We start from the raw sequence: 115,343 nt of genomic DNA on the forward strand, positions 1-115,343 counted from the left end.
GGTCTCGGATCCTCTCCATGCACTGATCCAGCTTGGAGCTGTCGCGCGAAACCGGATGAAGGGACATGTCGTCGCGATAACAGGCAGTGCGGGAAAGACTTCGCAAAGTCTGATGCTCTCAGCGGCGATGGGCAAGGATCGCAAGGTGATCTCTAACTCCGTGCTGAACTACAATTCGCGCGTCGGTATCCTTCATTTGCTGGCGAATACACCGGCCTCTACGGATGTGGTCGTGGTCGAAGCAGCCGTCACCGCCATCAATGCACCGAAATTCCAGAATATTCGTCTTGTGCGCCCTGATATCGGGATCGTGACCAATATCGCACCTTCGCATATAAGTGGACCGGGATTGGGGCTGGATACGGTTGCGCGGCGAAAGGCGAATATTGTCGAGGGTATCAATCCGGGCGGGACCTTGCTGCTTAACCGGGAAATAGAGTTCTACGATATTTTCCAGCAACGAGCAGCTCAGCGTGGCGTACATGTCATGACCTTTGGTCAGTCCGAAGATACGGATCTGCGCCTCCACCACTACGATCAGACCAGTGGCCGCGTTGAGGCAGCGCTACCGGATGGCAGACAGTTGGCCTACCACCTTGCCGCGCCAGGCTTGCACATGGCGATGAACAGCCTTGCCGCAATCGGGGTGCGGTTATTACTGGGTGGTGATTTGGACATCTTCCTTGAGGGGCTGACAGCGTTTCAGCCTGCCGCGGGGCGTGGAGCGGTATCTCAGGTCGAATTCGAGGGGCGAAACCTCACGGTTGTTGACGAGTCCTACAACGCAAATCCGGTTTCGATGAAGGCTGCCATTTCAACATTCGGCAAAATGAAAGTCGAGGGCCGTCGCATCCTCATCCTTGGAGATATGGCCGAACTGGGGGCGGACGCCGCGCGTTACCACCGGGAACTGACACCACATATCCAGGGAATACAGGCTGATGCGATCTTTCTATGCGGAAGTTTGATGGCAGAGCTGCAGGATGAACTCAACGCCCATGGAGATACTCCTTTAAACACGCATTACAAGAGCGTTGCAGACCTGATTCCTGATCTTGCAGAAAAGCTGAAATCTGGCGATTCAATTTTGCTAAAGGCATCAAATTCAGTCGGGATGGATAAAGTTTTTAGACATCTTTCAAGTTTGAAGTAGTGGGCGTTTAGCCACTCTTTTGGCCCGTCATAGGACGGGAGATTGCATTAACCGCAAAGAGCCTGCAGAGATTAAGGATTTTAAAAATGCCGGGATATTATATTGAGCGCGTGTGGGATGGGGAGGCGCGGCGCTCTAAGAATGATCTATACCGCATCCAGCCAGGGGCGTTTGTTCAATTCATTCTGAAACTGGAAGCCACGATGTCCGGTCGTGGCCAGGAGGTTTATCGTGATAGCGGTCGCTTGAACCGGCTGAACCTATCGGATATTCCTTATGATGGCAGCCAGACGGTGTCAATGATCAGTGAACAGATTCCGGGAGGTAGCCGCAGAAGTGCAGCTGTGGTTCTTGCAAGTATCTTGCATGGCGGTAGCTCGCATGCTGTCAAGCATATCAATGCGTCTCTTGTGAAAATGGGGCTGGGTAATACCAATCTGCGCAATGTGCGAGGGTTGGACGATATTGATCAGTTCACCTGCCTGCGCGACATTGTGCAATATTTTTCGTTTCAGCTGAAAAATGGGTCTCAGGAGACACAAGACTGTGTCCGATCCATGCTATGCGAAGACCTCAATCTCGGAGGATCTCACCGAGTTTGGCTGGCTTTGAAAGGTCAAGGGCGGCACGAATCACTAGTGGCTCATTATGGCTTCGAAAAAGAGAAGCACAAGGAGGTGTTTGCCCGTGTTCGATCTGGGCAAACCAGTGGCCTGGTTGATGTCAACCTTCTTGATATGCAAGGGTTTATCTCCACCAGTGGCGGCAATTTGATTGGTTTTGCCACTGGCAGCGATTTTGGGGGCGTGACGTACCACCCCGACCGTTTGCGCAGGAACTCGGTTGCTGTCATAGCCGAAGGTGTTGGCTATGGCCTTGATCGTTCCCAGAGATTGGAATTTCAAAGATCGGCCAGCCTTACCATTGGGATCGGAAGCGACCCTGTATCGCCTGCAATTCCTCATTTGCAGGTGAAAAATGTCACGCAGACTTTGCGGCGTGTTGCTCGGGTAGCCCGAGATAGGTTCTCGGGAAAAGTTTTCTGTGTAACTGGAAGCGCAGGAAAAAGCACCACGTCTTCACTGATTGCAAAGGTTCTCGACGGTGTTCCTGACGCTGGAAGAACGCATATGACATTCAACAACGGGAATCTTCTATTGGGGACATTAGAAACCATGATGACCGTGCCAGCCGATGCGAAGAATATCGTTGCAGAAATAGCAGCAGGGCGAGTTAAAGAGTGCAGCGATATATGCCGACCCGATGTTGCCGTGGTCACCAACGTGTCAAATGCCCACCGGAAGGCCTATAAGTCTCTTGAGGACATTGCGCGGGAGAAGGCTGGCGTATTCTCTGGCTTGAAAACGGGGGGTGCTGCAGTGATTTGCCGAGACAGCGATTGCTATGAAATATTTCATGACGAGGCTAGAAAATTCACCTCGAAGATAATCAGCTATGGCACTCACCAGGATAGTGACTGGCGCATGCTTCATTACGATTCACAGAATGGTGCTCTGAGAATATCTGTGGCTGGTGCCGAAATTGACATTAAGTTTCCTGCCGTTGGAGAGCATATTGCCGTCAATGCGGTCGGAGCAATGGCGGCGGTTTCCCATCTGTACCGTGACTGGAAGCTAGCAATCTCTGACCTGGCTGGCTGGTCTCTTCTTGATGGCCGAGGCAGGGCGCACGATATCACTCTGTCCGATAAACGGACTATTCGCCTTATTGATGAGTCTTTCAATGCGGCGCCGGGGGCGGTCATCGCTGTTCTTAAAACGCTGAATGAGCGCCCAGCCGTAGGCAGACAGATTGTCGTGCTCGGTGACATGCTTGAACTGGGAGATGCCAGCACCGATTGTCATATGGAGGTGCTCTCATTTTTGAATCGTTCCAACATAGATATGGCGTATTTTGTTGGGGATGAGTACCGAAAAGCACTTCAGCTACAAGGCTTGGAAAAGCCTCACATCTGCCATGAAGAGGCAAATGGAGTCCTCTCGGATTTGCTTGCGTATGTACGTCAGGGAGACGAGGTGACTGTCAAGGGAGCGCATGCAACGGAAGTCCATTCGATTGTGCGTGAAATCCGCAATCTTTCAGTGCCCAATATTCACTTAGGAAGTTAAAAAAATGGATTCCGTCGTTGCAGTCTTGATGGGGGGCAATTCCTCCGAACGTTCAGTGAGTATCGCATCAGGTAAGGCATGTGCCGAGGGCCTTTCTGCAGCTGGTTATCGTGTGGCACAGTTGGAGGTCTATGACAACGTAGCCGAAAAGCTGCTGCAAGTACGCCCAAGCGTCGTGTTCAATTCACTGCATGGAACCGGTGGGGAAGATGGAATTGTTCAAGGGCTTCTGGAAAGCCTTGGCATTCCCTATACGCATTCAGGCGTAATGGCATCGGCGTTGGCAATGCACAAAGTTAACGCGAAGCATGTGGCTGCCGCTCACGGCATTCCTGTCGCGGACGCAATAGAGGTTACCGCGTCAGAGGCGGCAGCGGCGCATGTGATGCAGCCACCTTACGTTCTGAAGCCTGTTTCTGATGGGTCGTCTTGTGGTGTACAGATTATTCGCGCAGGTGATGCTCCGCCGGTTCTACAGAGCGAAACAGCGTCTTTGATGGTCGAGCGGTATGTCGCCGGTCGTGAATTGACGTGTGCGGTCATGGGCGGCGAGGCGCTTGGCATCACACAGATTGTGGTGGAGGGTGGGGCTTGGTACGACTTTACTGCCAAATACGCGGTTGGAGGCTCAACACATATATGCCCAGCGGTGCTGCCGTTGGACGTTGAAGAAAAGATTCGGCGCTATTCGGAGACAGCACATCGTGCTATTGGCTGTCGCGGCGTGACGCGATCGGACTTTCGCTACGATCCTGTGACGGGCGAGCTTATCTGGCTCGAAATTAATACCCAGCCAGGCATGACGCCAACGTCATTGTTGCCGGAAATTGCGGCTCACCAAGGTATTTCTTTCCAGGATCTGGTTTCATGGATTGTCCAAGACGCCTCTCTTAATCGTTAGCTTATGGTTGCCTTTGCCATTAGGGCGATGCGTGATAAGCCAGCCACTGCTCGCCGGGTTGGTTTATGGTCAGCGGGGGCAGGGTGGCCATCAGCAACATCGCCTGCCGTGATGCGACAGGCCTTGCAAGAGGCATCCGCGTATCGACGTGAGCTGTTGGCGCTTGATGTTGAGGATGCCATGCTGGCTTGCCAGATTTATGCGCTCTGGTCCCGAAGTGTGGCCAAGAATCTATCCATGGCCGATATTCTGATTGCGCGTTGTTTGTCTTTGTTGCCAGCGCAATAGGCCGACTTGACGGGGTTTTTCTGGCTTCTGCAAGCGGCCTTGGTTCTGAAATTTGTCTTACCAAAGCCCATGATGAAATTTAAATTTCATCATGGGCTTTATGCTTTCATTGCCAGGAAACAGAAATTTTTCCCAATAAGGGTTTATCCCTTATTTTTCTCTGTGGGCCTTGTTTGAAGCCACTCTTGGTGGACGTGAGATCATCATCTTCTTTCTTTTTTTCTGCTCCCAAGGGTAAATACGGAGCCAAATCATTACATCCATAATTGAAATTAAAATTTTATTAAGTATTATATGAAAAACAAATTTCAATTTTAGGTTGTGTCATGGTCATCAAAGATTCGATCCTGGATATTCTCGATGTCCTGCCCAGCGCGGAGCGGCGGTTGGCCGATGTGGTCCTGTCTCATATGGGGCAGCTGGCTACTTACTCCGCCCAGGAACTGGCCGAGAAAGCAGGTGTATCGGCGGCTACCGCGGTGCGCTTTTTCCGGCGTCTGGGTTTTAACGGCTTTAACGAATTCCGGGTCACGGCCCGCGAGCAAATGGGTGACGGCGCTCCCTTCAAGCGTCTGCACTCCATGTCCAGCAGCGGTATTCAGGCCGATATGACGCCGTTTATCAATGCAGACGTACAGAACATTTCCACCACCTTCCAGAACATTACTGAACAGCATCTGGACAACTTCACCCAAGCCGCCCTGAAAGCACGACGCATCTGGGTGTTTGGTTTCCGCAATGGCCAGATCCTGGCGTGCTACGCCCACTCTTTACTGCAGCAGTTGCGCCCGGATGTGCATCTGGCGGTGGGCACGGTGGCCCATCTGACCGAGCAACTGGCCGATGTGGAAGCAGGGGATCTGGCCCTGGTGATGGATTTTCGTCGTCGCTCGGTGCTCCTGCCTTCCTTGGTGGAGCATCTGCGGGGCGAGTCGGTACAGATGGCTTTTTTGACGGACGGTCTGGAAAGCTCCTTGCTGCGTTCGCAAGACATTGCTTTCACGGTGGCGACGCGTGGGGAGTACTTGTTTGACTCGCATACCGGCACGCTTAGCCTGATCAATTATCTGGTTAGTCGGGTAGCGCTACAGGCCGAGACGCAGGTGGCGCGCAAGTTGCAGAAGATTGAATCCATCCATCGCAGTTTTCAGGACTTGAAGTCCAATAATTAAACCCATAAAAGTGGAGCAGACATGAACAAACATGCCGTTCGGGAGCAAGGCGCGGTGCAACTGTATCTGAACCCTCGTTGCGTTCAGGACAGCCAGGAATATGACGCCTCCTTGCAATCGATTTTGTCGGTAGCCGCCTTCGAGCAGGCTCAGGCCAGCATTGTGCAGTGGCCCGGTTACGCGCCTACTCCTTTGCGTCATTTGCCCGGTCTGGCCGCGCAGATGAAGGTGGGTGGGGTGTATTACAAGGATGAGGCCGGTCGTTTTGGTTTGGGCAGCTTCAAGGCTTTGGGCGGTGCTTATGCCGTCAACCGTTTGCTGTTGCGTCAGTTGCAAGCTCATACCGGCAATGCCAGCCTGACGCTGGATGATCTGAAGAGTCCTGCCTACAAGGACTTTATTGCTGGTTTGACCGTGACCTGCGCGACCGATGGCAATCATGGCCGCTCGGTGGCTTGGGGGGCGAAGAATGCCGGTTGTCAGTGCGTGATCTATATCCATGAGCATGTCAGTACTGGTCGTGAGCAGGCCATTGCCTCTTACGGGGCAAAGGTAGTACGCGTGCCCGGCAATTACGATGATTCGGTGCGCCAGGCTGCTGAAGATGCCAAAGAGCATGGCTATTTTGTGGTGTCCGATACGTCCTACCCGGGCTATATGGATGTGCCCAAGGATGTGATGCAGGGCTACACCGTGATGGTGCAGGAAGCGTTGGATCAGATTGCTTCGGGCAAGCCGGTGACTCACGTCTTTATTCAGGGTGGTGTGGGTGGTTTGGCGGCAGCCGTATGCGCCCATATGTGGGAGCGTCTGGGTGCGCAGCGCCCTCGCTTGATTGTGGTGGAACCCAACAAGGCCGATTGCCTGTTCCAAAGTGCTGTTCAAGGTAAGCCCGTCACGGTCACCGGTGATTTGAATACGGTGATGGCCGGTCTGGCTTGCGGCGAAATCTCCTTGCTGGCCTGGGAAATTCTGGATCCTGGCACCTATGCCTATATGACGCTGGAAGACGATGCCGCCTTGCAAACCATGCGCCGTCTGGCCCGTGCCGATAAAGGTGATGCGCCGATTGTGGCGGGTGAGTCTGCCGTGGCCGGTGTGGCGGCTTGCATGGCAGCGTGCGAGCAAGCGGACTGGCGTCAGGCATTGGGTATTGATGAAAACAGCCAAATCCTATTTTTTGCCAGCGAAGGCGATACCGATGCAGAGCTGTATCAGCGCATTGTCGGTATGAGCGCCAAAGAAGTGCTGGCTCAGGAGCCGGTATGAACAGCCCAGCCAGCACTTGTTTAGCCATTAATGGCGAACGCCTGCTGCAGCGTATTGCGCAGTTGGCGCAGATTGGTGCAATCGACGGGGGCGGCGTCTGCCGCCTGGCCCTGACGGATGAGGACAAGGCGGGCCGCGATCAGGTGGTCAGCTGGATGCGTGATCTGGGCATGAGTGTGGAGATTGATCAGATCGGCAACATTATCGGGACACGCGCTGGCCGTCTGGATGTGGCGCCGGTCATGACGGGTTCGCACATCGATACCGTGCGAACTGGCGGGCGCTACGACGGCAATCTGGGCGTGCTGGCTGGACTGGAAGTGGTGGCCAGCTTGAATGATGCCGATGTGCAACTGGATCGTCCCTTGCAAGTGGTGGCCTTTACCAATGAAGAGGGAGCGCGCTTTGCGCCGGACATGATGGGCAGTCTGGTGTTTCAAGGTGGCTTGTCCTTGCAAGAGGCGCTGGACACCGTGGGCATTGATGGCACGACCGTGCGCGAGAATCTGGAGCGTATTGGCTACGCCGGTTCTGTACCTTGCGGTCAACCCCATGTGCATGCCTATATGGAACTGCATATTGAGCAAGGTCCGGTTCTGGAACACGAAAGCATTGATATTGGTGCCGTGACTGGCGTGCAAGGGATTTGCTGGCTGGAGTTCGAGGTGCAAGGTGTCTCCAACCATGCTGGCACCACGCCCATGCATTTGCGACATGACGCCGGTGTCGTGGCGCAACAAATTGGCAGTTTTGTACGCCAGTTGACTGAGCGTTACGGCCCGCCGCAACTGGGCACAGTAGGGCGCTGCGAGCTGTTTCCGAATCTGGTCAATGTGATCCCCAGCAAAGCCGTGTTCACCGTGGATTTGCGCAATGTGGACAAGGCCAGCCTGGATCAGGCTGAGCAGGAAGTGCTGGATTTTGCCCGACAGGCGGCCGAGTGTGAGGGTGTGCAGATCAAGCATCGCCATTTGGCCCGCTTTGATCCGGTGCAGTTTGATGAACGCTTGATTAGCAAGGTCGAGCAACACGCCAAGGATCTGGGCTGCTCGGTCAAGCGCATGCCCAGCGGTGCCGGGCACGATGCGCAGATGCTGGCTCGCTCCTGCCCCACAGGCATGATTTTTGTACCGAGTGTACGTGGTTTGAGCCACAACCCGGCAGAGTTTACCCACGATAAAGACCTGATAGCGGGATGTTCGATTCTGCTATCGACCTTGGTGGAGCTGGCCCGTGAATAAGCAGTAAATCCCTGATGACGGGACCGCCGCCACAAGAGCAAAGGCGGACCGCTTTTAACTACCTGGAGAGACAAAACATGAGCAACCTGCTTAAGGACCGCTTGCGTCCTGCGAAATCGTTAGCCGCCGTCTGGGCTGCCCTTGCCATCACCGCTATTGCCCCCGTGGCTGTCAGTGCTCAAACCACGCTGACCGCCGTGATGGAAGCGCCCTTGCGCTCCCTGGACCCGGTCATTACCACCTCCTACATTGTGCGCAACTACGGCTATATGGTGTACGACACCTTGCTGGCGGAAGATGCACAAGGGCAGGTCAAACCCCAGATGCTGGAAGGCTGGAAAGTGTCCGAGGACGGCCAGACCTACACCATGACCTTGCGTGAGAACCTGCGCTGGCATGATGGCTCGCCCGTAACGGCTGAAGATGCAGTCGAGTCCATCAAGCGCTGGATTCAGTTGGACAAGATGGGCCAGATCATGACGGAGTTCCTGACCAAGATGGAGGTCGTGGATGACCGCTCCTTTGTGATGCAGTTCTCTTTCCCGACCGATATTGCGCTGCGCGCCATGGGCAAGCCCAGTTCCTTGCCCTTGTTTGTCATGCCCAAGGATGTGGCACGCACGCCGGTCAGTCAGGCGATTACTTCTACGGTGGGTTCGGGACCATTCCGATTTGTGGAGAAGGAATATCGCCCAGGTGTGCAGGCTGTGTTCGAGAAAAACCCGGACTACGTGCCCCGCAATGAGCCTGCCAGCGGTTTGGCCGGTGGCAAGCAGGTCAAGGTAGATCGTGTGCGATGGGTCGCCATGCCCGATGCCATGACCGGGGTGAACGCGCTGCGCAGTGGCGAGATTGATGTGATCGATCAGGTTCAGTTGGACCTCTTGCCCTTGCTGCAAAACGAGTCGGACATTGTTCTGAATGCTTCTACGGCTCGGGGCGCGCAGACTGAAATGCGCTTTAACTTCCTGCAGCCGCCATTCAATAACAAGCAAGTGCGTCAGGCCGCCATGATGGCGCTGAACCAGAAGCCCTTGATGCAGGCGCAAGTGGGCAACCCGGAATACTTTGAAACGTGTGGTGCCGTGTTTGGATGCCACAGCGTTTTCCCGTCACAAGCCGGTTCTGAAGCCTACTTCAAGGGGGATGCTGCCGGTGCGAAAAAACTGCTGGAGCAGGCCGGTTACAAGGGCGAGCCCGTGGTCTTGCTGCATCCCACCGACTTCCTGACTTCGCCCGTGGTGCCGGTGATTGCCCAGCAACTGCGCAATGCCGGGTTCGCCGTCAACGTGGAAGCCATGGACTGGCAAACCGTGCAGACTCGCCGCACGTCCAAGCGTCCCGTGCAAGAGGGGGGCTGGAGCATCATCACCACCTATTCCGGGCTGGTGGATGTCAGCAATCCGCTGAGCTTCATGGCGGTGGCCTCCAACGGCGACAAGGCCTGGTTTGGCTGGCCGGATGTCCCTGCCATTGAAAAGACACGCATGGAATTTGCCCGCGCCAGTGGCGAGTCCGAGCTGGGTCGTTTGGCCACGGACTTGCAAAAACACATCATGGATGAAGGTGTGATCGTCCCTCTGGGTGAGTTCAAGATGGTCAGCGCTGTGCGCAAGAACCTGAATGGCTTTCTGCAAACGCCGGTTCCGGTCTTCTGGAATGTGGAGAAGCGATGATTGGGCTTATTTTCAAGCGCGTACTGGCCACCATCCCGGTATTGCTGATTGTGGCGCTGGTGATCTTTGTGGTCCTGCGCATGACACATGGCGATGCCGCGGTGCTGGTGGCGGGGGATAACGCGACGGATGCACAGATTGCGGAAATCCGTCACCAGATGGGGCTGGACCAGCCAGTGCCGGTGCAGTTCGTGCAGTGGCTGGGCAGCATGGTGCAAGGGGACTTTGGCACGTCCCTGATCTCCAGCCGCCCGGTCAAGGATCTGGTGCTGGATCGTCTGGGGCCTACGGTTTCGCTGACCTTGTTGACTCTGGCCTACACCCTGGCCATTTCCATTCCGTTGGGGGTGTGCTCGGCCTGGTATCGGGGCAAGTCTCTGGATCGCTTTGTGATGGCAGGGTCGGTGGCGGGCTTTTCCGTGCCGGTATTCATCGTGGCTTACTTGTTGATTCTGCTGTTCTCGCTGGAGCTGCGCTGGTTGCCGGTACAGGGCTACAAGCCCTTGAGTGAAGGCCTGTGGGAACACTTGCGGCATTTGATTCTGCCTGCGGTGTCCCTGGGCACGGTGTACATCGCCCTGATTACCCGCATTGTGCGCACCAGTGTGATCGATACCTTGAATGAGGACTACATCCGCACCGCCCGTGCCAAGGGCCTGAGTGAGCGTCGTGTCCTGACACGTCACGCCCTGGGCAATGCGGCGGTTCCCATCCTGACGATTATCGGCATCAGCATCACCATGCTGATCGGCGGGGTGGTGGTAACGGAATCGGTCTTCAACATTCCAGGGCTGGGACGTTTGGTGCTGGATGCGGTGCTGTCCCGCGACTTTACGGTGATTCAGAGCCTGATCGTGCTGTTTTCGCTGGTGTATGTAGGAGTGAATCTGCTGATTGATATCTCCTACATGCTGGTCGATCCCCGTATCGATTATTGAGCCCTCGCTTTTTACAGGTAGAACAATATGCAAAAGCTCAACAAATTGAAGAAAGTGGTCGCCAGCAATTCGGCCCGTGCTGCCTTGCTGTTCCTGATCCTGATGGCCGCCATGGCGATCTTTGCCCCGTTTCTGGGTACGCAAGATCCCACCCAACTGGACCCCAGTGTGCGTCTGCAACCGCCTTCCGAGCAGTTCTGGCTGGGGACGGATGCACTGGGTCGGGATCTGTATTCCCGCGTGGTGTATGGGGCGCAAGTGTCCTTCATGGTGGGGTTCGGTGTCCTGGCCATCAGCGTGTTCTTTGGCGTGATTCTGGGTTCGCTGGCGGGTTACTTCCGCCGTCTGGACGTCGTCATCATGCGAGTGATGGATGGTGTGATGGCCATCCCTGGCATCTTGCTGGCCATTGCGCTGGTGTCGGTGTCCGGAGCCAGCCTGACCACGGTACTGATCGCCATTGCCATCCCGGAGATCCCACGCATGACACGGTTGGTGCGGGGTGTGATCCTTAGCGTGCGTTCCGAGCCCTATGTGGAAGCGGCCATGACAGTGGGGACCTCGGCCTACGTGATCTTGTCGCGCCATATGTTCCCCAACACCTTTGCCCCTCTGATTGTGCAGGGCACTTATGTGTTTGCCTCGGCGGTGTTGCTGGAAGCGATCTTGAGTTTCCTGGGGGCGGGCATCCCTCCCGAGATGGCCTCCTGGGGCAACATCATTGCCGAAGGTCGCCTGTACTTTCAGCTGATTCCCGGCATCGTGCTGTACCCCGGCATTGTGCTGTCCATCACCATTCTCAGTATCAACGTCCTGGGCGACGCCTTGCGCGATGCTCTGGATCCCAAGCTGGTCACACGGCTGTAAGTGACGAGGGCAGGAGACATAACAATGAATACCTCTACGACCAAGCCCCACTGTGTTTTGTCGGTGAAGGACTTGTGCATCGAAACTAAAGCGACTAATCCCCGCCAGTTGGTGAACAAGCTCAGCTTTGATGTGTATGCAGGCGAGACCCTCTGCATTGTGGGCGAGTCCGGCTCGGGCAAATCCTTGAGTTCCTTTGCCATCATGGGCTTGTTGCCGCCCGATACCTTGCGTGTCAGCCATGGCAGTATCGAGCTGATGGGCGAGAACCTGCTGACCATGAACAAGGAGCATTTGCTGTCCTTGCGGGCTTCGGCCATGTCCATGGTGTTTCAGGAGCCCATGACCGCGCTGAATCCGGTGCAGCGGGTGGGCGAGCAGATCGACGAAGTGATCCGTATCCACGAAAAGAACAGTTCCCGGCAGGAGCGTCGCCAGCGTGTGATCAATATGCTGGAGCGCGTGCGTTTGCCGGAGCCGGAAAAACTCTTCATGGCCTATCCGCATGAGCTGTCCGGCGGTCAGCGCCAGCGCATCATGATTGCCATGGCCTTGATCTTGCAGCCACGTTTGTTGATTGCGGATGAGCCTACCACGGCGTTGGACGTGACCACGCAAAAGCAGATTCTAAGCCTGATCAAGGAACTGCAAAGCGAATGCGGCACCTCGGTCATTTTTGTGACGCACGACTTTGGTGTGGTGGCCGATATTGCTGACCGGATTCTGGTGATGAAGCGTGGCGATAGTGTGGAGATGGGGACGTGTCAGCAGATTTTGTCCAATCCCAAAGAAGCGTATACCCGCTCCCTGATTGCGTCCGTTCCCAATGTGCATCCGCCTGCAAAAGAGGAAGTGCAAAACGAGATCGTGCTGAGCGCCCGTGGTTTGGGCAAGGTCTATGGCTCGGATTGCTGGTTCTCCAAAGGTCGCAGGATGCATGCGCTTAGCGATATCAATCTGGATATCCGCCGAGATGAAGTGCTGGGCGTCGTGGGGGAGTCCGGCTCGGGCAAGTCCACCTTGGCGCGCTGCATTATTGGCCTGGTTGAGGCCAGTTCAGGGCAGATCACTCTGAACGGTGAAACTTTACCCGCCGCCTGCAAGGATCGCAGCCTGGCGCAGCGGCGCAAAGTGCAGATCGTGTTTCAGGACCCGTATCGCTCTTTGAACCCTCGTGTGACGATTGGCCAGTCTTTGACCGAGGGCATGCACAACATCGGCGTCGATCCCAAAGTCGCTATCGAACGCGTGACCGAGGTCTTGTCCATTGTGGGGCTGGACGCGGATGTGCTGGAGCGCTATCCGCATCAATTTTCGGGTGGTCAGCGGCAACGGCTTTGTCTGGCCCGCGCCATTGTGATGGAGCCGGATGTCCTGATTGCGGACGAATCCGTGTCCGCGCTGGATGTGCTGGTGCAAGAGCAAGTGCTCAAGTTGCTGGTCGATATCAAGCGCAAAACTGGTGTGGCCATCCTGTTTATTACGCACGATTTAAGGGTGGCGGCCCAGATTTCTGATCGCATTGTGGTGATGCAAAAAGGCCGGATTGTGGAGGCCGGGGACCCAGGCCGTGTCATTAGCCAGCCTAGTCAGGCTTACACCCGTGAACTGGTGGAATCTGCACCCGGTGTGCATTGGGATTTTCAGAATTTTTGTGCTTATGCCTGATTGATGCGCGTGTCAGCGCAGCTGGGGGCTGAGCCTTGTGCGCAGCCCGGCGCGCAGTCTGTTTTCGATTTCTGGCCCTTGATTGAGAGGGGCCGGGCGTTCCGAATCCCGCCCAGGGCGGATCTTAATTGTTGATGGAGTTCATATTTCATGACCAGGTTTGTCAATGTAGCTGCGGCCCAACTGGGTCCTATCGCGCGCAACGAAACCAAGAAGCAGGTGGTTGACCGCTTGCTGGCCCATTTGCATCAGGCCAAGAAAATGGATGTTGATGTGGTGGTGTTTCCCGAGCTGGCACTGACCACGTTTTTCCCGCGCTGGTTCAGCGAGGATATTTCCGATTTTGATTGTTTTTACGAAACCCAGATGCCGGGGCCGGACACCCAGCCCTTGTTTGATGCCGCTGCCAAATTGCAGATAGGTTTCTACCTGGGCTATGCCGAGCTGGTCATTGAAAACGGCGTCAAGCGTCGCTTTAACGTATCCATTCTGGTCGATAAAACCGGCACGATTGTGGGCAAGTATCGCAAGGTGCATTTGCCCGGTCACGGCCAGGACGAGCCCTGGCGTGCTTTCCAGCATCTGGAGAAATACTACTTTGAACCCGGCCACGAGTTCGGTGTGTGGTCGGCCTTTGGGGGCGTGATGGGCATGGCTTTGTGCAATGACCGCCGCTGGTCAGAAACCTACCGCGTCATGGGTTTGAAGGGCGTGGAAATGGTCATGCTGGGCTATAACACGCCGGTTCATAATCCGCCCGCACCCGAGCACGACGATCTGTCCATGTTCCATAACCATCTGGTGATGCAGGCCGGGGCTTATCAGAACGGCACCTGGGTGGTGGGCGTGGCCAAGGCGGGTAGCGAAGAGGGCATCGAGATGATTGGGGGCAGTGCCATCATTGCACCGTCTGGCGAGATTGTCGCGGCTTGCTCGACCAAGGGTGACGAGCTGGCCATTGCCCGCTGCGATCTGGATCTGTGCCATTCCTACAAAAGCACGACCTTCAACTTTGAGCGTCATCGTCGACCAGAGGCTTATGGTTTGATCAGCTCGCAACGTGGAGCGGTGGTGCCATGGGCGTGAACGAACACAAGCAAATGGATCTGGCCTGGGACGCCGTCAGCCTGACACAGGCCTTTGTGCGCATTCCCAGCCTGTCCGGGCAGGAACAGGCCATGGCGGACTTTGTGCAGCAAGTCATGCGGGACTTGGGCTTTGATCAAATCAGTGTTGATGAAAAAGGTTCGGTGCTGGGCTTTGTGGGCCCGGCCCAGGCCCCGCTGGCGCTGTTATTCGATGCTCATATGGATGTGGTCCCTATTGCTGGAACCTGGACGGTGGAGCCTTTTGGAGCGCAGATCAAGGATGGCCGTATGTATGGGCGCGGCACCAGTGACATGAAGGCAGGCTTGGCCGCTGCTCTGTGTGGAGCTGCAGCGGCCGCCCGTTCAGGCAGGTTGACGCAGCGCATTGCGGTGTCGGCCAGCGTGATGGAGGAAGTGATTGAAGGCTATGCCTTGTCTCATGCTCTGGAACAATGCACGCCCGGTGCCGTGGTGATTTGTGAGCCTTCGCGTTTGCGCATCATGGTTGGGCAGAAAGGGCGGCAGGAGATTCTGTTGCGTCTGCAAGGCCGTCCAGCGCATGCAGCCTTGCCTCATCTGGGGGTGAATCCTATTCAGGCAGCAGCCAAAGCTATTTCTGCTTTGCAGACACTGGATTTGCCCAAGGATGCGCAAGTCGGCCAAGCCTTGTTGGTGCCCACTGACATTATTTCCGACCCGCATCCTTCCATTTCGCTGATTCCTTCTTCCGTTACCGTGCGTTTTGATCGCCGCACCCTGGTGGGGGAAAGCAGTGAATCGGTGCTCAAGCAAATGGAGCAATGCTTGCAAGCGGCAGGCGTGGAGGGCTTTTCGCTGGAACTGGTGGACAGTCAGGTACAAACCTATACAGGTCAGCAGGCCAGCCCGGAGCGGGACTTGCCCGCCTGGCGACTGGATGAGTCGGCACCTTTGGCCCAAGCCATGGTGCAAGCGGTCCAGCAAGCTGGGCGTGTGGTGGAAATGGATACCTGGTGGTTTTGCACCAATGGCTCCGAGTCCGCCGGGCGACGTGGCATTCCCACCATCGGTCTGGGACCGGGCGAGGAAGCGCAGGCGCATACGGCGGATGAGTCGGTAGCTATCGATGATGTTCTGGGGGCCAAGGACATTTACGAACAGCTTTGCCTTCAACTGGCGGGACAAGCGTAAGAGCAATCGGAGACAAGTGATGCGTATTGCAGTAGCGGGTTTTCAGCACGAAACCAATACCTTTGGCCCGGCCATGGCAACGATGGCGGACTTTGAGCATGGGGGCGGCTGGCCAGGTATGTGCCGCGCCGAGGCCATTGAGCCTGCCTTGCGTGGGGCCAATATCCCGGCAGCCGGGTTTATGGCCGCCGCCGCACAAGCCGGGGTCGAGTGCGTCCCGCTACTGTGGGCCGCCGCCAGTCCTTCCGCGCCCGTCGAGGCAATGACTTACGAGGCAATCGTGGCGGAGATTCTGTACCGCCTAGAGCAAGTTCTGCCCGTGGATGCGGTGTATCTGGATTTACATGGCGCCATGGTAGCTGAGCATCGCGATGATGGGGAAGGGCATTTGCTGGTTCTGGTGCGCGAGATGGTGGGACCGGATGTACCGGTGGTCGCCAGTCTGGACTTGCACGCCAACGTCAGCGACACCATGCTGGCGCAGGCCGATATGCTGGTGGCTTACAAAACCTACCCGCATGTGGATATGGGGCAAACGGGCGAGCGTACTTTCCAGGCGCTGATGCGATGTCTGCAAAGCGGTCGTCGCCCTGAATTGGCCTGGCATCGACTGCCCTTCCTGATCCCAGCGATCTGGCAAAGCACCGACATGGAACCAGCTGCCAGCCTGTATCATCACTTGTCATCGCTGGAAGAAATAGAAGGTGAGGGGAGCGTGTCCTTCGCCATGGGCTTTCCTGCTGCGGACGTGCCCGAATGCGGAGCGGTTTTGTGGGCCTATGCGCAGACGCAGGAAGAAGCCGATAGCCGTTTGGCAGGCTTTCTGGACGAGGTGCTTGATAAAGCCCAAGGCTTCCAAGGCAAGCTGTACGAACCGGACGAAGCTGTGCAATGGGCGCTGAGTCACCCTGGAAAAGGCCCGGTGATCATTGCCGATGCACACGATAACCCCGGCGGCGGTGCTAGCTCCGATACCTGTGGGCTCTTGCGTGCCTTGCTGAAAGCCAAGGTATCCGATGCGGCTTTAGGCTTGATCGTGGATCCGGAAAGCGCTGCTCTGGTCCACCAGGCAGGGGCTGGTAAAAGCATCGAGCTGTCCCTGGGGGGTAAATCCGATGTTCCCGGTGATATGCCCTTGCATGCACGCTTCTATATCGAGTCCGTATCTGATGGTCAGTTCTCCGCCACCGGTCCGTATTACGCAGGCTGTGCCATGAACCTGGGGCCTAGTGCCTGTTTGCGCATAGAGGGCGTGCGTATCGTTCTGGCCTCCTACAAGTCGCAAATGGCAGATCAAAGCATGTTCCGTTTTGTGGGGATAGAGCCGGAGCAGATGAAGATACTGGTCTTGAAAAGCGCTGTACATTTCAGGGCGGACTTTGGCTGTATCAGTGACCGTATCATTGTCGGAGCCGCCCCGGGAGGCGTTTCCATGCGCACCACAGACTTGCCATGGGAACGCTTGCCGGCAGAGCGCCTGCTGTATCCCGGTGGCCCCAGCCTGTCTCAATGGCGAATCATGCAATCAGAAGGGCGGGCCTGTTCACAATAGCTTTGCATTTTTTACCTAAGTAGGTATACTCCTGCCTTCACGGTTTTGATGCGGATTAGCTCGGTAAAATGAGCTTCGAAAATCAGACCGCCTGTTCAGACAAGTGTGGATTTCAATCGACACCGGGATTAACTATCAATAATCTCGAATCGAAAGAAAAAATCTAAAAAACACTTGCAAGAAAGGAAGAACAGGGTTATAGTTTAATTCTTTCGGGGCGTAGCGCAGCCTGGTAGCGCACTTGCATGGGGTGCAAGGGGTCGAAGGTTCAAATCCTTCCGTTCCGACCAAATTTAAAAAGGCCTACAGCATTTTTGCTGTAGGCCTTTTTTTATTGCTGTAGTGGTTTTATGGGATGTACCCGCCAATGGCGGGTAGGGCAGGATCAGGCTTTCAAAGGAATAACGCTCCAGGAGGCGTATTCTCCAAAATTCGCCCGGCAATGCGGGCAGGTTTCGCTGAGCAAAGGGATTATTTGGTCGCAATTTGGACATGTGCCTTTAGGACCGAGGTCAGCAAGCCGCTTGTTTTCCCGACGCGCTTGTTCTGCTTCCAGAGCCGGGTCTGGCCAATTTGGCGAAGAGAGCAGTCTTGCCTTGAAGGTTTCTGCTTCTGCGTCGGAAATTGTGCCGCTGATCAGTTGATCCTCGATCACTCTTGCTCTTTCATGGCGCCATTGGGTGTTCAGAAAGCGCAGGCGGACAAAGATACCGCCCAGAAATATGCGTAGCGCTGCGGGTTCCATCAGGCTGTAGTGCAGATGGAGTTCACCAAAGTTCGTGGTCAAAACAATAAATGTTTGTGTCGTTTTCTTGCTGGTTAAGGCATTCAAGACACCTGCTATTGCCATCCCGGTCAGTGCCCCATCGACATCGAATCCACCTCCAATAAAACCTCCGCCGCTTACGACTGTGCCGGGACCATTGACAGAGAGATCGGCCACTTCGATTAGAGAGAAGGGGATGGTTCTGGTAGCCGAGTTGCAGCTTACCGTGTCACCTTCAAAAACGAGATTGACACTATCGCCGGGTAGAAACGGAAATCCGGGAGCGCCCAGGACGGTGCATTCATGAAGAATGATGGGGGAGTTTTGAGCTTGATTGGTCATCTGCGTACGGCCGCTTATCTATTTGGAGTGACTGTTTTAAAACTGGAACTTTTGGGGAGCACCGGATTCGCTTATTTCCATTTCGATGCAGCTCTCTAAAATGGAATAACTGCCGCCGGTCGTGCGTGCCACGCGGTCGCAATAAGTGCTTGTCTTGCTAGGGACAGACTCCCAAATTCTTTTCAAGTTGTTGTAGGCAGTCTGCTCCATTTTGATGCATTCGTTTGCGATCATTGCCGAACCTCCTGAAACAGCGGAGACGCTTTCACAGTAGGAGTTTGGGTCGTATCGGGGTAGCTCAGCAGCATACGCGGCTGATGACATACAAAAAGCAGTGGCTCCGATCAAGGCTGTTCTCATCTTCATAATCTCTCCAATGATGATTTGCTTGTAAAGCTCAGGAGCCAGGTGGCTCCTGGCTTCTTTAATGGTGTCTGTGCTGCAGAAAGCTTTCCAGGGTGTACCTTGTGCAAGGATTGAGGCCAACCCTGTCAGACCGATGATTTGGAGGCTGTGTGCCTGTGTTTGGCCTACTTGGATTCTTCCGCCAGAAGTGTTTTGAAATCCGCGTGGGTAACCAGTGCGCGGATCGCATCCTGAATGGCACCCAAGCCTGCCTGTGCCGTTTGATTGCATGCCGTTTCACCATAAAAACTGGAGGTGTATTTATGGGTGTTGTTGACGGCAATTGACTTTCCATTTGAAGAGCTAAGTTCCATACCCACTGTCCATGTTCCGCCCATGGAGTCAAAGTCCAGGGTAGTCAGCCTGCCTGTAAGTTCAAGGGTGGATTCTTTTTCATAAATATTTGCGATGATCAATTCGCTAATTAGCGCTTTGCGAACATAGTCGGCATAGCTTTCTCCATCAGGTGTTTTGATGGGCCCGACTGCACGACACATGATTTCCCCAGGCTGACTGTCTTTATTTGTGGGACTGTCGTTACGGAAGTCCCCAACACTGGCCTTTACATCGCCAACAGCCCGTAGAGCGACTACTGTATCGGTAGAGATGCTGTATCGTGGAACAGCATAAGTAGAACAACCAACCAATACGGTCGAAAGAGCTAAAACTGCGATTGTTTTCATAACGCTATCTCACCTTCCTCTATCAAACTAAAATTTTGTTACTTGATTTCTAAAAAATAAGGAGCCGAATTGCTCCTTTTCTTCTTTTGCTTAATTTTTCTTGTGTAAAGTCCTCAAAGCTTGAACTGCGTTCGTCGTCATTGCTTGTTCGTTCGATTTATATTCTCAAGATTGATAGGGGCATGAGATTTCAGGATGTTTTTCTTGATTTTTTCCGCAGTAAATCGTTGCGCCTTATGAATTTCTTGATGTTATTTCATAGGGTAATTTGTTGTTCCCTTGATCAATAGCCTGTCGATCATAGCTATTTTTTTCTTGAATGGCGATGGACGCATTCTTCTTGATTTGATGAGTATTGGTGAAAGGGATTGCTCGCTTGTCTCAAGAGTGGGGATAGTCCAAGTTGTTGCGGTGCGTCTAGCTATTTAAAAAGCCCGCATTGCGGGCTTTTTATTTGATCAGGTCCTGACTAGCTGTATTACCACCCCCAGCAAGTCCCCGCCGCAGGCTTGCCGCAATTGCGGTAGTTCACTGCAAACCACAGCTTTCCTGCACCCCGTGGGCTACCGTCAGATTTGACGTCGTTGCGTGGCAGTTCTTCCAGGGTGTCGCGCGCTGTTTTAGTGTCGGAGTCACTGGCAGCGTCCGGTTCCAGGACGATACGGCCTAAAGCTGCTGCATCACGGTCTTCAAAGACCAGATCCGTGTCTTTCAGAGCCGTCATTTTCAAGGCTGCATCGCGCACGGCAGCCGCGTAGCTGTCGTCTGAACCACCGGGTTTCAAGGTCTTGTTCAAGGTGCTCACCGCCAGAATCTGGGCCGGTGTGGCGGGTGGGGCCATCTGGTATTCGTCCAGCTTGGGCAGTTGGCCCTCGGAAGCTTGGCGGCGCAGCCAGTCGCCCCACAGAAACTCTGCGTATTCAGGCAGCTTGCCGTTTTTATAGGCAAGGTCGCGGGTGAAATACACCAGGGAGCGATAGCGATCTTCCTGCATGCCACCGGCTTCTTTTTCGCTGGCCAGCCCAACGCGGGTAGGCAGTTGCTCGACAGTAATAGCCTGGTTTTCACCATCACGCAGCCAGACCAGTTTCTCTTTGCTCATGCGCTCCCAGAAGGCGGACGCTTCGCGGATGTCGCTGTAGTTGGCGCTGACTTTTACCCAGACGGGCAGTTTGGGGCCGCCGTCCGGGATTTCGCGCAGGGATGAGAAGGTGTGGTGGCCATCGGTCAGATAGAGATTGCCGTCCCAGCCTACGACCACGGTTTTCAGGTTTTCTGTTTGCGAGCCCAGAGGGTCTTTGCACAGATAGGTGGTGGGCTGGTCCAGGCGGGCAGCTTGAGCTTCAGCGATGGTCAGAAATTTTTGAGCACGTTCGGTTCCGCCCATATCCTCGCAGTAGTCGTCAAACTTTTTGCCGATGGTGCGATTCAGGTAGTCCAGTTGCTGTTTGGGGTCCTTAGCCCAAGTGGGCCGATCCAGATCGCCTTGCCAGCGTCCCAGCTTGTAGTAAACCTGATCGTAGCCAATGGCCGATTGGGTGGGATGCAGTTCTTCGATGCGGACCTTGATGACATCGCCTGCCTTGCTGTCCAGATAGGCGGTGTTGCGAGGTGGTTCCGGTTCTTCAGTCACCGGTGGCGTGACGACGGGGGCTTTGGAAGAGTGGTTGCCGCCTGTGCTGGAGCCGCTGTCGCAGGCAGCTAAGGCCAAGGGCAACAGGGCGATACCTAAGGCTCGCAGGAGCTGTTGTCGGGCTGGGACAAGAGAGGGCAAGGAAGCGAGGTTCATGGTCCGTAATGGGATTTTGTTGGAAGATCCTAGATCATGAGGGATGGGTATTGCCGGAACATTGCATTCAGAAACATTCATCGTTTGTGCGGGATAGCTGCCTGCTTGTCACGGCCGGGGCGAAATTGTGACCAGCTTGCTCAGTCCTCTCCCATGCGGACTGAATCCCGTAAACTGTCCACGCTTGAATTAAATCGCTAAATCACTTCCTGGCTGTGGGAGCTGGTTTTAAAAGGTCATTAATGTCGCTCTACAAAAAAGCCTGGCTGTTCACCTTGTTCAATATCTTGCTCCTGGTCGCCTTGTATTTTGGGCTGCCTGTGTTCGACCGTGTGTTGGGGACCTTCGGGTTTTTAGTCTTTGGCTTTTATGTTCTGGGCCAGGGCTTGGTAGCCATGACCGTTTTTACTTGCCCAAAGTGCGGTTTGTCGCCGTTCATGGGTAGCCAGAGCTTGTTCACCAGTTATTCGCCCTTTCCGCGCAAGAAGTGTGGCCAGTGCGGGCATGACCACACTCAGACTGAGTAGGGCAAGTTGCGATCCGGCGGCCCGGCGATCCGGCGATCCGGCGATCCGGCCCGGTGCACTGATTCCTTGTTGACTCAGTCCTTGCGCAGCGGGTTCTCCTTCCTGGATTAGTCGGGTTGATGGTTGTGATCCACCACCATATTGTCTCCAAAGGTGGAGAATTTGGCGGTGACCTCGGCGGGCAGTTTGGCTTCAGCCTCGCTGGAGTTCTTGACCAGGCGTTCTGCTGCTTCAGTGCTCATGCCTGCCATGGTCAGGGTCTCCACATCGTTCAAGCCATCGCCACCGCACATATGAACATTCCATTCCCCATGACGACTCTTTAATAGCGCACGACCACCACGTGTCAGTTGCGTCCAACCCGCCAGGGCGTAGTCACCCTCGATTACGATAGGCTCCACCACAAGAGGGGCTTCGGGGCTGTCCCAAATCGCCTTCATGGCTTGGGAGATGCGATCGGCCTCTGATGGTGCAGCGCGAGCCATGCCCGTGAACATAGCGAACAAGATGAATAAAGCCATGGCGAAGAAAAGCCCATGGAGTGCCACTTTGAAGGTCTGGTGATGTTGTGAAGCGGTTTTCATAAGGACTCCTTGTTTCTCAAGCTAATAAAAGACAGGGTGGGGCTGTCGCCCCGAGCAGAGTGCCTAGCTGACTTGTTGGCAGCCAAGAGGCAGTGATCCGGCGTGTAAAGCGCGATAGTGGCGATTTGACGGGCATGACAAACCCCTTAGCAAGATAAAAAAAGTGGAATTAATACTGGATCTGCACACCGGCAAAGACCGATCTCCCTGTACCCGGCTCGAACAAGGGCGAGGAGGCTGTGGCATAGTCGGTAATGCTGGCGCTGGCGATATATCGACGATCTGTCAGGTTGCGGCCATCTATATAGAAGGAGTAGGGGCCGAGTTCCCATCCGGCTCGCAAGCCAAGCAAGGCATAGGAGCTGGTCTTGGTGGTATTGGCGTTGTCGACGTAATAGGCCTGGGGCACCCATTCCACATTGGGGCCAATGTGAAAGCCCGAAGGGTGTTTATAGATAATCTCTGCGCGAAGATAGTGCTTGGGTACGCCGGGCATTTGATTGTTGTTCCAGTCCCGATCATTGTCGAATTTGAAGTTGCTGTAGGTGTAGGCGCCTTTAATGTCCAGGCTGTCACTTTGCAGACCTTGCACCAACAAGCTACGAGCGGCCGTCCATTGCACACCTAGCTCTATGCCTTGATGGGTTGTGCGATCTGCGTTGACGGTTTTGTCGCAAATGTTCCAAGGCGCGCTGATGCATTGCAGCTCGTTTTTGACGCGGGCATGGTACAGGGAGACGTCCCAGGCCACGTTTCCGTTTTCCCCCCGGGTGCCTATTTCGAAGGTGGTGGCACGTTGAGCTTGCAGACGATCCAGATCATTGCGGGTCGAGAACGTCATGTCGTCAAAAGTTGGCGGCTCGGCGCTGCGGGAAATATTGCCGTAGATTTGCCACTGCGGACCTGCATCCCATAACAGGCCTAATTTGGGATTGAAGAAGTTGTAGCTCTTGTCCCCGGATCGGGTGGCGGGCAGGCCGCCGTTATACAAGTCCTGACGCTTACGTTGGGCGTGCATGTACTGCAGGCCGGTAATCAGGGACAAGTCCGAACCAAGACTCCAGGCGTTTTCGGCATAGGCGCTCAGGTTGCTGGCCCTGTCTTTGCTGGCAGACAGCTTCTCCTGCCGTTTGCCTCCTACGTTTACAGAGTTTTGAGCATCAATCTTGCCTGCCGACCAAGTCAAGCCTAGCGTGAAGCGGTTGTCTCTGCCTGCAAGCGGGCTGGTGTTGACCAGCCTGCCGTAAGCGCCGTAGCTGCTCGTGTCTCTATCAACAAACTGATAAATAGGGTGCCGTAGTGAGCTTTGCTCGAACCAGCCACCCAGTTCGTATTGAGTCTCTCCCATGACCAGCACTGTGCGGTTGGCAATGCGGCCTCCGTCCAGGTTGAGCTGCCAGTCGTGCTCTTTATTGGCTTTGGCAGCTTGCCGTGGATTATTCAGAGCCTGATCGCGGCTGACCGAGCCGGGAATATCCTGGTGAATTTGATAGCCGCTCAAGTAAAAACGGGTTTCTGACCGGTCTGAAAGCCGCCAAGCCAGGTTTGCGCTGGCCCGCGAGGAATGGCCAGCACTCTGCTCTCTGTAGCCATCTTGAGTTTGCCAGGAGCCGGAAATCACGCCATCCAGCTTCTCGCCCGCAAAACCGCTGCCAAGTTGCACGCGCCGCCAGCCAAAGCTACCGGTATCCAGACGCCCTTGAAAGGCGTCGGCATCATGGCCGGTGGGGGTGACGAAGTTGATGGCTCCACCTAAAGTAGCGGCTCCGTACTGCAAGGCATTGGCGCCTTTATAGACCTCGGTATAGCGGTAGGCAGTAGGGTCGATGCGATGAAAATTGCTGCTGCCGTCCGGGTCATTTAATGGAATGCCATCCTGGTACAAACTGATGCCGCGCAGATGGTAATACCGCGACAGACCCGAGCCACGTATGGACAGACGTGCATCATCTCCCCATTTGGGCTGTGCAAACACCCCGGGTGTGTAGTCCAGCATGTCTTTGACGGTGGCGGCCTTAGTGTCACGCCAGGCGCTCTCGGGCACCAGCGCCACCCCGCCCGCGACTTGTTCAATGGTTTTTTGAGCGCTTTGCAGGTCTGGAACGGTCAGACTTTTACCACGCTCTGGAGTGACGATGACGGGAGCCAGTGTTGGCGTCTGTGCATGAGCAAGGCTGGTCCAGGAGCTGGAAAACAGCAAGGTCAGAGCCAGGACGCTGCTTCGTGTGCGTGGTGATGTTTGTGCCGAGTGACGAGAGCGCGAAAAAGGGGCGGTCTGCACGGCGCATGCCTGTGCAGAAACACAAAAAATAGACATAAAAAAACCTTGAATGACTTCGCTGAAAAGCGACTGCACATACGGCAGTCGACGACGAGAGATCAAGCAAGGTTGACAGGGGGAGCGCGTGACCCTAGTGGTGGCCCCAAGGCAGGCAGGGGCGGCAAGCTCTGATTACGGTGTACTAGCAACAAAGGCTGGTGAACCACCGGGACATCCAGGCTTGCCATATCAGCGCTGGGTAGGGCTACTTGAGACAGGACCAGTGCGTAAGGGCACTTCTGCATATCCGCGTGTTCATTGGATTGCGGCGGATCGGCCTGTCCTGTCAGGCTCATCCAGATCGTGCTGGGCGTTCCTCCGGGGGCGCAAAGCGTGACGGAAAAGAAGCCATTCTGTTCACCCGAGCTATCGGGCATGTAGCCTGCCGGGACCAGCGAACGGCTTAGAAATGACAGGATCGCCAGGCAAAAAAGAACTTGCCAGGCTATGCCATTCTTAGCGAGAGAGCTGTGCCGGTGGATAGACATGGCGGGATTGTATTACAACTGCTTCTCAATTAGCTTTGATTTATCTTATGCCCGGACTCCGTCATTAGTGATGGATCACGATTTTTCCAAAGCGATCGCGCTGTTGCAGATAGCGGTAGGCTTCATGAGCGTTTTTAAAATCGAAGACCCGGTCGATCACCGGATGGATCCGGTGCTGGCTAATGACTCGATTCATGGCTTCCAGATCACTGCGACTACCTACACCAATGGCTTTGTAGTTGGCCTGACTAAAGACCAGATCCATGACATCCAGCGATTGCACGGATTTTCCCAAGGAGCCGATCAAGGACACTTGCCCACCTACAGCAATCGCTTTGATGGATTGTGCAATTGTCACCGGACCACCGACATCGACAATACGATTGACGCCTTCGCCGTGCGTGTAGTCTCGTACAAGCTCGGACCATTCTGGCGTGTCTTTGTAGTTGAAAACCTGGTCAGCCCCTAACTGCAGCAGCGTGTCGAACTTATTGTCTGAAGAAGTGCTGGAGATGACGTAGGCTCCCATTGCCTTGGCTAATTGAATGGCAAAAATGGACACGCCACCTGCTCCTTGTGTCAGCACTGTATCGCCTGCATTAATACCGGCCAGTGCGGACCAGGCCGTCAAGGCTGCGCAAGGCAGGGTTGCTGCCTCTTCAAAACTCAGATGGGCGGGCATAGGCGACAAGGCCTCTGCCGACACGACTTTATATTGAGTCAGCCAGCCGTCATGCTCAACACCATATTGCTCCCGGCCTGCGTAGGCTGGGCCACCGAACCAGTTCGGGAAAAAGCTGTTGATGACACGGTCGCCCAACTTGAAGCGCTGCACGCCGGGGCCAAGGGCATCAATGATTCCTGCTGCATCTGACAGTGGTACAGCTCCTGGCGTAGTGGGATAGCGCAATGTACCTTTCATGACCAACAGGTCTCTGAAGTTCAAGGACGAGGCCATGACTTGAATCCGCACTTGTCCGGGACCGGGTTCGGGAAGCGGTTCCTGACCTCGTGTCAGGTAGTCCAAACTGCCATATTGTGTAAAACGGTAGGTGTCCATGCATGCTCCTATTGATACTTGCATGGAGCATGCTAGGCTTGAGGCTTCAGACGATCTATAGTTAAAAATCCGATTTTCCTGTCTTATCGTCTGATAGTCATGAACCCCTTTGATGAAATTCTGGATGGCATGCGTTTGCAGCATGCTTTGTATGCGTGCTTCCAACTGCGTGCGCCTTGGGGCGTCAGCTTTGACACCGGCGAGTATGCGCGGCTGTTGATTGTCAGCAAAGGGGGGTGTTATTTGAAGGGAGAGCAGCGGGCCGATCCCGTCCTGCTGGAAGCGGACACCTGCATGCTTGTTCAACCAGGGGTGCAATTCTCGCTGTGTGACGGCAAGGAAAATCCGCTGGTTTCCTGTGAGACTTTGGCTCGGTATCCGCGTGCTGAGCCGATCATCCATGGGGGCGATGGAGCTTTGACTGAAATCGTGACGGCCCGCTTTGCTTTTAACAAGTTGGCTGCCGAACCCCTGTTCAGTGCGCTTGGCCCCTTGGTACACACTCGCTTGAGGGCGGAAGATGCTGTCGCCATAAAAAGCATCCTGCATGTGCTGCAAACCGAAGCGCAAAGCCGGGATTACGGAACTCAGCTGATTAACGCCCGCCTGGTTGATGTGATGTTCATTCAGGTGATGCGGGCTTTATCGCACTGTGCCTCCTTGGGGGCAGGGCTGTTGGCGGGTATTCGAGACCCCAGGATGGCCCCGGTCTTGCAAGCTGTGCATCAGCAGATTGCGCGTCCGTGGTCGGTGGAGGAAGTGGGCGCACTGATCGGGCTGTCCCGGTCCACCTTTTCTGCTTTGTTCAAGGCGGCTGTCGGGCAGGCTCCCTTGGCGTATCTGACGGCTTGGCGTATCTATAAAGCCAAGCTTTTGTTGGCAGTCGGTTCGCAGACGATAGGGCAAATTGCCGCGCAGGTGGGGTATGACAATGAGTCCAGCCTGAGCCGTGCTTTCAGCCGTTTGGAAGGAGTCTCGCCCGGTGTGTGGCGGCAGAGGCAAAGAGCCGGAGTTTGATGTCCGGCCCTACGTCAGAAGATTGAACAGGCGCAGCCTTGCCTAAGAGCCTGTTCTGTCTGTTTCCGCTTACAGGCTGCGCCCCTTATCCAGATAGGTTTGAAACTCCGTCTCCGGCACCATGCTGCCGCCCGTTCCCCAAACCAGGTGGGTAGCGTTCTCCAGCTGAACATGCGTAAAACCCATACGCTGCAGATATTCAGGCGAGTTCAATACCCGCGCCATGCCGGGCACGCCAGCCAGGGCGGAGGGTTCCAGTTTGACCTTGTCCTGTTCGTAGGCAATGACCATCAAACGGTATAACTCTTCGTCCGTGACGGTGTAATAGCCGTCGATCAGACGCTGCATGGCTTTGCCCACGAAGTCCGAAGTGTCCGCCTAGTAAAAACCCTCTTGGATGTTTTTCTTGGAAAGACCTACTATTAGCCCTCAATTATCGGATATGAGAATTTTATGGTGTACGACTACGTAATTGTTGGAGCCGGGATGGCAGGCGTGTCTTTGGCCTACCGTTTGCCCGAAAGTGCCCAAGTGCTGGTTCTGGAAAGAGAGTCCCACGCTGCGTATCACTCCACGGGACGCTCGGCTGCGATGTTTGTTGAAACCTATGGTACGGAAACGATTCGTGCCTTGACTGTTGCGGGCAATGATTTTTTCAGCCATCCACCCGCGGGCTTTAGCGATCAGCCAATTTTGCTGCCGCGCGGTGTGCTGTATGTGGGGACCGCCGATCAGCAGGATTTGCTGGACAGCCAGTATCAGGATTGGCATGAACAAGGTCTGGATGTCAGCCGCTTGAGTGCCGAAGAAGCCTTGGCCATGGTGCCCTGTCTGGACCCTGCGCAATTGGCCGGTGCCTTGTATGACGGTCAGGGTCAGGACATGGATGTGCATGCCTTGCACCAAGGGTTTCTGAAAGGTGCACAAGCCAAGGGTGTGAAACTGCGTCTGGATACGGAAGTGGTGTCGGCCAAGTGGGATGGCGAATGTTGGGAAGTTCAGCTCAACGCCGAGCCTGCAAGTTTGCGCACTCGTGTGCTGGTCAATGCGGCGGGTGCCTGGGCTGATACCTTGGCAGAACGCTGTGGCGTGCAGGCCTTGGGCATTCAACCCAAACGCCGTTCCGCTTTCCTGTTTTCGCCGCCCGAAGGTGTGGATCATCGTGACTGGCCCGCCGTCATTGATATTGGCGAAGAGTTTTACTTCAAGCCCGATGCCGGCATGTTGCTGGGTTCACCGGCCAATGCCGACGACGTGGATGCCCATGATGTCGTGGCTGAAGAGCTGGATGTGGCCACCGGCATTTACCGTATTGAAGAGCGCACTCAGCTCCGTATCCGTCGTCCCAGCCACACTTGGGCGGGGCTGCGCAGTTTTGCTCCTGATGGTGAGCTGGTGATTGGTCAGGATGCAAACTGCCCCGGTTTTTTCTGGCTGGCCGGTCAAGGTGGTTATGGGATTCAAACCGCTGCAGGCGCGTCCTTGCTGGCGGCCAGTTTGTTGCAAAAGCAGGATCTGCCGGATTCTTTGAAGGCCTTGAATATTGATCCGGCTGTGGTATCACCCGCTCGTTTCAGAACATAAAAACAGCAGCACTTTGATCTCCCGGAGGAGAAAGCATGTCGAATATAAAAAATATCCTGGGCATTGCGATGGCCTTTGTCGGTGTGGTGGTGGGGGCCGGCTTTGCATCAGGACAGGAGATATTGCAGTTTTTCAGCAGCTTTGGGTATTGGGGGCTGCTGGGAGGGGTGGTCAGTGGCCTGTGCTTCACGATACTGGGCATGGCGGTGGGGGAGCTTAGCCAGGTTTCGGTATCGCATTCCTTCAAAGAGGGCTTGTATCTGATTTGTGGGCCGCGTCTGGGTGTGGTGGTCGACATCATGATTACCTTCTTCATGTATGCGATTGCCGTGGTGATGTTTGCTGGTGGCGGCTCGCTGATGGAGCAGCAATGGGGCGTGCCGGCGCAATACGGCAGTATCGCCGTCATGCTGATTACCGTGCTGATTGTGTTCTTGCGCGTGGATCGGGTGATGGCCTTTATTGGCAGCGTCACGCCCATCCTGGTTCTGATGATGATTTTCCTGTGTATTTACAGCTGGAATACGCGGGATTTGCCATTAGAAGAACTGGATGTGATTGCGCAGACTAAACCACAAGGTGCGGGGCATTGGCTGGTTGGCTCTTTGCTGTACGTGTCCTACAACATGGTGGTGGGGGCGCCGTTCCTGATGATTGCCGGTGCGCAAGCGACTTCTCGGCGCAACGCCTTGCTCGGTGGACTGGTAGGTGGCTTGTTGCTGGGCTTTTTGATCGTGCTGATCAGCGCTGGTGTGTTTGGCCGTATCGATACGATTGGCTCGGCGGCCTTGCCCATGCTGATGCTGGCTACTGAACAGTCCAAACTGCTGGGAACCATTATGTCCGTGGTGATTTTCGCCATGATTCTGACGACCTCGGTGGGTGTGCTGTATTCCTTCTCGGCCCGGATTTTTACGCCCAATACCCGTAAATTCAATATCGGTACGGCTATTGCCGGGGTGCTGGGACTGGTGGGCGCCAAGATTGGTTTCATCAATCTGGTGGGTACGGTATACCCGTTTTTTGGTTACCTGGGCTTTGTTTTGATGGCCTGGATTCTGATTGCCTGGTTCCGTTTGCGCCGCTTACAATCCAGGAATGCTACGTAATGAACTGCTCAGCAAGGAACAGGTAGGAACCCGCCTGCGCCAAGCCCGACATAATCAAAAACAGACACTCAAGCAGTTGTCTGAAAAAACCGGCTTGGCGCTATCTACCATTTCCAAAGCAGAGTTGGGGCAGGTCACTTTAAGCTATGAAAAGTTTGTGGTCCTGGCCCGTGCCCTGAATATTGAAGTCGGTTCTTTGTTTGCCGTTCCCGATCAGGAAACTGCGCAGCCATTGCCCACCACCGAAGTGGGCATTTCCAGCCATAAATCTACGGCCACCCCTGGCTATGCCACCCGCAACTATGAATACGGTCTGTTGTTTGGCGAGCTCAGCGGCAAGCACATGAATCCGATTCTGGCCGTGATTGATTCACGCGATGCCAGCGAGTTTGACGACTATATCCGTCACGCTGGGCAGGAGTTTGTGATCGTGCTGTCCGGCTCTATTGCCATTCAGTTTGAAACTGGCGAAACCCTGTTTCTGGAAGCCCACGAGTCAGCGTATTTTGACAGCGGTATCGGACATATCTATTTATCCACCAGCGAAGACGACGCCAAGGTTGTGGCCGTCTGTACCAGTGGATTGCCGCCGGGGATTGTTTAAGGTTCGTCGCTTGGTTTGCGCTTGTCCGTTACATCATCAAAAATCGGTGGCAGGATGGTGTTTTGCGTGGCCGATACGGGTGGCGTGCCGTTGGTTTTCAAGGGGGCCACACAACGCGCGGTGGAGTGCTGGAAATACACAGTGCCTACTGGGCGGCCTTTCAGACGAGCCAGTTCGGGCTTGGCGTCAATAGCCGCTTCCGACAAGGGAAAGACAATGCCGCGTGTGGGGATGGTGTGGCGTGAGCTGGCTCCCTCATTGCTGCCGCCTTTGAAAATCCGTACGTGGGCTGGATCACGGGTCGGGTCTGAGATCACCCATTCATGCAGGCCATTGGCCATATCCTGAATGCCCAGCGGATTGGGTGGGAAGGCGCCCGTCTTGTTTTTGTCTGCTTCATTGCCTTGCTCAGGCAAGTTGCGGCCTGCCTGCCACTGGCCGTTGTCGGTTGCCCAGGGAAAGGGCTGGCCACGGCTGCGGGCCGCGTATTCCCATTCAGCCTCTGTAGGCAGGCGCATGTCCAGGCCGTTGTTTTTTCCTAACCAGGCACAAAAGGCTTCGGCTTCGTCGTAGGGCATATTGGCGACCTGTTCGCCATCGCCTTTTACCGGCTGCCAGCGCCCAGGGCGCTTGGTTTGCTTCAAGAAGCGATCGTACAAGGCGTTAGTTGCCTCTTTTTTCATGATGGAAAAGGCGTTGACCTCTACCGGGTAGGGCTCCAGAGCCCCCTGATCCGGCTGTGCCACCCATTGCACGGACAACTCACCGTCGGAGTTACGCATGGGAACCTGAAAATTGCCGGCCATAAAAGAGCCGCCTTCTACCTGGATCAGTTCAGGACCGGGTTCGGGGCGCGTGGGTAGTGATCTCAGCACCAGCAGGAGCAGGACGCTGGCAACGATGAGGGTGGCGCTGATCCGAAAGGGGGTATGACGCAATCTTGTTTCCTTGCTCTCACCGCATGTGAGCTGAGAGCTTTGTCGATTAATTTCGCTTATATGGCCCCGTATTATTCCATGCCTGTTTATAAGACGGGTCTGTCTGAGCGCAGAGTTTAATGATTTATTGGTATGGAGGGGGCGTCTATTATGTTTATTCGGCGTTTTTAGACGGTTTTTCAGGGACAACCGTCAAAGGAATGCGGATAGCCTGGCCTTCCTGGATCATAAAGTGCCAGCGAGTGGCATCAAACAAGGCTGGGCTGATCTCAAAGACTGCGACATCCGAAACGCTCACCAAGGGGTTGATTTTGTCAGGGCCAACCGTGTCCAGATCATGAGCGTAGCGATAGTCCTGTGTCGCTCGCTGATTGGGCGCTACTTTCTGGCCTGAAGGGTCAACCAGAAACAGGCGTGGCCGATGGATCTGCGGATTCAGTGGACGAGGGCTGGTGTTGGTGTAGCGGTAGTGCAAGACGATAAACAGATTGTCCTGACGCGCCGGAGTTGCCAGTTCCCCGGAGTCCAGCTGAGTCTGACGCTGCCATTCATCCAGGTAAGTATGCAGGCGCACACCCTGATAGTCGGGCGTGAACAAGGTCGTCCCGTAGTTCAGAACGGGAGCCGCAGGCGGGATAGGCGCAATGCCGGGAAGGGAGCCAGGCTGCTTTTGTGTAGACAGAACCCGATCGTTTTGACTGTAGGCAGTGGCAGAACACAAGGCTAAAGCGGCGCACAGCCAAAAACGGGGCAGGGTGACAGTCATGGATGTGGACAGGGCCGCTTCAAGAGGTGTAGGCAGGGGAATGGGGGCCTTAATCGCAGGCAAAAAATAAACGGCTCATGAGCCGTTTTTCTTAACTACTTTTTTTAGATCGTCCAGCTCTTTGCGCAGGGCGACAACTTCGTCACTGAGCAAACCAATAACGGCCATTTGACTTTGATACATTTCGACCAGCGGGTGGTAGCTAATCCCACGGCTGGTCAGTTCCCGGCAAAGCGCGCTAAGCCCGGTGCCAGCGCGCTTGGTTAAAGTAGCCATCTTCCTGTGATCCATAAGCCTGCATCCTGATCAGTAGTTGTTCGATGTTTACATCCATTAACCATACCAAAATTCGGTGACAATAGTCGTTTTTCTTAAAACTTCTTGTATATCTGTGGTTTAGCGACAGGTCTAGCCCACTTGGAAGTTGCCTTCCGGGTAACGAATACGGCTGCGTTTGCGTGTGGCCAGCGAGTAAATCAAGGTTAGAGGCCCGAGTCGGCCTGCAAACATCAGCACCATGATCAGGATCTGGCTAGGCGTGGACAGCTTGTGGGTAATGCCGTGACTCATGCCGGTGGTACTCAAGGCCGACGCGGCTTCAAACAGCAGGCTGGTAATGGGCATGTCCTCAAACAAGGTCAGCAGCAAGACGCTGATGAAGTACAGTGCGCCGGTAATCAGGAAAAGGGCCAGGGCTTTCTGTACGGTTTCTGGAGCCACGCTACGTTCCATCAAGACCACTTCTTCGCGTTGACGGATGTAGGAGCGTACCGCCGCCAGCAAGACAATCAAGGTGCCGATTTTGATACCGCTGGCCGTACTGAGCGAGCCGCCACCAATCAGCATCAGCACAATCAGGGTCAACTGAGTGCTGTCGCGCAGGCTGGCAATGTCCATGGTGGTAAAGCCCGCAGTGCGGGTGGCCGCATTCTGCATCCAGGCAGCCAGCGCCTGATCGCCCAGGCCCAGCATGCCCAAGGTGTGTGGATTCGTGAATTCCAGCGCCCAGAGACTGAAAAAACCAATCAGGTTCAGGATGAGTGTTCCGATCAGGATCAGCTTTGTGTACGGCAAAAGTGTTTGCCAGCGTTTTTTCTGGCCTACGTCGGCCAGTACGGTAAAGCCAATCCCGCCCAAAATAATCAGGCCGGATAAGGTCATGACTGATACGAAATCCCCGGAAATGGGGATCAAGGAGTCATGAAATAGCGAGAAGCCCGCATTATTGAAAGCCGTGACCGCATGGAACAAGGCGCGATAAAGGGCTGTGGTCCACGGTAAATCAATGGTCCAGCGCAGAAACAGAATGGCGGCGGCGATCAGCTCAATCAGGGCAGCAATCTTGAACACTTGAAAGGCTGTACTGCGGATGCGGGACACGCTGGTTTGATTAAAAGCTTCCAGTGCCAGTGCCTGCTGGCTGACACTGATGCGTTTGTGCATGGTGATGGCGGCAATCACGGCAAAGGTCACAAAGCCCATACCGCCAATTTGCACGAGCAGCGCCAGCACAATTTGCCCAAAGTGCGTCAAGTCTGTTGCCGGATCAATGACCGCCAGGCCCGTGACGGTGACAGCCGAGGTGGCCATGAACAGCGCCTGAAAAATCCCCAGCCGGGGCGTAGCCGCTTGTGGCAGGCTCAGCAAAATTGCGCCCAGAATAATCAGGGCCATAAAGCCTAGCGCCAGCACCAGTGGCGGGCTGGCGCTCAGGGTGCGGGTATGAGGATTGACCTCAAGACGGCGAGTCAGACTATTGGGCAGCCAGTTGCGCATACATCAGACCAATTTGGGGGCGGCGGTACGAAGTGCTTGCAGCTGTCCAAGCAGGATCAGCAAATCCTTGGCATGCAGGGCAAAATCAGCATCGGGCTGGATGGTGGTTTGGCCACGACGTTTGACCAGCAGGACCTGCACGTCGGCCATTTGCTCGCGCAAGATGTCCTTGATGGTCTGGCCGTTCATATTGTCGCTGGCGGTGACTTCCACAACATAATCGCCGTTACCCAGAGAAATGTAATCGTTGACCATGGGGTAGCTGAGCATTTGGGCGACTCGTATGCCCATTTCTTCTTCGGGGTGAATAATCCGGTTCACACCAATCTTGGCCAGAATCAAATGCTGGGTATGGGAAATGGCTTTGGCCCAGATTGTCGGCACACCAAAACTTTTCAGGTGAACCACGCAAACCAGGCAGGATTCAATATCAGCCCCAATCGCAACCAGAACTACGTCATAATTGTCCAGCCCCAGCTCTTCCAGAGCCTGGCGGTCAGTGACATCGGCAATGACGGCACGGTTTAATTGGTCCGCATATTTGTTGACCAGTTTCGGATTGGTATCCACTCCCAGTACGGAGTGGCCCATTTTCATGAGTTCCAGGGCGCAGGCCGAACCGAAGCGGCCTAATCCTATGACGGCGAACTGTGCCATAGCTTATTTGATCCGTTTGATGCTTGAAACAATTTCAAGCCAAATTAAGCGTTGATGGTATAAAGACATATCTGGTAAAAACCCTTATCGGGTATTCCCTTGGGCGCGTGTCGTTCAAGCCCTGGCGGAAACATCAATAGTGGACAGTGTAAAACAATGGTTAGTTTGTTTGATCCAATCAAACTGGGTGATATTGAACTCATGAACCGCATCATCATGGCGCCCATGACACGCGCACGCGCCTCGGAGGGCCGTATGCCCAATGATTTGATGCGTATGTACTATTGCCAGCGGGCCAGCGCGGGGCTGATTGTAGCCGAAGCCACTTCGGTATCGCCGCAAGGTGTGGGCTATGCCCACACGCCGGGCATCTGGAGTAGTGCACAGGTAGATGCGTGGCGCACGATTACCGAAGCCGTCCATGCCAAGGGTGGCCGTATTGTCTTGCAGTTGTGGCATGTGGGGCGTGTGTCTGATCCGGAGTTTCTGAATGGCCAAATGCCGGTTGCGCCCAGCGCAATTGCCTGTGAGGGCATGGTCAGCCATTTAAGCCCGGAACGTCCTTTTGTGGTGCCGCGTGCCCTGCGCAGTGAAGAAATTGCCGATATTGTGGACGACTTTGCCGTTGCCGCTCAAAACGCGCTGAGCGCCGGCTTTGATGGGGTGGAGATACACGGTGCCAATGGCTACCTGATCGACCAGTTCCTGCATGATGGCTCCAATACCCGCACGGATGCTTACGGTGGTTCAATTGAAAACCGGGCTCGTTTCCTGTTGGAGATTGTGGACGCCTGTGTCGCCATTTGGGGCGCTGGCCGAGTCGGTGTGCATTTGTCCCCACGTGGTGGCTTGCATGGCATGAAGGATTCCGATCCGGCCCGTTTGTTCTCGTACGTGGCTTGCGAACTGGATCGCCGTGATATTGCCTTTTTGTTCCTGCGTGAAAGCCCGGCTTCGGACAGCTTGTTGCCCATGATCAAATGCCAGTTTGGTGGTGCGATTATCGCTAATGAACATTTCGATTTGCCGACAGCACAGACCACTTTATCCAAAGGCATGGCAGACGCCGTGTCGTTCGGTAAGGCTTTTTTGTCCAATCCGGACTTGCCCTTGCGTTTGCAGTTGCGTGCGCCCTTGAATGGCTGGGATCGGGATTCGTTTTACACCCAGGGGCCTAAAGGCTATACGGATTATCCATTTTTGAAATCCAACCCGGAATGGGATCAGCCTGTGGGTGAGGATTTGCAGGCGCATTAAGCTTGCCTGTGATTAAGTAGGTGGAAATAAAAAAGCCCGTTTGATACGGGCTTTTTTAATGGGCTTTATTGTAGATCGGTAGCAGTTTGGGGCAGCGTGCCACTTTCCAAGGTGTATTGCACCTGGTGTTCAGCTACCGCGCACCACTCGAAAAGTGGCTGCCGCTTTAACCAGCAAGCGTTCCTTCTCGTCATACCCGCCACCTTCGCAGTAAGCGGTATCGCCTTCCAGATACAGGCATTGGGCCTTGAACCAGACATCGCCACGCGCAGGCAGTAAAAACTGCGAGTTCATGTCTATGGTGGCCATCCCTGAGCCAGAACGTTGTGCCCGTGCGGCGGCGCTAAGGGTGAAATCCAGAATCGCCATCAAGGTGCCCCCGTGCACATCGGCACGGGAGTTGGCATTACAGGCTTGCCAGGGCAGAAAAGTAATCACTTCCTGCTCGGTGCTGCTCACGGTTTGCAGGCCCAGGTGCTGCATCAGGGGGATATGTGTGCCGAAAAAGTCCTGTTTGGGCTGCGCCAGTTCGGCCTGCAAATGCTTCATGGGTTCAACTTTTGCTTCACTTGAGCGGAAACCTGGGACATATCGGCACGGCCAGCCAGTTTGGCTTTCACCAGACCCATGACCTTGCCCATCAATGCGGGGCCTTGAGCGCCGTCAGCCTGAGCCTGGGTAATCGCATCGGCAATGGTCGCATCAATTTCGGCGCTATCGGCTTGCTGTGGCAGGTATTCCTGCAGAATCAGCAATTCGGATTTTTCTTTCTCGGCGCTTTCGGTACGGCCAGCAGATTCAAAAGCCTGGATGGATTCGCGGCGTTGCTTGACTTGTTTTTCAATGATGCTGCTTACTTCAGCATCGCCCAGCTCGGTACGTTCGTCCACTTCGCGTTGTTTGATCGCGGCTTGCAGAAAACGCAAGGTCTCCAGGCGTCCGCTATCGCGAGCGCGCATCGCCGTTTTGATATCTTCAGCTAAACGGGTTTTGAGTGTTTGACTCATGGTGGTTCCTGGTTGAACGGGCAAAGCCCTAGTTTAACGCAGGGCGGGGGTAGGGAAAAATCCGATTATTGAAAATCCCGGCTGCGTGCGACCAGATCACCAATCAGGTGATTCATGGATACCAGACGGCGGGCAATTAAATGGCAAACGCTGCCATCCCGTTGCCAGACGCCATAGACACCCAGCAGGCGAGATTGAAGCAAGGCCTGAGATTGCGCCTGCGCCAACTCTTCACGCACGATGACATTGACACTGCCGGTTTCATCTTCCAGCGTTACAAATACGGTGCCTTTGGCGGTGCCGGGGCGTTGGCGGGTGGTCACCAGCCCGCAGGCCCGTGCCAGCCGCCTATCCGGGCAGGCTTGGTTGAGTTGTTCTGCGGTGGAGAATCGCAAGGGGGACAACTGTGTGCGTAGCAAGGACAGGGGGTGACGATTCAGGCTCAAGCCCACGGCCTGATAATCACTTAACACTTCCAGCCCCACACTGGCTCGTGGCAAATCCGGGGTGTGCTCCGGCGTTTCAGCATGGCTCAGCAATCCTGCCTGACTGGGGCGTCGGGCATCCCAAACACTGTGGCGGCGTTGGCTATAAGCACTGCGTAAAGCATGGGCCTGGGCCAGCGCTTGCTGATCGTGGGCTGACAGGGCCAGTTCCTGGCGCAAGCAGGCCAGATTCAGCGTACGGTCCGGGTGGCTTTGCCGGTAACTCACGATGGCTTGGGCGCCTTGCTCGCTCAAGCCTTTGACCATGTGCAGGCCCAGACGTACCTGAGGCGGGCCGCCAAGCTCGGAACACACGTGGCTGTCATACAGGCTGTATTGCACATCCACAGGCAAGACCTGAACGCCGTGACGGCGTGCATCCTGGACCAATTGGCTGGGGCCGTAAAAACCCATGGGTTGAGAGTTCAGCAAGGCCGCCAGAAAGTGCTCCGGGTAACGTGCTTTCAGATAGGCGCTGAACCAGGCCAGTTTGGCGAAACTGGCCGAGTGACTTTCCGGAAAACCGTATTCCCCAAAACCGCTGATCTGATCGAACAGGCGCTGGGCAAATTCGGGGGCATAACCTTTGGCAGCCATGCCATCGAGCAGCTCTTGCTCAAAAGGCCCCAAACCGCCACGACGACGCCAGGCCGCCATGGCCCGCCGCAAGGCGTCCGCTTTGTCAGCCGAGAAACCCGCCGCCTCCATGGCCAGTTCCATGGCCTGCTCCTGAAAAATAGGCACGCCCAGGGTGCGTTCCAGCACATGGCGGATTTCGGGGGCAGGGTAGTCGACTTTGCTGTGGTCGCGACGGCGTTCCAGATAAGGATGCACCATGCCCCCTTGAATGGGGCCGGGGCGCACAATGGCCACTTGCACCACCAAGTCGTAAAAGCATTTCGGACGCAGCCGTGGCAACATGCTCATCTGGGCGCGGGACTCGATCTGGAACACGCCTATGGTGTCAGCGCGCCGTATCATCCGAAAGGTTTTGGCGCTGTGCAAAGGGATGTCCTGCAAGCGGAATGGTTTGCCTTTTTGCTGACTGATACCGTCCAGGCAGCGACGCAAGGCGCTCAACATACCTAAGGCCAGAATATCGACTTTCAGCAAACCCAGCACATCCAGATCATCCTTGTCCCATTGCACAACGCTGCGCCCTGGCATGGCGGCGTTTTGAATCGGCACCAGCCTGTGCAAGGGTGTTTGTGAAATTACAAAACCGCCAGGGTGCTGGGACAGGTGACGTGGAAAGCCCATCAGCTGGCGGGTCAAGGACAACCATTGATGCGCTTGCTCTGGCGGGCATTCGGGAAAGCGTGCCAGGACTTCATCCTGAATGTGGGTGTCTTTAAGCCAGGCACGGTCGCATTGAATCAAGGCCTCGATCAAGGCGGGAGGAATGCTTAGCGCCTTGCCGGTGTCCCGCAAGGCGCTGCGGCGTCTATAGGTGGTGATCACCGCTGTTAAGGCTGCTCGTTGCCGGCCATATTTGCGGTAAATGTATTGAATAACCTCTTCGCGACGCTGGTGCTCGAAGTCCACATCAATATCGGGCGGTTCAGCCCGTGCGCGGCTGATGAAGCGCGCAAACAAGGTATGGCTGCTGGCAGGATCAACTTCAGTAATACCCAGGCAGTAGCACACGGCCGAGTTGGCGGCAGAGCCTCGGCCCTGGCACAAAATCCCCTGACTGCGCGCGTAACTGACGATGTCATGCAAAGTCAGAAAGTAGGACTCGTATTGAAGGTCTGCAATCAGGCTGAGTTCCTCTTCCAGGCGCGTGCGCAAGCTGTCGCTAATCCCTTTGGGGTAGCGCTTTTGCGCGCCACGCTCGGTTTCCTGTCGCAGATACTCAATGCCACTGAGACCGGGCGGGACAATCTCGACCGGGTACTCGTACTTGATTTCACTTAAACAAAACTGGCATAGCTCCTGGATGTGATCGGTGGTCTCACGCAGTTCGGCCGGGTAAAGATTGGCCAGTTGGAAACGACTGCGTAAGTGATGTTCTGCATTGCTGGCCAGGGACCAGCCGCATTCTTGCACAGGTGTTTTCAGGCGTATGGCTGCCAAAGTATCGTGCAAAGGCTGGCGAGAGCGCACGTGCATATGGACGCCGCCCAACGCGGCACAGCGTAATCCACATGCCTGCGCTGCCAGCCTGACGGCGCGCAAATGCTGCATGTCCTGATCGCGCCTATGCAGACTGATGCCTAAAAACAGTCGGCCTGCAAACAGGTCCAGCAAATGCTGTGTTTGAAGACGGATGTGCTCGCTATCCAAGCCATAGGCCGGCTTGTAGATGACAAGACAGTCTGGCAGAACCTGTTGTTGGGAACCTTGGCGGGCTTGTTGCAAAAAAGACCAGTCAATCGAGGCTTCCTGCTTCAAGTCCAGTGATTGGTGCAGGTGCGAGATGAATTGACAGAGATTGCCGTAGCCTTCCTTGTTGCGCGGCAGAATCAGCAGCTCATGGGTCTGAGTGTCGTTGCAGGTTCTTGTCTCAGCCTTGGCGACTTGTGGGCGCTGATTGTCCCAACCCCCCGTAAAGCGGAACCGACTTCCAACCAACAAGCGGATTTCCGGATGCAACTTGGCCTGCGCATAAGCGCGCACCACACCGGCCATGGAGGCGTAATCGCATAAGGCCAGCGCCTTGTAGCCCAATTCGGCAGCGCGGCTGATCAGCTCCTCGGGGTGGGACGCGCCATTCAAGAAACTGTAATTGGACAGGCAGTCCAGCTCGGAATACAGCAGGTCTATATGGGGTTTCATCCAAAGACTCCGTGCAGATACCAGGCATGCTCCTGGCTCAAGTCCCGATAAACCCAATACAAACGTCCCTGCGGACACAGGGCAATAAAGTAGTCCCGCTGCTGATGCCCGGTGCCGCTCCACCAGCCTGTCTGTACCCGCTCCGGGCCTTGAACCAGGCGCAAGCGCTGCTGATCCAGAAGCGGAGATTGCTGATCGTGTTGTAAGGGCTGAGCCGGGTCCAGCATCCAGCATGGACGTTGCAAAGCCGGACGGTCCGCATCGGGGGGCTGGCTGCGGGACAAGGGGAGCCATTGATTCGCTTGTTCAGGCAAATAGCTGGCTTGGGCGGCAGGTGTCAAAATCTGTTCAGCCCCCAACCTGGCCTGCAAGCGCTCCAACAGTTGTTGATCCTGCTCTTGCCAATGACGCGCATCGGGAAACAGGCTGCTGGCATGAGTTTGGCGCGGGTGTAGTTGCTGTGCCTGCAGCACCATGCTCTGTACGGCCGCCTGTAATTGCAGTTGCTGGAACTGTTCTTGCCATACGGGCAAAAAGTCCTGGCTACGCCAGCAGGACCGGGCCATTTGCAACTCCAGGCGGGTGGTCGTGGGGTAGTCCTTGTATCTTTCCGTGCGTAGTACCAGTTCCAGACGTCCACAAGCCAACTGGTACTGATTCAACCAGGCCTCCAGCTTGATCAATAGGCGATTTACGGCCCGCAAGACGGTGGGTTTGTTATTGGAAGGCGTATCCATCTCCAGCTTGTCTGTAAATTGCGGGGCGGCATGCACCCATTCCAGCGCCCAGCGTTGTGTGCCGTAGGCTTGGTCCAACTGCAACAGCAGAGCACGCAGCCCGCGCTGGGATAGACCATCGCGGGGGAGTTGGTGCAACTGGCCCAGGGTATGGCAGCCCAGACTATGCAACCATTGCAGCTGGTCGGCAGGCGGAGCCAATAAGTGGATGGGAAGCGGGTTCAGACAGGCCTGCAAACGTCGTGCACAACGGCGCTGCTTGCGTCCGGATAAAGCCAGCAAGCAGGCCGCACGGGCAGTGGGTGCCAGGGCCAGGCAGGGCTCGGGAATAAGGGCTTGCAAGTCAGCCCGGACCTGTTGGTACAGACGACGCAAACCACCAAACAGCCGGATGCTGGCACTGATATTCAGTACCCATAAATCGGCTTGAACCTGTGCCAGCTGGGGGCTGTAGCGCAGCAGAACGGCTTGAATACCGTTCTGCTGTTTTGGGCTGGCCTCAGGCGTAAGCAGGCTCTGGGGCAGTCGCAGGCACAGGTACATGAGACGGAATGGCCGCTGGCGGCATCAGGGTGTGGTGAGGGGCCAAAGCAATGCTGTCCTTGCACGGAGGCCCCCGTCGTTTGCGGATATGAACATCCAGCCAGGGCTGCCCCTGCTGGTCTTGGCGAGTCTGAAGTTCAAGACGCAAAAGGGCGGGGCTGTTGGTCTGACTGTGCGCCGGACGTAAACAAAAAAACAGGCTGTCGCTATGGCTGGCTAATAGCTGTAGTTGACGCAAGGCCGCTAAAGGCACATGGGCAGGCAGCCAGCTCAGCACAGCCGCACAGTGGCCGTGACGCAAGGCCTGGGCACTGGCCCACAAAGTATCGTTCAGGTGCTGGCTGCGTATCCAGAGCATGCGGGCGGGCAAGGCGTTTTCTGATGAGCTGTTTTGCTTGTTCGTAACAGGAGTACCACGCCACAGTTGTTGCATGGGTTGATAGGGCGGGGCGACTAAAACACGCAAGCGCTCTGCCTGCAGCGTATTCAAGGCTGGCAACAACAAGGACAAGGCACTGCTGTCTTGCTGTGCATGCAGTTCGATCAGACTGCCCACAGGCCAGCCGCCTCCTGGCAGTTCGTCATCCAGGGCGGCAAACCCGCTGGGCAGGCAAGTGCCTGCGGCATGTGCATAATGCTTGCCTGTCCAAAGGGAAGGGTGAAGATCTAAAAGGGAACGAAGTGCGCTTGCCATAGGTATGCTCCTGATTGCTGTATAAATATACAGTAAATCTGTTTGCCAGCAAACCAGGCATCTGTTTCAAAGCAGAACTTTTATATACTGTGGCCTTCTGTTTGGCGCTCTCGCATGAATTCTTCCCCTTCTACCCGACCAGGCCGCTGTGCACAGTGTCAGCGGCCCTTGGCTCGTTGCTTGTGTCCCTTGATCCCTTCGATAGAAGCGGCGTGTCCTGTGCTGATTTTGCAGCACCATTCCGAAGCCCGGCATGCGCTTAATACTGCGCGCTTGGCGTATTTGGGTTTGAAGGGGGCAGAGCTATGGGTGGGAGAACAGTTTGCTGGGCTGGAGGCCCGGCTGGCACAGGCGCATCGTCCTGTTTTGCTGTTTCCGGGACCAGAAGCCAAGGTGGCGGGCTCAACAGGCCCAGGGGAGAAGCCGGATCTGATCGTGGTGCCAGATGGCACCTGGCGCAAGGCACGCCTGATCTTGCACAGCAATCCGGTTTTGCAAGCCCTGCCGTATTGGGTATTGCCTGAAGGACAGGCGTCGCGCTACAGACTGCGTAAAGCGCCCGACCCGCAGGCTGTGTCGACCTTGGAAGCAATTGTCCGGCTGATGCAGATTATGGAGCCGGAGCGGGATTTCAGCCCTTTGCTCCGGCCCTTCGAGCAGTTGATTGAAGAACAAATCCAGGCCATGGGCCTGGATACGTATCAGCGTAACTATCCTACTTCCAGGTGAAGTTCAGTTCGCGGGGCTGGCCTTCAACAATAGTGGCCTGACGCTCCTGGGTCTGGCCCTGGTAAGTGGCAAATACCTTGTAATTGCCGGGGCCAAGACGGATCAGGCAGTAGGGGCCGTCGATCAGGCTGTTCAGCACGGTTTGGTCGTTGCTGTTACGGATAACCAGCTGCACATCGGAGATATAGCCGACGCGCTCACCCTGGTTGGCTGAAAAGTTCACGGACAAGGGAAAGGTGTTGCGCACCATGCGAAACAGCTGGGCTTCATCACTACCTATGCCGCCGCTGATGTATTCGGTTGAACCGTAATACTGGCTGGGGGGCAGTTCCTGGGCGTGCACAATGGGGCTGCTCAATAAGGCCAGCGACATGGCAATGCCGATCAATGAAAGACGAGGACTCATGAGGTTTCCTTGCTTGAAGTAAGGTGGCTAAGCGGGCCCTCAGGGGCCCTGTTGCTGTTATGAGAGGGGTGGGGCTGGCTGTCAGGATGAAAGCTGGGCCATAACAAAGGCCAGTCATGCTGACGGGTCGGTTCTGCCTGCGGATTGAAACTGCGTTCACGCAGCATTCCATGTCCGCGCTGATTAATAGTGATGACGGTGGTGCAGCGAGTGCCGTAATTGGGGCTGACAATAAACGGGCTGCTTAACAAGCGTTCGTGCTCAAGACTTAAGCCGGTTTGGGGCAAGTCGGCATCGGCTGCGACTTCCTGATTGCGTAAACCCTGAAACAAGCCTTCTACCGCTGGTGGCGAGCCATCAAAATGCTGTGCCTGCAGGGTTTCTTTCAGGAACAGGCTTTTGGGCCAAGGAGTATTAAGCCAGGCATTGCTCAGAACATGTACGCCTGGTTCCAGCATGTGCGGGCTGCCACTGGGATGACGGTTGCTGTAATAGCCCATGCGTAAAGGCTGTTGCTTGTCCGGCCATTCCAGCACAAAAAGATTGAAGCCTGCGTAATCGGCTCCTTCCTGGGCGAGTTGTTCCAGATAGTCGGCGGGACTGCGCTCGTCTCTTAGAAACTGGGGGATCAGCTCGCCGCGTGAGCGTTGCTTGCTGTTTTTGTTGCTGGGGGCTTCGCGGTAATTGGTCAGCAAGGCTAGACGTCCACGGCTTTGTGTCAGGCCCAGCCAGGTGCCCCCGGCTTGCAGGTCCCGACCCGCCAGAATATCGGGCTCGTCCCGCCAAGGTTGAGCCGCTTGGCTGGGGCGAGCATGATATTCGTCGCGATTGGCAGCAATAATCAGCGGCCAATCCGCATTAACTCCGACGGCGATATAAGCGATGCACATGTGCCGATTGTAGGATGGCTATGCAGGCTTTGGTAGCCAAAGTACCGCCAAGTTCCGCTTTTTTTCTCGGGATTGAGAATGTCACTTCAGGCTGGGTGTTCCGGTCTTGGGCACCAGGTTTAAAGCGTCCAGGAAAGGGCGTCGTAGTTTTGGGCCAGACGTACGACGGTGACACCCGGACGTAGCTGGCGCAGTGAAGGCATGACCAAGGTGCAGTTATCGTAGGGCGTCAGCAAAGCTTGACCATCAGCTTGGCCGATCGCCGTGCCTGCATCGGCCAAGGTTTCCAGGCCTTGCCAGTTCTGATCGAAACTGACTTGCATGGAAGGGGCGACAATCGCATGGGTGACTTGCAGAACGCGTTGCGTATCGGGAGACGCTCGACGCCAGTCCGAGGGCAAATCCTCTTTTTCCACAATCTCGGAGGCGAGCAGAAAGCGGGCAATCAGGTCCAGTGCGATTGCCGGTGTATCAGGATCGCCATGAAAGCCGCATTCCAATAGTAAGGAGCGCGCTTCATGGGCTTCAGGGTCCGAGAATCGACCGTAATCGCGCATGCGTACGCCGTCCTGATGGCCGCTATCCACAATCACATGCTCGGGAGCGCCCAGAGTACGGGCCAGCTCGATATTGCGTGCCAAGGTGCCAGTCAATAACAAGGGGGCGCTGGGTTCATGCATGGAGTGCAGGTCCAGCAACCAGTCGGCTTGTTCCAGCCAAGGCAAAATCGCTCGTGCACGGCGCTGCTCTCGTGTCTGTGTTTGAGCCAGCTTCTGATCGCTCCAGACGCGGTTCATGTCTTCGTCCACGTAGCGGCTGGCATCGTGCTGCTCAGGATCAAAGCGATCAAAGGCGTCCAAATTACAAAAGGCCAGAATCAGCTTGCCACGACGGGGCTTCAGGCCACTGGCCAACACGGCTTTCAAGGCCCAGGCCCCACAAAGTTCGTTGCCATGAATCAGGGCGCTGATCATTACGGTACGGCCCGCTTCGCCCGAGTCCAGGCACCAGATTCCAGGGACACCGGTATTGCCCTGACGCTCTTCTTGAATGTCAGGCAAGGAAAGAGAAAATTGCATGGAAAGACTCCAGCGCCCCAGCAGCTAGCCGGGGCGCATGTGTTTTATTCGGCTTGCAGCTTGGCCAGTTCGACCAGACGAGCATATTTGTCGACCTCTTTGGCCTGGAACTCTGCCGCGTTCATGCCGGGGGCGTAAAGCGTGGCTCCATTGGATTGCATTTTCTCTTGCAAGTTGGCCGATTGCAGGCTGCTGTCCAGAGCCTGACGCAAGGTGCTGGTGACGGATTCAGGCAAATCCTTGGGGCCATACAAACCAAACCAGACGTTGATGTCGACCTTTTCAAAGCCGGGCGTATCGGCCAGGGGCGGGATCTCCGGGGCAGCAGGAGAGGCATGGGTTTCGGTAATGCCCAAAGGCACGATGGCGCCTGCGCGAGCTTGTGACAGGCCCGAGGACAGCACAAGGTAAGCTGTATCCAGTTGACCGCTCATCAAATCCGAAACCAGGGGTGGGACGCCACGGTAGGGCACGTGCATGGCGGTGGTGCCGGTCGAGGCGTTCACCATTTCACCGGCCAGGTGCAAGGTAGTACCTACGCCGGAGGAACCAAAGCTGAAGGCTTCCGGTTTGGCTGCCCGCAGCTTTTGCGCATAGTCTGCCGCGGAGCGAATACCGGACTCTTTGGAGGCTGCCAGCAACAAGGGCTGGGAGGCAATCATGCCAATAGGCGTGAAGTCTTTTTGCCCGTCGTAGCGCACGGCTTTGTTGATCATGCCGGCGATGATCATCTCGTTGGTAGAACCCAGCAGCAGGGTATAGCCGTCGGCAGCCGCACGTTGCACGCGTTGAGCACCAATGGTGCCACCGGCACCGCCTGCGTTTTCCACGACGACGCTTTGGCCCAAACGGCTGCTCAGCTCTTCAGCTAACAGGCGGGCAGTCAGATCCACGCTGCCTCCGGCGGGATAACCCACGACCAGAGTCAGGCTGCGTGAGGGGTAGGTGTCGGCGTGGCTGATTGAGGCTTGCAAGAGGCTACAGGCGCCCAGAATGCCAAGGACCAAGCTGCGCTTGGGAAAAGAAAAAGACATGATGTGCTCCCCGTTCGATGGATAGGTTTCCAAGCAGCGGCCAGTGTGCGCGCTGCGGGCCTGTTTATCCTTAGTTATGAAAGGGTATTGTGTCTGCTGCGGCTACTTGCGATGTGCTGTTGCGGCACATAGGCGTGCTTTTTCGGTTGCTTGTGTGTTTATCGCCCCTGCTGGGTGAAGGCCCAGACGGACTCTGCCAGATCCGAGAGCGGGGCTCGGGAGCGATACAGACGAACTTCAAAGGCAATCTCGTCGCCTTTGCCGCCCAATTGCACCAGCGTGCCGCGACGACATTCATTGGCAATCATGGACAGGGGTAACCAGGCTACGCCCATGCCTTTCAATACCGAGCCCATTGCCGTATCCAGCGAATCACAACGCACCGTGCTGACCAGGGGATAGGGAAAGTGGTGCAGCTTGTCGCCCAGAATGCGGGCCATGGCCAAGCCGCCTGAATATGAAATCAAAGGAATGCTGCGTCCGCTATCGGCATTGAGTTCATATAAAGGTGTGCCGTTCTTGCGGCGCTGACAGGTAGGCACCAATTTGTCAGTGGCGATGGTCATATACGTCACTTGCTCGGCCAGCAGTTCAATTGACAAGGCCGGGTGTTCATAACAGCACAGAAAGTCGGTTTTGCCTTGGGCCAACAGCTTGGCCATATCGGCCATCATGCCGGTGCTGATGTCGATAGGTATATGGGCCGACAAAGGGGCGTGGCTGCCTTTTTGCAGACGGCTGACCCAGTCCGTGACCAAGGTGCGTGCCAGGCTACGGCCGGTAGCAATGCGCAAGCTGCCTTGTCCGGCTTGATCCGAGGCCTGCAATTGCCGGCGAACGCGGTTCAGTTGTTCCAGCACTTGATTGGCCGTGTTGTAAAACACCTGTCCTTCCGGCGTTAGCGTGATGGGCAGGCTGCTGCGCTCCACCAAGGGTGTGCCTACCCATGTTTCCAAGGCCCGAATGCGGCGTCCAAATGCTGGATGTGTGACGTGGCGTTGCTCTGCTGCCCGAACAAAACTGCCCGCACGAGCCAGGGTTACGAAGTCTTCAAGCAGTTTGAGCTGGGGCACGAAGGGCGTCTTACAGCATGGCCAAGCCGTTGGATTTTTCAACCAGATCGCGGATACGTACGGCGTCACCGATACGCGAGTAACGTCCCGAGGAGTTCAGCAGCACAATAGCCACTTCACGATCTTCGATCTTGGTCAGCATTACCAGGCATTCGCCCGCTTCGTTGATGAAGCCGGTTTTGGAGACCTGAATATCCCAATTGGCGTTTTTCACCAAACGATTGGTATTGTTGAACACCAGTTGGCGACCACGTACAGGCTGCACGGAGTATTGATCATTCGTGGTGTATTGCTGGATACGGGCATGCTGGCTGGTGGCCGTCAGCAACTTGACCAAATCACGCGGGCTGGATACGTTGTCGCTGGACAAGCCGGTAGGCTCTACAAAACGCGTATTGCGCATACCCAAGGCACGTGCCTTGTCATTCATGGCGCGCACAAAAGCAGACAAGCCACCGGGATAGCTGCGCCCCAATGCGTGGGCAGCCCGGTTTTCCGACGACATCAGGGCCAGATGCATCATGTCGGCACGGCTCAGTTTGGAGCCAACGCTAAGACGCGAGCTGGAGTATTTGACGCGGTCCACATCTTCGTCGATGATCTCCAGCATTTCATCCATGGGCAGGCCGGATTCAGCCACGACCAGGGCTGTCATCAGCTTGGAGATGGAGGCAATGGGGCGAACGGCGTCGCTGTTTTTCTGGTACAGCACAGTAGACGATTCCAGATCCTGCACAAAGGCAATTTCCGAACGCAGGGCCGCGTGCTGGATCAGGGCGTCGTGTTTAAGGGCATTAAGCGCGCGGCGGCTATCGTTCTCGCTATAGCTGATAGGCTGCAGGTTTTTCTCGAAAACCAGATGCGGCACGTTGTAGCTGATGGCGGCTGTGGCTTCATCCAGTGTGGATGGCTCGGCCAGCGCCAGTGTCTGCGCAAAGGACGAAATCGAAAAAGGCGCTAGAAATAAAACACATAGCGCACGTCGAATGAATTTATTTGTTCTGGTCTGAGGCATTTTTCAGTTCCCGGTAGGCGAGAAACAGAAGGGCGGAGAGAATTTATGCGCTTATGCTACCAGAAAAAATCCTCTTTATATTAGTATCTTACGGCTCAAAGTTAAAAAAAAATTAAGATGTCTGCGCGGTATCATTAAGAAACTTACTTTTATCTGTATAAAAACACAGCTTATGTTTTTTCTGAAAGTCCAAAATAATAAAAAACCTGTTTTTATAAACAGTTTTTTAAATCGATTCCTGCTTTCTATGGTCCTGGTTTCATTACCGCTGGCCAGTCATGCTGCCTCCTTGGCCTGGGACAGGGAACAGCTTAGCAATGCCATCACCACCAGCTCGCCCAGCACCCAGCAAAGCTTCCTGCCTGCAGAGGCGGTGCGAGCACAGGCTTCAAGCATAGGCAAGGTGGAAGTCAGTTATCACCACAATGGGCGCGCCATTCTGAAAAGCCGTTTGTGCTTGCAAGGCGGCTCCTGTGTGGACATGAATGGTTCGGTATTAAGTACCAGGGCCTTTGCCGGTCAGGATGCGCGTCTTGGCTTTGTGCTGGTGCATGAGGTGTGGAGCTGGGCGGGTAGCACAGAGCCTGTGCGTGTGCAGGCCTCGATACGGGTGAATTACCAGCGCTAGCCTGAAATAAGGCGGTTTCCCAATAAACGATTTAATTACTCTTGTACTTGATCCACCTCAAAGTCCAGGCCTAAAGAAACCTGCCGTACTGCCGATATGTAGTCCTGATGCCCATCGGGCCATAACCAGGACTTGTGCATGAACCCCTCTACTCTGATCGGCATCGTAGCCAGCGTGCTGCTGTTTGCCGTGATCTTGTTTTTTACGGCAGAAAACCCCGCCTTGTTTGTGGACCTGCCCAGTCTGGCCGTGGTGCTGGTAGGTACCTTGGCCGCGACGTTCATCAGTTATCCCTTAAGCGAAGTTGTCCGTATTTTTGGTCTGATCGGCACCGTGCTGCGCAATGAACGCCTGTATACCCAGCAGGATATGGACGAGCTGATCAATATCTCCCGCCTGTGGATGATGGGGGATATTCGCGCGGTGGAAGAGGCGCTGGAAAAAGTGGCCAACCCTTTTCTGAAAACCGGCGTTCAGCTGGTGATTGATCGGGCACCCCAGGAAGATATTGAAGACCTTTTGCAATGGCGTATCAGCCGTTTGCGTGCTCGTGAACATGCAGAAGCGCAATTGTTCCGTTTGATGGCCAGCTTTGCGCCCGCCTTCGGTATGGTCGGCACGCTGATTGGCCTGGTCAACCTGATGTTTTTGCTGGGCGATGGCGACATTACGTCTATTGGTCAGCAAATGGCTCTGGCCTTGATGACGACGTTCTACGGCGTGCTGCTGTCCAATCTGGTCTTCAAGCCCGTGGCGGTGAAGCTGGAGCGTCGTACCGAACAGCGTGTGGTTCTGATGAACATGATCATGCAAGGTGTGTCCATGATGAGCCAGCGCCGTGGCCCGGCCTTGATGCGTGAGACGCTGAACTCCTTCATGGCTCAGTATCAGGACGAGATCAATGACCGGGGCGGCCGCGACGATGATGCGGACCCGGCTCCGGAACGGGGCTGATCCCATGGGAAACATGGAGCAGGACCTGACTTTGGGTGAACTTGCTGACCGCCAGAAAGCCTTGCAAAAGGAACTGGAGCAAGCTCGTGGCGCCAAAATCGAGCAGCAACTGGCCAGCAATCTGGGCAGTCGTCGTCGTAGCCGCCCCTGGAATGATCCAGGGCTGGCGGTGCCCGAGGAAGAAGAAGCCTGGTTGACCACGTATCTGGACATGATGACCTTGTTGCTGGTCTTGATGATTGTGATGCTGTCCTTTGCGGGTAAGCGGGCACAAACGGCGGCGCAGGGACAAGGGCAGGGAGGGGCTACAGTCGTGGCCCAAGCAGGCAAGGACGGAGCCGGTTTGTTGCCTGCTGGGGCGGGCCTTTTCCCGGACGCTGGTCAGGGTGAGGGACAAGGCAAAGGCAATCACGGTCTGGATCTGGACGGCTTGGGCGACAATATTGATGTGGTCATGAACGACCAATCCGTGAGCTTTCGCATCAATAGCGAAATTCTGTTTAACTCGGGCGGTGCGGATCTGGGGCTGGAAGGTTTGACAGTATTACGCCAACTGGCTGCCGTACTGCAGAAATCCACTCATCCCATTGTGATTGAAGGTCATACGGACTCGGTGCCGATTCGTAGTTATCGCTACCCATCCAACTGGGAACTGTCAGGTGCGCGTGCCGGTAGCGTAGTGCGTTATATGGAAGCCAACGGAATTGGCAGTCAGCGACTGAGCGCTGTCGGTTATGCCGATACCCGGCCTTTGGGGGATAACGGCACCTCGCAAGGCCGTGCGACGAATCGACGGGTTGAAATTATTGTGCAGACTCCCCAAGCACAGCCTGAAAGCCCCGTCCCATAAGCCTTTAAAACAAAACCCCGGTTTGCAACATACAAACCGGGGTTTTTGTTTTGAGCCGAAACTCAACGCGTCTGACTTAGTCCAGTACGCGCGTGGAGGAAGCCAGAGAGCCTAGATCGAACTTGGGCAGGTGACGACGCAAGGGCATGACCAGAACACTGATCACTACCGGCACAATCGCGGCCAGCAGGAAGGACTCCAGCAAGTAATCCATAGGACCATTGGGGCGCGGGAATACGGCTAGACCGGCGACCAGACCACCGATGGTGCTGATGGTGGCCGTAAAGCCATCGTAGCGGCGGCTGTACAGGCCAAAGAAAACCGGGAAGGCCGCTGCCGAGCACAGCAAGTCCGCTAGCAGGAACAAGTACAGTACGCTAAAGCCTTGTGAGGAGGCGTACAGCACAGGGATGGAGCAAATCCAGATCAGGGAACGCGCCAGACTCATCATTTGAGCGGTGTTGCGATGCGGCATGATGCGGCTCAAGTCCACGGCAATCAGGCTGGAGACAGCGCTGATTGCGGTATCGGCACTGCTCATGACCAGGGACAGGCCTAACGGAATCAGCAGCACCAGGAACCAGACAGGTACGTGCGGCAAAATTACATTGAACAAGGCCACGGAGCTGTCACCGGGCGAGCCCAGACCGACAAAGGCCAGGCCAAACAGGCCCATCAGAAAAATGAAAGGTGCTACAAACAAGCCGCCCAACAAAAAGCCGCGACGCATGGACTTGGTGTCTTTGGCGGCATAGATACGTTGCCAGTTACCTTGGTGAAACAGGCCGGTCAGCAAGATGGCGACAAAGAACGTCAGGCCAGCCTTCACACCTACGGGATCGCTAAGCTCGATCAGGCGTGGGGCTTCCAGTTTCACGCTGTTAAACAACTGTACCGGGCCGCCCACCGCCTGCCAGCCGAACATCACGATCAGAAACAGCATGGGCAGAATCACAAACATCTGCACCTTGTCGGTGAAAATGGAGGCACGCAAACCGCCGTAAGAGGTGTAGATCAGCGTGGCCAGCAACACAATGCTGGCCGTGACCCATAAAGGAATCGGGGCAATCAAGGTAATCATCTTGGACATGGCGGTGATTTCTGCCGTCATGGAGATGAACATGTAAAACAGCATGATGATCAGGGTCAGCGCATACATGGGACGACCGTAGCGGGCGATGACAAACTCGCTCAGGCTATGGCCGCGAGGCAGCAATTCGCGCATGCGCTTGCCGAGTGGAATCATGGCCAGACGGGGCGACATGGAGCCAATGGCATAACCGATGACAGCGCTTAAACCGCCCCAACTGGCTGCCTGTGCGGGCGAAAACAGAATCCAGGCACCCAATGAAGAGGCCAATAAAGTCAGAATGGTAGCGACCGAGCTTTGGCTGTTGCGAGCCACCACAAAGTCTTCCAGGGAACTGTTGTAGTGGCGGGCGTACAGCACCCCAGCCAAGGCAAAAGCGGCGGAAAAAACGATGAGCCACAGGAGGGTGGCACTTTGGTCCAGCATGAGATCTCCCCAAAAGCCTGTTTGAACAGGCACAAACCGGCCAGGCTGGCAGGGTGCCAGAACAGGGCGCAGAAAAATGGAGGGATTGAAATGGGGCGTGTGAGCTTGTGAATGGCCGCTCAGACAAGAGCGGGCAGGCTGCCAGGCCGCGTTTCCTTTCCCTTCGCCGGCATGATCCGGATCAGGTTCTAAGGGTTACCGCTTGAATGCGGAGTCTCAGCCCGTTAAGGACTCCCCCAGGAACAGGCTAGAAGAGTAGGAGAGCTTCTTTCAAATGTCAATAATACGGTTGAGTCCGATTTATGCTATGGTCTGCCTGCGGCACGGGGTGTCCTTCTTGGGAAGGGCTGAGATAAAACCCGTCGAACCTGATCCAGCTCATACTGGCGAAGGGATGTCCGAGTCCATGGCCCTGCGTCTCAAGCAGGTCGACATCCTCGCCGAAATCTTGCAAGGAATGTCATGTCTGTGGAACACGTCTCGGAACTCTCTCAACAACTTGTTCTGGTCACCGGCGGCGCACGCGGCCTGGGGGCTTGCCTGGTACGCGCCTTTGCAGGCCAGGGCGCAAAAGTTGTGATCAATTACCTGAAAAGTGAAGCAGCCGCTCAGGCGCTGGCGGACGAATTTCCGCAGCAATGTCTGGCCGTGCAAGCGGACGTGACGGATGCGGCTTCGGTACAAGCCTTGTTTGCCAAGGCGCAGGCGCACTTTGGCCAGCCCATCACTACCGTCGTCAATAACGCCTTGCCCGAGTTCTCCTTCAATGGCGATGCCCGTCCCCATGCCGATACCTTGACGTGGACGCAGCTGAACCAGCAGCTGGAAGGCATTGTGGGCGGTGCCTTGAACACTACACAGGCCGCCCTGCCTGGCATGAAACAGGCCGGTTTTGGCCGCATTATCAATATCGGCACGAACCTGTTTCAGAACCCCGTGGTGCCTTACCACGATTACACCGCGGCCAAGGCGGCCTTGTTGTCCATGACACGCACCTTGTCGCACGATCTGGGGCCCGATCAGATTACCGTGAACATGATTTCCGGTGGTTTGCTGCGCACAACCGACGCGTCCTCGGCCACGCCCGAAGCGGTGTTTGACTTGATTGCGGCCAGCACACCCTTGCGCCGCGTGACCACGCCCGAGGAATTTGCCGATGCGGCCTTGTTCTTCGCCGGTCCGTGGGCGCGTGCCGTAACAGGACAGAATCTGGTTGTTGACGGTGGATTGGTGAAAAACGGATGAGACAGCTGCATTTCAATTTGTTCATTATGGGCTGCGGGCACCACAAAGCAGCCTGGCGCCATCCCGATTCTCAGGTTGAACGTTTAGGCGATGTCCGGTTTTACGAAGAGCTGACCCAGATTGCCGAGCGCGGCAAGCTGGACGCTATTTTCTTTGCCGATGGTCAGTCCAGCGACAACGTGTCCGATGGTCCGCGCTGGTTTCTGGAACCCTTGACCATGATGGCTGCGCTGGCGCGAGCCACCGAACGCATCGGCCTGATCAGTACCGTTTCCAGTACCTTCTACACGCCGTTTGTGGCGGCACGCATGTTGTGCTCTTTGGATCATGTATCCAATGGGCGGATGGGCTGGAACGTGGTCACATCCATGTTTGACTCGGAAGCGCGCAACCACGGCTACGAAGCCATGCCCGATCATGCCTGGCGCTATGCGCGGGCTGAAGAGTTTGTCGATACCGCATTGCAACTGTTCGACTCCTGGAGCGACAGTGCTTTGGTCATGGACAGAAAGGGCGATTACGCCAAAGTGGATCAGGTTCGCCAGATCCTGCATAAGGGCGATCACTTCCTGGTGGATGGCCCCTTGACCTTGCCACGTTCGCCGCAAGGCCAGCCGGTGCTGTTTCAGGCAGGTGCTTCTGAGCAAGGCCGTGATTTGGCCGCGCGCAAAGCGGAGGCTATTTACGCTGTGGCTTATGATTTGCCCTCGGCCCAATCCTATTACCGCGATATCAAACGACGCGTGCGTGAAGCGGGCCGTGGCGTGGATGTGCCCGTGATGCCGGGTTTGGTGACCTATGTGGGCTCCACCATGGAAGAGGCGCGCCGCAAGCAGCAAGAGCTGGACGAATTGCTACCCGCCGAGACATCCTTGCGTCAGCTGGGCATGTTTGTCGGCCAGGACTGCATGAATTGGGAGCTGGATGCGCCAGTGCCACCGCTGCCGCCTTTGGAAAGCTTCAAAGGCCCTAAAGGGCGCTATGCCACCATGCTGCGCATTGTGGAAATGGAAAAACCGACAGTGCGCCAGTTGCTGGGTCGAATCGCTGCTGGCGGCGGTCACTGCACCATGGTCGGTACGCCGGAGTCCATTGCGGATCAGATTGAGCAATGGTGGCGCAACGAAGGCGCGGATGGTTTTAACCTGATGCCGCCTTCCTTGCCCAATGGCATTCGTGACTTTGTTGAGCAGGTGATTCCGGTTCTGCAAAAACGCGGGCTGTTCCGTCAGGAATACGAGCATGCGACCCTGCGCGGCCACCTGGGCCTGGAGCGGCCTGCCGCCTGATGCCAGGGCAAGAAAAAAGCGGGCATTTCCATAGACGGATTTGTCCGCTTTTTCCCTAGGGTGAAGAGGCTACGACGTGCCTGAAGTTTGCTATCCTTAATGCTTTAATTGTCGCCTGCTTAACGAGCAGCGAGCTGTATAGGGATCGCACTATGAAAACCGCCGTTGTCACCGGGGCCTCCTCAGGGTTTGGGGCTGCGCTTGCCCGTAAATTGGTATCTGAAGGACACACCGTGCTGGGTCTGGCGCGTCGCCAGGACAAGCTCGATGCCCTGGCCGCCGAGCTGGGCGAGCGTTTTGTACCGGTCAGCGTGGATTTGACCGATCGTGCGCGAGCAGAAGCGGTACTGGCTGATCTGACAGCTCGTTTTCCTAATATTGATGTGCTGATCAATAACGCTGGTCTGGCACTGGGCGTGGACAAGGCGCAAGACGCCAAGATGGATCAGTGGGACACCATGGTGGCCACCAATATCAGCGCGTTGCTGCACATTACGCACGCTTTGCTGCCGGGTATGGTCAAGCGCAATCAGGGCCACATCATTAATTTGGGGTCGACTGCGGGCGAATACGCTTATGCAGGCGGCAATGTGTATGGTGCTACCAAGGCTTTTGTGCATCAACTGGGCCTGAACCTGCGCGCCGACCTGTCGGGTACCGCAGTTCGTGTTTCTACCGTGGCTCCTGGCCTGTGTTCCGGTACGGACTTCTCGACTGTGCGTCTGGGCGATAAAGACAAAGCCGCAGCGCTGTACCAGAACGTGGATGCGCTCACGCCTGACGATATCGCCAATACCATTGCCTGGATCATGAATGCGCCTGCCCATATGAACGTCAACTACATCGAGTTGATGCCAGTGGCGCAAAGCTTTGCAGGCTTGAGCGTGCATCGCAAGGCTTAAGCGTGGCGACCGGGCGCGGGTCTGGCTTGATTAGACTTGGGCTCCGGTCTTACACTGCAAACGTCTTCAGGGCGGGGTGAAATTCCCCACCGGCGGTAAGGGAGCTACTCCCCAGCCCGCGAGCGCTTTCCGCCAGGGAAAGGTCAGCAGATCAGGTGAGAAACCTGGGCCGACGGTCAGAGTCCGGATGAAAGAAGATGAAGCATCGCTGCCTTGTGATCAAGGCAGCGGCGTGTTTTATTGCTGCCCGGAGGACGCATTGTTTAATCAAGGATGCGTTCAAATGAAAAATCTGAAAATCTCCCCTGCATTAGCCGTTGGTCTTTTGCATGAATTCTGCGAAGGAGCGTGCTGATGTATACCGGAATTGTTAAAGCAGTTCGTCCTCTTACTGCGGTCAGGGCCGAGCTGGGCCGTACCGAGTTTGAAATTGACTTCACTGACGAGCTGCTGGTGGATCTGCAACTGGGTGCCAGTGTCAGCGTGGAAGGCACATGCCTGAGCGTGACCAGCATCTCCGGCCCTAAAGTCACCTTTGATGCGATTCCCGTCACGCTGGAGCGCACAAATCTGGGCACACTCAAAACGGGTGATCTGGTCAATATCGAACGATCGGCCAAGTTAAACGAGGAAATTGGCGGCCATGTGATGGCTGGCCATATCGCAACGACGGCTGAAGTGCTGGAACTGAGCATTACCGAGGCCGGTAACCGTCTGCGGTTTCAGATGCCGGAAGATTGGGCGAAATACGTGTTTCCGCGTGGTTTTCTGGGCGTGAATGGCTGCAGCTTGACTGTGGCGGATGTGGAAGACGGTGTTGTGACCATCAACCTGATTCCCGAAACCTTGCGCCAGACGACGTTCTCCCGCTACAAGGCGGGCGATAAGCTCAATATTGAAGTGGATCAGCAGACGGTTGTGCTGGTCGATGTGCTGGAGCGTACGGTTGCAGGTACGTTGACACGTGTGATGCCTGGTTTGAAAGGCTGATTGACGCCTAAATGAAGTAAAAAGAGCTGTCAGTTTTAAGACTGGCGGCTCTTTTTTTATGCGGGGCTGTTACTGTGTCTGTTGCGGTACTGGATGCTTTGGGGCTTGTGGACAAAGCCTGGAGTGAAACGCAGCCCGAAAGCGGAGTACAGAGCCGTGTGAACCTGCTCCTTCTAGTGATCGACACTTTGCATAACAAAGCAGTACTCACACTTGAGTTAGCGTCTTCAAGACAAAATCAGCACGCTTTTCTACGCTTGTTTTGGGCAGCAGGCTCACTTGGTATCCCAGTAGGGGATAAACACGCTCCAAGCGCTCATACTCACGCAAAGCAGCGTTCATATCGTGACGACGTTCTGGATCAGCCTCGTATATTTCAGGCCAGGGCGGCGTTAAAAATACCTGTGAATGATAAGGGCTGGTCTTGTTGAGTTCATCCAGCAGTGGCGTTCCCTTTAATTCCTGCAAAGCTGCGGCCGCATCAATCAAGCCTCGATCAAAAAACACCCAGCCACCATCTTTCGGAGCGCTGGAATAGTCATCTTGCGCGGTCTTTATCGCTTCATTCAGGAAGGCCTCCATATCCAGCCAGGGAAGGGCAGAGCCACCGCTGGCCAGTTGTTCCTGCACGATACGTCGCCCAGGTTCCTGGATAACCGTATAGCCACGATTCTGCAGCTCGGATAACAGAGTAGATTTGCCGCCACCAGAGCAGCCGGAGAGAAGAACAAAAGGGTTCATAAGAGTAGGTCAGTAGAAGGTGAAGACTTGTACAGGCGTGTTCAAGCCCCGAAACTGAAGCCGGATGTAGGAATAATAAAGCCGATCCGGGTGTACACAAACACCTAACCGCCTATCTCCATGGTATCCATTATAGAAAATAAAATGCAATTAACGGAAATAACTTCCAGCCATTGAAAAGAAAGTCTCCAACAAAAAAGGGGAGCGATTTTGAGAGGAAACCGCATGGTAATACAGCAGGATAAAACCCACAGCCGCACAGTTCGATGGCTTCTGTTCGGGTTTCCGTCTGTTTTGATTTTGTCGTGTTCAGAAATCCGAACAGAAGCAAGCATATTGTCAGTGTCTCTACAATCAGTGCGCAAAAAATGACTTGTTTTTCAATAGGCTAGTGTGATCCCCTATTGTTGGCACAGTTGTTGCTTTTAACTCCGGTACAACAACCCCAATTTTTTGGGTACTACATAAAACGGAGAGATAAGATGACTGATTGCACCGCAACAGCCCACACGCGCCTGGAAAAAGACTTGCTAGGAACTCGGCCCGTACCTGACTCAGCGTATTTTGGCATTCACACCCTGCGAGCTGTTGAGAACTTCGCTATTACGGCGATACCTATTTCACACTATCCCGATTTGATTCGTGCCTTGGCACAAATCAAAGCATCTGCCGCGCAAGCCAACCACGCGCTGGGAACATTGAATGCCGTCAAGAAAGAAGCGATTGTGCAGGCATGCCGAGAAATTGAGTCCGGCCAGCATCACGAGCATTTTGTGGTGGATGTGATCCAAGGTGGTGCGGGAACCTCTACCAACATGAATGCGAACGAGGTGATCGCTAACCGTGCTCTGGAAATTTTGGGCCATGAACGTGGGCAGTACGCTTTCCTCCACCCCAATGAAGATGTCAATCTGGGGCAGTCGACCAATGATGTATACCCCACGGCCTTGAAGCTGGCTGCCTATCAGGGCGCTGCCCGTTTATTGACTGCCTTGGAGTACTTGCAGCAAGCGTTCGAGGGCAAAGCTCACGCTTTCAAAGAGTTATTGAAAATGGGGCGTACACAGCTGCAGGAGGCGGTCCCTATGACCCTAGGGCAGGAGTTCGCGGTTTACGCCGGCATGATTGCCAAAGATCGGCTTTGCCTGACCGAGGCCATGCAAGAGCTGTGTGAAATCAATCTGGGGGCCACCGCGATTGGCACGGGGATCAATACTGATCCACGCTATGCCCAACTGGTCACGCGTCAACTATCCTCAAACACGGGGATCAGCCTGCGCAGCGCACCGGACTTGATCCTAGCCACCCAGGACTGTAGCGCTTTTGTGCAATTGTCCAGCGCGTTGAAACGAGTTGCCGTCACGTTGTCCAAAACCTGCAACGACTTGCGTCTGCTATCGAGCGGCCCACGCGCTGGCATCGGCGAGATCAATTTGCCACCACGCCAAGCGGGCTCCTCCATCATGCCGGGCAAAGTCAATCCCGTCATTCCGGAAGCGATCAGCCAGATTGCCTTTGAAGTCTTTGGCAACGATGTGACTGTCTCCTTTGCGGCCGAAGCTGGACAGCTTCAGCTCAACGCGTTTGAACCCATTATTGCGCACAGCCTCTACAAGAGCCTGCGTCACCTGCAACGCGGATGCATGATTCTGGCCGACTACTGCGTGGAAGCGATCACCGCCAACCCTCAGCGCCTGGCAGACAGTGTCAGCCAATCCATCGGATTGGTTACGGCGCTTAATCCGTTGATTGGCTACACCGCGGCCACTGACATTGCCAAGCAGGCACATGAAACCGGCAAGGGAGTGGCTGAGCTGATTCTGGAGCATGGCTTGTTAAGTGCGGACGAACTGGCTCAGGCCTTGCGGCCTGAACTGCTGATCGCGCCACGCACCTTGAACGAATTTGAGCAAACGCTTTAATTAAAAAAAAGGACCGGCCCGTGCACGGGCCGACAAGGGAGATAAGCATATGAAGCTGAATAAGCAAACCACATGGATTCTGATTGCCATGGTATTGGGTGTGGTGGTGGGTTATATCTGCCACAAAATGGCCGATACCCCCGAACAAGCTCATGCCATTGCCAGCTACTTTGGCATGGTGACGGATATGTTTTTACGCTTGATCAAGATGATCATTGCTCCGCTGATTTTCGCCACCTTGGTTGCGGGTATGGCCAGCATGGATGATGCCGCGACTGTCGGCCGTATCGGTGGCCGTGCCGTAGGCTGGTTTCTGTTGGCGTCGTTGGTATCGCTGACGGTAGGGCTGATTTTTGCCAATATTTTCCAGCCAGGTGCCAATGTCGGCATCCCCTTGCCGGCTGAATCCGCTCACTTGGGGGTAGATACCTCGGCACTGAACCTGAAAACGTTTCTGACCCACGTTGTGCCACGTAACTTTTTTGAGTCCATGTCCAAGAACGAGATTTTGCAAATCCTGGTGTTCTCGGTATTTTTCGGACTGGCCTTGGGAAAAGTGCGTGGAAATCCCCAGGCAAACACCCTCGCACAAACCATCGAGGGCGCAGTGCCAGTGATGCTGACGGTAACCAACTACGTTATGTACTTTGCGCCGCTAGGTGTGTTTGCTGCCGTTGCCAATATCATCACGACCGAAGGGCTGGGTATTTTGGCTGTCTATGGCAAATTCCTGGGCAGCTTTTATGCCACCTTGGTGGTGTTGTGGTTGATTCTGCTTGCTGCGGGATTTCTGGTGCTCAAGGGCCGTGTATTCACGCTGTTCAAAGAAATCCGTCAACCCATGTTGCTGGGCTTTTCCACCGCCTCCAGTGAAGCCGCCTATCCACGTTTGATGGAAAAGCTGGAAGTGTTCGGTGTACGCAAACGGGTTATCGGCTTTGTCCTTCCGCTGGGTTATTCCTTTAACCTGGATGGCTCCATGATCTACACCGCTTTTGCCGCTTTGTTTATCTCACAGGCGTATGACGTGCCGCTGTCCTTACAACAGCAGATTATTATGCTGCTGGTGTTGATGATCTCCAGCAAAGGTATCGCCGGTGTGCCACGCTCCGCGCTGGTCGTGGTGGCCGCGGTTTTACCGATGTTTGGGCTGCCCGAGGCTGGTGTACTATTGATCATGGGCATTGATCACTTTCTGGACATGGGCCGCACCGCGACAAATGTGTTGGGTAACGGCATTGCCACGGCCGTTGTTGCTAAATGGGAGGGCGCCATCGACGCACCCGACGAGTCAGACAACAGGGCGGCAGATCCATCCGTGCTCCAGCCCAAGGAGGCAGCCGCGGCAGGCTCCGTGCCTGTCGTTGCCTGAGGCCTCCCCTGTCTCTGAGTGGCGGCTGTTTACTAAAATCCCGTGTAAGTGGCCGCTACGGTTTTATGCATTTGCCCCGATTTTTTCGTCCTCAGAAAGTCTTGCTGTTACTGGCGCTGATTGTGTCGCTGGCTGCCATAGCGGGCGTGATGGCTTATCGTGTTGGCGAAGCGCTCGGACTAGCCAGTTTGCAGGACACGGCTCGGCAGCGTCTGGACTTGTATGCGCTGACACTGCGTCACGAAGTCGAGAAATACGAATATTTACCCAAGATGCTGGAGCTGGATCAAGCAGTGGTTGGGCTTTTGGAGCGTAACACCCAGTCCTCGCTCGAGGTCAGCCGTCATCTGGAGCGCTTGAACGAGCGTGCCAAGACCCGCGTGATTTACATCCTTGGTCGCCAGGGACGCGTTCTGGCGACCAGCAACTGGCAACAGGCTGACAGTTATCTGGGGGAAGATCTTTCCTATCGCCATTATTTCTCCGAGGCACACCAAGGGCGGCCCGGTTTCTTCTTTGGCGTTGGGACCACCCGGGGTGAGGCAGGCTATTACATCTCAGCACCCATCTCGCTGGCGGGGCAGGTCATGGGAGTGGCCGTGATCAAGGTGGACCTTGATCGTTTGCAGGATTCCTGGACCCATGCTCAAGCGCCGGTGATCGTTTCCGATCACTATGGAGTGGCGATTTTGTCCTCTGTGCCCGCCTGGAAATTTACAGCAAATCAACCCTTAACTGAAGATGTGCAGCAGCACCTGCGCGAGACTCGCCAGTACAATGGTTTACCGATTGTGCCACTGGATCTCCTGACCCAAAAAGTGCTGAGCCAGGATGCACAATTAGTATCTTGGTCGCAGGCCTGGACGGAATCGGGGGCAGCGGATCAGGTTCGCGGACTGTCGCTGGCTCAGACACTTCCGTTTGGTGCCAACGGCTGGACTTTGACGCTGTTTTTGCCCACCGATCTGGTCTATTCCATGGCTCGCCTGTACGCAGGCCTGGCGGCCTTGGGTGTCGTGTCCTTTTTTGTCATATTAATCAGTTGGTATTTGCGCCGGCAGCAACAGCGTGATCGGGCTCTTGCGCGCTTGCAACTGGAGCGGGCCCATGCTCAGCTTGAACGCAAGGTGCAGGAGCGTACTCGAACGTTGGAAGAGACCCAGGCCGGCTTGATTCACGCAGGCAAACTGGCTGTCATTGGACAGTTGTCTACCGGCCTGGCCCACGAGCTGAATCAACCCTTGACGGCACTGCGTACCTTGTCAGGGAACACCATCCGCTTCATGGAGCGCGGCGACCTGGATACGGTACGCGCCAATTTGAAACGCATCAATGATTTGGTGGACAGCATGGGCGCGCTGACCTCACAGCTCAAACAATTTGCTCGCAAATCTCCTGGTCATTCGGGGCTGGCGGATTTGAACGCCATTATCGATCGGGCCCTGCTAATCCTGGATCCTTCCATTCACCAACACCGCGCAACGATACAGGTTCAATTGGCTGACGAGGCGAGCAGGGTGCTGTGCAATCCCAACCGCCTTGAACAAGTGATTGTTAATCTACTGAGCAATGCGATTGACGCTGCGGCCACGCAAAACGCTCATCCCGTCATTCAGATCAGCAGCCAGCGGCAAGGCCAGCAGGTGGCGATCCGGGTTCAAGACAATGGTCCGGGATTAAGCGAGGAGGTCTGCTTGCATTTATTCGAACCGTTTTTCACCACCAAAGACAGTGGTACCGGACTGGGCCTGGGTTTGGCCATTTCGATGAGTATTATCCAACATTGCGGGGGCAGCCTGACGGCAGAGAACTTGCCAAGTGGTGGTGCCGTATTCACCATTGTGCTTCCCTTTCCTGGAGCAGAGAAATGTACGACGGGCTGACTGTTCTCATCGTTGAAGACGACGTTAATGTACGTCTGGGCTGTAGCCAAACCTTGCAGCTTGAAGGCATCCAGGTGCAAGAGGCAGAAAGCGCCGAACAGGCCTTGCACCTCCTTCACAAGGCTTGGCCAGGCATTGTGGTGTCCGACGTGCGTTTGCCAGGCGCCGATGGCATGAGCTTGTTGCAGCAGCTGCAGCACGTGGACAGCGACTTGCCTGTCGTACTGATTACCGGCCATGGTGATGTATCGATGGCTGTTCAAGCCATGAAAATGGGGGCCTATGATTTTATCGAGAAACCATTTTCGCCCGAACATTTTGTACAGGTCGTCTCGCGCGCCCTGGATAAACGTCAAATGAGCTTTGAAATCGAAGCTTTGCAGTGTCGCTTGCAGGATAAGCAATCCATTGAAGCGCGTGTTCTGGGTAACTCCTCTGTCATGTCCAAGGTACGTGAACTAATCTGCAATCTGGGCAATAGTGCCGCCGATGTACTTATTTTTGGCGAAACCGGTACCGGCAAAGAACTGGTAGCACGCTGCCTTCACGAGGTGGGGCACACCAGCGAGGGCAATTTTGTGGCCGTCAACTGCGGTGCACTGTCCGACAGTCTGTTCGACAGTCAGATGTTCGGTCATGAAGCAGGCGCTTTTACGGGCGCTGGCAAGCGGGTGATCGGCAAGATAGAGTATGCACACCAAGGTACCTTGTTTCTGGACGAAATTGAAAGCATGCCAATGGTCATGCAGGTCAAACTATTGCGCGTTTTACAGGAACGTACGCTGGAGCGTCTAGGCTCGAATCAATCCATCGCCATCAATTGCCGGGTCATTGCAGCCACTAAAGTCGATTTACTGGCGCAGGCTGATCAAGGCCAGTTCCGTCACGATTTGTATTACCGGCTGAACATGGCGACCTTGCCACTGCCGCCCCTGCGTGAGCGGCGCGAGGATATTGGTCTGTTGTTCGAGCATTTTGCCTTGTTGGCGGCGGCCCGGCATGGCCGCCCGGCACTGGAGCCGGACTCCGAACGTCTGCAAGCTATGCTGGCCTGGCATTGGCCGGGTAATGTGCGCGAGCTGCGTAACTTTGCGGACCGCTGCGTGCTGGGAGTCAACGGCGCCTTGCCCGGTCAGCAAGCTGCGTCAGCAGTTGTGCCCACCTCGCTGGTTCAAACCGTGGAAGCGGTCGAACGTGCCTTGATCGTCGAAGCCCTGAGACGGCATCAACATAATTTGACCCGCGCCGGACAGGAACTGGGCATCGCCAAAAGCACACTACACGACAAAATTCGCAAGTACGGTCTGTTAGCTTCCTAATTTCCTTTTTTCAGTGCTCCGGTTTGTGCTGATCGGTCCTGTCATGTGCAGGAGACGCAGCCGTTGCTCTGATTGAACTATGATCAGAGCTTTCGTCCTATTTTTTATGGCGTTTTATTATGGAGCTGCGTCAGCTACGGTATTTCTTGCGTGTGGTGGAATTAGGCAGCATGGGCAAGGCCGCTCAGGATCTGGGTGTTGTCACTTCGGCGCTTAGCCAACAAATTAGCCGCCTGGAGGGGGAGCTATCCGTGCGTCTGTTACAGCGCACATCGACTGGCGTGGTCCCCACCGCAGCCGGCTTGGCGTTTCGTCAAGAAGCGCAATTGGCCTTGAGACACACCGATAATGCCGTGTTGGCGGCACAGGCCGCTCGGTTGTCTGGGCAAGTCACTGTGGGTCTGGCACCGACCACCGGTTCGGTCCTGGCGGTCCCTTTTCTCACTGCCATGAAGCAGCGCTATCCCGATGTACGGGTGCATCTGATTGAAAGCTTGTCGGGCAATCTCTCTCAAATGCTCAATCGACGCCAGATTGACTTAGGGGTGGTGTTCCATACAGCAGGGCATCACTCCTGGAGTGCGCAAGCTATTTTGGATGAACGCCTGTTTCTTATCATCCACCCCAATCAACGCCACTTGTTGCCTGTGGAGCACTCGTTGACGCTGGGTGATATTACCAATCTGCCACTTGTCATGCCCAGCGCCTCCCACGGCTTGCGTGCATTGTTGAATGCCGAATTTTTTCGCGAAGGCACTGAGGCCAATGTTGTGGTGGAGATTGACGGCCTGGCCTTGCTAATGGATGTGGTGTGCTCTGGCTATGCCGCAACGGTTCAACCTGGTGCAGCAGTAGTCCGTAATCACAATCAACGTTTAGTGAGCTTGCCTTTAGCACATGAAACCCTCAAACGCCGTAACCTGATCGCAAGCTTATCGGACGAAGAATTAGCACCAGCGGGGCTTGCGGCCCGGATCGTGCTGGCTGATGTAATGCGCTCACTTGTGCAGCAATCACGTTGGCCAGGAGCCACGCTGCTCTGAAATAGAGATTTTTCCTCATAAAGCGACAGCTGCTCAGTCTGCTGACTGTCACTCGTTCTAGCTCTGCTCACGCTCATTCACAGTGAAGTGTGCTTTTGCGCTGCTTAACACACAAGGTCTCCCTGTGGCCTTGGCCTTCACTTTTAGTGAACACCTATAGCCATGACCATACTGGCGTCGACAAGACCACATCCCTAAAGTAGACCCCGTTCCATATCGTGGCGAAACGCGTAAACCACGAATAGCACACAGGAAACGGACAACAAAATGATAGATGTACTTGTTATTGGGGGTGGCAACGCCGCATTGTGCGCCGCACTTACAGCCCGTGAAGGAGGGGCAAGTGTGCTATTGCTGGAAGCATCTCCACGTGAATGGCGAGGGGGCAATTCGCAACACACTCGTAATTTGCGCTGTATGCATGATGCGCCGCAAGATGTTCTGGTCGATGCGTATCCAGAGGAAGAGTTCTGGCAGGACTTGCTCAAAGTGACAGCCGGAAAAACCAATGAACATCTGGCTCGTTTAGTCATTCGCACAACGAGCTCCTGTCGCAGTTGGATGCGCAAGCACGGTGTCAACTTCCAGCCACCGCTCTCGGGCGCCTTACATGTGGCTCGCACCAATGCGTTTTTCATGGGTGGCGGAAAAGCCTTGATAAATGCGTATTACCGCAGTGCTCAAGCCCTGGGGGTGGACATTCGCTATAACGCGCCTGTTGACCGGCTGGAAATTGAGGACGGTCAGTTTGTCGCAGCCTGGAGCGGCGAAGAACGTATCCAGGCGCGAGTTTGTGTACTGGCGGCAGGCGGTTTTGAATCTAACCGTGAATGGTTACGGGATGCCTGGGGACAAAATGAGTTTGGAGAGTGGCCTTCGGATAATTTCCTGATTCGTGGCACGCGCTTCAATCAAGGAACATTGCTGCGCCACATGATCGACGATCACAAAGCAGACCATATCGGCGATCCTACTCAAGCGCATATGGTGGCAATTGACGCACGAGCCCCTTTGTATGACGGAGGTATCTGTACCCGTATTGACTGCGTGTCCCTAGGGGTCGTAGTCAACCGTCAAGCCAAGCGGTTCTATGACGAGGGAGAAGATTTCTGGCCCAAACGCTACGCAATTTGGGGTCGTTTGGTGGCCAAACAACCTGGCCAGATTGCTTATTCGATCATAGACAGCAAGGCTATTGGCAGATTCATGCCTCCTGTTTTTCCTGGACAAAAGGCTGAAAGACTGCCCGAACTGGCCTGCAAACTTGGCCTGGACGAGGTGACGTTCGAGAAAACCTTGAATGATTACAACAAGGCCTGCCAAGTTGGAAGGTTTGATCACACAGCGCTGGACGACTGTCATACCCAAGGTATTACGCCTGCCAAAACGCACTGGGCCTTGCCCATCGACACCCCCCCATTCTATGGCTACGCCTTGCGCCCAGGCGTGACATTTACCTACTTGGGTTTGCACACCGACGAAACAGCTGCCGTACGGTTTAACGACCGGCCTAGCCGCAATCTGTTTGTGGCTGGGGAAATGATGGCGGGCAATGTGCTGGGGCAAGGCTATACAGCAGGGGTGGGAATGTCGATTGGAACAACCTTTGGCTGCATTGCAGGCACGCAGGCTGCGCAGGCGGCCAAACAATGAAAACTCTATTGCGCCCTGATCCCGAGACTCCCATGAAATCACTTCAAACACTGATCGATGATGCGTGCAACACCGGTTTGCACACACACTCGCCCAGCCCCACCGTTCGCCACACGCCTCATGAGCAGGAGGTTGATCGGATCATGACGATCTGTAATGCCTGTCGTTACTGTGAGGGGTTTTGCGCGGTATTTCCCGCAATGACACGCCGCTTGATGTTCGAGCCGGCAGACGTTCATTACCTGGCGAATTTATGCCATAACTGCGGGGCGTGCCTGCACGCTTGCCAATACGCACCGCCTCACGAATTTGCCGTGAATGTTCCGCAAGCGATGGCCAAGGTTCGTGCCCAAACCTATACCCAATATGCTTGGCCCAAAAGGCTGGGCAAGCTCTATGAGCGCAACGGCTTGGTGATGTCGATTGCCTTGACCTTGGGCTTGGCCTTATTCCTGGTTCTGGCCTTGGCGCTCAACGGTACGCTCTGGGACGCAGCATTGGCTGGAGATTTTTACAATCTATTCCCGCACAACCTGTTGGTAAGCATGTTTGCACCCGTATTCCTATTTGCGGTATTTGCGTTAGGCAAAGGGGTGCATGGTTTTTGGACGGAAATCACTCCAGCCACCAGTGGCGCACCTGTCAGCAGGGTTGCCGCTGCCGAGGCAACCCATTCGGTACTCAAACTCAAGTATCTGGATGGAGGGCATGGGAAGGGATGCCATAACGAGGACGATGCTTACACCTTGTCGCGCCGCCGATTTCATCACCTGACCTTTTATGGCTTCATGCTGTGTTTTGCTGCAACCAGCCTGGGCACGATCTACCACTATCTATTCGATATGGTGGCTCCTTACGATTTCCCCAGTCTGCCCAAACTCTTGGGGGCTGTGGGAGGGGTTAGCCTTTGTATCGGCACGGCCGGCTTAGGCTATCTGAACTTGCGACGCGACCCGGTACAGGGCGATCGGAAGCAAAAACCGATGGATTTGGGCTTTATTGCCTTGCTGTTTTTGATCAGTACCAGCGGATTGGCTCTATGGCTGGCACGTGCCACACCCGCGATGGGTTTGTTGTTGTGCTTACACCTCGGAGCGGTCATGGCGCTCTTTGCCATCTTGCCTTATGGCAAGTTTGCTCACGGTATTTTCCGTAGCGCATCGCTACTGCGCCATGCCATAGAGAAGCGCCAGCCAAACCCCATTCGTGCCGGTGGTGACTGACCCTGCCGGGCTTGAAGCACCGCCTTTATTTTCATCGCAACAATACTTATAACGATCCAAGAGGAGCATCATGCGTTTTCGTCCCTTTTCCTGTTTTGCGATTGCCGCCTTATCAATAGGTTTGCTTTCTTCATCTGTGCAAGCGCAGACATTTCCGCCCAAAAAGTCGATTTCTTTAGTTGTCGGCTTTGCCGCCGGGGGAGCAGCCGATGCTGCAGCTCGCATGATTGCAAAAAAACTGGGAGACAACATCGGTCAGACTGTTGTCGTACAGAACAAAGCAGGCGCTGGCGGTATTTTGGCGCATCAGCAAGTGGCTAATGCTGATAATGATGGCTCGGTGCTGCTCTTGGGCTCTGTGGGGCCAATGACTATTTCTCCACACCTGATGAAAGTGCCTTACGATCCGTTCAAAGACCTGGCTCCTTTGTCGGGTGGTGTACATTTTCCCAACGTACTGGTTGTGCATAAAGGTATAGGTGCAGAAACCTTGGGCGAGTTTATTGAGCTTGCCAAGAGTGAGCCTGGTCTTATCGACTTTGCTTCGTCCGGATCAGGCTCTGCCTCACACTTGGCTGGAGAACTACTCAACCAGCGTGCTGGAGTTGAAATGGTGCACGTGCCTTATCGCGGAGGCGGTCAAGCTTTGCAAGATATTATCGGGGAACGAGTGTCTTCATACTTTGCAGCTCCACCGACAGCAGCTCCACACATTAAGGCCGGCACCTTGATTCCATTAGCGACAACCGGTTTGGAGCGCTCTGCTGATATGCCAACGATTCCAACGGTGGCAGAGGCCGGCTACCCTGGTTTTATTGCACTAAATTGGTATGCATTCTTGGGGCCTGGTACGATGCCAGAGGATATACAGGAGCGTTGGAATCAGGAGCTGGTCAAGGTATTGAACGATCCTGAAGTGCGTCAGTCCTTGCTGGGCTATGGCTTAACACCTCAGCCGACAAGCCGCGCAGAATTAACCCAGTTCATGGAACAAGAATCGGCTCAATGGCAACAGACCATTCAAGAACGTGGGCTAAAAGGGGAGTAACAGCCCCTGTATCCATGAAGCTGAATGGGCTAATGCTGCTACGCTTGCGGCTGCACTCGTGAAAGCACAAGCCATTCAGTTCATGAAATAGGTTCTTGGGGTAGAGGGCATCGCCTCGAGGGCTGACCCTTGCCATTTGGGCCATTAAACTTGGTTCACTAACGGATGAGGCCGATTATCCCAAAGAATAATCGGCGCCCTTATCGTTGAACAATGGTTTGATGGAGGTGTGTTTCTTTTAAGCCGACAGCTTCTCCACTCTTGCTGGCAGGCCTTGGCGCACGGCCGCGCCAGAAACCCAGTCAATCCAGACGTTGTCCTGGCCATTGCCACGGGTTGGATCAGCAAAACCCAATTCGTTCAGGTTCACACCTGCAGCCAGATCGTTCAGGTGAGGCATGGCCTCACCATCAATCTGGTGCGAACGCGCACCCAGTTCGGTATGCCCAAAACCGTGTTCGATTGCAATGGCTCCGCGCATAATACCGCCACGCACCAAAGCTACACCTTCAACCGCACCACCTGGTGTACTGACCCGAATACGGTCCCCGTTACGGATGCCCATGTTCTTTGCATCATCCAGATTCAAGGAAATCGGATTGTGCGGGTGGACCTGGCGCAGGCGGGACATCCCGATGGACATGGAACTCATCAGGTTGGATTTGTAGGAGCTCATCAGCAAGGGCCATTCCTGTTCCGAGAAATGCTCGCGCATTGGGCTGCCGTCCGCCAAACGAGTGGGGTACCAAGTAGGGCAACCGCTAAGACGTTCACCCGTCATGGTGTGACGCATCTTGGCCAGGTCTTCATTCCAGATCTGCAAAGCATTGCTGTAGCGATTTTTCAGCTGATTTCCTTTCCAGGCGTTTTCGATTCGGTCGAATCGGCCACCGCGTGTCAACAACATCGCCACTTTGCGCTGCTCTTCAGGATGCAAACGCGCTTGAAGGTCAGGAAAAAGTCGATCCACACCGGTGATGCGCATATCGTCGTCGGATGCGTCGCCAACCGGGCGGCCAGCACCAAAGGCAATATTAGCCATGCCCCGCAGATAGAAATCCTCGGCGCGCAGCAAGTCGTGGGCATTGCCTGCCTTGTCTTTCAGAACGCCTTTACCAAAACCTGGCAATCCCAAACGCAAAGCTACTGCAAACAGGAAACTTTCCAGGTTGATAGGCTGACCGTCAGCCGTGCGATCCACTCGTGGCTCGACCACAGGCCAGCGCAGGGTCGAGGACTTGGCGATCACGTCAGCCCAAGGTGCCGAAACCCCCCAGCTTTCGTAAGTCACCGTGTCTGGCACGATGTAGTCTGCGTAGGCATTGGTTTCGTTGATAAAGGGATTAACCGAAATCGACAAGGGCAGAACCGCAGGGTCTTTCAGTTTGTGCAGCAAGGCATTTTTAAAGCCAGCAATCGCATAGACCGGGTTGCTCATGTGGTTGATCCACACTTTGCTGGTGTATGGATAGCCATTCAGGCCCGATGCAATCATTTCACTGCTCAAGGCACCTACAGCGGGGTACCAAGGAGCAGGAGCGGGGTACAACGCTTCACCATTTGCTTGGCGGCGCTTGAATTCGCTGGATTTTTCGTAAGCGAAGCGATGTCGCGACAAAGACACGCCTTTAGCCGCCACTTTTCCGGGGAATTGAGCAAAGTTGTAGCGTGGGCCGGGGCCAAAAGGACCAAATGGGCCCGCATCCAGCACCAAACCGCCTTTCAGGTTCAGGTTACCCGCCAAGGTATTCAACATGGCAATCGCGTAAGCCGTGTAGAAACCGGAACCGTTCATGGTGCCGCCGTGTGCGTCAGCCACGGCTTGGCGACCGTAGCTGGTAAATTCACGGGCCAGTTCGATCAGGGTTTCTTCGTCCATGCCGCAGCCTTTGGCGTATTCGGCAATGGATTTTTCCTGACTGCGCTCACGCAGCATGTTCAGCGCAGTACAGACACGTACATCCTTGCCTTCCAGCTCAACGGTACGGTCGACAAATAGCGTCGCGCGATCCAGATCGGTATGGGCGCGCAGTTCGCCTTGTTCGTCCTGAACAATAAAGGGCGATTCAGTGCCTTCAGCTACTTCCCAACCCAGGTCTTTACCGCGCAAATAGCGGCCAAAACCAGGATGCTCAGGATCCGCAATCAACAAATGGCTGGCGTTCGTCCAGGAAGCGGTATTTTCGTCCTGCTCCGCAGGCGCATGGGGCAGGGACAAGTGTTCTGCATCAAAACGCTCTTGTTCCAGAATCCAGCGCAACATGCCCATGACCAGGGACAAGTCAGTGCCGGGCAGAACAGGCTGCCAGCGGTTGCCACTACCCGAGGCCAGGCTGGACGACGTTGGCAAGATCGGGGAAACAACCACGTACTTGAAGGTGTTTTCTGGACGCGAACGGGCTTCTGCCAGCTCACGGCCTTGACGCTGGAAGGGATTACCGGATTGAGCCGGTGCTGCACCAATAAACAGGCCAAAACGGGCGTTTTTCCAGTCAGGTTTGCCATGAGGCATACCTTTGATGTCACCCATGGCAGCGCCTGTACCAACACGGAAGCTTTGACCACAGTAAGAACCGTGGTTGCTGACGTTGATCGTGCCAAAAGCCTGCTCGGCAAAGCGTTTGACCAGTGGCGTGCGGCCTTCGTTCGCGGCATCCGTGAACAACAACTGGTTGGCCAATGGACCGAACTCGGGGTTTTGCGGGTCAATCAGGGTTTCGTGATCCCAAATCGCACGCAAACCATCGACATGACCTTCTTTGAACAGATCGCCGCCTTCGCAGACCTCTTCAATCAATTGTTCAAAACTGATGCGCTCCCATTGGCCTGAGCCACGGGGGCCGACGCGTTTCAACGGCGACAGAACCCGGTAAGGGCTGCTGTGCTGTTCCAGCATGGAGGCACCGCGAGCACAGGCGCTGGCACGGCCTTCCAAGCCGTTTTCACCACCCAGCATGGCGTAAACCTCGCGTACGGGCTGCTCCATGGGAGCAGACTGCGTGGTTGCCAAAGGATGATAAGGATTACCGGCGATACGCAGAATCTTGTTGTTCTCCGTATCAATACGTACGCGCACACCACACTGCGTCCAGCAGCCCAGGCAACTGGACGGGCTCACAATCTGGCCGGGCTGCGTATCCAGCAGACCCGTGATCGGATCAATACGGAATTCAGCCTGCAAGGAGTTGCCACGGGTTGCGTGTGCGGTTGGCACACCGGCTGTACCTTGGCCCAGACCTTGGACCGCCTTGACTACCGTGTCGCTATAACCAGCCGCAAAGGCAGCCAGACCACCCACAGCAGCACCGCCGCGGGTCAATACCTGTCGACGCGACAGGTTAGGGGTTTCTTTTTTCTTGCTCATGACGATAAGTACCTGAAAGCTAGTGAGTCTGTAGGGCCTAGGCTGTCAAAGACGAACGGCGGGCCGGGAACAGAGAGAGCAGGGTGGTGCTGGCGGCGAGCAAGGCAATACACAAGCCCAGCACACCCAGCATCCCCAGCAGACCATCGCTGCCTAAGGGCATGGTGTAGAGGTACAAACCGGCGCCGTATTTGGGCACACCCTGTACCGCCATGAAAATAATCCAGCGAAACACCCAGGCCGAGCCGAGCATGAAAGCCGCACAGAACAAGCTATAAAGATTGCCTTGCAGGGTGCCGATTGGACGGCTGAGCATATACAGCAGCAGCAAGCCAAACGCGGAAGAACCCAGAAAGCCCAAACGCCATACGGGGTAGCTCTGGAACAGTTCCCAGGCCGAACCGAAAGAATGGCTGTAACCCATCAGACCGGAGCCGACCCAGAACAGGGCCACGACGATCAAGGTCAGAACCACCCCCAAAGACCAGCGGCGTACGTATTCCAGCGGTAAATTGGCTACGCCACCGGGCAAGAGGCGAGCCACCAGCAGGATGGCACCCAGGCTGGCCAGAGCAGCCGTCAAGGCAAAGTTGATAGGCAGGAATGCGGTATTCCACAAGGGACGTGAACGCAGCACCATCACTTCAAAACCGCTGTAAACCAGAATCGACAAGGCCGAAACCAGCAGAGCCAGGCTCAACCAGCGCCACAGGACACGTTTGTTCAACCACCAGGCCAGCACGTTAGCCATGGACAGGCCGACGAACAGGGGCAGCAGTACAGCACCCAGCGACATCCACGACCGGGGAGTGAAATGGGCGTAGAAATGCCAGAAGCGGCCGGGTTGGTGCAAGTCAGCCAGCAAGGACACAGGAGCGGCAATGCTGCTGCACAGAAGCACAATCATCAGCGCAGGCTCCAGACGACGCAAAGCGCTGTCGCTGGACCAGGCGCAACGCCATACCCAGACGGTGCTGGTGGCAGCCATACCGACCAGGAAAAAGTATTGAACCGCCCAAGGTAACCAGGCAACTTCGTAGGCGGGGGTCAGAATTTCGATAATAGACATAACGGCCCCTTAGAACTGATTGGTCAGACGCACACTGGCCTGCCCATCCACACCATCAACGAACTCATCGGGCAAACCGATGTAGAACACATGCGGGTTGGTATTCATGCCGGGCTTGAGTACACGGATTTCCTCTTTGTGCTCTTTGAGCAGCTGGGAAATCGTGCTGGTTTCATCGTTCATATCGCCAATGACGCGTGCGCCACCCACGCAGCTTTCCACACAGGCGGGCAGCAGACCCACTTCCAGGCGGTGCTCGCAGAAGGTGCATTTATCGGCGGTCTGGGTTTCATGGTTAATGAAACGGGCATCGTAAGGACAGGCTTGAACACAGTAGGCACAGCCGACACAGCGCTCGTTGTCGACCAGTACCACACCATCTTCGCGCTGGAACGTCGCCTGTACAGGACAGACCGGCACACAGGGCGGGTTGTCGCAGTGGTTACAGAGGCGTGGCAGGCTCAGCATGGCCGCCTGCTGCTGTTCATCGAGCACCTCGTATTGCAGAACCGTGGTACGGAACTGCCCGATAGGCGGTGCATTTTCGATAGAACAGCTGACCGTACAGGCCTGGCAACCGATACATTTTCTTAGATCAACCACCATGCCGTAGCGGGCCCCATCTTTCCCACCGCTACGTCGTGGAGGCTGGCTGTTCATGGCAGCTTGAACAGGCTGAATAGGAATAATCGTGGCCCCGGCACTAAGGCCCAGCAATTCCTTAAGAAAACGTCGCTTGCCCTTTTTGGGCTCGGCGCTTGGAATCATGTGTTTTCCTTTTCTATGCTTGGGTTGAACCCATTTACATTATTTGTAGTTATAAGCATATGAAGAATACAAAGTTCCGGTCTTGATGAAGGTCAAAAAGAACATTTAAAGGTTGAAATGTTGACGCTCGGCTGTATTTTTCGGGCAAAAAAATGCCCCTCCGTTTTTGGAGGGGCATGACATGCCTCGATTACAGACGAAAACCGCTTAGAACGTCCCGCTCAGTCCCAGGAAGAAGGTGCGACCAGGTTGGTTGAATGTGTAGGCCCCCGCACCGTAGATGTAGTTCGGGGTACCCAAGTTCACACCGATGGCATTGCCGCGACGGAACAGGCGTTTGTCAAAGAGGTTATCAACCCCAGCATTGATGCGGAAATGCTTATTGATCTTGTACTGCGTGCTCAGACCAAACAGGGCATAAGGGGAGACCTTGTCGGTTGCAGAACCCGTCAAAGGCTGACCGTAGTAGTCGTACTTCGGTGGCTTTTGCTCGCCATAGAAGGTTGCCTTGGCTCGCAAGGACCAATCGGCATTTACATTCCAGTCCAGAGTCGTATTGATCGTGTATTTAGGGATAGTGGACAGCGCTTCACCCGTAGTCTTGTTCTTGGATTCGATCATGTAGGTGAAGTTGGTGGACCACAGCCAGTTTTCGGCCAAAGGCAGCGTCAAGTTACCTTCCAGACCCGAAACTACGGCTTTGGGAATGTTTTCCCATTGCAGAATTAATTGTTGATTGTTCAAGGCTGTGAAGCTATCGATTGCAAAACGGCCCGCTTCTACTTTGTTGCGGTAATCGTTATGGAAGTAGGTCAGGCTGGCACCCAGGCCGTTGTCACCCACGTACTCGACACCCAATTCTTTATTGATGCTGGTTTCGGCCTTCAAGTCCGAATTACCTTGCAGGAAGCAACCCGTGCTACTGCCCGTGGTATTGCCCCAGCAGCCGTTACCCAGGCTGTACAAGGTATAGCCGTCATTGCTTTGATACAGGTTAGGCGCTTTGTAAGCACGGGCGATACCGGCTTTCAAGAGCCAGTTATCCGTCACGGCATGAGTCAGGTTAAGCGATGGGCTCCAGTTGCTGCCATGCTTGTCGTGATAGTCAAAACGCAAACCTGGGGTAACCGTGGTCTTGTCGGTGGCATAAATATTGTTTTCAGCGAAAACAGAGTAAATATTCGCTCGCGACTTGGGTTTGTATTTGTTGGGGACGCCAGGAATACGGGTCGGGTTACGTTGTGCCAAGTCCGAGGACTTGTCGTTCAGCTCCTGCCCAACCCACTCCATACCGATAGTGGCGTATTGCTCGACGCTGCCGGTCTTGAATTGATGGCTGGCCTCAGCGTGGGCCGTCATGGTGGTCAGGTCCGCTGTGCCGAAACCTCCATCCTTGACTCGGGATGGATCATTAAAAGCACCCTCAGTCCCTCCGGCCAAGCCTTCCAGCAAACGATAGTTACGCGTCTTTTCGTACTGGAAGTAGGCCAGGGAGTTCGTCTTATCGTTCCAGTCCCCACGATGCGTCAGCGAATAGCTTTGGCGATACATCTTGTTGGTCTCGTCGCCCAGCTGACGTTTGACCTCGTCATTGGTATTCGTGTTCTGGGTATCACCCGTATAAATATTGCCTTGGCGGCTATAGGAAGCCTCCAGATCCACCGTTTGACGGCTATCAGGACGCCAGGACAGCAAACCATTGATGTCCTTGTTACGTACGCCTTCACGTCCAGCAGGCAAGCTGTTCGCATTGGCACCACCACGCTCGGTCTGGTGTCCTTTATTGATCTCCGGATCGTCCGAATCCGTCTTGTTCAGGTTTCCGTACAAACGGAAGGACAAGGATTCGCTGATCGGGCCGCTCAAGCCAAAGCTCATGCGTCGCGTGGCGCCTTCATCGCTATGTTCGGGCAAGTTGCCATACAAGGAGTAGGTGCCCTGGAATTTGTCTGTCGTAGGCTTGGTGATGATGTTGACCACACCGCCCGCAGCCCCGTTGCCGTAGCGAGCGGCCGCCGGGCCGCGCAGCACTTCCACGCGTTCGATCTGCTCGGCAGGCACCCAGTTGGTATCCCCACGCGAATCGCGTTCGCCACGCCAGCCGAAACGCACAGCAGAACGTGAACTGACGGGTTTGCCGTCAATCAGAATCATGGTGTTTTCCGGGCCCATGCCGCGAATGTCGATCTGGCGATTATTACCGCGCTGGCCGCTGGCCGAGTTACCCGTCAGGTTCACGCCCGGCATGGTGCGCAGAACTTCGGAGATATCGTTGGCGGGAGGGGACTTCTGGATGTCTTCGGCGGTAATGATGGAAGAGCCCAAGGTCTGCTTGAGCTCCTGCTCGGCCTTGACCACGATGCGGTCCAGCTCCTCGACCTCTTGCGCTTGCGTCTGATAGGGAAAGGCCAACAATAAAGCCACTGCCAGACTGCTTAAAGACATAAAAGATACGCCGCTAGGCACCTGGCGCTTAGCGGCGAGAGACGAGGACACCGACATAATGAACACCCAGTAATAATGAGATTGATTCTTGATTATAAACAGAATGTTTCATGTTACCGAGCGTGAATCTCGTAAAACCAACACATCCGCCTGGGCAAATTCAGCCAGAACTACGCCCGCCGACGTTAAAGCTGCGGCCTGTCAAGGCTGACAGCTTGCGCTGCAAAGGGGCTGATTGTATTTAGGCGCAAACGCTGCAGCCAGGGCCCATACAGGTATGGATGACAGAATTCCGGGTGCTGGAACGAGTGCCGGGCCCGGTCACATTATTGCCCGCCAAAGCTTGTTGAGGAGTCAGACCGCGCGTTGGGCTGGCTTTGCTGAACAGGCGTCGTGGTGCGCTCAGTTGCAGCAAGAGGCTGCCTTTTTCACAAGCAGGGCAGGTCTGGGGATCGTTGCGGGTGGCAATGCTGCGCAAATGGCTGCTGCGTTGCAGGCAATGATTACAAAGATAGTCGTACAAAGGCATGGCAAATCCGAGTAAAGCAAGCCCTGACTCCGGGACGAAGCCAGGGCCAGAGACTGATCAGGTCAAGTTACAGCGTGTGCCTGGACGGCCAAAACGGGCCGCGTCATTCAAGGCACCTTTAGGCAGGATATCGGTATCAAAAATACCGGTAGGCAAGGCCAGAGAAGCGGAGCTGTTAGGCAGATCCACCACGCCGCCGTAACGGCCCTCAACGGGAGCAGCAGTCAGCAACATATAGGCTTGCGCACGCGACAGGTCTGTCGTGCGGCTGATGTAATCGATCGCAGCCAAACAGGCCTGACGGTATGCAACCGTAGAATCCAGGTAGTAGTTGACGCCTTCTTCCACGCTGATACCGGTGAAGTGCATCCACTGATCGTACTTGGGATCATGACGGCCTGGAACATAGATAGGCGCGGTCAGATTGTATTTGGCCATGCCACCTTTGATCAGATCAAAGCCAAGGTGGGCTGCGCCGTCCATTTCAATGGCACCACAGAAGGAGATTTCGCCATCGCCCTGGGAGAAGTGCAAGTCGCCCATGGACAGGCCAGCACCCTTCACATAGACGGGGAAGTAAATTCGCGAGCCAATGGTCAGGTTCTTGATGTCCAGGTTGCCGCCATGCTCACGTGGAGGCACGGTACGGGCAGCTTCAGCCGCCATGCGGTCAAACTCGGCCCCTTTAACGCCGCGCAATACAGCGGTTTTGGCATCGGGCGGGTTGGCGTGGCCCTTGGGCACCAGCAGGGCTTCACGGCGGTTCCACTCGCGCAGCAGTTCGTGCGAGGGCAGGGTGCCGATCAGGCCGGGGTGCATCATGGCCGCAATGCGTACGCCAGGGATGTGACGCGAGGTGGCGTAAACACCATGCAGGTCCCAGATGGCCTTGTCGGCTTCGGGAAAATGCTCGGCCAAAAAGCCACCGCCATTTTCCTTGGCAAAAATGCCCGAGAAACCGACAGGAGTAATGGCGCGAATATCCAGCAGATCCACCACCAGAATATCGCCTGGCTCAGCGCCCTCTACGTGGATGGGGCCCGTCAATGGGTGGGCGCGGGTCAGGTCAACGTCGCGTACGTCGTTGGCGCTGTCCGTGTTCTTGATCTGGGCGTCCAGAAAGTCCATGCATTCCAGAATCATTTCCTCGCCAGGCTTCACGCTGGTCAGGTCTGGAATATCAGGGTGCCATCGGTTGTGCCCGATTTCAGCTTGCTCGGCCAGGGGTGCGCCGGGTTTGATTTTTATATGCTGCATGTGTTCTCCGAATAATGTGTGCGAGGTCAGCACAACGGCGCTTTTAATGCGCTTGGCGACACAATTAACACGACTGAACAGGCACGGTCAAAATGTGTGGATATGCGGGTTTATATGTTTTTTTATGCCAATAAATAAATTCCTAAGCGAGTCAATGATTTAGGCTTTAAATGATTAAAGGACAATAGTCCCAGGTTTTTGTCCAGAGGATAAATCCTGATTTTGAGCAAATTTTTTATGTCCCGGAATACCGTAAAAAAACGGGCTGCTCTCTATACGACAAACCTTATAGAAGGCATAAGAGTTCCTGAATGGCCTAGCAGGACTCAAGGCTTGGAGCGAAAAAGGGTACAGCTAAGCCCAGGCTCCAAATAACCCTTATCACAGCAGGTATATAGGTCGGCTAGTCGAACTGACAACAATAAAAAGCAATAAAACGCAGGAGACACAATAATGACTAGCCGTTCCCCGATCCTGTGGATTCGCAATCCACTGGCCTGTTCAGATGCACAAGCTGCCGGTGGCGTACTGGTGCAAGATAGCCGCATTATCGAAAAAGTGGCCGCCGGTCAGCAGCCCAAGCAGGCTTACGACCAAAGCTGGGATGCCTCCCGGCACGTTTTGCTGCCCGGTTTGGTGAATACGCATCATCACTTTTACCAAACCCTGACACGGGCCTATACCCCAGCACTGAACAAACCCTTGTTCCCCTGGCTGACCACCTTGTATGACGTGTGGGCCGGGCTGGACGACGAACAAATGCAGGTGGCCAGCGAGCTGGCCATGGTGGAACTGTTGCAGTCGGGCTGTACGACGGTGGCCGATCACCACTATGTGTTTTCGGGCGCCTTGCAACATGCCATTGATTGCCAGGCTGAAACCGCTCAACGCCTGGGTGTACGCGCCGCATTGACCCGTGGTTCCATGAGTGTGGGTCGGGATCAGGGAGGCTTGCCCCCGCAAAACGTCGTACAGGACGAACAAACCATTCTGGACGACAGCCTGCGCCTGATTCGCCAATATCACCAACGCGAGGATGGGGCGATGATCACGCTGGCCCTGGCTCCGTGTTCGCCTTTCTCTGTCAGCCGCGAGTTGATGAGCGAAAGCGCCAAGCTGGCCGAACGCGAGGACGTACGCCTGCATACGCATCTGGCTGAAACAGACGACGAAACTGCCTACTGCGAGCGCCTCTTTGGTATGCGTCCACTGGACTATCTGGATCAGCAGGGCTGGTTAAGCAATCGCACCTGGCTGGCACACGGCATTCACTTCAACGACGAAGAAATCCAGCGTCTGGGCCGGGCAGGCACAGGTATTGCCCATTGTCCCTCGTCCAATATGGTCTTGGGCAGCGGCCTGTGCCGCACCATCGAGCTGGAAGCCGCTGGTGCACCCGTGGGGCTGGCCGTAGATGGCTCGGCCTCCAATGATCACTCCAATCTGGCTCAAGAGATGCGACAGGCACTCTTGCTGGGCCGGCTGCGCTACGAGCCGGGCCAGGTTACCCATCAAGCCGTTATCCGTTGGGCGACTCAAGGCTCGGCCCGTTGTTTGGGTCGCGAGGATATTGGTGGCCTGAACGTCGGGCAGCAGGCCGATCTGGCCTTGTTCACCCTGGATGAATTGCGCTTTTCCGGCGCTGAGAACCCCTTGGCGGCCTTGCTGCTCTGCGGCGCAGACCGGGCCGACCGCGTGATGGTCGCCGGCCAGTGGCGTGTGATTGACGGCCAACCCTGCGGCATTGATTTGCAAGACCTGATGCAACGCCATCAAGCCGCTGCGCGTCGTTTGCGCGACAAGGTGCTGGATACCGTAGCGACAGCTTGAGTTCGGTAGTGACAGGGCCTCTAGAGCCCTGCCTATTTATTTTCGGAGACAAACAATGACAACACCTACAAGGGCGACGGGTGCAGCGACTGCGCAGCGCCCCGAAGACGAGAATCTGGGCCTGGGCGCGAATCTTGCCTACGGTTTTCAACACGTATTGACCATGTATGGCGGCATTATTGCCGTACCCCTGATCATTGGCGAGGCCGCTGGCCTGCCTGCCAATGAAACCGGCTTGCTGATTACCGCCTGCTTGTTCATGGGCGGCCTGGCGACCTTGCTGCAAACGCTGGGCGTGCCGTTTTTTGGCTGCCGTCTGCCGCTGGTTCAAGGGGTATCATTTTCTGGCGTAGCCACCATGATCGCCATTTTGGGTACGGGCGGCGGTTTGCCAGCGGTATTCGGCGCAGTCATTGTCGCGTCCCTGCTTGGGCTGCTGATTACGCCGGTCTTTTCACGGGTGATCCGGTTCTTCCCGCCTTTAGTCACGGGCTGCGTGATTACGACTATTGGTCTGACCTTGATGCCAGTGGCCGCATTCTGGGCCATGGGCGGTAATCCTTCCGCACCGGACTTTGGCAGCGTAGGTAATATTTCCCTGGCCGCCATGACCTTGCTGATCGTGCTCTTGCTCAGCAAGCTGGGCAGCGCCACGATCTCCCGCCTGTCTATCTTGCTGGCTATTATTATCGGCACCGTCATTGCCGTCGCCATGGGCCATGCAGATTTCTCTGCCGTCAGCGAAGGCGAGGTCTTTGCCTTGCCCAGCCTGTTCCACTTTGGCATGCCCACTTTCCAGACTGCCGCGATTATCTCCATGTTCATTGTGATCATCGTGACGCTGGTGGAAACTTCGGCCGACATTCTGGCCGTGGGCGACATTATCGAAACCAAAGTGGATGCTCGTCGTCTGGGTGATGGCCTGCGTGCCGATATGCTCTCCAGCCTGATCGCCCCTGTATTTGGCTCTTTCACACAAAGTGCCTTTGCCCAGAACGTCGGTCTGGTGGCGGTCACCGGCGTGAAAAGCCGTTACGTCGTAGCCTTTGGTGGCCTGATTCTGATCGCACTGGGCTTGCTGCCCATCATGGGCCGTCTGGTTGCCGCTGTCCCACCCGCGGTACTGGGTGGCGCGGGTATGGTCCTGTTTGGCACCGTCGCGGCCAGCGGTATCCGTACGCTGGCCAAGGTGAACTACGAAAACAATATGAACCTGATCATCGTCGCCACCGCTATCGGCGCCGGCATGATTCCTATCGTGGCTCCCAAGTTCTACGAGCACTTCCCAACCTGGTTTGCGACGATTTTCCACTCCGGCATCAGCTCGGCGGCCCTGGTGGCGATTGTGCTGAACCTGCTGTTCAACCATTTCACCTTGGGCAATCCGGATCAGCCCTCTGTGTTTGCTGCGGGTGGAGGCCGCTATCTGCGGGTCTCGGACGTGGCCAATCTGAACGAAGGAGACTATGTTGAAAACGGCAAGGTCATGGACAAGGACGGCAAGGAGATCCCGATTATTGCTGATGAGCACCCCGCACCGGAACAGTCCCCTGTGCTGCACACGAAACCGAGTTTAAGCAGTACCTGAACAAGTAGAAACACTGCTAAAAGAACATAAGATCGTACCTTTGGCCGCCTTGTCTCTTTAGGGAGCAAGGCGGTTTTTTTTAGCTAAGCACTTGAAATATCGGGAACTAGCCTCATCTCCTCTTACGTAGGCGACCGAGCCCACGCCTTCCATTGCAGCAGGGCTCAGCAAAGGAAAAATGGAGATCAAGCATGGCAAATAATTTGACACGTTTTAATCCCTTTGGTGATCTGGCGGGCCTGGACACGTGGCGAGATATTGAAGACATCTTCCGACGCGTTCCTGTTGTCGGCTCCCTGGCCGGAAATACACCGCCCGCCATTCGTCTGGATGTCAGCGAGAGCGAAGAGGCCTATCAAGTCAGCGCGGAAGTGCCAGGTATCAACAAGGAAGACGTGCATGTCAGCGTTGAAGGCAATGTGGTTTCTATCCGCGTGGAAAGCCGTCGGACTCAGGAAGAAAAGGACGGCGATACGGTCTTGCGCAGTGAACGCTATTACGGGGTGCAGACACGTCGTTTCAGCCTGGCTCAGGACATTGATGAAGCCCAGGCGAGCGCAAAATGTGAAAACGGCGTTCTGGAGTTGATTCTGCCCAAGAAAAAGAGTGGGGCAGGGGCCAAGAAGCTGGAAATCCGCTAAAAAGCATGCTCGAAGAAAACCGCGCCTTGTAGGCGCGGTTTTCTTTCAGGCGCGGGAACTATTTGTGTCCCACTTCCAGAATGGAACACAAGCCCGCTGTGGGGATACGGCGTATCAAGCGCAAACCAGCCTGCTCAAATAAAGCTTCAAATTCCGCCAGGGTTCGTTCACGGCTGTCTTCCAGCACACACATGGTGATCAGATCCAGCAATTTACCGCCATCTGGCTGATTATTCGGCTCGATGACGCTTTCCAGAATCAGAATGCGACCATTTTCAGACATACCGCGTTTGCAGTTACGCAAGATGGTGATGCCTTGCTCATCGCTCCAGTCATGAATGATCATCTGCAGAAGATAAATATCGCCGGCTGGGCAGCTCTCAAAGAAATCGCCGCTGACCAGTTTCCAGCGTTCAGGCTGATTCAAGTTTGGAAGCACCGAATTATCCAGTACCTGGGCCTGATCGAACAAAATCCCATAGGCGCTGGGGTTCTGTTGCAGAATCAATAGCAGTAAACCACCAATACCACCGCCCACATCCACCACCGTAGCGCCTTCTGGAACATCGATCTGTTCGATCAGCAGATGATTAGAGGCCATGGACAGCCCGGCGACACCTTGATGGAAAACATCATGAATGGCCTTGTCCTCCCAGTGTTCAAAAAAACCATGTCCAAAGCGCTCGCGGAAAATGGGGGTGCCGGCCGCCGCCTTGGCCAGATCTCCGGCGCAGTGCAAAAATGCGGCGTCCGTCAGCATCAGGGCCGCATCTTTCAGCCGGGTAGGGGAGTCAGACAGCATTTGCTTACCCAGTTCGTCCAACTGATAGGTATCTATCGGCTGTTCCCTAAAGACTCGATTGGCACACAAGACACGCAAGATACGCTGTAAATGAATGCCTTGGGTATGGGTCAAGCGAGCCAGCTCGTCAATCGTCTTGGACCCGTTTCTCAGATGATCGGCCAGCCCTAACTGGGCAGCAGCCCGTACCGAGGTTGAAATGGAATACGCCATGATCAGATTGAGCAACTCAACCCCACTGTCTTGCCCCTGGTTTAAATCTTGGCTGCGTTCGAAAGTATCAGAAAATTTTGTCATCTCCATCCCTTTAAAAAAAGGCCGATCACCATGAAAGAGAATCGGCCTTTGAGGAAATAAAATTAATTCATCAGAACAAGTCACTAATATGCATTTGTTCTGAGTCAGGAAATGAAAAAGAAATTAAGGGTTATTGTTCTGGATCATATAAGTCAAAGAGCTTGCCAATAATGCACGGGTTCCAATTCTCAATGAATTCTCGTCAATCAGGAATTCGGGTGAATGATTTGCCGCTCCAGGTTTATCGGCATACGGCGTAGCGTTAAGACGCCAAAAAACCAGAGGGATGTCTTTGGCAAAAACACCTACATCCTCAGACGCCATAGCTGGAGATGTTTCGCGTACTCCGGCACCGTCAGCGGCTAGCTCGAAAGCAGGTAACAGCATCGCCGTCGTAGCAGGATCACTGATGGTAATGGGATACCCGCTGTTGATCTTCACTGTCGCGCTGACATCGTGGTTGGCCGCAATGTTCTCGGCATAGCGCTTGACCAGATCCTTGGCGATAAGCTGGTTGCTGGGCGAGTAGGAGCGGATAGTACCTTCAAGAACCGCGGTATCTGGCAAGACATTGCCTTTAAAGCCGCTTTGCAGCTTGCCTACAGAAACAACGGTTGTACCGGTACCCGGATTGGTACGCTGCGCAATGATGTTATTTAAAGAAACCACAATTTCGGCTGCAGCCGTCAAAGGCGAGGTGGCTCTCCAAGGAGCGGAACCATGTCCCCCTTCACCTTGCAAAGAGATATTGAAACCATCGCCGCTAGCCAGCATGACTCCTTCGCGGTAGCCAATCTCCTTGGAGGGAAAACCGGCGCCAATATGCTGGGCCATGATCACATCCACCTTGGGCGACTCCATGACACCTGCATCCATCATGACGCGCGCACCTGTGGGCCCTCCAGGTGTCGGATTGCCTTCCTCGGCGGGTTGAAAGATCAGGACAATCGTGCCGGGTAAATCGGCACGTATGTCGGACAACACCTGGGCAGCCCCCAATAGCATGGCCATGTGAGTATCGTGACCGCAGGCATGAGAAATGGGAACATCCTGGCCTTGCCATGACCCTCTGGCAGTGGACTTGAAGGGTAGATCGTTGATTTCTTCGACTGGCAAGGCATCCATATCCGCCCGCAAGGCGACGACCGGACCGGGCTGTCCACCCGTCAATACGGCCTTGATGCCTGCTGTCTGACCCACTCCGGTCTGAATGACATAGCCAGGCATGGTGTCCAGTGCTGCCTTGATGTAGGCGGCCGTGTTGTGTTCCTGAAAGGACAACTCGGGATTCTGGTGAAGATGGCGGCGCCAGCTGATGATCTGCGGCTCCAGCAAATCTGCTTTCTGCAAAGCCTGATCAATCAGAGTGGGGGTAGCGGGCTGAGCGATGGCAAGACCTGAAACGAAACAACTGACAGCAAGCAAACCTAAGCGAAATGGATGCGTCATAATGCTTCTTCCTTTCATGGTTAAAGGTCTGCCGATAATAGCACCTCTATAAAAAATTTAATTTCAAGAAAAAATAAAACAGGAAAATAAATAAATTTTATTTTTAATGATTAACTGCCTAATTTAAAATAAGAATCCCGTAAAATGGATTTATTCCAAAAAAGAATTCATTAACAATCAAAAAAAATGAAATCGTGTTCAGATTTCAAGAATGATTTCGCTATGCTCCAGCAAGAAAAAACCGGCCACTGCAACAGTGAGCCGGTTTTTTTGGGCAACGTATCGGAGCAGGATGGGCAAGGCATGCCCATCTCAAGCCCCAAAAGCCATCAAGGTTTCTTGTTGTCGATCATGTAGGTCAGCGAGCTGGCCACCAAGGCACGCGTACCGATACGCAGTGCTTTCTCGTCAATCATGAACTCGGGCGAATGGTTGGGAGCGCCAGGCTTGTCCGCATAAGGCGAGGCATTCAAGCGCCAGAACACCAGCGGAATGTTCTTGGAGAAGGCCCCAAAGTCTTCCGAACCCATGCCTGGCGGCACTTCCTTGGCACCTACACCATCAGTAGCCTGATTCAGGGCAGGGCTGACAAGCTGAGTCACCGCAGGATCGCTGATCAGAACTTCATAGCCTGTATCGATTTTCACCGTGGATTTCAAACCATGGCTATTGGCAATGTTCTGCGCATAAAGCTTGATCAAATCATGGGCCGTGGCCTGGTTCATCTTGGACAAGGAGCGGACCGTGCCGGAAATATGAGCACTTTCAGGCAGCACGTTAGGGCGATTGCCGCTTTGCAAGGACCCCACAGTGACGACAGTCGTCCCATCCAGAGGGTTGGTGCGCTGAGCGATGATGTTATTCAAGGCTGTTACGGTTTCCGCTGCAGCGACTACGGGGGAACTAGCACTCCAGGGAGAAGAGCCATGACCGCCTTTACCGTCCAGCGTAATGGTAAACACATCACCACTGGCCATAATGCTGCCCTGACGATAGCCAATGCTACCTGCCGGGAAGGCCGGACCAATATGTTGACCCATGATCACATCCACCTTGGGCTTGTCCAGCACTCCTTCTTTCATCATGGCGTTGGCGCCGCTAAGCGGCGTACCAGGGCCTTGCTCCTCGGCAGGCTGGAACAACAGGACCACTGTGCCCGGCAACTGGTCACGCATATCGGAAAAGACTTTTGCCGCTCCCAGCAACATGGCGACATGGGTGTCATGGCCGCAAGCATGGGATACAGGCACCTCTTTGCCTTGCCATTGCCCCTTGGCGGTGGACTTGAAAGGCAGATCATTCCGTTCCAGCACAGGCAGGGCATCCATATCTGCCCGCAAGGCGACAACCGGGCCCGGCTTGCCGCCTTTCAAAACGGCCTTGATCCCGGTTTGAGCAATGCCGGTTTGAATTTCATAACCGGGCATGGTCTCCAGAGCAGCCTTGATATAGGCCGCTGTATTGTGTTCCTGATAGGACAACTCCGGATTCTGGTGAATATGGCGGCGCCATTCGATGACTTGCTGTTCAAGGGCATCCGCTTTGCTCAAGGCTTGATCTACAAGTCCCGAGCTGGCTTGAGCCATGGCGGTGCCAGCCATCAAACAACTAGCCGCAAGCAGACTCAGGCGAAATGAAAATGTCATTGTGCTCCTCTCTCTTTTTGTAGTCGTAGAGGGCCGATCATAGTGCCTAAACAATCAGTATCCAAAGTAGTGTTTATCCTGCCTTATGTAACCGGCTGTCTGGCGTAGTGGCCTGGCGTCTCTCCCATCTGATCCTTGAAGAAAGCTATAAAAGCACTGTCGCTGGCAAACCCAAGATCAAACGCAATCTTGGTCACGGCATCACCTGTAGACAACTGCTCAATGGATTTGAGCAGCCGCCATTGCTGTCGCCATTGCTGATAACTCATGCCAGTGTCACGCTTGAACAAGCGGCTGATCGTCTTTTCTCCTGCCCCCAGATATTCCGCCAGCACATGCAAGGCGGGCGGCAAAGTATCGATAGGTATGCGCTTTAAGCGCGTATCTTGCGGCAAGGGCAAAAACAGGGCTTGATCCGGCGCACGGTGCAGCTCATTCAATAGAAGTTGCATCATATGCAGGCCGGGAGGCCGGTCCCAATCCTCATCCAGATCCGCCTTGGCTATGCGGTCCAGCACGGCTGTCAACAGATCATTCGCTGCCAGAATCTGCACCTGTTCGGGCAGGCCCGGGTAATGCTCCGGGTCCAGATAGACAGAGCGGTACTCCACCTGTTCGCTCATGCGGGCCTGATGTGGAAGCAAGGCTGGAATCCAGATCAAACGCCCCGGTGGCAGCAAGCACAGTTGCTGATCCAGCGTTACGCTGATGCAGCCACTACGGGTGTACAAAATCTGCCCCCAAGGATGTTGGTGCAGACCGGAGTCGTGTTGTGCCAGTTGCGCCGCAATACCCAGGGCATGACGTCCCGTCAGATCCGGAAAAGGATCATTAGCATCTAAAAAAGGCATGATTGTCCGATTTCATGGGTTTTTTATCAGAATACTTGTAATAGAAAAATCCAGCCAGACTTACGCTGATTCTTTTTTCCCAATTCAGTGTGGTTTGCATGTCTCGTTTCCTATTCTTGATGATCGCCTTGATCATGTTTCCGCAGGTGGTGGAAACCGCCTATAGCCCGGCTTTACCCCTGATCGCCGACAGTTACTCCGTGTCGGCCAGCCGCGCCGGGCAGACCTTATCGGTCTACTTCATAGCCTTTGCCGCAGGCGTGCTGTTCTGGGGCTGGCTATGCGACAAGGCCGGGCGTCGGCCCGCTGTTCTGGCCGGTTTGACGGTTTATGGCCTGGGCTGCCTGCTAGCTGTGTTCAGCCCCAGCTTCGGTGTTTTGCTGGCTGCCCGCATGATCAGTGCATTTGGAGCGGCGGTCGGCTCGATCGGTGTACAAACCATGTTGCGCGATCGCTACCAGGCAGAAGATCTGGCCAGGATCTTTGGCACCATAGGCGCCGCTCTGGCATTAAGCCCCTTGTTAGGTCTGGCAATGGGCGTCGCTCTGACAACAAGCGCAAGCCTCATGCCCGTCTTTCTGGGACTGTTCGTGTTGGCCTTGATCTTGTTTGCCGCTTGCCTGTTTCAGCTTCCTGAAACCCGCCCGCTTCAACACAGCCAGGCCAGCATGGTGAATGTGCTGTTCCGCTTGCTGCGTGACCCGGCAATTTGGCAGTCCGCCATGCTGGTGGCTCTGTTCAACGTCACGATTTTTTCCTTTTACCAATGGGCACCATTCCTGCTGGAAGGCCTGGGCTCCGATAACCGTCCCATGATGGTGGCCGGCCTTTTACTGGCTGCCGGAACCTTTATGGGCGCTTTTCTGAATCGCCGCTGGCTGGCGGCAGGACACCGTGCCCGGCATTTGGTGTGGCGGGGGATTTCGATTTTGGCCGTGGCGGCTACCGGCCTGGAGTTGGCGGGAACACATCTGATTTTCCTGCTGCCGGCCATGTTGCTGGCATTGGCCTACGCCATCGCCATCCCCAATCTTTTGTCGGCTGCCTTGCAGGACTATCGCTCGGTGGCAGGGAAGGCAGGTGCTGTCTTTGGCCTGATGTACAGCCTGTTGCTAGGCATCGGTTTGGCCTTGTCGGCCTGGTGGGGGAGTCTGGCTGACGTGACTGTTGTTTGTGCTGTACTGGCCGCTATTTGCCTGGCCTTGCCCCTGAAAAAGGCTTGAGAAAAACCCTGATACGCCATTCGTAAGCCGCCTCATCATAGGGTATATACCAATACATATGTATTGACATAGATTAAGCCAAATCACCATAATCCTTCATGTTTAAAGCAATTGAAGAGTGTGCCTGACAAACACTCAGCTTGAACATTTATCCAAAAGGAGAGGATGACATGGTGGAACAGGGGGTTATGGGCAATCCGCTCGACAAGGCCAAGCCACGCGGCACAGTGGCCTTGCTCATGCTGTTGATGGCCGTGATGGGCGAAATGTGCCTGGCGGCCGACTTTTACGGCTTTGCAGCTGTTATCAAAATTGTCTCGGCAGACCTGTCACTGAGCCCCGCGCAAGCCGGGCTGGTGCAGGGTGCTTTCGGTGTCTCGTTTGCACTGGGCATGTTGTTCTGGGCACCACGTGGTCGCTCCATGAGCTCGGCCCGTTTGTACCTGATTGGCTTGGGTGGCAGCGGCTTGCTGATGCTGCTGCAGACTCAAGCACAGGATTTCACGCAGCTATTTTTACTGCGTCTGGTTGTGGGCTTTTTTGACTCTGCAGTCTGGGTCGGGTCCATGAAAATCGTCATGCAGTGGTTTGCGCCACGCCGCCAGGGTCTGGTGCTGGGCATTATTCTGGCCGCCTATTCGCTGGCCATTACCCTGGACTTTGCCTTGGGTTTGCCTTACGCCATGGCCCATGGCTGGCGTGCTTTCTTCCTGGTCCTGGGCGGGCTGACCTTAAGTGCCTGTTTAATCACGCAGCTGGTGGTACGCGCCGGTCCTTATCAAGATCCACACGACAAGATCAAAACCGATGCCGGTGTGTTGCGCTCCATTGCCGCACGCCCCTGGATCTGGGTAGGCATTCTGGCCATTTTTGGGGCTTTGTTCTCGGTTGCGGCAACCGCGACCTGGCTGATTCCAGCGCTGATTGATGTGCAGAAAATGGCCCCCGAACAGGCTCCCTTGTTCGGCACCATCATGGGCTTGTCCCAAGTCTTCTTCCTGATTCTGGGCGGTTATGTCAGCGATCGCTTCACCCGTGTTGGGGTAATGCGTGTGGGCATGTGGTTAACCATTCTGGCGGCCAGCGCCTGTGTTCTGGTTGCCTGGCAGGCATTGCCCTACAGCGGCCTGCTGATCGTGGCCATTCTTTGCGGCGTAGGGGTCTTTCATGGTGGCGCCATTTTCAGCTATGTGGGGGAGCGCTATGGCGTGAACCTGGGCCCTAGTGCTGCTGGCTATGCCGAAATGGGCGGTGTGTTTGCCACCTTTGTCGCGCCGTCCCTGCTGGGCCTCTTGCTGAGCCTGACTGGTTCCTACATCTGGGCCTTTGGCAGCTTCCTGGCGGTGGAAGTGCTGGTTTTCATCGGTTTCCTCCTATTGAATCGCTTGCCTTCGGCGCAAGCGGAATAAGCAATGAACAAACTTGTTTTCGATCCAGCAGACCTGGAGCAATACCGGCTCCAGGCCTCGGTGGCTGATTTTGACGCTGAGATGGCCACCTACAAGCAGGCCAGTGAACGGGCCCGTGCAGCCCTGGAAGCCTGTTTCAGCACCCACGCCTATGGCGATGACCCGACAGAAAAACTGGATATCTATGCCGCCAGCCAGGCTGGCGCCCCCGTTTACCTGTTCATTCATGGGGGCTACTGGCGCATGTTGTCCAAGGATGACTCGGCCATGATGGCGCAAAGCCTGCATGCCGCCGGTGCCACGGTGATTTGCCTGGACTATGGCTTGGCTCCGGCTTACCGCCTGCCGCAGATCGTGGCGCAATGCGAACGCGCCTTGCAGTGGGTCCACGCGCACGCGACGCAATTTAATGGCGACCCGCAGCGTATTCATATTAGTGGCAGCTCGGCAGGGGGCCATTTAAGCGGCATGTTGCTGGCGGCCGATACCCGACGTGAACAGCGTCTGATCCACAGCGCCAGCATTATCAGCGGCGTCATGGATTTGCATCCCCTCTTGCAGACCGCCGTGAATGACTGGCTGCAGCTGAACGAAGAACAAGCCCAACGCTATAGCCCGGCCTTGCACCCACCAGCAAGGGGAACGCCGGTGCTGGTGACCTGGGGGGCACTGGAACCTGCCGTCATGCAAGAACAAAGCCGTCACTACGCCCGCCAATGCGAGCTGGCGGGCTGCGTGGTGCAAAGCATGGCCGTGCCAAACCGTAATCATTTCAACGTCTTGATGGATCTGGAGCAGAGCGACAGCGCATTGACGCTAGCCGTGTTGCAGACCATGAATCGTCATACCCAGGAGGAGAAACTATGACACAAGCAACTTCCCACTCCATCCAAACCCCGTGCTTTGAGCCCCGCCGTCTGGGCCACGTCAACCTGTGGGTTGACGAACTGCAACGCGGTGAAGATTTTTACAGCCAGGTCTGCGGCCTGAAAGTGGAATTTACCGAACCGGATCTGGTGGCGACCTTTTTGGGCACCGGCCACACGCCCCATGATCTGGGCATGATGGAAACGACTAAAGGCGTGAACCGGTATGGCCGTGACGGTCTGCTGCAACTGCCCGGCACAATTGGCTTGAAGCCTGGTCTGAATCACCTGGCCTGGGAGCTGGAAAATGAAGCTGAACTGGTTGCAGGCTGGAAGCGCGCAAAAGAGCAGGGGCGCGACATTGACATGACGGTGGATCACCAAGTGGCCCATAGCGTCTATATGTTTGACCCCGATGGCAACTACAACGAGTTCTACTGCGACACCATTAAAGACTGGCGCAGCGTACTGGGTGGCCCTATGGAATTACTGACCAGCCGCTGGGACCCCGAAGGCCAGGAGCCTTTTACCGAAGGCCGTTACGACTCCGACCCAGTTCTGGAAACAGTGGCCGACGCTCCGGTCCAACCACGCCGCGTCACCCATGCCGTGCTGCGTACCGCTCAGCTGGACGCCATGCGCCACTTCTATACCGAAGTCGGTGGTCTGGAAGTGGTTTATGAAAACGAGCAGGTTGTCTACTTGCGTGCTGGTCTGGCCAATTATGATTACAGCCTGATCCTGGTACGTGATGAAGAGGCCTCCTTCTCGCATGGCAGTTTCGAGCTGGCCGGCGTCCAGGATCTGGAACAAACACTGGAGCGCCTGAAAGCCCAGAACATCACCCCCGTTCACGACGTGAACCTGCCCTGGAAGCGCGCTTTCTTCTTGCGTGACCCGGATGGTCTGCTCAGCGAGTGGTACGTGACTCTGGCTGGCGAACGTGTTCTGGATAGCAATCACTCTTTGCCTTTGTGGGCGCAAGTTTAAGGAAACCAGCATGTCCGATAAAAAACTAAGTGCCTTGATCGCAGGCGGTGGCCTGGGTGGTTTGGCAACCGCCGCCGCTTTGGCTCAACGCGGCTGGGATGTCACTGTGCTGGAGCGCCAGTCTGAATTGCGCGCCAATGGCTCCGGTATTTATATCTGGGAAAACGGCCTGCGCGTTCTCAAAGCCCTGGGAGCGTACGAACAAGCGATTGAAGGCGCTTTCTACGGTAGCCACTTTGAGCAGCGTGATCTGAATAACGAGGTCATTGATTGCGGCCCCACACCGCCCGATCGCCGTCTGATTACCGTGATGCGCTCGCAACTGCTGAAATCCCTGGAGCAAGCGGGCAAACGCGCCGGCGTAAAGGTACGCACGAATGTGGAAGTCATCGCCGCCAGCGCACGCGGCGAAGTTCAACTGGCCTCGGGCGAGCGTTTACGTGCCGATCTGGTCGTGGGTGCTGATGGCATCTGGTCCCGTATCCGCCAATCTCTCGGTCTGGAACTGGTGCACGAGCAAACCCGCGAAGGGGCCTTGCGTACCATGATCACCCGTAAGCCAGGCGACACCTCAGAGCAAGACGCTCAAAAATACATCGAGAACTGGAACGGTCTGCATCGCTTGCTGATTACGCCCGTCAGCGAAACCCAAACCTATCTGGCCTTAACGTGCCCGTACGACGATGTGCGTGCCAGCAATGTCCAGATCGACAAGGAATACTGGTCTGCCTTGTTCCCACACTGGGCACACTTGATTGAACGCGCAGATGGCCCGGTCAGTTGGGGTCGTTACAGTGTGACGCGCTGCAAAACCTGGTCCAGTGGCCGTACCGCGATTTTGGGCGACGCCGCCCACGCTCAACCGCCGAACCTGGGGCAGGGTGGGGGCATGGCCATGCAAAATGGCCTGGCTTTGGCCACGTTCCTGGAAAAGGTGCAGGATGCCCGCGATATCCCCGAAGCCCTGGAAGCCTGGGAAAACAACGAGCGCGAGATTGTAGAGCACTGCCAGAAGTGGTCCTGTCTATATGGTGAGATCAGCGCCTTGCCCGATGCCGTGCGTACTCAGGTCGTGCGTTCTGCCATGGCCAATCCCTGGAGCTACGCGCAGATTTTCCGCGCTGCCAGTCACACGCCTACGGGAACCGTCCAGGCAGAGCTCTGCTAGTATACTGACGGTCCGCTTGTCGCTCCGATTTCATGGAGCGACAAGCGCAGGATTGACTCTCCCAAGGCATTATGAGCAAAACTCCCGTCTCCATCCCTGACAGCAGCGTAGAAACCAATCTGGCCTTCCAGATGGCCAACATTATCTACAAGTTGGACCAAACGCTAAGATCGACCACCCTGCGTGAACACAATATGACCTATGTGCACTTTCGGGTCTTGCAGTACCTGTGGGATAAGGACGGGCGCAGCATCGGGGAAATTGCCAAGGCCATCGTGGTACATCAGCCGGTCTTGAGCCGGGTGATTGACCAAATGGAAGAACGCGAATTGGTGCAGCGCCGCACGGACGAAAACGACAGCCGCTATATGCGTGTGTACCTGAGCGAAACGGGCCGTGAGCGCTATGCGCAAGTCTGGCCCGCCGCCAAAGAAATGATTGATGATGCTCTGTCGGTGCTCAATCCGAATGAGCGCGAGGATTTGGGCCGTATGCTGCGCAATGTCGCCGCCCATCTGGCGACCTGAGTCGCGCTTTAAGTCTTGGCCTGGCCCGGTAAATTGGCCCGAATCAAACGGCCCGCAATGGAGTCTGTATGGGGCAGATCGGGCAGGGCGTCACCCGGGCCAAACCAGCGCGCGTCATTGATTTCGTCAGCTTGAATGCGCAAATCACCCCCGGCGTACTCGGCGGTATAAGCCACCATTAAAGAATGTGGGAAAGGCCAGGACTGACTGCCGAAATACTGAATATTGTCCACGCGCAGCCCCACTTCCTCCATAACCTCACGGTGAATGGCTTCTTCCAGGTTTTCACCGGCTTCCACAAACCCGGCCAGAGCCGTGTAGCGCGCCGTCGCGTAAGTGGAGTGACTGGCCAACAAGATACGGTCCTTGTCGCGGATCAGTACCATCATGGCCGGGGAGATGCGGGGATAGGCCGAGAAACCACAAGAGGTGCAGCGAAAGCACAGTTCATGCTTCACTCGCTCCATGGCCGAACCGCACACACCACAGTAACGATGGCTGCGCGCCCATTCCGAGACTTGAAAAGCCCGATTCACCATACTGGCTTGATCTCCCAACTGCGACAGCACGCCGCGCAAGTGACGGAAGGTAAAGCCATCCGGAGCCGGGGTCTCGGCCGCTACGTGGCAGGCAAAATCCTGACAATCGTCACCTGGAAAAAGAGCATGCCATTGCGCCGGCGCTAAATCCAGTGCGGGTTTGGCAGGAATCAAGGCTTGTCCTTCCTGGCTGCTGACCAATATTTCATTTCCACGAAAAATGAAATTCATGTGTTTTCTGTCCTTTAATAAGCCGCCTAAGAGCAGCACAGCGCCGGCTATTGTACGGGAAGGACGGAGGCAGAAAAAAGCGGAGAAAACCCAAGGGGCCGAGCAGAGCATTCAGACAGCGGCCAGAAAAAACCGCCGTTTTAAAACCAGAAACACAACTGTCAAAAAGATGACGTGTTACCTGGCCTTGTCGAGAAAATCCCAGGACAAAACCGGCAAGCCACCTAATTAGCAGACAGATAATTAAGCATGAATTTATTTAAAACCAGTGATTCTTTTTTTAACTTTTAAAACCGGATTAATTATTTATAAAAACCATTTCTTATTTTTGTTTTATTTTTTTATTTTAAAAATCGCTATTTTATTTTTATATATTAAGGCAGCTTATAAAGCGTCTGTATTTATTCCTGGCTTCACTAGACCACTTTCAGAAAAAATAGCCCTAGGGAGTTTGAGGATGATCAAAAAAGTTCACAAAAAAACCGCCTGGCCTGAGCAAGACGGTTTTCTTGAAAAAACCGCATAAAACCTGAGGTTTCACGCGGTTTAAGCAGACAGCACCTGCTGAAAAAAATACTGGCAGGCAGAAAATAAGGAACTGGCTGGTTTACTCGATGTTTTGGGTCTGTTCGCGCAGTTGCTCAATACACAGCTTCAAGTCGATAGAGGCGCGCGTCATGTCCATGCTGCCTGCCTTGGAACCCAGGGTATTGGCCTCACGGTTCATCTCCTGGAACAGAAAGTCCAAACGCTTGCCAGTGCTACCTTGGCGTGTGCTTTTCTTGTTGGACGACACGCTGGTATCACCGTTAAGAATCAGCTCCAGCTCGGTCAAATGCGAACGCAAGCGGGCGATTTCCTCAGCCACATCAATGCGCAGGGAGAAAACAGCCGCTTCCTGCGCGACGCGGGCAGACAGTTCTTCGCCCGAAATCAGGGCGAAACCGTCCGGACTGGCTTGCAACAAGGCGTCATGCAAGCGAGTAGCAATCTTGTTCTTCTGCTCCGTCAGGATCGAGGGCAGGTGCTGCTCGACCTCGTCCACAATGACGCTCATGTCCTGGCGAATATCCAGCATGGCTTGTGCCAGCCGCTGGCCTTCACGCTCTCGGGTCGCCTGAAAATCCTGCAAGGCCGCCTCGAAAGCCTGGCTGATCATGGGCAGCCAGATTTCGGGATCCATGCCCGAATTATTGCCGCTTTGATTGCTCAGCAAGGTATGAAGCTCGGGTGCAGGCAGATCGGGAATGGCCACGCGTGCCACTTGCAGCATCTGTGCTGTGCGTTCCACCGCCTCCATATCCAGGCTGCGTTGCTGATCCGTGCCGCTACGGGCAAAGTTGACCCGCAATTCCAGCTTGCCACGCTGTACGCCCTGGGCGGCCAGCTCGCGCAGCAGATTCTCCGCAAAACGCAGTTCCTCGGGCAAACGCAGATTCAGGTCCAGAAAGCGGTTGTTGACGCTGCGCATCTCGATATTGATGGTGCCTGCTTCGGACTCGGCCTTGGCGCTGCCAAACGCGGTCATGCTACGGATCATGGGTGGGTCACTTTAAGAATGGAATAAAGCCGCCAATTGTACTCTCAGGTCCCGGCTTTGGCCGCGCCTCTTGCCGCGACAAAGCTCTATACTTTAGGCATTCAAGGCCTGTAAGGGCCGATTTTTTTACCAAATCTAAGGGCAGTCATGCTACGAATCCTGCATACAGCCGATTGGCAAATAGGTCGCCAGTATTCGCGTTTCGAGCTGGAGGACGCGGCCGCCCTGGCTGAGGCACGTTTCAAGGCCATTGAGAAGCTGGCAACGCTGGCTACCGAACATCGCGCCGATCTGCTTGTGGTAGCGGGCGATGTCTTTGATTCGCAAACCCTGAGCGATCGCAATCTGCGCCGCAGTTTCAATGCCATGGCGGGTTTCACCGGCCCTTGGCTGCTCCTGCCCGGCAACCATGACGCGGCCTTGAGCGAAAGTGTCTGGACACGCGCGCGCCGCTTGAACTGCATTCCAGATTATGTGCATGTGCTTGATACACCGGAGCTTTTTCTGCTGGACGAGCTCAAGCTTGCGGTCCTGCCAGCGCCGTTGACACAACGCCAGACTTATCAGGACTTGAGCGACTGGTTCGATCAGGCCGAAAGTCCGGCGGGTTACTGGCGTCTGGGCTTGGCGCATGGCAGTGTCAGTGGGGTGCTGGAGCATTTGGACAGCCATAACCTGATCGATCAAAACCGCGTACAACGCGCCAAACTGGACTATCTGGCACTGGGGGACTGGCACGGCACCGTCAAAATTAACGAGCGCTGCTACTACAGCGGCACGCCCGAGCCGGACCGCTTTCGGGATAACGACTCTGGCCAGGCTCTGCTGGTGGAAATCAGCAAACCGGGCGCAACACCTGTGGTTCAAGCCTTGCCGGTTGCCCAACACCCTTGGCGCAGTATCCAGCACCATTTGAATGACGACACGGATCTGGACCTGCTGGAGCGGGAACTGAACGCCTTAGCGGATCAGAGCGTGGTGGAACTGGAGCTATCAGGTCAGTTAAGCCTGAGCGGTTTTGAGCGTCTGGAAAGTATTTTGGGGCAGTCCCAAGCCCGTTGCCGCGCCTGGGACTGCCAGCGCGAGGCCTTGCGTCTGGCACCTTCTGAAGAGGATCTGGACGCCTTGCAAGCCGATGGCTACTTGCAGGCCGCGTTGAAACAGTTGCAGGAACTGCGTCACGGCAGCCAGCAGCAAGCCGCTGAAGATGCCTTGCTGATTCTGGCCGGTTTGCTGCGCGATAAGGAAGGTGGTCATGCACATTAAGTCCCTGCGCGTCGAGCAGTTCAAGCGCTTTCGCCAGCCCGTCTCACTGGACCAGCTGGAGCCGGGCCTGAACATCATCAGCGCCCCGAACGAGGCCGGTAAAAGCACTTTGGCCGAAGCCCTGCGCACGGTGTTTTTCGAACGTTATGGCACAGGTAGTCTGACAAAAATCCTGCCTTGGGGCGATTCCTCGGCCGCACCGGAAATCGAGCTGGATTTCAGCCTGAACGGCCAGGACATGCGACTGAGCAAGCGTTTCCTGAAGCGCAAACGCTGCGATTTATACATCGGTAACCAGCATCTGGACAATGACGAGGCCGAACAATACCTGGCCCAGCAAATGGGCTTTGAGTATGCCGCCAAAGGCAGCAGCCAGGCCCGTAACTGGGGCGTGCCGGGCCTTTTGTGGATTGAACAAGGGCAGGGCCAGGACTTGCGCAGCTCGGTCGAGCACGCCAGCGGCACCTTGCAGCAGGCTTTGGGCAGCGAAATCGCTGATTTGACCAGTGCAGACGGGGATTATCTGATCGAACAGGCCCAGCAACAGCTGGACCAATATGTGACCCAGGCTCAAGGACAGCCACGCGGCGTCTGGCTGGCAGCGCAGAAAGAAGCCAAGGAGCTGGAAGAGCAGTTACAGAGCCAGCAAGCCGCCTTGCAGCAGTACCAGCAATGGGTGGACGAACTGGCGCAGGCCCGTAGGCAAATTGCCCATGCCGAGGCTAAGCGCCCGTGGGAGCAGCTACGTGAGCAAGCCAAGCAAGTGCAGGTTCAGTTACTTCAAGCCCGCCAATTGCAGGAACGGGCCAAGGAACTGCAACAGGCGCTGAACATGTTGGCCGAGCGAGAAAAGCTCTACCAACAAGCTGGGGAACGCGACCTGGAGTGGGCTCGCCAACGCAGCCAGCGCGCCGAGCAGGTCAAATCCTTGAGTGCCAAGCTGGAGCAAGAGCAGGGCACGCTCAACAGCTTGAACCAGCGTCTGGAGCAGGCGCGCAGCCATAAAGACGCCAGCCTGCAGGAGCAGGAACGCGCCCGTACCTGGCAGCAATGGTTTCAAGATCAAGCCAGCTTTGAAGGCACGCAGCAGCAATTGCAGCAGGTGCAAGGGCAACTGGAAGAACTGGGCAAGTTGGAAACCCAACTGGCGCAATGCGGGGCCGCCTTGGTGCAGCTGAAAATCAGCGACGAGGCCCTGGACCAATTACGCCAGCAGCACCAGCTTATTCAGCGTTTGCAACACCAACTTGAGACGATTTCCACCGAATTGCAGATCGAACTGCAAGACGGCGCCAGCCTGTTGCTGGATGGGGCATCCATTCAGGGCCAGCACCGCGCCCACCTTAGCGCCAGCACCCTGATTGAGCTTCCCGGAATGGGCCAGTTGCGCATCATTCCCGGCGGCCGCGATCTGGGCAAGGTGCAGCAGCAATTGGCGCAAACCCAGCAGGAATACGCACAGGCGCTTGGCCAACTGGGCGGAAAAAGCCTGGAAGAGCTGGAACGCCGCCGCGAGCAATATCGGGAACAAGAGCAGCAGGACCGGCTGTTACGCAGCTCCATGAAAGCGCTGGCCCCGCAAGGCAAAGCACACTTGCAAGGTCTGGTTCAGGCGGCTCAACAACGCATCGCCCCGCAACGCCCGCAAGGCGAGGCCATCGAGGCCTCGGAACTGGGCCGTATCGCCCAAGCCGCCTCCATGGCCGAGCAGCAGTACCGCGCACTGGAAAGCGACTGGCATGATGCCCGGGAAGCCCTTGCCCGCACCCAGGCTCGTCTGGAGCAGGCCCAGGCTGAAGCTCACAGCCTGGAACAACAATGGGCTGACCCGCAACGCCAGCAAGCGCAGCAGGAGCGCGAGCAGCAATGGGGACAACTGCGCCTGCAACGCGAGCAGCAACTGGCCGATCAGAAGGCGTTGGAAGCCGAGCTGGCCGCCTTGCCCGTCTCGGTTCTGGAGCAGGACCTGCAACGTCTGGAGCGCAGCGCTCAACAACAGGAGCAAAGCTATAACGAGGCCCGACTGGCCGCGCAGTTGGTGCAAACCAAGCTGGAAACCCACGGAGCGCAAGGCCTGGAAGAGCAGATCGACCAGACCTCGTTACGTCTGCACGACTGCCAGCGCCGTTGCGCCACCTACGAGCGCCGTGTCGCGGCCTTGCGCCTGTTGCTGTCTGTACTAAGAGAGCAGCGCAACGCCTTGACCCAGCAATTGCACGAGCCTTTGCAAAAGCACATCAACCACTATCTGCGTCTGCTTTTGGGCAAGGCACGGGTGGAGCTGGACGAATACCTGGCCCCACGCTGGCTGCAACGCGATAGCGGACAAGGGCTGGCCGACGACATTGACGGCTTGAGCTTTGGTGCACGCGAGCAAATCGGCCTGATCGCCCGTCTTGCCTATGCAGATTTGCTGCAACAGGCAGGCCGTCCCACCTTGCTGATTCTGGATGACGTGCTGGTCCACAGCGACAACGATCGCCTGGGGGCCATGAAGCGCATTATTCACGACGCCGCCCAACGCCATCAGATCCTGCTTTTCACCTGCCAGGCCGATAAGTGGATGGACATGGGTGTTGCGCTACGGCCCGTCCCGCAAGGCGTACAATAGGCGTTTTGAATTTTGTCCGGAGCCTAGCCTTGTCTGAAAACGCTACGATTGCACGTCCCTCGGGTCGATCTGCTGCACAATGCCGTCCTATCGAACTGGTGACCGGCTTTACCCGTCACGCCGAAGGCTCGGTACTGATCCGTCTGGGTGAAACCCATGTTCTGTGCAATGCCAGCGTGCTCGACAAAGTCCCGCCCTTTCTGAAAGGCAAGGAGCAGGGCTGGGTAACGGCGGAATACGGCATGCTGCCTCGCTCCACGCACACGCGCTCGGACCGTGAAGCGGCCCGTGGCAAGCAAAATGGCCGTACCCAGGAAATCCAGCGTCTGATCGGCCGCAGCCTGCGCGCTGTCTTTGATCTGAAAGCCCTGGGCGAGCGCACCATTCACATTGACTGTGATGTTCTGCAAGCCGACGGCGGCACCCGCTGCGCCAGCATCACTGGGGCCTGGGTCGCAGCCAGCCTGGCCGTACGCAGCCTGCAAGAGCAGGGCAAGCTGCAAGCCTCGCCCATTCTGGATCAACTGGCGGCCGTCTCGGTCGGCGTGTTCGAATCCAACCCCGTCCTGGACCTGGACTACCTGGAAGACTCCGCCTGCGGCGTGGACATGAATATCGTCATGACAGGCAGCGGTAATCTGGTGGAAGTGCAGGGCACCGCCGAAGGCCAGACTTTTGCACGCCCCACCTTGAATCGCTTGCTGGATCTGGCCGAGCAGGGCATTGCCGAGCTGATGCAAGCCCAGAAACAAGCCTTGCAGGGCTGATCGCGATGAAACGGGTCTGTCCTGCTCCCTGCGCGACACTGCCAGGTAGCGGGACAAACCGCTATTGGGACGCCGTCCCATGCAGCACACACTGCCTGGCACGGCGCCTTGCCATTTTTACTGAACAGGGCGCTTTGCCGCCTGCTGCGACTTATGAACACTGAATCCAAGCGTGTCGTCCTGGCCTCCAACAATGCCGGCAAACTCAAGGAGTTTTCCGCCATCCTGGCTCAGGCCGGTATCAGCATGGTTCCTCAAGGCCAATTGAACATTCCCGAGGCCGAGGAACCCTTTGCCACTTTTATCGAGAATGCGCTGGCCAAGGCCCGTCATGCCAGCCAATTAAGCGGCTTGCCCGCCTTGGCCGATGACTCCGGCCTCTGTGTGCGCGCCCTGGACGAAGCCCCCGGCGTATATTCCGCCCGTTTTGCCGCTCGCGAACTGGGCGGTGAAAAGTCCGATGCAGCCAATAACGCCTTGCTGGTCCAGCGTCTGCAAGGACAAAGCGACCGTCGCGCCTGTTATGTGGCTGTTCTGGTGTATGTACGCCATGCCCAGGACCCACGGCCCATCGTGATTGAAGGCGTCTGGGAAGGGGAGATTCAGGATCAACCCGCTGGCGAGCACGGCTTTGGCTATGATCCTCACTTTTATCTGCCAGAGCTCAAGCAAACTGCGGCGCAGCTCTCTCCTGAAGTGAAGAACAAATACAGCCACCGGGCGCAAGCCATGCAAGCCTTGTTGGCCCGTCTGGCCGCCGAGTAACACCATGACTGTTTTCTCTCCCGAGGTACGCATCCGGCCTGGCTCCGGCCCGGCCACCTTGCTGCCCAGCCTGCCGCCCTTGTCCGTCTACGTGCACGTGCCCTGGTGCGTGCGCAAATGTCCATACTGTGACTTCAACTCACACGAAGCACCCGCTGAACTGCCCGAAAACGAGTATCTGGACGCTTTGCAGGCCGATCTGGAACAAACCCTGCCGCTGGTCTGGGGCAGGCAGGTAATTTCCGTATTTATCGGTGGTGGCACGCCCAGTCTGCTGTCAGCCCAGGCGCTGGACCGCATGCTGGCCTTGCTGCGCTCCCACCTGAACTTGCTGCCCGACGCAGAAATTACGCTGGAAGCCAATCCCGGTGCCTCGGAAGCCTCGCGCTTCATGGATTTTGCACACAGTGGCGTGAACCGGATTTCATTGGGCATTCAGAGCTTTAACGATGAGGCCCTGAAAGCACTGGGCCGTATCCACGACAGCCAACAAGCACGGCAGGCCATTGAAGCCGCCATGAAAGCCGTGGACCGCGTGAACCTGGACGTCATGTACGCCTTGCCGGGCCAGACCCCAGCGCAATCCGAGCAGGACATTTTGCAGGCCATGTCTTATGAGACCGAGCACTTGTCGCTCTACCATTTGACCTTGGAACCCAATACCGTTTTCGCGAAATACCCGCCGGTCTTGCCCAATGACGACGACAGCGCCGCCATGCAGGACCGCCTGATCGAGCTGACCGCCAGCCGCGGCTGGAACCAGTACGAGATCTCGGCCTACAGCAAGCGCGGTGGCCATAGCCGCCACAATCTGAATTACTGGGAATTTGGCGACTATATCGGCATAGGCCCGGGAGCCCACGGCAAGCTGTCCTTTCACGACCGCATTATCCGTACTGCTACCACCCGCAGCCCGGCGCAATGGATGCAGAACGCCATCAAGCGCGACGGCAGCCACTATGCGCACAATGCCCGTGTCACACCCAAAGACTTGCCCTTTGAGTTCATGCTGAACGTGTTGCGCCTGAAAGAGGGCGTACCCGCCCAGTACTTCCAGGAACGCACGGGTGTGCCCCTTGCGCACATCCTGCCCGTGATCAAGCGCAACATCGAGAAAGGTTTGCTGGCTTCCGATCCGGTTCGTATTCGAACCACCGATTTAGGCTGGCGATTCTTAAATGATTTACAGGAAGCATTCCTTCCTGATGAAGGTTCCTGACATTTAATTGTTTATTTAAGACATTTTTTATTGTGCATCTGCACAATTGCTCTACAATTAATTTCTGGTAAGTCCTATGCCATAACTACTTTATCGGTATTGCGCTGTTTGGATCAGATTCAGCGGCAATCCCGATAAACGTAATTAAGACCTGCCTTAGTGGGTTACACAATGATCCGCGCCACTCCTCCTCACTTTTTGTTAACGTCATTGACGCTGGAGTAACCATGTCCTCCCCCGAAGATGTTCTGAAGATCATCGCCGAACGCGAAATCACGTTTGTCGATTTCCGCTTTACCGATACCCTGGGCCGTGAGCACCACTTGACCACCCCCGCACACGCGGTGGACGAGGATCGCTTTGAGTCTGGTGTCGCCTTTGACGGCTCTTCCTTGCCTGGCTGGAAAGGAATCGAAGCCTCGGACATGTTGCTCATCCCGGACGCCAAAACCGCCCGTATGGACCCGTTCCGTGAAGAGCCCACCCTGATTCTGACCTGCGATGTGGTCGAGCCTTCCGATCTGAAAGGTTACGACCGCGACCCACGTTCGCTGGCCAAGCGTGCTGAAGCCTACCTGCGCTCCAGCGGTTTGGGCGATACCGCGTACTTTGGTCCCGAGCCGGAATTCTTCGTGTTCGACGGTATTACCTGGAACGACGACATGTCGGGCAGCTTCGTGAAGATTCGCTCTGAAGAAGCTCCCTGGTCGCGCGGTCTGGAACTCAATGGCAATAACCTGGGTCACCGTCCTGGCGTCAAAGGCGGCTACGTTCCTGTTTCGCCTACAGACTCCTTTGCCGATCTGCGCGCTGAAATGTGTTTGCTGCTGGAACAGCAGGGCGTTCCTGTTGAAATCCACCACCACGAAGTGGCCGCTCCCGGCCAGCTGGAAATCGGTACGCGCTTCTCGACTCTGGTCGAGCGTGCGGACTGGAACCAGATCATGAAGTACACCATCCATAACGTGGCTCACGTTTATGGCAAAACGGCGACATTCATGCCCAAGCCCGTGGTCGGCGACAACGGTTCCGGCATGCACGTGCACCAGTCCATCTGGAAAGACGGCCAGAACCTGTTTGCCGGTAACGAGTACGCTGGTCTGTCCGAGTTCGCGCTGTTCTACATTGGCGGCATCATCAAGCACGCCCGTGCCCTGAACGCCATCACCAACCCCACGACCAACTCCTACAAGCGTCTGGTTCCGCACTTTGAAGCTCCAGTGAAACTGGCGTACTCCGCCCGTAACCGCTCGGCCTCGATCCGCATTCCTTACGTCAGCAACCCCAAGGCGCGTCGTGTGGAGGCCCGCTTCCCCGACCCAATGGCCAACCCATACCTGGCCTTCTCGGCCCTGATGATGGCCGGTCTGGACGGTGTGCAGAACAAGATTCACCCCGGCGATGCAGCCGACAAGAACTTGTACGATCTGCCACCCGAAGAAGATGCAAAAATCCCAACCGTTTGCGTGTCGCTGGAACAGGCGATCGAGTCCCTGGACAAAGATCGCGAATTCCTGACCCGTGGCGGTGTGTTCAGCAATGAAATGCTGGACGCTTTCATCGAGCTGAAACAAGCCGAAATCACCCGTCTGCGTATGGTTCCGCACCCGGTCGAATTCGACATGTACTACAGCCTGTAAGATCGAAGGCACTGGTTTTGGCCAGTACGATCAAAAAGAGCGGCTTTCGGGCCGCTCTTTTTATTCTGCCCTCGGACGATTACCATACGCAGTCACCCAAACTTTATCGTCATGGAAGTAAAGATGGACCTGGTTTTTCAATGGAAACGGTTGGACGATCTGTCCACGCGGGAAATGTACTCAATCATCCAGGCTCGCGAGGCGGTGTTTGTGGTGGAGCAGGAGTGTGCCTACCAGGACGTGGACGGCCTGGACCTGGATTCCTGGCATTTGTCCGTGCTCAAGGACGGCGAGCTGGCTGCTTATGCTCGCGTTGTCGAACCGGGCTTGAAATATGATGAGCCTTCCATTGGCCGTGTCCTTACCTTGGCCAAGTTCCGTAGCCTGAAAATCGGCTACGCGCTAGTGGCTGAAGCGATCCGCTTTACGGAAGCCCACTATCCTGGCGCAGGCATACGCATTGGCGCACAGGCGCATTTGCAGAAGTTCTACGGCTCTTTAGGTTTTGAGCCTGTGGGCGAGATCTACGACGAGGACGGCATTCCTCATATTGATATGGTCAAAGCAGCCGTCATTGCTTGATATAGCGTCAGTTGCTGCAACGACGACCCAAGCTCAAACCCTACAAGGCCCCCAAGTTAATGTGTGTTTAATCCAGGCAAGGTGCCGATATCAGCTTGGGCCTTCAGATACTCAATCAAGGCACGTGCCGAGTTCGACAAGTGTCGTCGATGCGTATACGCCAGTACCAGACGCAAAGGGGCAGGCGGCAAGGGCAGGGGAACGGCAATCAGACGCCCTTGGGCAATCTCTTTCTCACATCCCTGCCGCACCAGAATCGCAAAACCCAGCCCTTTGACGGCGCCAGCTCCCGCCAGCAAACCGCTATTCACACGAAAGCGGCTGGGGACGTTCAAAATTTGAAAGCGACCATCGGGCAAGACAAACTGCCAGGCTTGGCCATCCAAAGCTGTATCGGTCGTAATGCAGGGCAACTGTTCCAACTCTTCCAGGCTGCTGGGCATACCGTATTGCTCGATCAAGGCAGGTGCCGCCACGACCTGGCAATCAAAAGAACACAATTCCTGCACCACCAGACTGCTGTCTGGCAGAGCACCCCGACACATCAATAAGGCCAGGTCAAAATCCTGCGCCAGCACACCAGGGCCTTCCAGGTTGGTTTGACAATGCAGTTCCAGATCCGGATGCTGGGCCGCAAAATCTGCCAGGACACCCGCCAGTAGAAACGGACCCACCTCGGATGGAATACAAATCCGCAAGCGTCCCGACAAACGGGTGCGTTGATCCAGCAAATCCTGTTCGGCCTGCTTTAAGGCTCCCCACCAGGGCTGAACGGTATCAAACAAACCCTGGCCCACACTGGTCAAACGCAGTTGCCGGGAACTGCGCTCCAGCAAGCGCTGACCGATCTGCCGCTCCAGTTGCGCCACATAACGGCTGACATTGGAGGTCGGCAAATCCAGCACCTGAGCTGCAGCCGTAAAACTGCCACTTTCAACTACCTGGATAAAAACCCGCAAGGCATTCAAATTCAGCTGGGGAGTCATGAAATCATCCCGGTTTTGATAATTTAACATTCGAATTATAGAGACTACATATCAAAACCGCGAAGAATTAGGCTAGAGGCCTCTTCCTTTATGCGTATCGCCATGTCTGATTCTGAAGTGTTTCGTCCCCGGCTACGTGCCCGTGCCGTGTCTTTTATCCAGTTTGTTCATGCTCTGGAATTCATGGCCTTGACGCCTTTGTTTGTCTGGATGGCAGTGGACTTTGATGTTCCTGCCACCTACGCCGGCTATGCCGCTTCCGCCTATATGGGCGGCGCCGCTTTATCGGGCGTCCTGGCTGCACGCTGGATGCACCGCGCGGCACTAAAGCCTTTACTGCTCCTGGCACTGATTCTCTTGGCCGTATTAACCGCTTTGGGGGCCATCAGCTCCGAATTCGGGCTATTTATCTTGCTGCGTCTGGGAGCTGGTTTGCTAGGTGGTTTTTTGATGAGCGCCGCAACGACTTTACTGCTGCATGGCATGAATGCCGAGCAACGTACCGACGCGATTGCCATTGTGGTCAGCGCCTTTGCCTTGGTCAGTATCGCCGGAATGCCCGCCACCTTGTTCATCGCCGTGGAACTGGGCTGGCGTATCGCCCTGATGACTCTGGCCGTGCTCTGCCTGCTTGCCGTCGCAATTGCTCATCGCTATCTGCCTTCCAACCCTTTCGTTGCAGCACAACCCTCACCACTGGCCCTAGGTAAAGAGGCCTGGCGCTGGCTAAGCCTGCCGGCTATTGCGCAGGCAGGCTCACTATTACTGATCCCGGTCCTGATCCCCGTTTTGGCGCTACGCTACGACACTCAAGCACAGCAAATGCCTGTGATCTTCATGTTGGGCGGTGTCGCCGCCTTGATAGCCTCCCGCCTATCCGCTACGGGCATCAAAAAATGGGGCGAGACCCGTATCTCTGATCTGGGTACGTTGATCTTGCTCTTGTCCTTGATCATGCTAGCCCTGGGGTGGGGAACAGCTCACGTATTCATGATTCTGTTCATGACGGGCAGCTACACCCGTCTAGTCTGCGCCAGCGCCCGCAGTACCAGCTACCCCACTCAAGCTCAGCGGGGCCGCTTCATGGCTTTGCAGACCACAGGCAACCACATCGGCAGCTTTATTGCTCTGGCTATTCCCTCCCTACTGCTCCGCACTCTGGATGTACCCGTGCCAGACCTTCATGTCTTGCTGCTCCTGACAGCGTTTGTTGCCCTTGTTCTGCCCATTTTCATGCGATGTGCTGCCACCCAGCCCCTGAGACCTTACGATCAGGCAAAAACAATCGATCACTAACACTACTAAATCACTACACCTGCTTACTCACACTTCCTGACACCTGGTTTAGGGTGTCAGATAAACGCTTGCATGAGCGTCAGGGAAGGGCTTCCGACAAACAGCATCACGTCAAAGGAGTCGCATATGGCTACACATAGCGCCAAACGCGCCGAGCTTTACCGCATGGTGACGGCAGAACATATCTGTCCCTTCGGGCTTAAAGCACGCGCACTGCTCAAACGCAAAGGCTACGAGCTGGACGATCACTGGCTCAGGAATCGCGAAGAGATTGACGCTTTCAAGGCCAAGCATCAAGTCAGCACAACCCCCCAGACCTTTATCAATGGAAAACGGATAGGGGGCTATGACGAACTGGTCGAGTATTTCGGTGGGAAGGTCAAGGACAAGGATGCCATCAGCTACACGCCCGTGATCGCCTTGTTTGTGATGGCTGGCTTGATGGCGCTAGCTGTTTCCTGGGCGGCATTCGGACAGATTGTCCTGCTCCAGGCGCTGGAATGGTTTATTGCCATTGCCATGTGTTTGCTGGCCGTGCAGAAGCTCAAAGATGTGGACGGCTTTGCCACCATGTTCCTGAACTACGACTTGCTGGCCCAACGATGGGTGCGCTACGCCTATCTGTACCCCTTTGGAGAAGCAGTGGCCGGCGTGTTGATGCTGGCCGGTGCCCTGATGTGGCTGTCTGTGCCCATCGCCTTATTTATTGGCAGCATCGGTGCCTGGTCAGTGTTCAAGGCGGTCTATATCGACAAACGCGAACTGAAATGCGCTTGCGTGGGTGGCGACAGCAAGGTGCCCTTGGGCTTTGTCTCACTGACTGAGAACCTGATGATGGTGGCGATGGCGCTCTGGATGCTGATCAAGCCATCCATCATCAGCGCTTAGGGGACACTCAGTTCACCGTCCACCAGGAAGAAAGCGAGAGCTATCAGTCCAATATGGCAGCATGGGGCACACTAGAGCTGCCGTACTTGCAACTACGCAGGCTCGCCACGCAAAAAGGCCTGGGCCCGTTGCGCCATGATGGCTTCGCGGCGGATGAAGTCCGCCACAAAATCATTCACAGGACGATGATGCAGGCTGTAAGGCGTATCCCACTGGATGATCTTGCCAGCCTGCATCACACCAATACGATCGGCAATCGCAAAGGCTTCAGCCTGATTGTGGGTGACCAGAATCGCGGTAATGCCTGCGCTTTTCAGAATGTCGCGCACCTCAAACGCCAAGCGCTCTCGGGTATCCACATCCAGATTGGAAAACGGTTCATCCAGCAACAGCAGAGAGGGTTTGGGAGCCAAGGCGCGTGCCAAAGCCACGCGCTGCTGCTGGCCACCCGACAATTCATGCGGATAGCGCTGCGCCAAACGGGCCAGATCGACCAGTTCCAGCATTTCCAGTACTCGGGCCTGACGCTGGGCTTTATCCCATTTGCGCAGACCAAAGGCCACGTTTTTTTCTACCGTCAGGTGAGGAAAGAGGGCGTAATCCTGGAACATCATGCCCACATGGCGGTCTTCCGGCGGCACTTGCTGAGACACAGCCGACAAGACACGGCCATTCAACAGAATATGTCCGGCACGCAAAGGCTCGAAACCGGCAATGGCCCGCAAGACCGTGGTCTTGCCACAGCCCGAGGCCCCCAGCAGACAGCCGATTTCCCCTTGGGGCAAATGCAGGCTGAGCTGGTCAACAACCGGCCGAAAACCTTCAGACGTTTCGTAGGACAGGGTAATCGCCTGCAAATCCAGAAAATCGTTCATGATGCGCGTGGGCCAGAGGCCATCAATTGAGTACGTGCCAATAAAATAACGGGGATCAAACCGGCCAGCACAATGGCCAAGGCGGCAACCGCGCCTTCCTCATAAGTCCCACGAGCCGCTTCCGCATACAGCCAGGTTGCCAAGGTCTCGAAATTCATCGGACGCAGCAACAAGGTCGCAGGCAGCTCCTTCATGGCATCAACAAAAATCAGCAAAGCAGCCGCGCCCATGGCGGGGCGCAGCAAGGGCAAGTGCACACGTTTCAGCGTCCCCGCCGGGGATTCACCCAATAAACGGGAAGCCTGCTCCAGCGATGCCGGGATTCGAGCCAGCCCGGCTTCAATACCGCCAACCGAAATCGCCAGAAAGCGCAGGGTATAGGCCAAAACCAAAGCCAGCGTTGAACCCATCAACAACAAACCCGTCGCCGAAACACCAAACCAGGACATGACTTGATTGTAGAAAGAGTCAAACATGACCAGGGGCGTCAACAGTCCAATCGCCAATACGGTTCCCGGAATGGCGTATCCCAGACTGCTGACACCTGCCAGAAAACGGGCCAGACGCGGTTTGCGTCCCGAACGTACTGCCCGAGCAGCCCAGGCGACGACCAAGCCACAAGATAGGGTCGCGATAGTGGCCAGCGCTGCGATATACAAGGTGTTCCAGGCGCTGCTCAGCAATTGCGCCGACACACCGCCCGCCAAGCTCACATGCTTGATGGTCTCATTCAACAAATACAGGGATGGGGCCACAAAGCCCACCAGCACGGGCGCTACACCCAAAGCAATGGCGATACAGGCAGCGGAGCCTTTCAACCGGGTAGGTCGAATGGGTTCGGAACGCTGATTACTGGAATAGGCTTGGCGGCGGCGACCATAACGCTCGATGCTGATCAACGCCGCCACCAGACAGAGCATGGAAACAGCAATTTGCGCGGCACCCGCCAAATCCGAGCGCGTTACCCAGGTGGTGTAAATAGACACCGTCAGGGTCTGCACGCCCAGAAACTCGGAAGCACCAATATCGTTCAGGGTTTCCAGCAAAGCCAGGCTGACACCCACTGCAATCGCAGGGCGGGCCATAGGCAACACGACCCGGAAAAATACGCTGCGGCCCGATTCACCCATAATGCGGGCAGCCTCCAGCAAGCTGGCCGATTGTGTCGCAAACATGGCGCGCGTGCTCAGGTATACATAGGGGTAGAGCACTGAACCCAGCAGAAAAATTGCGCCACCCAAAGAGCGCAGATCTGGCAAACGGAATTCACGCGGGCTGCTATAGCCCAAGACGTAGCGAATGGCAGACTGAATCGGGCCAATCGGATGCAGCAAATCCAGATACGCAAAGGCCACGATATAGGTCGGCACTGCCAGCGGCAGCAACAAAGCCCATTGCAAGACCCGTCGCCCGGGAAACTCGTAGGCGGTAATCAGCCAGGCCGACCCCACTCCCAGACAGCTCACCACCACGCCGACTCCCAGGAGCAGCAGCAAGGTATTGCTCATGGCTTGAGGCAGAACAAACTGGAACAAATGCGACCAGTGCTCAGTCGAGCCGCCTAAAGCGTGGGTCAGCAGGGTAATCACAGGCGCTGCCACGATCAGGGCAATCACAGCGGCAGCCAGGGACCAAAAGGGCAGACGACGAAAAAAGGGCATTATGAAAGGCTAGGTATTACAGGCGCTTAAATGCGCGACGACCGCCGCTCTGATTTCTCAAAGCTGGCGGTCGTAGAAAAAGAGTAGGGCGATTTTAGTTGTCGAAGCCAACTTTATCTACCAACTCGCTGGCTTGTTTGCGATGTTTGGCGATTTCAGTCAATGGCAAAGGATCAATCGTCATGGGGCCGAAGCTGGCAACCACGGGGTCCAGCTCAACACCGGCGCGCACGGGGTATTCGTAGTTGGCCTTGGCGTACAGGCTCTGGGCTTTCTCGGAAACCAGGTACTCCAGCAGTTTGACAGCGTTGTCCTTGTTAGGAGCGTGCTTGGCCACAGCGGCACCGGAAATATTCACGTGTGTGCCACCGCCCTTGGTATCAGCAAAGGTTGGACGCACCACATTGATGGCTTCGCCCCATTTGTAGGCATCGCTACCAGGCTCGGAGTTTTTCATGCGGCCCACGTAGTAGGCGTTGGCAATACCTACATCACAAATGCCGCCCAGTATGTCGCGCGCTACGTCACGGTCACCACCGGCAGCCTTGCGGCCCAGGTTGTCTTTCACGCCACGCAGCCACTGTTCCGTCGCTTCTGCACCGTTATGCGCAATCATGGCGGCGACCAAGGCTGTGTTGTAGGGGTGCTGGCCGGAGCGAATACACACCTTGCCTTTCCATTTTGGATCGGCGAAATCTTCGTAGTGAATGCTCTTCACATCCACGTCTTTAGCCACATAGGCCACGCGATCGCGCAAGGACAGGGAGTACCACTGTTTATCGGCACCGCGCAGATTGGCGGGAATGGCGCCGTCCAGAGTGGCGGACTCAACGGGCTGAGTAATTCCGGCTTCCACCAGATCCAGCAGATTACCGATGTCCACCGTCATCAGAATGTCGGCAGGGGACTTGTCGCCTTCGGTTTTCACGCGCTCGATCAGGCCATCTTTCACAAACACGGTATTGACCTTTACGCCTGTGTCTTTGCTGAAGGTTTCCAGCAGAGGAGTAATCAGGCCAGGTTCGCGAGTGGTGTAGAGGTTGACTTCGCCAGAGGCAAAAGCCGCCATCGACATAGTACCCATAGCGGACAGAAGCAAAGCTTGGGTCAGGGCACGGCTACGAAGAGTAAAGCGCATTATCAACACTCCAAAACAGGCGTAAATAGCGTAAAAACCGGCAGTAAGCCAGAAAATGTGAATGATTATCAAACGTATGCAGAAACTAGGCAAGAGCTATTTGAATGTAGGCCCGTTTCCAGGCTGGAAATCGCCATACTGTCTGTGCCAAAGCAGGAGAATGGCGGCTCATGGAACTTAATGGTAAGTCCTGATTGCGATCAAATCGTATTGCTGAATGAGCATGGATTTACCTGGGGAACTCGGTACAATGGACAAATATTTGCTTACTGATCCGGGCAATGTTGCCCCTCTATACGACAACTAACATGGCAGCTTTCAATACCGAACAAGTGCTCAGCGTCCACCACTGGAACGACACCCTGTTCTCATTTACCACCACCCGCGACGCCGCCCTGCGTTTTCATAATGGGCACTTTGTAATGATCGGTCTGGAAGTCGATGGCAAGCCGCTGATGCGCGCTTACAGTATCGCCAGCGCCAACTACGAAGAAAATCTGGAGTTTCTCAGCATCAAGGTACAGGACGGTCCATTGACCTCGCGCCTGCAACACCTGAAAGAAGGCGACACCATTCTGGTCAGCCGCAAACCCGTTGGTACGCTGGTAATTGACGACCTGCGCGCAGGCCGCAATCTGTTCCTGTTTGGCACTGGCACCGGTCTGGCTCCGTTCATGAGCATCATCAAGGACCCCGACACCTACGAGCGTTTTGAAAAGGTGGTACTGGTTCACGGCGTGCGTTTTGTCAGCGAACTGGCGTACTCGGATTTCATCCAGAATGAATTGCCGCAGAACGAATACTTTGGTGAAGTGGTACGCGAAAAACTGCTGTATTACCCCACTGTCACCCGCGAAGAGTTCCGCAATACCGGCCGCATTACCGACCTGATCGAGACCGGCAAGCTGTGCGAAGACCTGGGCATTCCTCAACTGGATCCCGCTCAGGATCGCGCCATGTTGTGCGGCAGCCCCGCCATGCTGGCCGATATCAGCGCCATGCTCGATAAACGCGGTTTTGAAGTGTCGCCCGGTGTAGGTCAACCCGGTGACTACGTGATTGAACGCGCCTTCGTGGAAAAATAATCACGCCAAGATCTGTTAATTTTAGCTATAGGCGCTTAAACTCTGATAGTACAACACTCATCAGAGGTTTCTTATGACTAAGCAAGTTGTCTTCACCGATGCCGCTCCGGCTGCCGTAGGCCCATACTCTCAGGCCATTATTGCTTCGGGTGGCAAGACAGTATTTCTGTCTGGCCAAATCGGTCTGGAGCCTGCCACAGGCGAACTGGTATCTGAAAATTTTGAAGGTCAGGTACGTCAGGCATTTGCCAACCTGGAAGCTGTGGTCAAAGAAGCTGGCGCCAACCTGAGCGACATCGTCAAACTGACGTTGTTTTTGACAGATCTGTCCCGTTTTGCCAGCGCCAACGCCATCATGGCCGAACTGATTCCCCAGCCTTTCCCCGCACGCTCCACCATCGGTGTGGCCAGCTTGCCCAAAGGCGCTCAGTTCGAGGTCGAGGCTATCCTCAATTTCTAAAGACGTATTGCCATGACCGCAGGTCGGCCTGCGCCTCAGGCCAAACGGGCTGCGCCGCGCAAGGCGCTCAGTCTGGACCAGAAGTTTGAAAAGCTCGGCCTACGAGAGCCTGCCGACTTCGTGGTCCATCTTCCTTTGCGCTACGAGGACGAGACTCAGGTCGAGCCCATCGCCCATCTCTACCCTGGCAAGATGGCGCAAATTGAAGGGCGTATTCTTAGTACGGATGTTCAGGCTCGTCCCCGTGCGCAGCTCCATGCCCGTATTGCCGACGAAAGTGGCGAGCTGGCCTTGCGCTGGCTGCACTTTTATCCCAGCCAGCTCAAGCAGCTGCAAGGGGATTTGCCCCTGCGAGTACGCGGCGAAGTGCGCCAGGGCTTTCATGGCCTGGAAATGGTGCACCCCAAAGTCACCAAAGCCGGCCAACCCCTGGCCCGCGCCTTGACCCCTGTTTACCCCACGACTGATGGCTTGAGCCAGGTACAGCTGCGCAAAGCCATTGCCGATGCGCTCAATAATGCAGACCTGCGCGACACCCTGCCTGAAGAAGTTCGTAGCGAATATGGCCTGATGCCGTTTAACGAGGCTATCCGGCTGTTGCATTACCCACCGCCCGAGCTCAGCTACGACGATTTGTTCGAACACGGCCATCCGGCCTGGAGCCGCATCAAGTTTGATGAATTGCTAGCGCAGCAATTGTCCCTGGCGCAGGCTCGTGCTGCGCGTCAGGCTCAACGTGCCAAGCCTATGCGTGAAGGCAATAGTGACCTGGCTAAAGCCTTGCTGGCTTCGTTGCCCTTCAAGTTAACGGCCGCTCAGAAACGCTGCGTCAAGGAAATCAGCGCGGACATGAAGCGTTCGTATCCCATGCACCGGCTGTTGCAGGGAGATGTAGGCAGCGGCAAAACCATTGTGTCGGCCATTGCCGCCGTGCAAGCCATTGCCAGCGGTTTTCAGGTGGCCTTGATGGCACCGACTGAAATTCTGGCCGAGCAGCACTATCTGAAAATGCGCGCCTGGCTGGAGCCTTTAGGCGTCGAACTGGCCTGGTTAAGCGGCAGCTTGGGCGTCAAAGCTAAACGTCTGGCTTATGAGGCCATCAGCTCCGGACAAGCCAGACTGGCCATCGGCACCCAGGCCCTGATTCAGGACAATGTGCAGTTCCAGCAATTGGGCTTGGTGATTCTGGATGAACAACACCGCTTTGGTGTTGGCCAGCGTCTGGAACTGAACCGCAAAGGGGATGCGCAGGACAAGAAAGGGCAAGCCTACTTGCCGCATCAACTCAATATGAGTGCCACGCCCATCCCACGTACCTTGGCCATGGCTTTTTTTGCCGATCTGGATGTTTCCGCGATCGACGAGTTGCCCCCAGGCCGCAGTCCCATCATTACCAAGCTGGCCGCCGATAATCGCCGTGATGAAATCATGGCGCGCGTCCGGGCTGAAGTTGCCCAAGGTAGACAAGCCTATTGGGTCTGCCCCTTGGTCGAGGAAAGTGAAGCCCTGCAATTGCAAACCGCCGTCGATACCCATGCGGCTCTGGAACAAGCCTTGGCCCCCTTGCGGGTAGGCCTGATTCATGGCCGCTTGTCCTCAACGGAAAAAGCGGACGTCATGGAAGCGTTCCGTAGCGGCAATCTGGACGTGCTGGTCGCAACCACCGTGATTGAAGTCGGTGTAGACGTACCCAATGCTTCTTTAATGATTATTGAACACGCCGAGCGCTTCGGCCTGGCCCAACTGCACCAACTACGCGGCCGGGTAGGGCGGGGACAGATTCAATCCGTTTGCGTCTTGCTTTACCAGGCACCGTTGTCGGCCATTGCCCGCCTGCGTTTGCGCGCCATGTATGAAACCACCGATGGCTTTGAAATTGCCCGCCGCGACCTGGAACAACGCGGCCCGGGCGAGTTCATGGGCATGCGCCAATCCGGGCAGGCAGGCTTGCGTTTTGCCAGCCTGGAGTCCGATGAAGATTTGATCGAGCAGGCCCAAACATTGGCCAGCACCTTTCGCCGTGATTATCCAGACCACGCTCACCACCATTTACAGCGCTGGATGAAGGGCCGGGAAGAATTACTCCGTAGTTAACCCAAGGTCTTAATGCTGTTTTGCACAAGGAATTGTCATGACATTGACCGAGCTGAAATACATCGTTGCCGTAGCACGCGAGCGTCATTTTGGACGTGCTGCCGAAGCCTGCTTTGTGAGCCAACCGACGCTGTCGGTGGCCATCAAGA

The 115,343-nt window shown here is 55.5% G+C and carries 102 protein-coding genes, 1 tRNA gene and 3 riboswitches (2 of these 106 cut by a window edge); of the genes, 60 read left to right on the forward strand and 43 right to left on the reverse strand.

The window, feature by feature from the left end:
• From M2Q46_RS03185 to M2Q46_RS03255, 15 genes are all read left to right on the forward strand, one after another.
• A protein-coding gene (locus tag M2Q46_RS03185; RefSeq protein ID WP_302356779.1) for a CapA family protein crosses the window boundary here: on the forward strand, window positions 1–1,153 show its end. Its footprint begins 1,919 nt before the window's first position; the window shows 1,153 of its 3,072 coding nt (coding positions 1,920–3,072); its start codon lies off the left edge, out of view; it ends in the stop codon at window positions 1,151–1,153.
• 86 nt (window positions 1,154–1,239) lie between these two features.
• Entirely contained in the window at window positions 1,240–3,282 is a 2,043-nt protein-coding gene (locus M2Q46_RS03190) for a Mur ligase family protein (RefSeq protein WP_302356780.1), read from the forward strand.
• Window positions 3,283–3,286: 4 nt separating this feature from the next.
• Entirely contained in the window at window positions 3,287–4,183 is an 897-nt protein-coding gene (locus M2Q46_RS03195; RefSeq protein WP_302356781.1) for a D-alanine--D-alanine ligase, read from the forward strand.
• Window positions 4,184–4,306: 123 nt separating this feature from the next.
• On the forward strand, window positions 4,307–4,471 hold the full coding sequence (locus M2Q46_RS03200) for a hypothetical protein (protein WP_226349638.1): 165 nt from the start codon (window positions 4,307–4,309) through the stop codon (window positions 4,469–4,471).
• 326 nt (window positions 4,472–4,797) lie between these two features.
• A complete protein-coding gene (locus M2Q46_RS03205) occupies window positions 4,798–5,643 on the forward strand; it encodes a MurR/RpiR family transcriptional regulator (protein WP_009454338.1) in 846 nt (281 codons plus the stop codon).
• Between the two features lie 21 nt (window positions 5,644–5,664).
• The gene (locus M2Q46_RS03210; protein WP_083053577.1) at window positions 5,665–6,912 is read left to right on the forward strand and encodes a diaminopropionate ammonia-lyase; all 1,248 of its coding nucleotides are present in this window, start codon (window positions 5,665–5,667) and stop codon (window positions 6,910–6,912) included.
• Window positions 6,909–8,153 (forward strand): Zn-dependent hydrolase, encoded by a 1,245-nt coding sequence (locus tag M2Q46_RS03215; RefSeq protein ID WP_302356782.1) that lies wholly within the window; start codon window positions 6,909–6,911, stop codon window positions 8,151–8,153. Before M2Q46_RS03210 ends, M2Q46_RS03215 begins: the two co-directional genes overlap by 4 nt.
• Before the next feature lie 77 nt (window positions 8,154–8,230).
• On the forward strand, window positions 8,231–9,829 hold the full coding sequence (locus M2Q46_RS03220; RefSeq protein ID WP_302356783.1) for an ABC transporter substrate-binding protein: 1,599 nt from the start codon (window positions 8,231–8,233) through the stop codon (window positions 9,827–9,829).
• Window positions 9,826–10,767 (forward strand): ABC transporter permease, encoded by a 942-nt coding sequence (locus M2Q46_RS03225; RefSeq protein ID WP_239055631.1) that lies wholly within the window; start codon window positions 9,826–9,828, stop codon window positions 10,765–10,767. Before M2Q46_RS03220 ends, M2Q46_RS03225 begins: the two co-directional genes overlap by 4 nt.
• A 27-nt stretch (window positions 10,768–10,794) precedes the next feature.
• The gene (locus M2Q46_RS03230; RefSeq protein ID WP_302356784.1) at window positions 10,795–11,634 is read left to right on the forward strand and encodes an ABC transporter permease; all 840 of its coding nucleotides are present in this window, start codon (window positions 10,795–10,797) and stop codon (window positions 11,632–11,634) included.
• 24 nt (window positions 11,635–11,658) lie between these two features.
• Entirely contained in the window at window positions 11,659–13,302 is a 1,644-nt protein-coding gene (locus tag M2Q46_RS03235) for an ABC transporter ATP-binding protein (protein ID WP_302356785.1), read from the forward strand.
• Between the two features lie 150 nt (window positions 13,303–13,452).
• Complete coding sequence (locus M2Q46_RS03240; RefSeq protein WP_302356786.1) at window positions 13,453–14,388, forward strand: N-carbamoyl-D-amino-acid hydrolase; 936 nt, start codon at window positions 13,453–13,455, stop codon at window positions 14,386–14,388.
• Window positions 14,379–15,560, forward strand: coding sequence for a YgeY family selenium metabolism-linked hydrolase (locus M2Q46_RS03245; RefSeq protein ID WP_266108501.1), 1,182 nt, complete (start codon window positions 14,379–14,381; stop codon window positions 15,558–15,560). Before M2Q46_RS03240 ends, M2Q46_RS03245 begins: the two co-directional genes overlap by 10 nt.
• A gap of 19 nt (window positions 15,561–15,579) precedes the next feature.
• The gene (locus M2Q46_RS03250) at window positions 15,580–17,112 is read left to right on the forward strand and encodes a M81 family metallopeptidase (RefSeq protein WP_302356787.1); all 1,533 of its coding nucleotides are present in this window, start codon (window positions 15,580–15,582) and stop codon (window positions 17,110–17,112) included.
• 213 nt (window positions 17,113–17,325) lie between these two features.
• A tRNA-Pro gene (locus M2Q46_RS03255) sits at window positions 17,326–17,402 on the forward strand.
• A 95-nt stretch (window positions 17,403–17,497) separates the two neighbouring features.
• On the opposite strand, the gene M2Q46_RS03260 is transcribed toward M2Q46_RS03255, so the two are convergent.
• The 4 genes from M2Q46_RS03260 to M2Q46_RS03275 form a co-directional block, all read right to left on the reverse strand.
• Entirely contained in the window at window positions 17,498–18,220 is a 723-nt protein-coding gene (locus tag M2Q46_RS03260; RefSeq protein ID WP_009454248.1) for a zinc ribbon domain-containing protein, read from the reverse strand.
• Between the two features lie 36 nt (window positions 18,221–18,256).
• The gene (locus M2Q46_RS03265; RefSeq protein ID WP_302356788.1) at window positions 18,257–18,454 is read right to left on the reverse strand and encodes a hypothetical protein; all 198 of its coding nucleotides are present in this window, start codon (window positions 18,452–18,454) and stop codon (window positions 18,257–18,259) included.
• Between the two features lie 296 nt (window positions 18,455–18,750).
• Entirely contained in the window at window positions 18,751–19,308 is a 558-nt protein-coding gene (locus M2Q46_RS03270) for a hypothetical protein (protein ID WP_031232077.1), read from the reverse strand.
• A 478-nt stretch (window positions 19,309–19,786) separates the two neighbouring features.
• Window positions 19,787–21,097 carry a ParB/Srx family N-terminal domain-containing protein gene (locus M2Q46_RS03275; protein WP_302356789.1) on the reverse strand — a complete coding sequence of 437 codons (1,311 nt, stop codon included), beginning with the start codon at window positions 21,095–21,097 and terminating at the stop codon, window positions 19,787–19,789.
• Between the two features lie 242 nt (window positions 21,098–21,339).
• On the opposite strand from M2Q46_RS03275, the gene M2Q46_RS03280 reads away from it, so the two are divergent.
• Window positions 21,340–21,624, forward strand: coding sequence for a hypothetical protein (locus M2Q46_RS03280; RefSeq protein ID WP_137430454.1), 285 nt, complete (start codon window positions 21,340–21,342; stop codon window positions 21,622–21,624).
• Between the two features lie 107 nt (window positions 21,625–21,731).
• Here M2Q46_RS03280 and M2Q46_RS03285 read toward each other — a convergent pair whose 3' ends face one another.
• From M2Q46_RS03285 to M2Q46_RS03300, 4 genes are all read right to left on the reverse strand, one after another.
• Window positions 21,732–22,208, reverse strand: a complete 477-nt coding sequence (locus M2Q46_RS03285; RefSeq protein ID WP_083053569.1) for a copper uptake system-associated protein — start codon at window positions 22,206–22,208, stop codon at window positions 21,732–21,734.
• A gap of 169 nt (window positions 22,209–22,377) precedes the next feature.
• Entirely contained in the window at window positions 22,378–24,525 is a 2,148-nt protein-coding gene (locus M2Q46_RS03290) for a TonB-dependent receptor (protein ID WP_302356790.1), read from the reverse strand.
• Window positions 24,526–24,587: 62 nt separating this feature from the next.
• Complete coding sequence (locus tag M2Q46_RS03295; protein ID WP_367997704.1) at window positions 24,588–25,016, reverse strand: DUF2946 family protein; 429 nt, start codon at window positions 25,014–25,016, stop codon at window positions 24,588–24,590.
• Between the two features lie 64 nt (window positions 25,017–25,080).
• The gene (locus M2Q46_RS03300; RefSeq protein WP_302356791.1) at window positions 25,081–26,076 is read right to left on the reverse strand and encodes an NAD(P)-dependent alcohol dehydrogenase; all 996 of its coding nucleotides are present in this window, start codon (window positions 26,074–26,076) and stop codon (window positions 25,081–25,083) included.
• A gap of 99 nt (window positions 26,077–26,175) precedes the next feature.
• On the opposite strand from M2Q46_RS03300, the gene M2Q46_RS03305 reads away from it, so the two are divergent.
• Window positions 26,176–27,093 (forward strand): AraC family transcriptional regulator, encoded by a 918-nt coding sequence (locus tag M2Q46_RS03305; RefSeq protein WP_302356792.1) that lies wholly within the window; start codon window positions 26,176–26,178, stop codon window positions 27,091–27,093.
• Between the two features lie 69 nt (window positions 27,094–27,162).
• On the opposite strand, the gene M2Q46_RS03310 is transcribed toward M2Q46_RS03305, so the two are convergent.
• Window positions 27,163–27,441, reverse strand: a complete 279-nt coding sequence (locus M2Q46_RS03310; protein ID WP_302356793.1) for a D-serine dehydratase — start codon at window positions 27,439–27,441, stop codon at window positions 27,163–27,165.
• Between the two features lie 105 nt (window positions 27,442–27,546).
• Between M2Q46_RS03310 and M2Q46_RS03315 the strand changes: the two genes are divergently transcribed.
• From M2Q46_RS03315 to M2Q46_RS03325, 3 genes are read left to right on the forward strand one after another with little or no spacing between them, the layout of a single operon-like run.
• Window positions 27,547–28,677: an FAD-binding oxidoreductase gene (locus tag M2Q46_RS03315; protein ID WP_035273219.1), complete on the forward strand. Its 1,131-nt coding sequence runs from the start codon at window positions 27,547–27,549 to the stop codon at window positions 28,675–28,677.
• A 35-nt stretch (window positions 28,678–28,712) separates the two neighbouring features.
• A complete protein-coding gene (locus M2Q46_RS03320) occupies window positions 28,713–29,786 on the forward strand; it encodes a membrane protein (protein WP_035273217.1) in 1,074 nt (357 codons plus the stop codon).
• Window positions 29,776–30,390, forward strand: coding sequence for a helix-turn-helix domain-containing protein (locus tag M2Q46_RS03325; RefSeq protein ID WP_035273216.1), 615 nt, complete (start codon window positions 29,776–29,778; stop codon window positions 30,388–30,390). The genes M2Q46_RS03320 and M2Q46_RS03325 overlap by 11 nt, the downstream gene beginning before the upstream one ends.
• On the opposite strand, the gene M2Q46_RS03330 is transcribed toward M2Q46_RS03325, so the two are convergent.
• The 5 genes from M2Q46_RS03330 to M2Q46_RS03350 form a co-directional block, all read right to left on the reverse strand.
• Complete coding sequence (locus M2Q46_RS03330; RefSeq protein ID WP_257113542.1) at window positions 30,387–31,328, reverse strand: formylglycine-generating enzyme family protein; 942 nt, start codon at window positions 31,326–31,328, stop codon at window positions 30,387–30,389. The genes M2Q46_RS03325 and M2Q46_RS03330 overlap by 4 nt on opposite strands.
• Before the next feature lie 154 nt (window positions 31,329–31,482).
• Window positions 31,483–32,157 (reverse strand): hypothetical protein, encoded by a 675-nt coding sequence (locus M2Q46_RS03335; protein ID WP_035273213.1) that lies wholly within the window; start codon window positions 32,155–32,157, stop codon window positions 31,483–31,485.
• Between the two features lie 12 nt (window positions 32,158–32,169).
• Window positions 32,170–32,370 (reverse strand): hypothetical protein, encoded by a 201-nt coding sequence (locus tag M2Q46_RS03340; protein ID WP_223254031.1) that lies wholly within the window; start codon window positions 32,368–32,370, stop codon window positions 32,170–32,172.
• 132 nt (window positions 32,371–32,502) lie between these two features.
• On the reverse strand, window positions 32,503–33,870 hold the full coding sequence (locus M2Q46_RS03345; protein ID WP_247966838.1) for a TrkH family potassium uptake protein: 1,368 nt from the start codon (window positions 33,868–33,870) through the stop codon (window positions 32,503–32,505).
• Between the two features lie 3 nt (window positions 33,871–33,873).
• Window positions 33,874–34,527 carry a TrkA family potassium uptake protein gene (locus M2Q46_RS03350; RefSeq protein ID WP_009454211.1) on the reverse strand — a complete coding sequence of 218 codons (654 nt, stop codon included), beginning with the start codon at window positions 34,525–34,527 and terminating at the stop codon, window positions 33,874–33,876.
• Between the two features lie 156 nt (window positions 34,528–34,683).
• Here M2Q46_RS03350 and M2Q46_RS03355 point away from each other — a divergent pair, with 156 nt between their 5' ends.
• The gene (locus tag M2Q46_RS03355; protein WP_009454209.1) at window positions 34,684–35,784 is read left to right on the forward strand and encodes an alkene reductase; all 1,101 of its coding nucleotides are present in this window, start codon (window positions 34,684–34,686) and stop codon (window positions 35,782–35,784) included.
• A 129-nt stretch (window positions 35,785–35,913) separates the two neighbouring features.
• Here M2Q46_RS03355 and M2Q46_RS03360 read toward each other — a convergent pair whose 3' ends face one another.
• The 5 genes from M2Q46_RS03360 to imuA form a co-directional block, all read right to left on the reverse strand.
• Complete coding sequence (locus M2Q46_RS03360) at window positions 35,914–36,333, reverse strand: PaaI family thioesterase (RefSeq protein ID WP_302356794.1); 420 nt, start codon at window positions 36,331–36,333, stop codon at window positions 35,914–35,916.
• Window positions 36,330–36,791, reverse strand: coding sequence for a GatB/YqeY domain-containing protein (locus tag M2Q46_RS03365; RefSeq protein ID WP_009454206.1), 462 nt, complete (start codon window positions 36,789–36,791; stop codon window positions 36,330–36,332). The genes M2Q46_RS03360 and M2Q46_RS03365 overlap by 4 nt, the downstream gene beginning before the upstream one ends.
• Window positions 36,792–36,856: 65 nt before the next feature.
• The gene (locus M2Q46_RS03370; RefSeq protein WP_302356795.1) at window positions 36,857–40,054 is read right to left on the reverse strand and encodes an error-prone DNA polymerase; all 3,198 of its coding nucleotides are present in this window, start codon (window positions 40,052–40,054) and stop codon (window positions 36,857–36,859) included.
• Window positions 40,051–41,334 (reverse strand): DNA polymerase Y family protein, encoded by a 1,284-nt coding sequence (locus M2Q46_RS03375; protein WP_251196629.1) that lies wholly within the window; start codon window positions 41,332–41,334, stop codon window positions 40,051–40,053. The genes M2Q46_RS03370 and M2Q46_RS03375 overlap by 4 nt, the downstream gene beginning before the upstream one ends.
• Window positions 41,291–42,028 carry a translesion DNA synthesis-associated protein ImuA gene (gene imuA, locus M2Q46_RS03380; RefSeq protein WP_021446612.1) on the reverse strand — a complete coding sequence of 246 codons (738 nt, stop codon included), beginning with the start codon at window positions 42,026–42,028 and terminating at the stop codon, window positions 41,291–41,293. Before imuA ends, M2Q46_RS03375 begins: the two co-directional genes overlap by 44 nt.
• Window positions 42,029–42,142: 114 nt before the next feature.
• On the opposite strand from imuA, the gene M2Q46_RS03385 reads away from it, so the two are divergent.
• The gene (locus M2Q46_RS03385; protein WP_115633627.1) at window positions 42,143–42,757 is read left to right on the forward strand and encodes a tRNA-uridine aminocarboxypropyltransferase; all 615 of its coding nucleotides are present in this window, start codon (window positions 42,143–42,145) and stop codon (window positions 42,755–42,757) included.
• On the opposite strand, the gene M2Q46_RS03390 is transcribed toward M2Q46_RS03385, so the two are convergent.
• The 6 genes from M2Q46_RS03390 to pbpG form a co-directional block, all read right to left on the reverse strand.
• Window positions 42,744–43,163 (reverse strand): carboxypeptidase-like regulatory domain-containing protein, encoded by a 420-nt coding sequence (locus tag M2Q46_RS03390; RefSeq protein ID WP_009454198.1) that lies wholly within the window; start codon window positions 43,161–43,163, stop codon window positions 42,744–42,746. The two genes, M2Q46_RS03385 and M2Q46_RS03390, sit on opposite strands and share 14 nt — an antisense overlap.
• Entirely contained in the window at window positions 43,160–44,053 is an 894-nt protein-coding gene (locus tag M2Q46_RS03395; protein ID WP_060185028.1) for an NRDE family protein, read from the reverse strand. Before M2Q46_RS03395 ends, M2Q46_RS03390 begins: the two co-directional genes overlap by 4 nt.
• A 119-nt stretch (window positions 44,054–44,172) precedes the next feature.
• Window positions 44,173–45,132, reverse strand: a complete 960-nt coding sequence (locus M2Q46_RS03400) for a succinylglutamate desuccinylase/aspartoacylase family protein (protein ID WP_302356796.1) — start codon at window positions 45,130–45,132, stop codon at window positions 44,173–44,175.
• A 44-nt stretch (window positions 45,133–45,176) separates the two neighbouring features.
• On the reverse strand, window positions 45,177–46,166 hold the full coding sequence (locus M2Q46_RS03405) for a tripartite tricarboxylate transporter substrate binding protein (protein ID WP_021446611.1): 990 nt from the start codon (window positions 46,164–46,166) through the stop codon (window positions 45,177–45,179).
• 158 nt (window positions 46,167–46,324) lie between these two features.
• Window positions 46,325–47,239 (reverse strand): LysR family transcriptional regulator, encoded by a 915-nt coding sequence (locus M2Q46_RS03410; protein ID WP_137430440.1) that lies wholly within the window; start codon window positions 47,237–47,239, stop codon window positions 46,325–46,327.
• A gap of 10 nt (window positions 47,240–47,249) precedes the next feature.
• Entirely contained in the window at window positions 47,250–48,254 is a 1,005-nt protein-coding gene (pbpG, locus tag M2Q46_RS03415; protein ID WP_088452837.1) for a D-alanyl-D-alanine endopeptidase, read from the reverse strand.
• Between the two features lie 247 nt (window positions 48,255–48,501).
• Between pbpG and M2Q46_RS03420 the strand changes: the two genes are divergently transcribed.
• The 3 genes from M2Q46_RS03420 (at window position 48,502) to M2Q46_RS03430 (ending at window position 50,686) form a co-directional block, all read left to right on the forward strand.
• The gene (locus M2Q46_RS03420) at window positions 48,502–48,882 is read left to right on the forward strand and encodes a flagellar protein FlhE (protein WP_302356797.1); all 381 of its coding nucleotides are present in this window, start codon (window positions 48,502–48,504) and stop codon (window positions 48,880–48,882) included.
• Between the two features lie 138 nt (window positions 48,883–49,020).
• Window positions 49,021–49,836: a motility protein A gene (locus M2Q46_RS03425; protein WP_009454185.1), complete on the forward strand. Its 816-nt coding sequence runs from the start codon at window positions 49,021–49,023 to the stop codon at window positions 49,834–49,836.
• 4 nt (window positions 49,837–49,840) lie between these two features.
• A complete protein-coding gene (locus M2Q46_RS03430; protein WP_240688304.1) occupies window positions 49,841–50,686 on the forward strand; it encodes an OmpA family protein in 846 nt (281 codons plus the stop codon).
• Between the two features lie 76 nt (window positions 50,687–50,762).
• On the opposite strand, the gene M2Q46_RS03435 is transcribed toward M2Q46_RS03430, so the two are convergent.
• Entirely contained in the window at window positions 50,763–52,202 is a 1,440-nt protein-coding gene (locus M2Q46_RS03435; RefSeq protein ID WP_302356798.1) for a sodium:solute symporter family protein, read from the reverse strand.
• A gap of 140 nt (window positions 52,203–52,342) precedes the next feature.
• A riboswitch (TPP riboswitch) is annotated at window positions 52,343–52,450 on the reverse strand.
• A 66-nt stretch (window positions 52,451–52,516) separates the two neighbouring features.
• Window positions 52,517–52,614: riboswitch (TPP riboswitch) on the forward strand.
• Between the two features lie 50 nt (window positions 52,615–52,664).
• Here M2Q46_RS03435 and M2Q46_RS03440 point away from each other — a divergent pair.
• From M2Q46_RS03440 to M2Q46_RS03460, 5 genes are all read left to right on the forward strand, one after another.
• Entirely contained in the window at window positions 52,665–53,447 is a 783-nt protein-coding gene (locus M2Q46_RS03440) for a 3-oxoacyl-ACP reductase (RefSeq protein WP_035273194.1), read from the forward strand.
• Window positions 53,444–54,736: an LLM class flavin-dependent oxidoreductase gene (locus tag M2Q46_RS03445; protein WP_035273191.1), complete on the forward strand. Its 1,293-nt coding sequence runs from the start codon at window positions 53,444–53,446 to the stop codon at window positions 54,734–54,736. Before M2Q46_RS03440 ends, M2Q46_RS03445 begins: the two co-directional genes overlap by 4 nt.
• 152 nt (window positions 54,737–54,888) lie before the next feature.
• Window positions 54,889–55,638 (forward strand): SDR family NAD(P)-dependent oxidoreductase, encoded by a 750-nt coding sequence (locus M2Q46_RS03450; protein WP_009458283.1) that lies wholly within the window; start codon window positions 54,889–54,891, stop codon window positions 55,636–55,638.
• A gap of 58 nt (window positions 55,639–55,696) precedes the next feature.
• Window positions 55,697–55,841, forward strand: a riboswitch (FMN riboswitch).
• On the forward strand, window positions 55,826–55,993 hold the full coding sequence (locus M2Q46_RS03455) for a hypothetical protein (protein ID WP_181900152.1): 168 nt from the start codon (window positions 55,826–55,828) through the stop codon (window positions 55,991–55,993). Its footprint overlaps the riboswitch before it by 16 nt.
• Window positions 55,993–56,628, forward strand: a complete 636-nt coding sequence (locus M2Q46_RS03460) for a riboflavin synthase subunit alpha (RefSeq protein WP_115633631.1) — start codon at window positions 55,993–55,995, stop codon at window positions 56,626–56,628. The genes M2Q46_RS03455 and M2Q46_RS03460 overlap by 1 nt, the downstream gene beginning before the upstream one ends.
• Window positions 56,629–56,835: 207 nt before the next feature.
• Here M2Q46_RS03460 and M2Q46_RS03465 read toward each other — a convergent pair whose 3' ends face one another.
• Entirely contained in the window at window positions 56,836–57,369 is a 534-nt protein-coding gene (locus M2Q46_RS03465; RefSeq protein ID WP_302356799.1) for an AAA family ATPase, read from the reverse strand.
• Between the two features lie 482 nt (window positions 57,370–57,851).
• Here M2Q46_RS03465 and M2Q46_RS03470 point away from each other — a divergent pair, with 482 nt between their 5' ends.
• From M2Q46_RS03470 to M2Q46_RS03505, 8 genes are all read left to right on the forward strand, one after another.
• A complete protein-coding gene (locus tag M2Q46_RS03470; RefSeq protein WP_115633633.1) occupies window positions 57,852–59,291 on the forward strand; it encodes an aspartate ammonia-lyase in 1,440 nt (479 codons plus the stop codon).
• 49 nt (window positions 59,292–59,340) lie between these two features.
• On the forward strand, window positions 59,341–60,663 hold the full coding sequence (locus tag M2Q46_RS03475) for a dicarboxylate/amino acid:cation symporter (protein WP_060185035.1): 1,323 nt from the start codon (window positions 59,341–59,343) through the stop codon (window positions 60,661–60,663).
• Between the two features lie 71 nt (window positions 60,664–60,734).
• Window positions 60,735–62,546: an ATP-binding protein gene (locus tag M2Q46_RS03480; protein WP_170978539.1), complete on the forward strand. Its 1,812-nt coding sequence runs from the start codon at window positions 60,735–60,737 to the stop codon at window positions 62,544–62,546.
• Entirely contained in the window at window positions 62,531–63,865 is a 1,335-nt protein-coding gene (locus M2Q46_RS03485; protein WP_060185037.1) for a sigma-54 dependent transcriptional regulator, read from the forward strand. Before M2Q46_RS03480 ends, M2Q46_RS03485 begins: the two co-directional genes overlap by 16 nt.
• A 119-nt stretch (window positions 63,866–63,984) precedes the next feature.
• Window positions 63,985–64,908, forward strand: coding sequence for a LysR family transcriptional regulator (locus M2Q46_RS03490; RefSeq protein WP_115633635.1), 924 nt, complete (start codon window positions 63,985–63,987; stop codon window positions 64,906–64,908).
• Between the two features lie 267 nt (window positions 64,909–65,175).
• Complete coding sequence (gene tcuA, locus M2Q46_RS03495) at window positions 65,176–66,561, forward strand: FAD-dependent tricarballylate dehydrogenase TcuA (protein ID WP_268378397.1); 1,386 nt, start codon at window positions 65,176–65,178, stop codon at window positions 66,559–66,561.
• Between the two features lie 32 nt (window positions 66,562–66,593).
• Complete coding sequence (tcuB, locus tag M2Q46_RS03500) at window positions 66,594–67,784, forward strand: tricarballylate utilization 4Fe-4S protein TcuB (protein ID WP_302356800.1); 1,191 nt, start codon at window positions 66,594–66,596, stop codon at window positions 67,782–67,784.
• A gap of 70 nt (window positions 67,785–67,854) precedes the next feature.
• Window positions 67,855–68,832: a tripartite tricarboxylate transporter substrate binding protein gene (locus M2Q46_RS03505; RefSeq protein ID WP_302356801.1), complete on the forward strand. Its 978-nt coding sequence runs from the start codon at window positions 67,855–67,857 to the stop codon at window positions 68,830–68,832.
• A gap of 238 nt (window positions 68,833–69,070) precedes the next feature.
• On the opposite strand, the gene M2Q46_RS03510 is transcribed toward M2Q46_RS03505, so the two are convergent.
• The 6 genes from M2Q46_RS03510 to fmdA all read right to left on the reverse strand — a co-directional run bounded on the left by M2Q46_RS03510 (window position 69,071) and on the right by fmdA (window position 78,264).
• The gene (locus M2Q46_RS03510; RefSeq protein ID WP_302356802.1) at window positions 69,071–72,196 is read right to left on the reverse strand and encodes a tetrathionate reductase subunit A; all 3,126 of its coding nucleotides are present in this window, start codon (window positions 72,194–72,196) and stop codon (window positions 69,071–69,073) included.
• Window positions 72,197–72,233: 37 nt separating this feature from the next.
• Window positions 72,234–73,265 carry an NrfD/PsrC family molybdoenzyme membrane anchor subunit gene (gene nrfD, locus M2Q46_RS03515; protein WP_302356803.1) on the reverse strand — a complete coding sequence of 344 codons (1,032 nt, stop codon included), beginning with the start codon at window positions 73,263–73,265 and terminating at the stop codon, window positions 72,234–72,236.
• 9 nt (window positions 73,266–73,274) lie between these two features.
• Complete coding sequence (dsrO, locus tag M2Q46_RS03520) at window positions 73,275–74,033, reverse strand: sulfate reduction electron transfer complex DsrMKJOP subunit DsrO (protein WP_035273177.1); 759 nt, start codon at window positions 74,031–74,033, stop codon at window positions 73,275–73,277.
• A gap of 207 nt (window positions 74,034–74,240) precedes the next feature.
• A complete protein-coding gene (locus M2Q46_RS03525; RefSeq protein ID WP_302356804.1) occupies window positions 74,241–76,478 on the reverse strand; it encodes a TonB-dependent siderophore receptor in 2,238 nt (745 codons plus the stop codon).
• A gap of 241 nt (window positions 76,479–76,719) precedes the next feature.
• Window positions 76,720–77,007 carry an FmdB family zinc ribbon protein gene (locus M2Q46_RS03530; RefSeq protein ID WP_009453884.1) on the reverse strand — a complete coding sequence of 96 codons (288 nt, stop codon included), beginning with the start codon at window positions 77,005–77,007 and terminating at the stop codon, window positions 76,720–76,722.
• 57 nt (window positions 77,008–77,064) lie between these two features.
• A complete protein-coding gene (fmdA, locus tag M2Q46_RS03535) occupies window positions 77,065–78,264 on the reverse strand; it encodes a formamidase (protein WP_021446607.1) in 1,200 nt (399 codons plus the stop codon).
• Between the two features lie 453 nt (window positions 78,265–78,717).
• Here fmdA and M2Q46_RS03540 point away from each other — a divergent pair, with 453 nt between their 5' ends.
• The 3 genes from M2Q46_RS03540 to M2Q46_RS03550 all read left to right on the forward strand — a co-directional run bounded on the left by M2Q46_RS03540 (window position 78,718) and on the right by M2Q46_RS03550 (window position 82,323).
• Window positions 78,718–80,094, forward strand: a complete 1,377-nt coding sequence (locus M2Q46_RS03540; RefSeq protein WP_060185046.1) for an 8-oxoguanine deaminase — start codon at window positions 78,718–78,720, stop codon at window positions 80,092–80,094.
• A gap of 55 nt (window positions 80,095–80,149) precedes the next feature.
• Window positions 80,150–81,682, forward strand: coding sequence for a nucleobase:cation symporter-2 family protein (locus M2Q46_RS03545; protein ID WP_035273173.1), 1,533 nt, complete (start codon window positions 80,150–80,152; stop codon window positions 81,680–81,682).
• Between the two features lie 191 nt (window positions 81,683–81,873).
• The gene (locus M2Q46_RS03550; RefSeq protein WP_035273170.1) at window positions 81,874–82,323 is read left to right on the forward strand and encodes an Hsp20/alpha crystallin family protein; all 450 of its coding nucleotides are present in this window, start codon (window positions 81,874–81,876) and stop codon (window positions 82,321–82,323) included.
• 58 nt (window positions 82,324–82,381) lie between these two features.
• On the opposite strand, the gene M2Q46_RS03555 is transcribed toward M2Q46_RS03550, so the two are convergent.
• The 4 genes from M2Q46_RS03555 to M2Q46_RS03570 form a co-directional block, all read right to left on the reverse strand.
• Window positions 82,382–83,422, reverse strand: a complete 1,041-nt coding sequence (locus M2Q46_RS03555; protein ID WP_302356805.1) for a methyltransferase — start codon at window positions 83,420–83,422, stop codon at window positions 82,382–82,384.
• A 123-nt stretch (window positions 83,423–83,545) separates the two neighbouring features.
• A complete protein-coding gene (locus M2Q46_RS03560) occupies window positions 83,546–84,871 on the reverse strand; it encodes a M20 family metallopeptidase (protein WP_302356806.1) in 1,326 nt (441 codons plus the stop codon).
• Window positions 84,872–85,200: 329 nt separating this feature from the next.
• The gene (locus M2Q46_RS03565) at window positions 85,201–86,517 is read right to left on the reverse strand and encodes a M20 family metallopeptidase (protein ID WP_035273728.1); all 1,317 of its coding nucleotides are present in this window, start codon (window positions 86,515–86,517) and stop codon (window positions 85,201–85,203) included.
• A gap of 83 nt (window positions 86,518–86,600) precedes the next feature.
• Window positions 86,601–87,368 carry a helix-turn-helix transcriptional regulator gene (locus tag M2Q46_RS03570; RefSeq protein ID WP_035273725.1) on the reverse strand — a complete coding sequence of 256 codons (768 nt, stop codon included), beginning with the start codon at window positions 87,366–87,368 and terminating at the stop codon, window positions 86,601–86,603.
• 98 nt (window positions 87,369–87,466) lie between these two features.
• On the opposite strand from M2Q46_RS03570, the gene M2Q46_RS03575 reads away from it, so the two are divergent.
• From M2Q46_RS03575 to M2Q46_RS03600, 6 genes are all read left to right on the forward strand, one after another.
• Window positions 87,467–88,591, forward strand: a complete 1,125-nt coding sequence (locus tag M2Q46_RS03575; protein WP_302356807.1) for an MFS transporter — start codon at window positions 87,467–87,469, stop codon at window positions 88,589–88,591.
• A 170-nt stretch (window positions 88,592–88,761) separates the two neighbouring features.
• Complete coding sequence (locus M2Q46_RS03580) at window positions 88,762–90,000, forward strand: nitrate/nitrite transporter (protein ID WP_035273719.1); 1,239 nt, start codon at window positions 88,762–88,764, stop codon at window positions 89,998–90,000.
• 3 nt (window positions 90,001–90,003) lie between these two features.
• The gene (locus M2Q46_RS03585; protein WP_302356808.1) at window positions 90,004–90,867 is read left to right on the forward strand and encodes an alpha/beta hydrolase; all 864 of its coding nucleotides are present in this window, start codon (window positions 90,004–90,006) and stop codon (window positions 90,865–90,867) included.
• A complete protein-coding gene (locus M2Q46_RS03590) occupies window positions 90,864–91,856 on the forward strand; it encodes a VOC family protein (RefSeq protein ID WP_302356809.1) in 993 nt (330 codons plus the stop codon). Before M2Q46_RS03585 ends, M2Q46_RS03590 begins: the two co-directional genes overlap by 4 nt.
• A gap of 10 nt (window positions 91,857–91,866) precedes the next feature.
• Window positions 91,867–93,024, forward strand: coding sequence for an NAD(P)/FAD-dependent oxidoreductase (locus tag M2Q46_RS03595; RefSeq protein WP_060185053.1), 1,158 nt, complete (start codon window positions 91,867–91,869; stop codon window positions 93,022–93,024).
• A gap of 71 nt (window positions 93,025–93,095) precedes the next feature.
• The gene (locus M2Q46_RS03600; protein WP_009453901.1) at window positions 93,096–93,551 is read left to right on the forward strand and encodes a MarR family winged helix-turn-helix transcriptional regulator; all 456 of its coding nucleotides are present in this window, start codon (window positions 93,096–93,098) and stop codon (window positions 93,549–93,551) included.
• A gap of 8 nt (window positions 93,552–93,559) precedes the next feature.
• Here the strand turns inward: M2Q46_RS03600 and nudC are convergent, their stop codons facing one another.
• Together nudC and M2Q46_RS03610 are read right to left on the reverse strand one after the other, a co-directional pair.
• Window positions 93,560–94,321: an NAD(+) diphosphatase gene (gene nudC / locus M2Q46_RS03605; protein WP_009453902.1), complete on the reverse strand. Its 762-nt coding sequence runs from the start codon at window positions 94,319–94,321 to the stop codon at window positions 93,560–93,562.
• 607 nt (window positions 94,322–94,928) lie between these two features.
• Window positions 94,929–95,861, reverse strand: coding sequence for a YicC/YloC family endoribonuclease (locus M2Q46_RS03610; protein WP_060185055.1), 933 nt, complete (start codon window positions 95,859–95,861; stop codon window positions 94,929–94,931).
• Between the two features lie 147 nt (window positions 95,862–96,008).
• Here M2Q46_RS03610 and M2Q46_RS03615 point away from each other — a divergent pair, with 147 nt between their 5' ends.
• The 7 genes from M2Q46_RS03615 to M2Q46_RS03645 all read left to right on the forward strand — a co-directional run bounded on the left by M2Q46_RS03615 (window position 96,009) and on the right by M2Q46_RS03645 (window position 104,711).
• The gene (locus M2Q46_RS03615) at window positions 96,009–97,127 is read left to right on the forward strand and encodes a DNA repair exonuclease (protein WP_302356810.1); all 1,119 of its coding nucleotides are present in this window, start codon (window positions 96,009–96,011) and stop codon (window positions 97,125–97,127) included.
• The gene (locus M2Q46_RS03620; protein ID WP_302356811.1) at window positions 97,117–99,738 is read left to right on the forward strand and encodes an AAA family ATPase; all 2,622 of its coding nucleotides are present in this window, start codon (window positions 97,117–97,119) and stop codon (window positions 99,736–99,738) included. Before M2Q46_RS03615 ends, M2Q46_RS03620 begins: the two co-directional genes overlap by 11 nt.
• Window positions 99,739–99,767: 29 nt before the next feature.
• Window positions 99,768–100,505, forward strand: coding sequence for a ribonuclease PH (gene rph, locus M2Q46_RS03625; RefSeq protein WP_026482596.1), 738 nt, complete (start codon window positions 99,768–99,770; stop codon window positions 100,503–100,505).
• 153 nt (window positions 100,506–100,658) lie between these two features.
• Complete coding sequence (gene rdgB, locus M2Q46_RS03630; RefSeq protein WP_009453909.1) at window positions 100,659–101,270, forward strand: RdgB/HAM1 family non-canonical purine NTP pyrophosphatase; 612 nt, start codon at window positions 100,659–100,661, stop codon at window positions 101,268–101,270.
• Between the two features lie 4 nt (window positions 101,271–101,274).
• Window positions 101,275–102,489 (forward strand): radical SAM family heme chaperone HemW, encoded by a 1,215-nt coding sequence (gene hemW / locus M2Q46_RS03635; RefSeq protein ID WP_254499264.1) that lies wholly within the window; start codon window positions 101,275–101,277, stop codon window positions 102,487–102,489.
• Between the two features lie 227 nt (window positions 102,490–102,716).
• A complete protein-coding gene (gene glnA, locus M2Q46_RS03640; RefSeq protein ID WP_021446603.1) occupies window positions 102,717–104,129 on the forward strand; it encodes a type I glutamate--ammonia ligase in 1,413 nt (470 codons plus the stop codon).
• Window positions 104,130–104,252: 123 nt separating this feature from the next.
• The gene (locus tag M2Q46_RS03645) at window positions 104,253–104,711 is read left to right on the forward strand and encodes a GNAT family N-acetyltransferase (protein ID WP_247966815.1); all 459 of its coding nucleotides are present in this window, start codon (window positions 104,253–104,255) and stop codon (window positions 104,709–104,711) included.
• Window positions 104,712–104,767: 56 nt separating this feature from the next.
• Here the strand turns inward: M2Q46_RS03645 and M2Q46_RS03650 are convergent, their stop codons facing one another.
• Complete coding sequence (locus M2Q46_RS03650; protein ID WP_302356812.1) at window positions 104,768–105,697, reverse strand: LysR family transcriptional regulator; 930 nt, start codon at window positions 105,695–105,697, stop codon at window positions 104,768–104,770.
• Between the two features lie 102 nt (window positions 105,698–105,799).
• Between M2Q46_RS03650 and M2Q46_RS03655 the strand changes: the two genes are divergently transcribed.
• Window positions 105,800–106,993: an MFS transporter gene (locus M2Q46_RS03655; protein ID WP_302356813.1), complete on the forward strand. Its 1,194-nt coding sequence runs from the start codon at window positions 105,800–105,802 to the stop codon at window positions 106,991–106,993.
• A gap of 126 nt (window positions 106,994–107,119) precedes the next feature.
• A complete protein-coding gene (locus M2Q46_RS03660) occupies window positions 107,120–107,881 on the forward strand; it encodes a MauE/DoxX family redox-associated membrane protein (RefSeq protein ID WP_302356814.1) in 762 nt (253 codons plus the stop codon).
• A 92-nt stretch (window positions 107,882–107,973) separates the two neighbouring features.
• Here M2Q46_RS03660 and M2Q46_RS03665 read toward each other — a convergent pair whose 3' ends face one another.
• From M2Q46_RS03665 to M2Q46_RS03675, 3 genes are all read right to left on the reverse strand, one after another.
• Window positions 107,974–108,756, reverse strand: a complete 783-nt coding sequence (locus M2Q46_RS03665) for an ABC transporter ATP-binding protein (protein ID WP_035271544.1) — start codon at window positions 108,754–108,756, stop codon at window positions 107,974–107,976.
• A complete protein-coding gene (locus tag M2Q46_RS03670; RefSeq protein ID WP_302356815.1) occupies window positions 108,753–110,417 on the reverse strand; it encodes an iron ABC transporter permease in 1,665 nt (554 codons plus the stop codon). Before M2Q46_RS03670 ends, M2Q46_RS03665 begins: the two co-directional genes overlap by 4 nt.
• A gap of 94 nt (window positions 110,418–110,511) precedes the next feature.
• Window positions 110,512–111,555 (reverse strand): Fe(3+) ABC transporter substrate-binding protein, encoded by a 1,044-nt coding sequence (locus M2Q46_RS03675; RefSeq protein ID WP_026482587.1) that lies wholly within the window; start codon window positions 111,553–111,555, stop codon window positions 110,512–110,514.
• A 308-nt stretch (window positions 111,556–111,863) separates the two neighbouring features.
• Here M2Q46_RS03675 and M2Q46_RS03680 point away from each other — a divergent pair, with 308 nt between their 5' ends.
• The 4 genes from M2Q46_RS03680 to M2Q46_RS03695 all read left to right on the forward strand — a co-directional run.
• A complete protein-coding gene (locus M2Q46_RS03680) occupies window positions 111,864–112,640 on the forward strand; it encodes a ferredoxin--NADP reductase (RefSeq protein WP_042480593.1) in 777 nt (258 codons plus the stop codon).
• 73 nt (window positions 112,641–112,713) lie between these two features.
• Window positions 112,714–113,100, forward strand: coding sequence for a Rid family detoxifying hydrolase (locus M2Q46_RS03685; protein WP_026482586.1), 387 nt, complete (start codon window positions 112,714–112,716; stop codon window positions 113,098–113,100).
• 12 nt (window positions 113,101–113,112) lie between these two features.
• The gene (gene recG, locus M2Q46_RS03690) at window positions 113,113–115,194 is read left to right on the forward strand and encodes an ATP-dependent DNA helicase RecG (protein WP_060185065.1); all 2,082 of its coding nucleotides are present in this window, start codon (window positions 113,113–113,115) and stop codon (window positions 115,192–115,194) included.
• A 37-nt stretch (window positions 115,195–115,231) separates the two neighbouring features.
• Window positions 115,232–115,343, forward strand: the start of a protein-coding gene (locus M2Q46_RS03695) for a LysR substrate-binding domain-containing protein (RefSeq protein ID WP_009453943.1). Its footprint extends 854 nt past the window's final position; 112 of the gene's 966 nt are visible here — the first part of the coding sequence; it begins with the start codon at window positions 115,232–115,234; the stop codon falls past the right edge of the window.

Origin of the sequence: Alcaligenes sp. YSL9, from assembly GCF_030515105.1 — a bacterium.
Taxonomy (GTDB): Bacteria; Pseudomonadota; Gammaproteobacteria; order Burkholderiales; family Burkholderiaceae_B; genus Alcaligenes; species Alcaligenes phenolicus.

Coding starts and splice junctions, on each gene's coding strand:
- M2Q46_RS03190 (WP_302356780.1), top strand. CDS start 1,240: ATGCCGGGATATTATATTGAGCGCGTGTGGGATGGGGAGGCGCGGCGC.
- M2Q46_RS03195 (WP_302356781.1), top strand. CDS start 3,287: ATGGATTCCGTCGTTGCAGTCTTGATGGGGGGCAATTCCTCCGAACGT.
- M2Q46_RS03205 (WP_009454338.1), top strand. CDS start 4,798: ATGGTCATCAAAGATTCGATCCTGGATATTCTCGATGTCCTGCCCAGC.
- M2Q46_RS03210 (WP_083053577.1), top strand. CDS start 5,665: ATGAACAAACATGCCGTTCGGGAGCAAGGCGCGGTGCAACTGTATCTG.
- M2Q46_RS03215 (WP_302356782.1), top strand. CDS start 6,909: ATGAACAGCCCAGCCAGCACTTGTTTAGCCATTAATGGCGAACGCCTG.
- M2Q46_RS03220 (WP_302356783.1), top strand. CDS start 8,231: ATGAGCAACCTGCTTAAGGACCGCTTGCGTCCTGCGAAATCGTTAGCC.
- M2Q46_RS03225 (WP_239055631.1), top strand. CDS start 9,826: ATGATTGGGCTTATTTTCAAGCGCGTACTGGCCACCATCCCGGTATTG.
- M2Q46_RS03230 (WP_302356784.1), top strand. CDS start 10,795: ATGCAAAAGCTCAACAAATTGAAGAAAGTGGTCGCCAGCAATTCGGCC.
- M2Q46_RS03235 (WP_302356785.1), top strand. CDS start 11,659: ATGAATACCTCTACGACCAAGCCCCACTGTGTTTTGTCGGTGAAGGAC.
- M2Q46_RS03240 (WP_302356786.1), top strand. CDS start 13,453: ATGACCAGGTTTGTCAATGTAGCTGCGGCCCAACTGGGTCCTATCGCG.
- M2Q46_RS03245 (WP_266108501.1), top strand. CDS start 14,379: ATGGGCGTGAACGAACACAAGCAAATGGATCTGGCCTGGGACGCCGTC.
- M2Q46_RS03250 (WP_302356787.1), top strand. CDS start 15,580: ATGCGTATTGCAGTAGCGGGTTTTCAGCACGAAACCAATACCTTTGGC.
- M2Q46_RS03260 (WP_009454248.1), bottom strand. CDS start 18,220: ATGACCAATCAAGCTCAAAACTCCCCCATCATTCTTCATGAATGCACC.
- M2Q46_RS03265 (WP_302356788.1), bottom strand. CDS start 18,454: ATGATCGCAAACGAATGCATCAAAATGGAGCAGACTGCCTACAACAAC.
- M2Q46_RS03270 (WP_031232077.1), bottom strand. CDS start 19,308: ATGAAAACAATCGCAGTTTTAGCTCTTTCGACCGTATTGGTTGGTTGT.
- M2Q46_RS03275 (WP_302356789.1), bottom strand. CDS start 21,097: ATGAACCTCGCTTCCTTGCCCTCTCTTGTCCCAGCCCGACAACAGCTC.
- M2Q46_RS03280 (WP_137430454.1), top strand. CDS start 21,340: ATGTCGCTCTACAAAAAAGCCTGGCTGTTCACCTTGTTCAATATCTTG.
- M2Q46_RS03285 (WP_083053569.1), bottom strand. CDS start 22,208: ATGAAAACCGCTTCACAACATCACCAGACCTTCAAAGTGGCACTCCAT.
- M2Q46_RS03290 (WP_302356790.1), bottom strand. CDS start 24,525: ATGTCTATTTTTTGTGTTTCTGCACAGGCATGCGCCGTGCAGACCGCC.
- M2Q46_RS03295 (WP_367997704.1), bottom strand. CDS start 25,016: ATGTCTATCCACCGGCACAGCTCTCTCGCTAAGAATGGCATAGCCTGG.
- M2Q46_RS03300 (WP_302356791.1), bottom strand. CDS start 26,076: ATGGACACCTACCGTTTTACACAATATGGCAGTTTGGACTACCTGACA.
- M2Q46_RS03305 (WP_302356792.1), top strand. CDS start 26,176: ATGAACCCCTTTGATGAAATTCTGGATGGCATGCGTTTGCAGCATGCT.
- M2Q46_RS03310 (WP_302356793.1), bottom strand. CDS start 27,441: ATGCAGCGTCTGATCGACGGCTATTACACCGTCACGGACGAAGAGTTA.
- M2Q46_RS03315 (WP_035273219.1), top strand. CDS start 27,547: ATGGTGTACGACTACGTAATTGTTGGAGCCGGGATGGCAGGCGTGTCT.
- M2Q46_RS03320 (WP_035273217.1), top strand. CDS start 28,713: ATGTCGAATATAAAAAATATCCTGGGCATTGCGATGGCCTTTGTCGGT.
- M2Q46_RS03325 (WP_035273216.1), top strand. CDS start 29,776: ATGCTACGTAATGAACTGCTCAGCAAGGAACAGGTAGGAACCCGCCTG.
- M2Q46_RS03340 (WP_223254031.1), bottom strand. CDS start 32,370: ATGGCTACTTTAACCAAGCGCGCTGGCACCGGGCTTAGCGCGCTTTGC.
- M2Q46_RS03345 (WP_247966838.1), bottom strand. CDS start 33,870: ATGCGCAACTGGCTGCCCAATAGTCTGACTCGCCGTCTTGAGGTCAAT.
- M2Q46_RS03350 (WP_009454211.1), bottom strand. CDS start 34,527: ATGGCACAGTTCGCCGTCATAGGATTAGGCCGCTTCGGTTCGGCCTGC.
- M2Q46_RS03355 (WP_009454209.1), top strand. CDS start 34,684: ATGGTTAGTTTGTTTGATCCAATCAAACTGGGTGATATTGAACTCATG.
- M2Q46_RS03360 (WP_302356794.1), bottom strand. CDS start 36,333: ATGAAGCATTTGCAGGCCGAACTGGCGCAGCCCAAACAGGACTTTTTC.
- M2Q46_RS03365 (WP_009454206.1), bottom strand. CDS start 36,791: ATGAGTCAAACACTCAAAACCCGTTTAGCTGAAGATATCAAAACGGCG.
- M2Q46_RS03370 (WP_302356795.1), bottom strand. CDS start 40,054: ATGAAACCCCATATAGACCTGCTGTATTCCGAGCTGGACTGCCTGTCC.
- M2Q46_RS03375 (WP_251196629.1), bottom strand. CDS start 41,334: ATGTACCTGTGCCTGCGACTGCCCCAGAGCCTGCTTACGCCTGAGGCC.
- imuA (WP_021446612.1), bottom strand. CDS start 42,028: ATGGCAAGCGCACTTCGTTCCCTTTTAGATCTTCACCCTTCCCTTTGG.
- M2Q46_RS03385 (WP_115633627.1), top strand. CDS start 42,143: ATGAATTCTTCCCCTTCTACCCGACCAGGCCGCTGTGCACAGTGTCAG.
- M2Q46_RS03390 (WP_009454198.1), bottom strand. CDS start 43,163: ATGAGTCCTCGTCTTTCATTGATCGGCATTGCCATGTCGCTGGCCTTA.
- M2Q46_RS03395 (WP_060185028.1), bottom strand. CDS start 44,053: ATGTGCATCGCTTATATCGCCGTCGGAGTTAATGCGGATTGGCCGCTG.
- M2Q46_RS03400 (WP_302356796.1), bottom strand. CDS start 45,132: ATGCAATTTTCTCTTTCCTTGCCTGACATTCAAGAAGAGCGTCAGGGC.
- M2Q46_RS03405 (WP_021446611.1), bottom strand. CDS start 46,166: ATGTCTTTTTCTTTTCCCAAGCGCAGCTTGGTCCTTGGCATTCTGGGC.
- pbpG (WP_088452837.1), bottom strand. CDS start 48,254: ATGCCTCAGACCAGAACAAATAAATTCATTCGACGTGCGCTATGTGTT.
- M2Q46_RS03420 (WP_302356797.1), top strand. CDS start 48,502: ATGGTCCTGGTTTCATTACCGCTGGCCAGTCATGCTGCCTCCTTGGCC.
- M2Q46_RS03425 (WP_009454185.1), top strand. CDS start 49,021: ATGAACCCCTCTACTCTGATCGGCATCGTAGCCAGCGTGCTGCTGTTT.
- M2Q46_RS03430 (WP_240688304.1), top strand. CDS start 49,841: ATGGGAAACATGGAGCAGGACCTGACTTTGGGTGAACTTGCTGACCGC.
- M2Q46_RS03435 (WP_302356798.1), bottom strand. CDS start 52,202: ATGCTGGACCAAAGTGCCACCCTCCTGTGGCTCATCGTTTTTTCCGCC.
- M2Q46_RS03440 (WP_035273194.1), top strand. CDS start 52,665: ATGTCTGTGGAACACGTCTCGGAACTCTCTCAACAACTTGTTCTGGTC.
- M2Q46_RS03445 (WP_035273191.1), top strand. CDS start 53,444: ATGAGACAGCTGCATTTCAATTTGTTCATTATGGGCTGCGGGCACCAC.
- M2Q46_RS03450 (WP_009458283.1), top strand. CDS start 54,889: ATGAAAACCGCCGTTGTCACCGGGGCCTCCTCAGGGTTTGGGGCTGCG.
- M2Q46_RS03455 (WP_181900152.1), top strand. CDS start 55,826: ATGAAAGAAGATGAAGCATCGCTGCCTTGTGATCAAGGCAGCGGCGTG.
- M2Q46_RS03460 (WP_115633631.1), top strand. CDS start 55,993: ATGTATACCGGAATTGTTAAAGCAGTTCGTCCTCTTACTGCGGTCAGG.
- M2Q46_RS03465 (WP_302356799.1), bottom strand. CDS start 57,369: ATGAACCCTTTTGTTCTTCTCTCCGGCTGCTCTGGTGGCGGCAAATCT.
- M2Q46_RS03470 (WP_115633633.1), top strand. CDS start 57,852: ATGACTGATTGCACCGCAACAGCCCACACGCGCCTGGAAAAAGACTTG.
- M2Q46_RS03475 (WP_060185035.1), top strand. CDS start 59,341: ATGAAGCTGAATAAGCAAACCACATGGATTCTGATTGCCATGGTATTG.
- M2Q46_RS03485 (WP_060185037.1), top strand. CDS start 62,531: ATGTACGACGGGCTGACTGTTCTCATCGTTGAAGACGACGTTAATGTA.
- M2Q46_RS03490 (WP_115633635.1), top strand. CDS start 63,985: ATGGAGCTGCGTCAGCTACGGTATTTCTTGCGTGTGGTGGAATTAGGC.
- tcuA (WP_268378397.1), top strand. CDS start 65,176: ATGATAGATGTACTTGTTATTGGGGGTGGCAACGCCGCATTGTGCGCC.
- tcuB (WP_302356800.1), top strand. CDS start 66,594: ATGAAATCACTTCAAACACTGATCGATGATGCGTGCAACACCGGTTTG.
- M2Q46_RS03505 (WP_302356801.1), top strand. CDS start 67,855: ATGCGTTTTCGTCCCTTTTCCTGTTTTGCGATTGCCGCCTTATCAATA.
- M2Q46_RS03510 (WP_302356802.1), bottom strand. CDS start 72,196: ATGAGCAAGAAAAAAGAAACCCCTAACCTGTCGCGTCGACAGGTATTG.
- nrfD (WP_302356803.1), bottom strand. CDS start 73,265: ATGTCTATTATCGAAATTCTGACCCCCGCCTACGAAGTTGCCTGGTTA.
- dsrO (WP_035273177.1), bottom strand. CDS start 74,033: ATGATTCCAAGCGCCGAGCCCAAAAAGGGCAAGCGACGTTTTCTTAAG.
- M2Q46_RS03525 (WP_302356804.1), bottom strand. CDS start 76,478: ATGTCTTTAAGCAGTCTGGCAGTGGCTTTATTGTTGGCCTTTCCCTAT.
- M2Q46_RS03530 (WP_009453884.1), bottom strand. CDS start 77,007: ATGCCTTTGTACGACTATCTTTGTAATCATTGCCTGCAACGCAGCAGC.
- fmdA (WP_021446607.1), bottom strand. CDS start 78,264: ATGCAGCATATAAAAATCAAACCCGGCGCACCCCTGGCCGAGCAAGCT.
- M2Q46_RS03540 (WP_060185046.1), top strand. CDS start 78,718: ATGACTAGCCGTTCCCCGATCCTGTGGATTCGCAATCCACTGGCCTGT.
- M2Q46_RS03545 (WP_035273173.1), top strand. CDS start 80,150: ATGACAACACCTACAAGGGCGACGGGTGCAGCGACTGCGCAGCGCCCC.
- M2Q46_RS03550 (WP_035273170.1), top strand. CDS start 81,874: ATGGCAAATAATTTGACACGTTTTAATCCCTTTGGTGATCTGGCGGGC.
- M2Q46_RS03555 (WP_302356805.1), bottom strand. CDS start 83,422: ATGACAAAATTTTCTGATACTTTCGAACGCAGCCAAGATTTAAACCAG.
- M2Q46_RS03560 (WP_302356806.1), bottom strand. CDS start 84,871: ATGACGCATCCATTTCGCTTAGGTTTGCTTGCTGTCAGTTGTTTCGTT.
- M2Q46_RS03565 (WP_035273728.1), bottom strand. CDS start 86,517: ATGACATTTTCATTTCGCCTGAGTCTGCTTGCGGCTAGTTGTTTGATG.
- M2Q46_RS03570 (WP_035273725.1), bottom strand. CDS start 87,368: ATGCCTTTTTTAGATGCTAATGATCCTTTTCCGGATCTGACGGGACGT.
- M2Q46_RS03575 (WP_302356807.1), top strand. CDS start 87,467: ATGTCTCGTTTCCTATTCTTGATGATCGCCTTGATCATGTTTCCGCAG.
- M2Q46_RS03580 (WP_035273719.1), top strand. CDS start 88,762: ATGGTGGAACAGGGGGTTATGGGCAATCCGCTCGACAAGGCCAAGCCA.
- M2Q46_RS03585 (WP_302356808.1), top strand. CDS start 90,004: ATGAACAAACTTGTTTTCGATCCAGCAGACCTGGAGCAATACCGGCTC.
- M2Q46_RS03590 (WP_302356809.1), top strand. CDS start 90,864: ATGACACAAGCAACTTCCCACTCCATCCAAACCCCGTGCTTTGAGCCC.
- M2Q46_RS03595 (WP_060185053.1), top strand. CDS start 91,867: ATGTCCGATAAAAAACTAAGTGCCTTGATCGCAGGCGGTGGCCTGGGT.
- M2Q46_RS03600 (WP_009453901.1), top strand. CDS start 93,096: ATGAGCAAAACTCCCGTCTCCATCCCTGACAGCAGCGTAGAAACCAAT.
- nudC (WP_009453902.1), bottom strand. CDS start 94,321: ATGAATTTCATTTTTCGTGGAAATGAAATATTGGTCAGCAGCCAGGAA.
- M2Q46_RS03610 (WP_060185055.1), bottom strand. CDS start 95,861: ATGATCCGTAGCATGACCGCGTTTGGCAGCGCCAAGGCCGAGTCCGAA.
- M2Q46_RS03615 (WP_302356810.1), top strand. CDS start 96,009: ATGCTACGAATCCTGCATACAGCCGATTGGCAAATAGGTCGCCAGTAT.
- M2Q46_RS03620 (WP_302356811.1), top strand. CDS start 97,117: ATGCACATTAAGTCCCTGCGCGTCGAGCAGTTCAAGCGCTTTCGCCAG.
- rdgB (WP_009453909.1), top strand. CDS start 100,659: ATGAACACTGAATCCAAGCGTGTCGTCCTGGCCTCCAACAATGCCGGC.
- hemW (WP_254499264.1), top strand. CDS start 101,275: ATGACTGTTTTCTCTCCCGAGGTACGCATCCGGCCTGGCTCCGGCCCG.
- glnA (WP_021446603.1), top strand. CDS start 102,717: ATGTCCTCCCCCGAAGATGTTCTGAAGATCATCGCCGAACGCGAAATC.
- M2Q46_RS03645 (WP_247966815.1), top strand. CDS start 104,253: ATGGACCTGGTTTTTCAATGGAAACGGTTGGACGATCTGTCCACGCGG.
- M2Q46_RS03650 (WP_302356812.1), bottom strand. CDS start 105,697: ATGACTCCCCAGCTGAATTTGAATGCCTTGCGGGTTTTTATCCAGGTA.
- M2Q46_RS03655 (WP_302356813.1), top strand. CDS start 105,800: ATGTCTGATTCTGAAGTGTTTCGTCCCCGGCTACGTGCCCGTGCCGTG.
- M2Q46_RS03660 (WP_302356814.1), top strand. CDS start 107,120: ATGGCTACACATAGCGCCAAACGCGCCGAGCTTTACCGCATGGTGACG.
- M2Q46_RS03665 (WP_035271544.1), bottom strand. CDS start 108,756: ATGAACGATTTTCTGGATTTGCAGGCGATTACCCTGTCCTACGAAACG.
- M2Q46_RS03670 (WP_302356815.1), bottom strand. CDS start 110,417: ATGCCCTTTTTTCGTCGTCTGCCCTTTTGGTCCCTGGCTGCCGCTGTG.
- M2Q46_RS03675 (WP_026482587.1), bottom strand. CDS start 111,555: ATGCGCTTTACTCTTCGTAGCCGTGCCCTGACCCAAGCTTTGCTTCTG.
- M2Q46_RS03680 (WP_042480593.1), top strand. CDS start 111,864: ATGGCAGCTTTCAATACCGAACAAGTGCTCAGCGTCCACCACTGGAAC.
- M2Q46_RS03685 (WP_026482586.1), top strand. CDS start 112,714: ATGACTAAGCAAGTTGTCTTCACCGATGCCGCTCCGGCTGCCGTAGGC.
- recG (WP_060185065.1), top strand. CDS start 113,113: ATGACCGCAGGTCGGCCTGCGCCTCAGGCCAAACGGGCTGCGCCGCGC.